Origin of the sequence: Nocardioides sp. CPCC 205120, assembly GCF_048654585.1 — a bacterium.
Taxonomy (GTDB): Bacteria; Actinomycetota; Actinomycetes; order Propionibacteriales; family Nocardioidaceae; genus Nocardioides.
The window spans coordinates 334,988-450,094 of sequence record NZ_JBMCYY010000001.1 but is presented as its reverse complement, the minus strand read 5'-3'; the positions used below and the strand labels follow the sequence as shown (position 1 = coordinate 450,094).

The window sequence follows — 115,107 nt, the reverse complement described above, 5'->3', positions numbered from 1 at the left end:
GGCGGCGGTGGCCGCGGCATGCGGGTGGTGCGCGAGCTGTCCGAGCTGGAGGGGGCGGTCGCGCTCGCCTCCGACGAGGCTGCCTCGGCGTTCGGCGACCCCACCGTGTTCGTCGAGCGCTTCTTCGAGCGCGGGCGCCACGTCGAGGTGCAGGTCGTCGGCACCGACGACGGGGTCGTCGTGCTCGGCGAGCGCGACTGCTCGCTGCAGCGCCGCCACCAGAAGGTGGTGGAGGAGGCGCCCGCGCCCGGCCTGCGCGAGGAGACGTGGCGCGCGCTGCACGACGCGGCCCGCACCGCGGCGGCGGCGATCGACTACCGCGGCGCCGGCACCGTCGAGTTCCTCATGGACGCGCAGACCCAGGAGTTCTTCTTCCTCGAGATGAACACCCGCCTGCAGGTCGAGCACCCGGTGACCGAGCAGGTCTTCGGCGTCGACCTCGTCGCGATGCAGCTGGCTGTCGCCGAGGGCACGCCGCTGCCCGCCGCCCGCCCCGAGCCGGTCGGCCACGCGATCGAGGTGCGGCTGTACGCCGAGGACCCGGCCGCCGACTACCAGCCCCAGTCCGGGCTGCTGACGGCGTTCGACCTGCCCGGCGTCGACGTCGAGTTCGCGGTCGGCACCGCCCCGGCGGGCCTGCGGCTCGACTCCGGCTTCGCCGGCGGGGACGAGGTCGGCACGCACTACGACGCGATGCTCGCCAAGGTCGTCGCCTGGGCCCCGACGCGGCGCCAGGCCGCCCGGGCGCTGGCCGGTGCGCTGCGCCGCGCCCGCATCCACGGGCTCGTGACGAACCGCGACCAGCTCGTCGCGGTGCTCGGCGACGAGGTCTTCCTGGCCGGGGACGTCTCGACGGCGTTCCTCGGCGAGCGCGACACCAGCGGTGAGCCCCCCGCCGTACGCCCCGCGGCGGTGGCCGCCGCCGTCGCCCTCGCCGAGGCGGCGCGCACCGAGCGCACCGTGCAGCGCGGCATCCCGGTCGCGTGGCGCAACGTGCCTTCGCAGCCGCAGGTCACCCGGTTCGCCCACGGCGACGCCGAGGTCGAGGTCGCGTGGGTCGGCGCCCGGGGCGGTCGCGACGGGTACGTGCTCGACGACGCCGTCGTCGTCGCGGCGAGCCCCACGAGCGTGGTGCTGGAGGTGGACGGGGTGCGCTCGACGTACGCCGTCGCCGTGCCCGCGGGCGGGGTGGGCGTGGTCGACGTCGACGGCCCCGGGGGCCACGTGGCCCTGCGGGTGCTGCCGCGGTTCACCGACCCGGCCGACGCGGTCGCGAGCGGCTCGCTGCTCGCGCCGATGCCCGGCACGGTCGTGCGGGTGGTCGCCGAGGCCGGGCAGCAGGTCGCCGCGGGCGACCCGGTGCTGGTGCTGGAGGCGATGAAGATGCAGCACACCGTGGCGGCGCCGCACGACGGAGTCGTCACCGACATCCCGGTCGCGGCCGGGCAGCAGGTGGCCGCGGGCGAGGTGCTCGCGGTCGTCGCCGACGGAGGGGAAGACGCATGACGACGTTCACCGAGCCCGACGAGCGCACCGCGCTGCGCGAGGCGGTCGCGAAGCTGGCGGCGAAGTACGGCCGCGAGTACGTGGAGAAGCAGGCCCGCGAGGGCGGCAAGATGACCGAGATGTGGCTCGAGATGGGCCGCAACGGGTTCCTCGGCGTCAACATCCCCGAGGAGCACGGCGGCGGGGGCGGCGGCATGGCCGACCTCGCGGCGGTGCTCGAGGAGTCGGCCGCGGCCGGCGCCCCGCTGCTCATGATGGTCGTCAGCCCCGCGATCTGCGGCTCGATCATCAACCGCTGCGGCACGCCCGAGCAGAAGCAGCGCTGGCTGCCCGGCATCGCCGACGGCACCCACCTCATGGCGTTCGGCATCACCGAGGCCGACGCGGGCTCCAACTCCCACCAGATCACCACCACCGCCACCCGCGACGGCGACCACTGGGTGATCAGCGGCCAGAAGACCTACATCTCCGGCGTCGACGAGGCCCAGTCGGTGCTCATCGTGGCGCGCACGGCGGACGCCAAGACGGGCAAGCTCAAGCCCGCCCTCTTCGTGGTGCCGACCGACGCCCCCGGCTTCGACAAGCAGGTCATCCCCATGTCGTGGCAGGCGCCGGAGAAGCAGTTCACGCTGTTCCTCGACGACGTGCGCGTCCCGGCCGACGCGCTCGTCGGCGACGAGGACGGCGGCATGTGGCAGCTCTTCGCCGGCCTCAACCCCGAGCGCATCATGGGCGCCGCGTTCTCCTGCGGCATGGCGCGCTACGCCCTCGAGAAGGGCGTCGCCTACGCCAAGGAGCGCACGGTGTGGCGCGACCAGCCCATCGGCGCCCACCAGGGCATCGCCCACCCGCTCGCCAAGATCAAGATCGAGCTCGAGCAGGCCCGGCTGCTGTGGCAGAAGGCCGCGGCGCTGTACGACGCGGGCGACGACTTCGGCGCCGGGGAGTACGCCAACATGGCCAAGTACGCCGGCGGCGAGGTCGCCTGCAACGCCACCGACGTCGCCGTCCACACCCACGGCGGCAACGGGCTGACCGTGGAGTACGGGCTCGGCAACATGCTGGTGGCCGCGCGGCTCGGCCGCATCGCGCCCGTCAGCCGGGAGATGATCCTCAACTTCGTCGCCATGCACACCTTGGGGCTGCCCAAGTCGTACTGAGGGGGGGTGGCGGGTTCCCCGGTGCACCGGGGAACCCGCCACTTCCGGTGCGAAGCTTCCCACCGGAAGTGGCGGGTTGCGGTGTCAAGTGTCGCGCTGGGGCAAGTCCCGGGCCGGTACGGCGGCGCGTGCGGGTCGTCGTACCGCTGCGGGAGGCCACCGGCTGGGGGAGGCCGGGGTCAGGCGCTCAGCGGCCGAACGCCGACTCGCGCGGGACCGGGCCGACGTCGGCGTGGCGCCCGGGGACCGCGGCGGCGTGGCGCTGCCCCGGGCCGGGGCCGTCCTTCACCGCGAGCGCGTCAGCGACGAGCCCGGTGGTGAACCCGTAGACGGCCTTGTGCACGACGTCGAGGACCAGCTCGCCGCGCGGCCAGGTCTGCGGGGGTGCGCCGACGCCGGTGGCGTTCTCGAGCACCTGGTCGGTGGTGAGGCGCAGGACGGTGAACTTCGCCGACGCCAGTGGCCCGCGGAGCCCGGCATGCGCCATCACCGAGCGCACGACGCCGAGGAGCGCGGCCTGGCCGTAGTGCATCGTCCAGCTGACCGCGGTCGAGCGGGCCCCGGTCTGCTCGTCGGCGCCGACGAGGCGCTCGAGCACGCGCGCGGGCACGTACGAGTTCGGACGCCCCGTCCACCGCTGCTCGACCTTCTCGCCGACCGTCATCACGACGGCTCCGACCGCTCCGGCCGCCAGGCCCTGCCCCACCACGCGTGCTGCTCGTCCCGCCATGGCCGCCCGGTACCCCTCGGGACGGACCGCACCAGCGACTACTTCAGCGGGTCGTGGCCCCAGTTCATCAGCGACCAGCGCCACCGGGTGTCGGTGACGTCGCCGTCGGGGCGCTGGGCGGAGTGCCGCGCGACATACCCCACGACCTTGCGCATGTGGGCGGCGTCGTCGTCGGTGAGGTCGGTCTTGTTCGTCCGTTGGATCTCGACGATCCGGCGGCCCGACCTGTGCCCCGTCGACTCGCCCTCGCCCTGCCCGACCGACCGAGACTCGTCCGTCGCGAGCCACTTCTCGAGCTCGGCCGGGGTCATGTTCACGGCGTCCTGCCAGTCGTCCCAGACCTCGGCGACGGCGTCGTTGGTCTCGCTCATGCGCCGACGCTACGCCGCGGCGGCAAGGCGCGCGGGGCCGCGGACGCCGGGATGTCACACTCTGGCCGACCGTCTCGTCCTCGGTGTGGACGGCCCACCGGGGGCCGCGACGGAGAGGAACGGGCATGCGGGTGGCAGTGGCGGGCGGGACCGGGCTGGTCGGGGCGCTCACGGTCGAGGCGCTGCGCGGCGCCGGGCACGAGGCGGTCGTGCTGGCGCGCTCGACGGGGGTGGACCTGACCCGCCCCGCGGGCGAGCTGACGACGACGCTGACCGAGCGGCTGGCCGGCGTCGACGCCGTGATCGACGCGCTCAACGTGGTGACGATGAAGGGCGCGGAGTCGGAGGCGTTCTTCGGCCGCACGACCGAGGCCCTCCTGGCCGCGGAGCAGGCCGCCGGCGTCGGGCACCACCTCGCGCTCTCCATCGTCGGGATCGACCGGCTGCCCTACGACTACTACGCGGGCAAGGTCCGCCAGGAGGCGCTCGTGACCGCCGGCCCCGTGCCCTGGACGATCCTGCGGGCCACGCAGTTCCACGAGTTCGCCGGCCAGATGGCGGGCCGGATGTCGCTCGGCCCCGTCGGCCTCGCGCCCCGGATGCCGGTCCAGCCCGTCGCCGCCACGGAGGTCGCGGACCACCTCGCGCGGCTCGCGGTGGGCGAGCCCCGCCGTACCGTCCTCGAGCTAGCCGGCCCCGCCCGTGAGGACCTCGCCGTCATGGCCCGCCGCACCGCCCGCACCCCGGCGCGACGGGCGGGCGGCCCGCGGTTCGTCGTGCCCGTGCCCGTCCCCGGCGCGTTCGGCAAGGGCGTGCGCGCCGGGTCGCTCGTGCCCGCGGCCCCCGACCTCGTCGGCACGCAGACCTTCGCGGAGTGGCTCGGTGCCCGCTGAGCCCGGCCCCACCCAGGTCGAGCTCGCGGCGCGGTACGACGCGCTGCGGCCCCGGCTCGTCGGCGTGGCCTACGCGATCCTCGGCACGCGGGCGGAGGCGGAGGACGTCGTCGCCGACACCTGGCTGCGGCTCGCGGACGTCGCCGAGCCGGTCGACGACCTCGAGGCGTGGTCGGTGGTCGCGGTGTCGCGGCGGGCGCTGGACGTGCTCCGCTCGGCGCGGGTACGGCGGGAGACCTACGTCGGGCCCTGGCTCCCCGAGCCGGTGCTCGGCGACCTCGTGGCGCCCGGGGGTCCCGGTGGGGCGGGTGACGGCGGCGATCCCGCGGACCGGGTGACGCTGGCCGAGGAGGTGCACTACGCGCTGCTGGTGCTGCTCGAGCGGCTCTCGCCCGCGGAGCGCACGGCGTGGGTGCTGCACGACGTGTTCGGCCTGTCGTTCGACGAGGTCGCCCGGGTCGTGGGGCGGACGCCGGCCGCGGTGCGCCAGCTCGCCAGCCGGGCCCGGCGCCACCTGGCCGCCGAGCGCACCCGCACGCCCGTCGCGCCCGCGGAGCACGACGCGGTCGTCGCCGCGTTCGCCGGGGCGAGCTTGCAGGGCGACCTCGCGGGCCTCGTCGCGGTGCTCGACCCCGACGTGGTGCTCACCGGGGACGGGGGTGGCGTCGTCAGCTCCGCCCGGCGCCCGGTCGTCGGCGCCGACCGGGTCGCCCGCTTCCTGCTCGGCGTGCTCGCGAAGATCGACGCGGCGGCGGGCGAGCGGCTCGAGCTCGTGCGGGTCAACGGCGCCACCGGCTTCGCGATCCTCGACGCCGCGGCCCGCGTCACCGGGGTCGTCGCGCTGACGACGGCGGGTGGGCGCGTCGTACGCGTCGACCTCGTGCGCAACCCCGCGAAGCTGTAGGGGCTGCGGGGATGATGACCCCGGCCCCGCTCAGTGCGCGGCGAGCTTCTTGTTCACCAGGCGCGTGAGCCAGGCAGGGGAGAAGCGCGAGGCGAGCGAGAGCACCTCGCTCTGGCGCCCGACGGGGAAGTGCACCTGGTGCAGCGTCCGCGCCAGGCGGGACGGCTCGACGGCGGCGAGGATCTCGTCGGCCACGTCCTGCGGGCCGAGGTTGATGCCGAGCGACTGCGTCGTGCCGGTCGACACGCCCTGCGTCATCGCCGTCTCGACGAACAGCGGCCACAGCGCCACGACCCGCACGCCGCGCTCGCCCCACTCGATGTCCATCGCCTCGGTCAGGCCGCGCACGAAGAACTTGGTCGCGCTGTAGACCGCGAGCTCCGCCTGCCCGTAGATCGCCGACGCCGAGGCGAGGTTCACCACCACCGCCCCGCGGCGCAGGTGCGGCTCGGCCGCGTGCAGCCCGTTGACGACGCCGCGCACGTTGACGTCGATCTCGCGGTGGTGGCGCTCGACCGGGATGTCCTCGAACTTCCCGGCCACCAGGATGCCCGCGTTGTTGACCAGCACGTCGAGACGGCCGGTCTCGGCCACGAACGTGTCGAGCGCGGTGGCGAACCCCGCCGCGTCGGAGACGTCGAGGCGGCCGGTGACCGCCCGCTGCCCGAGCGCGGCGACCTCGTCGGCCAGGGTCGCGAGGCCGTCCTCGTCGACGTCGTAGGCGCCGACGGTCCAGCCGGCGCGGGCGAAGGTGAGGGCGGCGGCGCGCCCGATGCCGGCGGCGGCGCCGGTGATGACGACGGTGCGGGAGGTCATCCGACGTTCCTACCACCCGGTAACCGGCCCGTCAGCCCCCTGTGAGCCGTCGTACGACGCCACTCGCCGCCGGCGTGCCCTTCCGCGCGGGGGCAGGCTGCGACGGCTTGGCCGCCGACCCGCGCACGTCGATGACCGTGCGCGCTCGACAGGATGAAGGGCGCCCGGCGCCGCGAGCTCGCCGACCTCGCGCGGGAGGGGGTGGGGCCCTGACATGCTCGGTGGCCCCGCTCGGCGGTCTTGGCGGTGGTGTTTCCCACGTAGTCCCTGACGTTTCCGACGTCCCGCCCGGCGTGTCGCGACGGGAACGTCAGGGACTACGCGGGCTCCGGCAGGTCAGGGTCAGGCCCACACCGCAGGGGTACGGCGGGGCTCACCCCCGCTGGGGCACGAACGCGCCGGGGCCGTTGCGCAGGGCGGCGGAGACGGCGGTGCGCCACCAGGGCCGGGCGAGGTCGGGGGCGCGGCCCGCGCCGAGGCGGTGGAGCTGGTCGGTGTGCCACGACAGGTCGAGCGCGCTGTCGACGGTGTGCAGCGTCGTCACGCGCCCGACGGCGCGCCGGCCGCGCTCGACGCGCACCGTGGGCAGCTCGACGCGCTCGAGCCCCTCCTCCAGCAGCGACCGCGCGACGTGCGGGAACACCGACGCCGGACGGCCGAGCCCGACCACGTCGCAGTCGCCGCTGGTCACCGCCTCGTCCATGGCCGAGCGCGAGCGGAAGCCACCCGTCGCCGCGAGCGGCACCGCGCCGGCCGCGGCGCGCACGCCCGCGGCGTACTCGAGGAAGTAGGCCTCACGCGCCCGCGTCGACTCCCGCCGCGTGTCGGGGCCGAACATGACGGGCGACTCGTAGGTGCCGCCGCTGACCTCGATGAGGTCGATGCCCTCGGCGGCCAGGGCGGCGACGACGTCGCGGGACTCCGTCTCGTCGAACCCGCCGCGCTGGAAGTCGGCGGAGTTCAGCTTCACGCCGACCGCGAAGCGGGGGGAGACGCGCTCGCGGATCGACCGCACGACCTCGAGCAGGAACCGGCGGCGCCGCTCGGGGTCACCGCCCCAGGCGTCGGTACGACGGTTCGCGAGCGGGGAGAGGAACTGGGTGACGAGGTAGCCGTGCGCGGCATGCACCTGCACCCCGTCGAACCCGGCGGCCTCGGCGACCGCCGCGGTGCGGGCGTAGCGCTCGACCACGTCGCGGATCTCCGACTCGGACAGCTCGCGGGGGCGGGTGGCGACGGGTACGGCGGCGGCCACCGCGCTCGGCGCCACGGGGCGGGAGCGGCCCACCAGCGCGTTGGCCTGGCGCCCGGGGTGGTTGACCTGCATCCACAACGGCGTGCCCGAGCCGGCGAAGCCGTCGGCCCACCGGGACAGCGCGTCCAGGTGGCGCTCGTCCTCGACCACCACGTTGCCGGGCTCGCCGCGCTGGCGCAGGTCGACCATGACGTTGCCGGTCACGACCAGGCCCCACCCGCCGCCGGCCCACGCGTCGTACAGCCGCCCGAGGCGGGACGTCGGCGCCCCGGCCGACGTGCCGAGCGACTCGCTGAGGGCCGACTTCATCAGGCGGTTCGGCAGCACCTGGCCGCAGGGGAGGGCCAGGGGCGCGCCGAGGTCGGTCATGGGGGGACTGTAGGGGCGTTGTTGAACTTCGTTCAAGAGCAGGGGCGTGCCCACCGGCCTGGGACGCTGGCGTGATGCGGGTGCGCTTTGTCGGCGAGATCGCCGGAGTCGGGTCGTCGAGCGGCGTGCGGGTGGTCGTGGGGCGGTGGGTCCGCTCGCCGTACGGCGAGGTCGCCGACGCCATGGTCGAGACCGCCGACGGCCACCGGGTGCTCGTCGCCCCGAGCCGGGACCTCGCCGACTTCATCGCCGCGACCTACACCTTCGACGAGGTGCGCGTCGAGCCCGTCGAGCTGGTCGCGACGGCCGGCGCCCGACGGTTCACGAGCCCGTCGCTGCACCTCGAGATCGAGGTCGGCCGCCCGACGGCGCTGGGCCGGCTGGTCGCCCTGGTGCCGCGACGCATCGCCACCTCGCCCCTGTGGTGCGCCGTCACCGACCCGGTCGCCCGCGTCGTGCTGCGGGGCGTGCGCACCCGCGGGTCCGCCGGTGGTGGGCGGCGGGAATGGTACGGCGCGCACGACGTCCGCGCCGTCGTCGCCGTGCGGGGCTCGTTCGACGGCGTCGACCTCGGCGAGCTGCGCCCCGTCGACCCGCCGGCGCGCTTCGGATTCAGCTCGACGCCGCCGCGCCCGAGCATCACGAGCGTCGTCACCACCATCGACCTGCCCGACGAGTCGTGACGGCGGGCTACGGCCCGCCCCCGACCTCAGTCCGTGAACCACACCTGCTGGTTCTTGGCGTCCGTGGCGACGCCGGGCTGGGCGCGGACGTAGCTCGAGAACGTCTTGTGGCCGAGCGTCGACTCGTCGAAGCCGGGGCTCATCCGCACGAGCACCTGCTTGAGCTCCGACATCCGCACCTTGCCGTCGTCGCTCTTGCGGGCCAGCAGGTTCATGGCGTTGCGGAACAGCTTGGAGTAGGGGATGGGCTTGGCCCGCTCCTCCGGTGCCGTCTCGGTCCGGGCGGCCGCAGCGGCCCGGGCCCCCGACGCGGCGTCCTCCGCGTCGCCGTTCGCCGACCCCGTGCCCGCGGCGCCTGCGGCGCCCGCAGCACCCGAGCTGCCCGAGCCGGCCGGCGCCGCCGGCGCCTCCGCACGGACCACCCGCTCGACGCCGGGCAGCGCGTCGTACTTGGTGAACTCGTCGCAGGCCGCCTCCCAGTAGCGCCCGATCGAGCCCGCCACGCCGACGCCCACGACGGAGCGGCCGAGGCGCTTCGCCTTCTGCGCGACGGCGACGTAGTCGGAGTCGCCCGCCGCGACGAGCACGTGGGTGAGGTCGGGGTGGCGCGTCAGGTCGTCGACGACGTCGGTGGCGAGGCGGATGTCGGCCCCGTTCTTCGTGCCGGCCAGCGGGAACAGCTGGGTGAGGTCGAGGGCGCGGGCGGTGACGTCGCGGGCGTACGACGCGAACGCGGGGCACGCCCAGTTCGCGTACGCCCGGCTGATCGCCACCACCCCCAGCGAGGCCGCGTAGTCGACGATCGCGTCGACGTCGAGCCGCGACGCCTCCAGGCGCGGCGCCACCGTCGGGTCGTCGGCGGCGGCGTGGACGACGCGGTCGCGCTGCCAAGCGTTGCGGCCGTGGACGGCGTCGTACTGCGACGCGACGAGGTTCTCGAAGTCCAGGTAGAGGGCGACGCGCGGCTCGCTCACAGGTCGGCCCCGACCACGGTGTCGGACGCGTCGCGCACCTGCACGATGCGCCCCGCCTCGACGACGGCGACGTGGTCCGGGGGCAGCGCCAGGGCCCGGCCGACGTCCCAGCGCAGCCGGGCGACCTCCCAGGCCGGCCACGCGTGGAGACGCTCGGGGGTCCAGTCGCGGTCCGCGGTCGACGGGTAGGGCTCGACGAACCAGCCCGAGTCCGACGGGTCGGCGACGCGGTCACGCTTCAGCAGCAGCGCCGGCGCCTGGAGGCAGCCGCGCACCCCGATGACGCGCTGGTCGAAGCGCGTGAACGTGGCGCGGGCGCCCGAGGCCCCCGCGACCCGCACCTGCTCCAGGTCGATGGTCAGCGCGTGGCTGAGGTCCTCGGTCTCCTGCGCGGCGTCGGTCTCGTAGGCCGGCGCCACCACCACGAACCCGCCGTCGCGGGCGCGGAGCGTGAACGGTCCCCAGCCCGGCGCCGCCGCGAGCCCGTCGACCGGCGCCGCGCCGAGCGCCTCGACCTGGTGGAGCACGCCCCGGGCCAGCGGCGCCATCGCGGCCCGCGCCGTGGCCCGCACCTCGACGCCGCCGATGAGCGCGGTCTCGGTGGTCAGGGCGGGCTCGGGTACGCCGGCAGCGCGTGGGTCGCTCATGGGTCGATCCTGCCGCACGGGGCGGGGTTGTCGAGGGCCCCCGGCGCCGTCGACCACCGGACGCGTCCGACCGCCGGTGGATCCCGTGCCCCCGACCCGGTCAGCCGACCCGGTCAGCCGACCCGGTCAGCCGACCCGGTCATGCCGACTCGAAGGAGAAGTACGCGATCGGGTTGCTGCCGGGGGTCGTGGCGCCGGGAGCGGGCTCGATCGTGATGCCGACGGCCTCGGCGGCGTCGGCGTCGCCCTCGAGGGGGAGCGCCTGGTTGCCCTCGCCCGTCATGACACCGGCCGGCAGCATCTCGTCGTCCGCCGACTGGAACCACAGCTGGTAGACCTGCGACGGGTCGAGCGCCGGCATGCCGGAGGTCACGATGACGGCGCGGCCGACGTCCTCCGACCAGTGCACGGTCGCCTCGGCACCCTCGGGCAGCTGGGCGCCGCCGGCGGGGTGCGCGGCCTGCACGTCGCTGGCCGACAGCACGGACGCGACGACGTCGTCGGTGGGCGACTGGGTCGGGTCCGCGACGGACGGCTCGTCGCCGTGGTCGCCGAGCTGCTGCGCGGTGACGCCCACACCGGTGGCCACGACGACCGCGGCAGCGGCGGCGACCAGCGCGGTGCGCAGGCGACGACGCCGCATCGGCACCACGTTCGACGCCGCGGCGGGCTCCCCGGGCTCGGCGGTCTCCCCGTGCACCACCGGGCGCTCGGGGTGGACCGGCTCGGGGCCGACGGGGGGCAGCGGGCGGACCTGGTTGATGCCCTGGAGCACGGCGGCCCGCACGGAGGCGGGCGCGGCCGGGGTCTCGGAGACGAGGGGGAGCAGCGCGGCGGCCTCCTGCAGGGAGGCGACCTCGGCGCGGCACTCCGCGCACTGCGCCAGGTGCTGCTCGAAGTCGGCGCGCTCCGCGTCGGACAGGGCGTCCACCGCATAGGCGCCCGTGAGGGCGTGGATGTCGTTCACTGGCCCACTCCCATCGCGTCGCGCAACCGGATGAGGCCATCCCGGATGCGTGTCTTGGCCGTCCCGACCGGTAGGTCGAGCATCGTTGCCACCTCCGTGTGCGTGTAACCGCCGAAGTAGGCCAGCTGCACTGCTTCGTGCTGCACCGCCGTCAGCGCCCCGAGGGCGGAACGGACGCGCTGGGCCTCGATCGAGGAGTGCGCCGCCTCCGCCGTGGCGTCGTGGTCGACGCCCTGGCTCTGCTGGTGGTACGACGTGTCCCGCCGCGTCGCGGCCTCCGCCGAGCGGACCCGGTCGACCGCCTTGCGGTGCGCGATCGTCATGAGCCACGCGAGCGCGGAGCCGCGCTCGGGGTCGAACCTCGAGGCCGTCCGCCAGATCTCCAGGAAGACCTCCTGGGTGACCTCCTCGGCCTGCGAGGGGTTGCGCACCACCCGCAGCACCAGTCCGTGCACGCGGGCCGACGTCGCGTCGTACAGCGAGGCGAAGGCCTGCTCGTCGCCGCGGCTGGAGAGCCGGAGGAGCGAGCCGAGCTGGGTGTTCACGTCACCGTCCACGGGGACGGGGGCGGCACCAGCGGCGCGGGCGGGCGGTACCTGCCCGCCCGTGCCCTCCGGCGGATCGCCGGAGGGCACGGAGCGGAGGGTGTTCATGCGCTGATCATTCCCTGAAGTGCAGTCGGGTCGCAGTCAGTCCGTCACGCGGGCGGCAGCATGACGCTGTCGATCACGTAGACGGTGGCGTTGGCCGTCTGGATGCCGCCGCAGAGCACGGTGGCCTCGGTGCCGGTGGAGCCGGACGTCACGCCCTGCTCCGCGTCACCCTCGACCGTCAGCATCGCGCCGTTGAGGGTTTCGTGCTCGCCGGCGACCTCGTCGGGCTCGAGGCGCTCGGGCACCACGTGGTAGCTGAGCACGGGGGCGAGAGCACCCTCGGGGTCGGCCGTCAGGCTCGACATGACGTCGGCCGGGACGGCCTCGAAGGCACCGTTGAACGGCGCGAAGACGGTGAGGCCCTCGGCCGAGTTGAGCTGGTCGGCGAGACCCGGCACCAGGCCGACGGCGCCCACGAGCTGCGACAGGAGCGGGTTGTTGCTGGCCGCGGTGGCGACCGGGTCGACGGTCATGCCCTCGAGGGAGCCCGCACCGTCGGTGGGGATCTGGCCACAGGCGTCGCCGAAGACGGCCGACTCGGTCATGGCGCCGTCCGTGGTCTCGCTGGAGCCGGCGTCCGAGCTGGTGTCCTCGCTCGGCGACGACTCGGACGAGCCGCCCGAGGAGTCGCTGGCGCCGTCCTCGGAGGAGGAGTCGTCCGAGCACGCGGCCAGGCCGACCGACATGGTCAGGGCGAGGGCGGCGATACCGCTCGCGCGACGGATCGTGGAGCGGTGGGAGATGGTCTTCATGGTGATAGCCCTTCCGGTTCGTCGTCCCGCACTTCTCGGCCCGACCTTCCGGGCCGGTCCCTCCGCGGGCTTGCACAGGTAGTTCGGTGGTGCTCGGCGGACGGATTGGGCCCGGACGGACTTTTTCTCCGAGTTTTCCCGCGGGTTGCCCGGCGACCGCGCGCGCCGGACGTCCGGTGGTTTCGAGGGGCGCTGGCGCGCCCACCTCAACCACCGGGGCGGTGGCCGGTGGGCTCCGGTGGTTGAGGTGGGCCCCCCCGGGGCCCCTCGAAACCACGCCTGCGCGAGCACCGGGTGGTTTCGAGGGGCGCTGGCGCGCCCACCTCGACCACCGGGGCGGTGGCCCACCTCGACCACCGGGGCGGTGGCCCACCTCGGGTACCGGGCGACGACCACCCCGACCACCCACCCCCGGACGCACGAACGAGCTGCCGCCACCTCCCGTCGTACCGGGGAGGGGCGACAGCTCGTCGAGCTGCGGTGGGCGTCAGGCGATCTGGATGGCGCGGGTGTGGAGGCCGCTGGAGCCCTCGGGGAAGGGGGCCATGCGGGCGTCGGTCTGCACCTCGCCGTCGACGTCCGTGGCGCGGACGGTCACGGTGTGGCGGCCGGACTCGGTGGCGTCCCACTCGTAGTACCACTGCCGCCAGTAGTCGACGCCGGCGTCGGCGCCCAGCGTGGCCTCGGTCCAGCCGCCGCCGTCGATCTGCACCTCCACCTTGGCGATGCCGCGGGTCTGCGCCCAGGCGACACCGGCGATGACGACCGTGCCGGGCTCCTTCTCCTCGGCCGCCTTCGGCACGTCGACGCGCGAGGAGATCTTCACGGGGGCCTGGGTGGCCCAGCCGCGCTCGGTCCAGTAGGCGACCTCCTGGTCGTACGTCGTGAGCGTCAGCTTGGTGAGCCACTTGGTCGACCCGACGTAGCCGTAGATGCCGGGGATGACGAGACGGACGGGGAAGCCGTGCTCGCGGGGGAGCGGCTCGCCGTTCATGCCCACGACCACCAGCGCGTCGCGGCCGTCGGTGACGACGTCGAGCGGGGTGGAGATGGTGAAGCCGTCGACCGCCGTGGAGAGCAGCTGGTCTGCGCGGTCGCCCACGCCGGCGCGCTCGAGGAGGTCGGTGAGGGGGACGCCGAGCCAGCGCGCCGCCCCGACGTACTGCCCGCCCACGTCGTTCGAGACGCAGGTCATCGTGATGTCGCGCTCGACCATGTCCATGTCGAGCAGCTCGTCCCAGGTGATGGTGAGCTCGTTCTCGACGTCGCCGTCGATGGTGAGCGTCCAGTCGTCCTGGTCGACCACGGGCACGGTGAGGTTGACGTCGACGCGGTAGAACTCCTCGTTCGGCGTGCGGAACTTCGACAGGCCGTCGATGTCGAGACCGTCGGGCAGGTCGGGGTCGGAGTCGACGGCGGTCGGCAGCACGATGTTGCCGATGCGGGTCTTGACCGAGCCGATCCACTGACCGACCGCGCCGGCCGCGGCGGCGGTCGCGGCGAGCACGCCGCCGGCGACGAGCACGCCGCGGCGGGTGGGACGCGGGCCCGTGGGGTGGTCGGTCGCGCCGGCACCCTCGGTGTCCTGGGTCGTGGCCTCGCGCGGCGCGTCGGCGGCCGCGGGCGTCGTACCCGGTCCCACCCCCAGCGCGGTGCGGTGGAACCACCACAGGGCGGCGGCGCCGGTGACGGCCGTGGCCAGGGCCGGCACCAGGTCGACGATCGTCGCGGTGGGGCGCACGAGGGCGAGCACGCCGGCGACGCCGACGAGCACCAGCAGCAGCGCCAGCCCGACGACGAACCGGCGGGCGGCGATGATGCCCGCCACCGCGGCCAGCAGCAGGGTCACCAGCAGCACGGAGCCGATGAGGATCGGCTTGTCCGCGTTGCCGAAGTTCGAGACCGCCCACTCCTTCACCGGGGTCGGCGTCAGGTCGATGACGGTCGAGCCGACCGCGAGCACCGGCGAGGCGGACGGGTCCAGCAGGGAGGCGACGAGGTGGCCGACGGCCATCCCGACGAGGGTGGCGAGGACGCCGCCGAGCGCGGCGATCGCCGTGCGGGCGCGCCCGCCGACGGCGGGTCTGCGGTGGGTCGTACCGCTCGCTGAGGTGGCCATGGGAGGTGTTCGTCGCCACCGGTGCGGCGGATGGGTGGGCTCGCCCGTAGGGTCGCCGCGTGACGGCGGTGCTCGAGGGGTTCGCGACCATCGGCGTGCTCATCCTGGTCGGCGCCCTGCTCGCCCACCTGGGGATCGTCGACCTCCCCGGCCAGCGCGCGCTGTCGCTCATCGCCTTCTACGTGGCCAGCCCGGCGCTGCTCATCACCGTGCTGGAGGACGCCGACATCGGCGCGGTCCTCTCCTCCACGCTGGTCGCGTCGGCGGCCGGGGTGGTGGTGACGGCCGCCGTCTACGTCCTCGTCGCGCGGCTGGTGCTGCGCCGCGACCTCGCCCACACGGTGGTCGGCTCGCTGTGCTCCGCCTACGTCAACGCGGGCAACCTCGGCATCCCCATCGCGGCGTACGTGCTGGGCGACGCCGCGCTCGTCGCCCCCGTCCTGCTCCTGCAGCTGCTCGTGCTGCAGCCCCTGGCGCTCACGGTGATGGACGTCGCGGTGGCCGAGCAGCGGCTCTCGGTGTGGCGGATCCTCAGCCGCCCGCTGCGCACCCCGCTGACCGTCGGGTCCGCGATCGGCCTCCTGCTGGCCGGCACCGACGTGTCCCTGCCCCGGGCCGTGCACGACCCGCTCGAGCTGCTGGCCGCCATGGCGGTGCCGAGCATGCTGCTGGCGTACGGCGTGTTCCTGCGGCTCGGCCCCCGCCCCGGGCTCAACGACGCCCCGGAGCTGCTGCTCATCACGTCGCTGAAGCTCGGGGTGCAGCCGGTCGTCGCGTGGGCGGTCGGGCGCTTCGTGCTGGGGCTCGACGACACGGCGCTGCTCGCGGTCACCGTGCTCTCGGCGCTCCCGACCGCGCAGAACGTCTTCGTGCACGCGACGCGCTACGACCGCGGCGTCGTGCTGGCCCGCGACGCGGTCTTCCTCACCACCGTGCTCTCGGTGCCCGTCGTGACCCTCGCCGCCGCGCTGGTCGTCTGAGCCGCTCAGCGCACGCCGGGGCGGTGTCGACGGTTCCTCAGCCCAGGTCGCGGCGCATGCAGCCACGCGGCCAGGCGTCGAGGCCGGCCGCCGCCTCGGCCGCGCGCAGGCGGCGCAGCCCCGGGGTGACCTCGTGGTCGGCGAGCCAGCGGAAGCCGAGCCGGCGGTAGTAGGGGCCGTTCCACGGCACGTCGCGGTACGTCGTGAGGGTCACCGCCGGCAGGCCCCGGTCGCCCGCCCAGGCGACGAGCCGCTCCACCAGCGCCGCGCCGTGGCGCCGGCCCGCGTGGTCGGGGTGGACGCTCACCTGGTGCACGTGGGCGCAGCCGTCGACGACGTCCCCCAGGAGGTAGGCGACCACCCGGCCGTCGACCGTGAACACCCACGCCGGGCCCCGGGCCACCTCCGCCGCCAGGACGGCCGCGGGCGGGGGCTCGTCGTCGGCGACGAGGTCCATCCCGAGCGTGCGGAACGCCGCGCCGGCGGCGGCCTCGACGGTGCGGAGGGCCTCGACGTCGTCGACGGTCGCCGCACGGAGCACCGGATCCACGCCGCTCACCGTAGGCGGCGGGCCGGCGCAGGCGGCAGGATGCCCGCCATGACCGACGAGCTCGTCCACCTCACCCACGCCGACACGGCCGACGGCCGGGTCGCCACGATCACCCTCGACTCCCCGCACAACCGCAACGCCCTGTCGCGCCAGCTGGTCACCGAGCTGCTCGACCACCTCGCGGCGACGCACGCCGACCCGGAGGTCAAGGTGGTCGTGCTGCGCACCGCGCACCGCGTCTTCTGCTCCGGCGCCGACCTCTCGGAGGCCGCGACGGCCCCGATGGAGGAGGGCGCCCGCGCGGTGGTCGAGCTGCAGCGCCGGATCGTGGCGCACCCGAGGCCGGTCGTCGTCGCGCTGCCCGGACCCGTGCGGGCCGGCGGCATCGGCATCGTGGCGGCCGCCGACGTGGTCGTCGCCAGCACGGGGGCGACCTTCGCGCTCACCGAGGTCAAGCTCGGCGTCACCCCGGCCGTCATCTCGCTCACCGTGCTGCCCCGGCTCACGTCGCGGGCCGCGAGCCTCGTGGCGCTGGGCGGCGAGGTGTTCGACGGCGCCCGCGCCGCGGCGTACGGGCTCGTGACCACCGCCGTCGAGCCCGACGAGCTCGACGCCGAGGTGGACCGGGTGGTGGCCGCGCTCGCGAGCGGGGCGCCGCAGGGGTTGGCCGAGACGAAGGCGCTGCTCAACCGCGACCTGCTGGCCCGCATCGACGCCGAGGGCGAGCGCCTCGTCGAGCTCAGCGCGCGGCTGTTCCGCTCCGACGCCGCCCGCGAGGCGATGACGGCGTTCCTGTCGCGGGGGCGGTGAGCGGGGCGCCGTACCCGCGCCGGCCCCCGGTTCGTGGTGGCAGCGCCGCGGAATCCCTGGCGCTGCCACCACGAACGGGCGGCACGACGGGCCCGCTCAGGTGATCGCGACGAGCTCGTCGAGGTCGTCGCCCGGCAGCGTGCCGTCGACGATCGCGAAGACCTGCGAGGAGAGCAGCTCGATCTGGCCGCCGTGGTTGTCGCAGAACGCGGTGTCGGCGGCGTCGCGGCCCGTCGCGATGCGCACGAGCGAGGAGCGGGGCGCCAGGCAGGTGGCGTCGGCGACGAACCACGTGTCCCCGACGAGCGCCTCGGCGACGGCGTGGAAGTCCATCGGGTCGCAGCCGGGCGCGTAGACCGCCGCCAGCCGGGCCGGCACCCCGAGCGCCCGCAGCAGCGCGACGGTCAGGTGGCTGTAGTCGCGGCACACGCCCGCGCCCTCCAGCAGCGTGTCGGTGGCGCCGTCGGTCGGCTTGCTCGCGCCGAGCACGTAGTCGAGACGCGCCCCGACCCACGCCGCCACGCGCGGCAGCAGCACCTGCGGGGCGTCGCCGTGCTCCTCGAGCACCTCGGCGAACTCGGTCGCCGCGAACCCGAAGAACTTGTCGGCCTCGGCGTAGCGGCTGGGCCGCAGGTAGAGGGAGCGCTCGTACGCCGTGCCCGTGGCCCGCTGCGCCCGTCCCCGCACGGTCGCCTCGTAGGTCACGACGAGCCGGCCCCGCCCGGGGTCGAGCTGGTGGATGCGGGCGCCGGAGGGGTCGCGCACCTCGCGGACCTCCACGGGCCGCCCGTCCAGGGTGCAGCGCAGGTCCTCGGTCACCTGGCCGTCGTCGTACCGGCCGCTGACGGCGACCTGCAGCTCCAGGTCCGTGGGGTCGAGCACGTCGATCTCGAGGCGGCAGCCCATGTCGCGCTTCACACGCCCATTGTGGGGGTCCGCGGGTCGCCGTGGGATATCACGGCGGTCACGTGCCGCGGGTAGAGTTTCCTGCTTGCCCGTCGCTGCGAACGCGACGGACGTAGGGTCCCGCGCCGGGGCCCGTCGGAGGGTGCGGAAGGTGCAGAAGTGACGCAGGACCAGGCGCCGGAGGACGGCGCGCAGCAGACCGAGGACGTCGCCGCCCGAGAGGTGGCCACCGAGCAGGCATTCGTCGACCACGTGCAGGCCCAGCTGGTGCACTCCACGCAGCGCGCGCAGCGCCTCGCGGCGGAGGGGCACGCGCGCGGCAAGCTCGGCCACGAGGGCGGGCTCGTCGAGCGCGACGCCATGGTGTTCCAGGCCGCGAAGCGCATGGCCCAGCTCGACGCGGCCCACGAGGGCCTCGTCTTCGGCCGTCTCGACCTCACGCAGGACCGCGACCCCGAACCCCGCTACGTCGGCCGGATCGGCCTGCGCGACGAGCAGCACGACATGCTGCTCATCGACTGGCGCGCGCCCGCCGCCGCGGTGTTCTACCAGGCCACGGCCGCCACGCCCCAGGGCGTCGTACGGCGTCGCGTGCTGCGCAGCACCGGCAGCACCGTGCTGGGGGTCGAGGACGAGCTGCTCGACGCCGAGGGCCAGGCCGAGGCGGAGGCCGCCGGGCGCAGCCTGCCGATCATCGGCGAGGGCGCGCTGATGGCGCAGCTCTCCCGCGCCCGCGACCGCTCGATGCACTCGATCGTCGCCACCATCCAGGCCGAGCAGGACGAGGCGATCCGCGCCCCCTCGAAGGGCGTCGTGTCGATCTCCGGCGGCCCCGGCACCGGCAAGACGGTCGTGGCGCTGCACCGCGCCGCGTTCCTGCTCTACAACGACCGTCGACGCTTCGAGACCGGCGGCGTGCTCGTCATCGGCCCTAGCGGCGTGTTCATGCGCTACATCGAGCGGGTCCTGCCGAGCCTCGGCGAGACCGCGGTGGCGCTGCGCTCGCTGGGCGAGGTCGTCGACGGCGTGCGCGCGAGCCGCCACGACGAGCCGCGGGTCGCCGACGTCAAGGGTTCGGCCCGCATGGCCGAGGTCGTGCGCCGCGTCGCCCGCCAGCAGGCGCCGGGCTCGCCGACCGAGTTCTCCGTCTTCTGGCGCGACAACCGCATCGTGCTCGACCGCGGCGTGCTCGGCCGGATCCGCCGCCAGCTGATGAGCCAGGGCCTGCGCAACCGGCAGCTGCCGCGCGTGCCGCGGGCGCTGCTCGACGCGATGTGGCGCCAGGTGCGCTCCGAGCGCGGGCGCGACCTGGGCCGCGAGTTCTTCGACGAGGACATGCTCGACCACGCCGCCTTCGTCGAGTTCGCGACGGCGTGGTGGCCGCCGCTGTCGGCCGTCGAGGTCTTCACCTGGCTGCGCGACCCCGACCTGCTCGCCCGGGTCGCCGACGGCATCCTCGAGCCCGAGGAGCAGCGCCTCCTCGTGAAGTCGTGGGGCACCGGCCCCGTCGACCCGCGCACGGGCGCCGGCATCAGCATCGAGGACGTGCCGCTCATCGACGAGCTTCGCTACGCGCTGGGCGACGTGCCGGCCGCCACCGAGTCCGACACCTCGCTCGACGACGTGCTCGGCGCCGCGGAGGGCGGCGTCGACCTGCAGGAGCTGACGACGGCGTCCGACCGGGAGTACGCCCCGTCGGGCCGCGCCTGGACCCCGCCGACGCACCGCATCGAGGACGACCCGTTCGCGCACGTGCTCGTCGACGAGGCGCAGGACCTCACGCCGATGCAGTGGCGGATGGTCGGTCGCCGCGGGCGCACCGCGTCGTGGACGATCGTCGGCGACCCGGCGCAGTCGTCGTGGCCCGTGCCCGCCGAGGCCGCCGCCGCGCGCGCCGAGGCGCTCGAGGGCAAGGTCGAGCACTCGTTCCACCTCTCGACGAACTACCGCAACTCCGCCGAGATCTACGCGTACGCCGCCGACTACGCCGCGCGCGTCGGCCTCGACGCCGACCTGCCGGACGCGGTCCGCCGTACCGGCACGGCGCCGGTCGAGATCGGCCCGGTCGCCGACGCCGACCTCGAGGGCGCCGTGCGGGCCGAGGTGGCGCGGATCGCGGGCGAGGTGGCCGGCACCGTCGGCGTCGTCGTGCCCGTCGCGCGCCGCTCCGAGGTCAACGCGTGGCTCGCCTCGTGGCCCGAGCTGGCCGAGGACGCCCCGTCGGCGGCCGCGTCGGTCGACTCCGGGAGCGCGCCGAGCGGCACCGACCGCGTCGTCGTGCTCACCGGCCTCGACACCAAGGGCCTCGAGTTCGACGGCATCGTCGTGGTGCGTCCCCAGGAGATCGAGGACGAGTCGCAGACCGGGCGCGCGACGCTCTACGTCGTGCTCACCCGCGCCACGCAGCTGCTGTCGACGGTCGGGTGAGCGGCGTGGAGCCGGTGCCGACCGGGGAGCCGACCGGGGAGCCGACCGGGGAGCCGACCGGGGGCGGGCGCCCGGGCGCGGGCCTGCGCGTGCTCGTCGTGACGGTCGTGCACCACCCCGGCGACGCCCGGATCGCGCACCGCGAGATGGGCGCGCTGCTCGACGCGGGGTTCGAGGTCACCTACCTGGCGCCGTTCTCGGGCTTCGACGTGCCCGCGCGCCCGGGGGTGACCGTGGTCGACGTACGCCGCTCCTACGGCCGCCGACGCCTCGGCGCGCTGCTCGACGCCCGGCGCAGGATCCGGGCGCTGGCGCCCGAGCACGACCTCGTGCTGCTCCACGACCCCGAGCTGCTGCTCGTCGCGGGCGCCGCCGGCCGCACGCCGGTGGTGTGGGACGTGCACGAGGACGTGCCCGCGACCGTCGAGATCCGCACCTGGATCCCGACCTGGCTGCGGGTGCCGCTCGCCGGCTTCCTCCGGTTCCTGCTGGGGCGCGCCGAGCGCCGCCACCACCTCCTGCTCGCCGAGCACGGCTACCGCCGGCTGTTCCGCGGCGACCACCCCGTCGTACCGAACTCCACGTCCGTGCCCGCCACCGTGCCCGGGCCCGACGCCGAGGGCCCCGCGCGGGTCGTCTACCTCGGCTCGCTGACCCGCGACCGCGGCGCCGACGAGATCGTGGCGCTGGCCCGGGAGCTGCGGGAGCGCGGGCGCGACGACGTGCGCGTCGAGGTCGTGGGTACGGCGCACGGCACCGTCGGCGCCGCGCTGCAGGCCGAGCACGACGCGGGCACGCTGACCTGGCACGGCTTCGTGCCCAACGACCGGGCGCTGCCGCTCGTGCAGGGTGCGGTCGCCGGGCTGGCGCTGCTGCACGACGAGGCGAACCACCGGGTGTCGCTGCCGACGAAGAACATGGAGTACCTGGCCCACGGCGTCCCCGTCGTCGCCACCCCGCTCCCCGAGGTCGAGGCGTTCCTGGCGGCCTCCGGCGGCGGCGTCGTCGTGCCCTTCGGCGAGGCCCCGACCGACGCGGTGCTGGCGCTCGCCGACGACCGCGAGCACGCCCGGGCCCTGGCCGAGCGCGGCCACGCCCACGTCGCCGCCCACCACAACTGGGACCACGACCGCACCGTGCTCGTCGAGCACCTCGCCCGCTGGGCGCGCGCGGGCCGCTGAGCGACGACCCGCCCCAACCACCGCCGACGGGGCGGCTTGGGACGGCGGCGCGGCACGCCGTACGGGGAAAGTAGGCTCACCTGCCATGACCACGCCCCCCGCCGCCCTGACCGTCGAGGACGCCCTCGCCGCGCTCCAGGGGCACGAGGCGTGGGCGATCATCCGGCGCTCGACGCGGGCGGGTGACCGCGACACCGTCGGGTTCGTGGGCGGCCGGCGGTGGGTCGCGGAGTCGCTGCTCGACATCCCCCTCGAGACGGGCGTGCCCGCGCCGGGCCGCACGTGCGACCGGCTCGTGGCGGTGCCGTTCCGCCAGGTCGCCGAGCGCGGGTTCGAGGCCCACGACGACGGCACGCCGCTCGTGGTCGTCGACGTCGAGGACGAGTGGGAGTTCTCCGTCGCCGAGGTCGTCGACGCGCTGCCGGTCGGCGAGGTCGAGTTCACCGACCGCGGCGGGTTCGAGCTCGACGACGACGCCTACGCGAAGGTCGTCGACCAGGTCATCACCGAGGAGATCGGCCAGGGCGAGGGCGCGAACCTCGTCATCGGCCGGCAGTACCGCGCCGTGGTCGCCGACTGGAGCGCCGAGAAGGCGCTGACCGTCTACCGCCGCCTCCTCGAGCGCGAGCGCGGCGCCTACTGGACCTTCTGCTTCTTCACCGGCGACCGCTACCTGGTGGGTGCCAGCCCCGAGCGCCACGTCAGCGTGCACGGCGGCGACGTCCGCATGAACCCCATCTCCGGCACCTTCCGCCTCCCGCGCGGCGAGGCGGCCGCCGCGGAGCTCAAGCCGCGGCTGCTCGACTTCCTCGCCGACGAGAAGGAGGTCTACGAGCTCTTCATGGTCGTGGACGAGGAGCTGAAGATGATGTGCGACATCTGCCACGAGGGCGGCCAGGTGCTCGGCCCGTTCCTCAAGCCGATGTCGCACCTCGTGCACACCGAGTACCTCCTCGCCGGCCGGACCGACCGCGACGTGCGCGAGGTGCTGCGCGACACGATGTACGCCGCCACCGTCACCGGCAGCCCCGTCGAGAACGCCTGCCGCCTCATCAAGGCCCACGAGCCCGGCGGCCGCGGCTACTACGGCGCCGCGCTGGCGATCCTCGGCCGCGACGAGCAGGGCGAGCCCGTGCTCGACAGCCCCATCGTCATCCGTACGGCGGACGTCGACGTCGCCGGCAACCTCACCGTCACCGCGGGCGCGACCCTCGTGCGGGACTCCGACGCGGCGTACGAGGTCGCGGAGACCCACGCCAAGGCCGGCGGCATCCTCAGCGCCTTCGGCCTGGTGCCCGCCGCCCCGGCCAGCGGCGTCGACGTGCACGAGCTCGTCGCCGACGAGGACGTGCTGCTCGCGCTCAACGCCCGCAACCGGCGGCTCTCGTCGTTCTGGCTGACCGACCAGGCCGGCGAGGACGCCGACCCCGACCTGGCCGGGCGCAGCGTCGTCATCCTCGACGGCGAGGACGACTTCGTGAACATGCTCCGCCACGTCTTCGCGGTGCTCGGCATGACGAGCGAGGTCGTGCGGCACGAGGCCTACGAGCCGGGCGCGCTCGACGGGTTCGACCTCGTCGTGGTCGGCCCCGGCCCGGGCGACCCGCGCGACGACGACGACCCGAAGATGGCGCACCTGCGCGCCGCGGTCGCCGAGCTGATGGCGGCCGAGCGGCCGTTCCTCGCCGTGTGCCTGGGCCACCAGGCGCTGTGCCACCACCTCGGGCTGCCGCTGGCGTTCAAGGACATCGTCTTCCAGGGCACGCAGTCGCCGGTGCGGATGGACGGGCGCACCGAGCGCGTCGGCTTCTACAACACCTTCGTCGGCCGCGTGCCGACCGACGGCGTGGGCACGGACGGCCGCGCGGCGGTGGGCGGCGGCGTACGGGTCGAGGCCGACCCCGCGACGGGCGACGTGCACGCGCTGGCGGGGCCGCACTACCGCGGCATCCAGTTCCACGCCGAGTCGATCCTCACCCAGAACGGCTTCGACATCCTGCACCGGCTGGTGCGGGAGCTGCTCGTCTGAGCCGGCCCCGGTGAGCCGCCCGGACGTGGTGGTCGTCGACCACCACGACTCCTACACGCAGAGCCTGGCCCACCTCGTCGCCGCGGTGACGGGCGCGCTGCCGCGCGTGGTGCAGCACGACGAGGTCGACGCCGCCGACGTGCTGCGCCACTCCCACGTCGTGCTCTCGGCCGGGCCCGGGCACCCCGACGTCGAGCGCGACTTCTCGGTCGGGCGCGCCGTGCTGCTCGCCGGCACCCGGCCCGTGCTCGGTGTCTGCCTCGGCCTGCAGGGCCTCGTGACGGCGTACGGCGGACGCGTCGCCCGCCTCGCGCCCGCCCACGGCGAGGTCGCCCGGGTGCGGCACGACGGGCGCGGCGTCTTCGCCGGCCTCCCGGCCGACCTGGCGGCCGTGCGCTACCACTCGCTGGGCGCCGTCGAGGTGCCCGACTGCCTCGAGGTCTCGGCGACCTGCGCCGGCGAGCCGGGCGAGCGGCCCGTCGTCATGGGGGTGCGGCACCGCACCCTGCCGCTCGAGGCGGTGCAGTTCCACCCCGAGTCGGTGCTGAGCGAGCACGGCGCGGAGATGGTGGCGACGTTCCTGGGGCGCTGAGGCGCCGCCCCGCCCCGCCCGCCCGTTCGTGGTAGCAGCGCCAGGCATTCCGCGGCGCTCCTACCACGAACCGGGGTGGGCGCCGCTGGGCTACCGTCCTGCCCGTGCCCCCGCCGGACCGCGACGTCGACATCGAGGCGCTCGCGACGGCGTACCCCCGCTGCGTGTGGCTCGACGGCGGCGCCGGGCGCGACTGGTCGGGGCGCCGCTCGTTCGTCGCGGGCCTGGAGCCCGACGACGTCTCGCTGACGTACGACGCGGTGGCCGGCGAGGTGCGCCGGTGGACGGGCCGCCCCGGGCGCTGGCGCTCCACCGTCGTCGGCGACGACCCCTTCACCGTGCTCGCCGCAGAGGTCGAGCGGGAGCCGGGCGCGCGGTGGTTCGGCTACCTCGGGTACGCCGCACGCCGCGACCTGCCCGCCCTCCTCGACCCGGCCGACCCGCCCGAGGCGGTGTGGCTGCGGCCGAGCCGGGTGCGGGAGGTGCAGCACGCGCCGACCCCCGACGCCCCCGCCGTACCTGCCGTGCCGCCCGCCGACCGCCCCCCGGTCGTCGACGTCCCCGAGGACGTCCCCGCCGCCTATGCGGCCGCGTTCGACCGCGTGCAGGAGGCGCTCCACGCCGGGGACTCCTACGAGGTCAACCTGACCCACCGCGTCGACGCCCGCTCCGAGCTCGCGCCGTGGGCGGCCTACGCCCGGCTGCGGGCGGCCAACCCCGCGCCGTACGCCGGGTTCCTCCAGCACGACGTCACCGGCGAGGGGGACGCGGCGCCCCACCGCGCCCGCGCCTGGCTGCTCGGCTCGTCGCCGGAGCGGTTCGCGCGCATCACGGCACCGGGCGACGGCGCCACCCGCCTCGTGGAGACCAAGCCGATGAAGGGCACCGCCCCGCGCAGCGCCGACCCGGAGGCGGATGCCGCGCTGCGCCACGCCCTCGCCACCGACGCCAAGACGCGCGCGGAGAACCTGATGATCGTCGACCTGCTGCGCAACGACGTCGCGTCGGTGAGCCGCCCCGGCACGGTGCGGGTGCCGGACCTCATGGCGACCGAGAGCTACGCCGGCGTCCACCAGCTCGTCTCGACCGTCGTGGGCGAGCTGCGCGCCGACATCGGGGTGGTCGAGGCCGTGCGCGCGCTGTTCCCCGCGGGCTCCATGACGGGCGCACCGAAGCTGCGCACGATGGAGGTCGTGGCGGCGGTGGAGGGCTCGTCGCGCGGTCCGTACGCCGGCGCCCTCGGCTGGCTGTCGGGCGCGGGCGCCGACCTGGGGGTGGTGATCCGCAGCCTGTACGGCGCGGACGGTCGCTCCTGGCGCGCCGGGACGGGCGGCGGCATCACGGTGCGCTCGCGGGTCGCCGAGGAGTGGGCCGAGGCCGGGTGGAAGGTCGAGCGGGTGCTGGGCGCCCTGCGCTGAGTTCCTGGGCCCGATCGTGGTGGGAGCGCCACGCATTCCGTGGCGCTGCTACCACGAACGGTCAGCCGCCGAGCGCGACCAGCTTCTCGAGCACGGTGGTGACGGCCTCCCGCTGCGTCGCGACGTCGTACGGCGCGGGCACGCTGAGGTTCACGATGTCCACCAGCGCGTGGTGCGAGGCCAGGCCGGTCATGGCGACCGCGTCGTCGCCGGCGTCGGTCACGAGCCGGGCGCCGTCGGTGCCCTCGACGACGAGCTCCTCGGTCGGCGCCGTGATCTGCCCGAGCGTCTCGTCCCAGATCGTGTCGAAGTCCGCCGCCGCGGCGACGGTGGTGATGGTCAGCACGACGACGTCGGTCGCGACGTCGGTGTAGGTGCAGCCCCGGTACGTCGCCGCCCCCGCCGGTTCCTCCCGCACCGGGTCGACGCCGAGCAGCGCGGCGACCTCCTCCGGCGTCGCGGCCGCGCAGGGGTCGGGCACCTCCCGGGCGGCGCCCGCCGTACCGGTCACGGACGGCTCGTCGGTCGGGAAGCTCGTCTGCGTCGACGCCCCGGCCGGGAGGTCGTCCCCGTCGTCGCCGCAGCCCGCGAGGGCCACGGCGCCCAGCAGTGCCAGCCCGACGGCCCGCGCGGCGGCCCGGGCGGGGCCGCCGCGTCGTCGTGGGTCATCCATCCAGGTCGCTGCCCATCGTCACGGTGGTCGTCGTCTCCTCGTCGCCGCCGTCGAGGTACGTCACCTCGACCTCCTCGCCCACCTCGTGGTCGAGGACGGCCGTCAGCAACGCCTCCGTGCCGTTCACGTGGATGTCGCCGACCTGCACGATGATGTCACCCGGCTCCAGCCCGGCCTCGTCCGCCGCCCCACCGCTGTCGACGTCCGTCACCACCGCCGCGCCGTCCACGATGTCGTCGATCACGGCGGTCTCCGCGGCCACGCCGAGCGAGGCGTGCTCGACCTCGTCGCCGGCGCGCAGCTGGTCCACCACGACGTTCGCGACGTCGATCGGGATGGCGTAGCTGATGCCGATGAACCCGGCCTCGTAGCCCGTCTCGCCCTGCGCCAGCTCGATGGCGCCGTTGATGCCGACCACCTCGCCGCGCAGGTTCACCAGCGGCCCGCCCGAGTTGCCCGAGTTCACGGCCGCGTCGGTCTGGATCGCCGGGTAGGCCACCAGTTCGTCCGGCAGCGACAGCACGAACGGCCGGTTCATCGCGCTGACGATGCCCGCGGTCACCGTCGACTGCAGGCCGTACGGCGCACCGATCGCCACGACCGCCTGGCCGACCTCGGTGGCGTCGGAGGAGCCGAGCGAGGCGACCGTCAGGTCGTCCGGGCCCTCGGTCATCTCGAGCAGCGCGACGTCGAGCAGGGGGTCGCTGCCGACGACCTCCGCGGTGCCGAAGGAGCCGTCGTAGAAGGTCAGCACGATCTCGTCGCCCCGCGAGGCGGAGTCGACGACGTGGTGGTTGGTGATGATCTCGCCGTCGTCGGAGACCACGAAGCCGGAGCCCTGGGAGTAGCCGCCCTCCACGGGCACGTTGATCTGCACGACCGCGGGCAGCACGACGTTGGAGATGTCGTTGACCGAGACCAGGTCGAGCGGGTCGAGGCTCTCGGTGTCGATCTCCTCCGCGTCGATGCGGGTGTCGCCGCCGGTGCCGGTGCCCTCGTCGGACGCCTGGAAGATCCCCTCGTCGACCAGCGCGGAGTAGCCGGCCGCGCCACCGACACCGCCCGCGAGGCCGAGCGCGAGGGCGCCGGCGAGCAGGCCGACGCCGCGCCCGCCGCCGCTCCGCTCACGACGTTCGCGTCGGGGCGCCGCCGGCGGTGGCCCCTGCTGCCCGGGCCCCTGCTGCCCGGACCCTTGCTGCCCGGGCCCCTGCTGGCCGAACGGCTGGCCCTGGCCCGGCTGGCCCGGGTACCCCTGCTGCCCGGGCTGGCCGGGGTATCCCTGCTGACCCGGGTACCCCTGCTGCCCGGGGTAGCCGGGGCCCGCGCCCTGCTGCGGGCGGGAGGGCGCGCCGTACGACGGGGGCGTCGGCAGGCGGGGGGAGGTGCCGGGGGGAGGGCCCGCGGGTCCGCGGCGGTCGGGGCGCGGCGGCTGCTGGTCGGTCATGGCCGTGATCCTTACCCCGCTCGGGCCCGGCTTGCACCTGCCGCGCCGGGGCAGTGCGGTCGGGACGTGGTTCAGGCGTCGGCGGCGTCGGGGTGCAGCGGTGAACCGGGCAGCTGCAGGGTCATCCGGGCCCCGCCCGACGGGGACTCGCTGGCCGTCACGGTGCCCGCGTGGCGCTCCGCGACCTGGCGCACGATGGACAGACCGAGGCCCGAGCCGGGCATGCCGCGGGACTCGGTGGAGCGGAAGAACCGCTCGAAGACGTGGGGGCGGTCCGGCTCGGGGATGCCCGGGCCCTCGTCGTCCACGGTGAGGATGCCGTTGGCCAGCGTCGCCACGACGCGACCGCCCGCGGGGCTCCACTTCGCGGCGTTGTCGAGCAGGTTGGTGATGGCGCGCTCCAGCGAGTGCGACTCCCCGACGAGCCACCACGGCGCGGCCCGCACCTCGAAGGTCACGCTCGGCGCGCGCAGCCGCACCCGCGAGACCGACCGGTCGAGCACCTCGACGAGCGAGACGGGCTCCACCACGTGGCGCACCTGCTCGTCGCGGGCGAGCTCGACGAGGTCGCCGATGAGCGTGCTCAGCTCCATGATCTGCGCGCGGACGTCGTCGATCAGCTCGCGGCGGGTCTCGGGGGGCAGCACCGACGCGGTGGACGCGCTCTCGGCCTGGGCGAGCAGGTCCAGGTTGGTGCGCAGCGAGGTCAGCGGCGTCTTCAGCTCGTGGCTGGCGTCGGCGACCAGCTGGCGCTGGCGCACGCGGGAGGCCTCCAGGGCGGTGAGCATCTGGTTGAAGGCGGTCGCCAGGCGGGCGATCTCGTCGTCGCCCTCCACCTGCAGGGGCCGCAGGTCCTCGGTGCGCGCGATCTCCTCGACCGCGTCGGTGAGCCGGCGCACGGGACGCAGCCCGTTGCGCGCCACCACCGTGCCCGCCAGGCCGGCGAGGAGCACGCCGCTGACCCCGAGCACGAGCATCACCAGTCCGAGCTGGCCGAGGAAGGCCTGCTGCGACGCCAGCTTCTGGGCGAGCATGAGGGCACCGGCGTACTCGGTCGTCCCCTCGATCCCCACCGGGTTGGGCAGCGGCACCGTCGCGATGCGGTAGCGCTCGCCGTCGATCGACACCGTCCGCAGGACCGCGTGGTTCGCCGCACCCGCCGCGACCTCGAGCTCGTCCTGGCCGAAGGGCAGCGCCCCGTCCTGGTGGCCCTGCAGCAGCTGGGTCCCGCTGACCGTCAGCAGCACGACGCGCACGTCGCTCGCCTCGTCGAGCCAGGGCTGCGTGTCGTAGGTCGTCACCGCGTCGCCCTGGTAGACGCTCGCCGTGGTCTGCGCCCGCTCCACGAGCTGCTCGTCCATCGTCTGCTGCATCTGCACGCGCACCACGAGGTAGACGCTCAACGACAGCAGCGCGACCGTGGCGCCCACCGCGATGGTGGTGAGCAGCGTGACCCGGCTGGCCAGCGAGCGGCGGTAGTGCCAGCGCCGGCCGTCGGGCAGGTCCGGCAGGTCGGGCTCGACGGGGTCGGCGGCGTACGGCGCGGGCCTGGCGGGGAGGGGCGCGGCTGGGGCGGGGCTCCCCTGGGGGGTGCTCACGCTTCCTTCAGCACGTAGCCGACCCCGCGGACCGTGTGGATGAGGCGCGGCTCGCCCTCGGCCTCGGTCTTGCGGCGCAGGTACCCGACGTACACCTCGAGGGAGTTCGCGGTGGTGGGGAAGTCGTAGCCCCAGACCTCCTCGAGGATGAACGAGCGCTCCAGCACGCGGCGCGGCCGGCGCAGGAACATCTCCAGCAGCGTGAACTCGGTGCGGGTCAGCTCGATCGCGCGCTGGCCCCGGCGCACCTCTCGGGTCGCGACGTCCATCGCGAGGTCGGCGAACGACAGCGACTCGTCGGCCTGCTCGGCCGGCACGACGCGGCGCAGCAGCGCCCGCACCCGCGCCAGCAGCTCCTCGAGCGCGAACGGCTTGGTCAGGTAGTCGTCCGCCCCCGCGTCGAGGCCCTCCACCCGCTCGCCGACGGCGTCGCGCGCGGTGAGGACGAGGATCGGTACGTCGTTGCCCGCCGCCCGCAGCGCCCGCGTCGTCTCGAGCCCGTCGAGGCGCGGCATCATCACGTCCATCACGACCACGTCGGGAGCGGCGGCGGCGATGCCCGCGAGGGCCTCCGCGCCGTCGCCCGCAGTGGTCACGACGTACCCGTTGAACTCCAGGGAGCGTCGCAGCGAGTCCCGCACGGCGCGGTCGTCGTCGACGACGAGCACGCGTGGTCCCTTCGTGTCCGGCACCCGGCGAGTATGCCGAACGTCTCTGAGCCCGCGCTGAGAGACGGGCGGATCGGTCGGGGCCGGGTCAGCGGCGCCCGGACGTCACCACTCGTCGTCGCCGGGGCGCGCCACGGCGGGGCTCGCCGCCGGGGAGTGGTTGCGTTCGGGCGGCGAGGTCAGCGCGCCGGGCCCCGCCGCCTGCCACGGCCCGCCGGCCGGGCCGACCGCCGGGCTCAGGAGTACGCCGACGCGACGGCGGCGGCGCGGGCGCCGTACCCGCCACCGAAGAGCGCGGCGTGCACGAGCAGCGGGAAGAGCTGGTGCAGCGGCAGGCGGTCGCGCCAGCCGTCGACGAGCGGGCGGCCGGCGGCGGCCGCCGTGTCCTCGTAGGCGTCGCAGAGCTCCGCGAGGTGGGGCAGGCCGAAGAGCGACAGCATGGCGAGGTCGACCTCGCGGTGCCCGCCGTACGACGCGGGGTCGACGACGTGCACGCTCCCGCCCACGCCCCACAGCACGTTGCCGTTCCACAGGTCGCCGTGCAGCAGGGCCGGCGGCTCCTCGGGGAGCAGGCCCGCGAGGCGGGGGAGGACGGCCTCGACCTTGCGGGCGTCCTCGGGCAGCACGGCGCCGCGGTCGCGGGCCAGCTTGAGGTAGGGCAGCACGCGGCGCACGGCGTAGAACTCCGCCCACGTCGCGCCCGGCGGGGCCGAGCACGGCAGCGGCAGGCGGCCGATGAAGCCGTCCTGCTCGGCGCCGAGGGTGGCGGGGGCCAGGTGGGTGCGCGCCAGCGCGACGCCCAGGGCGACGGCCGCGTCGGCCGAGGGGCGGCCCGGGTCGACCCAGCGCAGGATGACGCAGTCGGACGCGGCGGCCAGCACCTCGGGCACCTCGACGCCCCCCGGTACGGCGGCGAGCCGCGCCAGGCCGCGCGCCTCGGCCTCGAAGAACCCGGCCGGCGCGCCCGGGCAGGTCTTCATCAGCGCGTTGCGGCCGTCGGCGAGCCGCAGGCGGGTCGCGGTCGAGGTGTCGCCGCCCGCGACGGGCGAGGTGGCGGCCACGGCGGTGCCCAGCAGCTGCTCGGCCCGGCGCGCGACGAGGGGCTGGCGGGTCATGCCGCACCCCCGGCCGGAGCGCGGGTCGGTGCGGGAGAGGTCGCGGGCAGCGTCGCCCGCAGCTCGGCGACCAGCGCGTCGGCGACCCGCTCGACGACGGCCAGCGTGGCGTCGAACCCGTCGGGGCCGCCCTCGTACGGGTCGGGCACGTCGCCGGTGCCCTCGGGGTCGAGGTCGCGGAAGAGCAGCACGCGGTCGGCGGCGTCCCCGGCGAGGGCCCGCACGTCGGCGACGTTCGAGGCGTCCATGCCGAGCAGCGCGTCGAAGCCCGCGGCCTCGTCGGCGGTGAGGCGGCGCGCGCGGTGGCGGGTGGCGTCGTACCCCCCGCGGGTCAGCACCGCCGCGGACCGCTCGTCCATCGGGCCGCCCACGTGCCAGCCGGCGGTGCCGAAGGAGCGCACGTCCACCGCGTCGGCCAGGCCGGCCGCGGCGAGGCGCGCCTCGATGACGACGTCGGCGACGGGGGAGCGGCAGATGTTGCCGAGGCAGACGACGGCGAGCCGGTACGGCGCGGAGCCCTCCGCGCGGGTGGGTCGGGGCGTGGGGAGGACCCCCGTCACCCGCGCACCTCGGTGTCGGTGACGGCCTCGACGACCCACGTGACGACGGTGATGACGATCGAGGCGCCCAGCGCGGTCCAGAACCCGTCGACGGTGAACGGGATGTCGAAGCGGTCCGCGACCCACCCGGTGAGCAGGAACATCGCGGCGTTGACGACGAAGAGGAACAGGCCCAGCGTCAGCAGGATCAGCGGGAACGACAGCAGCTTGACCAGCGGCGTCACGAACGCGGTCACGACCGAGAAGATGAGGGCCACGCCGAGCAGCGGCAGGATCTTGTCCTCGATCTCGGCCTGGCCGCTGGTGGCGCCGTCGAACGAGATGCCGTCGAACAGCCACGCGGCCACGGCGATGCCGAGCGCGTTGACGAGGACCCAGGCGACGAACTTCACGGAGCCGATCCTAGGCAGGCCGGGCCAGGGGTGCGGCGGTTCGAGCGCGGCTCAGTGGACGCCGAGCGCGCGCAGGATGTCGCGCTCCGCGAGCGCCAGGTGGTGCTCGACCTCGGCCGCCGCGCCCTCCACGTCGCCCCCGTCGAGCATCGCCACGAGGGCGTCGTGGGTGTGCGCCTGGTCGTGGGCGTTGCGCTCGGCGCGGTCGATCTGGGCGAGCACCAGCTTGAGCTCCGCGACCAGGGACCGGGCGGTCGCGACGAGCCGGGGGGAGCCCACGAGGCCGACGAACGAGACGTGCACCGCGAGGTGCTTCTCGTTGAGGTCCGCGTACGACGCGCCCCGCGCCACCGCGTCCGTGTAGGCCGCGACGGCCTCGCGCACCGCGGTGCGGGCCGACTCGTCGGCCTCCGCCCAGTGGCGCACGCCGGCCACCTCGAGCACGGCCCGCGCGCGGCACACGTCGCGCACGGACTCGACGTCCGGCACCGCCACCGTCACGCCGCGGTTGGGCTCGCGGGTCGCGATCGACTCGGCGACCAGCACGGTCAGCGCCTCGCGCACGGTGGACCGCGCGACGCCGAGGGAGGCGGCGAGCGCGACCTCGCGCAGCGGAGTACCCGACTCCAGCTCGCCGTCGAAGACGGCGCGGCGCAGCTCGTCGGCCACGCGCGCGACCGTCGAGGTCACCTCGACGCGGAGGCCGGCGTAGGGATCGGACACGGTCCGCATCATCCCGCGTCCGTGACCCCGGCGACACCGGGGCCCGTGGTCTTGGCGGGCGGGGTCCCGTCGTGCCACACTCGCCGCCGGTCGGATTGTCTGACAATCAACGGAGGTGGACGGATGCGCATCGAACTGGTGGACCAGCCGAGCACGGTGGTGGAGCGGAGTGCGGAGCGCGTCGCGGACCTGCCGTGGGGCCGCTCCTACCTGACGGTGAGCCCCGACCACTTCCGGGTCGACTACGTCATCAACCCCTACATGGACCCCTCCGAGCAGCCCGAGCCCGAGCGCACCCGCGAGCAGTGGCACGGCATGCTCGCCGCGCTCCGCGACGCCGGCGCCCGCGTCGACGTGCTGCGCCAGCGCGGCGACAGCCCCGACATGGTCTACGCGATGAACCTCGGCCTGCCGTTCACGCGGGCCGACGGCACGCCCGCGTTCCTCGCCTCCCACATGCGCTACCCCCAGCGCCGCGCCGAGACCGGCAGCGCCACTGCCTGGGCCGAGGCCCGCGGCCGCGAGGTCGCGTACGTCGGACGCGACGGCGTCGGCGCGCACGTCGAGGCCGGCGACCTCTTCCCCTTCGGCGGGGAGCTGCTCGCCGGTTTCGGCCCGCGCACCGAGGAGGCGGCGCTGGCCGGCGTCGCCGCCGCGCTCGAGGTGCGCGTGCGGGGGCTGCGGATCACCCACCCCGGGATGTACCACCTCGACCTCGCCTTCTGCCCCCTCGACGAGCGCCGCGCGATGGTCTGCCCGGCGGCGTTCGACGACGAGTCCGCGGCGGCGCTGCTGGCCGCCGTACCGGAGCCGCTGGTGCTCGACGAGGTCGAGGCCCTGACGTTCTGCGCGAACTCGGTGGTCGTCGGCCGCACCGTCCTCATGCCGGCCTGCCCGCCGCGCGTGCGCGAGCAGCTGGAGGCGTGGGGGTTCGACGTCGTGCTCGTCGACGTCTCCGAGCTGCACAAGGGCGGCGGCTCGATCCGCTGCCTCACCAACCCGCTCGACGTCGTCGTCGGGCGCGACCTCCTGCACGTGCCCGGCGGCGAGGTCGTCGGGAGCTGAGGTTTCCCCGCCTGAGCGGGGAAACATGTGCTTTGCGAGCCAGGCATTGGCCGTAAAGCACATGATTCCCCGCCTAAGCGGGGAATCCCCACGGCTGCGCGCCCGCCCACTCGGTGCTGCGCGCGGCGGCGTCGACGGCCGTGGTGAGGGCGGCGGCGCGGTCGGCGCCCCGGGCGAGGGCCGCGGCCAGGGTGCCGGCGAAGGTGTCGCCTGCCCCGGTGGTGTCGACGGGCTCGACCCGCGGGCTGGGTACGACGGCACCCGCCCACCGCGCGCCCGCCGCGCCCAGCGTGGTGCAGGTGCGCGGGTCGTCGGCGGCGAGCCCGAGCTGCGCGGCCTCGACCTCGTTGACGACCACGACGTCGTCCGGGCCGAGCCGGCCCAGGAGCTCGGCGAGCCGCTCCCGCCCCAAGGCGTCGTCGGGCACCGGGGAGGCGTTGACGACGAGCCGGGCGCGCGTCGGCGCGACGGCGTCGAGGAGCGCCGCGACCGCGTCGAGCGGCACCTCGAGCTGGGTGAGCACGACGTCGGCCGCGGCCAGCACCGCCTCCGCCCCGGCCACGTCGGAGCCGTCCACCGCTCCGTTCGCCCCGGTGACCACGACGATCGAGTTCTCGCCCCCCTCGTCCACCAGGATCGTGGCGCTGCCGGTCGGCGCGTCCGGGTCGGTCACCAGATGGGCGGTGTCGACGCCGAGGCCGTCGAGACGCGCGCGGTACGCCGCCCCCTCGCCGTCTGCGCCGACCCGGCCGACGAGCGCCACGTCGGCGCCGGCCCGGCGCGCGGCCGCCGCCTGGTTCGCGCCCTTGCCGCCGGGGCCGAGCGTCATCCCGCGCGCCAGGACCGTCTCGCCGGGCGCGGGCAGCGCCGCCAGCCGGTGCACCCGGTCCACGTTGACCGAGCCGACCACGACGACACGGCCGGGGCGGGCCGGCGTACCGGCGGCGGGTGGGGTGCTCACGGGTACCTCCGGAGGTCGGTGGCGGCGGGCGCGCAGACCCACGCCGGGCCGAGGCGCCGCGCGGGTCGCGGTGGGAGCGGTAGTGCAGGACTATCGCAGGCACCGCAACCCGTCGGCCCCGCCCGCCCGGGCGCGCGCGGCCCCGCGCGCTCGGCCGCCGCACAGCCGCCGCACAGCCGGCCCCGGTAGGTTCTCGCGTCGTGGTGACCTTCGGCGGACCAGCGGTGATGCTGCTCGGCGCGGTGCTGGCCGGCGTCGTGCTCGCGGGCGCGGCGGCGCTGGTGGCCCGGCGCACGGGGGCCGTGTTCGCGTTCTCCGCCGCCGGTTTCGCCTGGTGGGTGGTCGTCATCGCCCTCGTCACGCTGGTGCCCGCGAACGGGTCGCCGGGGTGGGTCGCGGCCGGGATGCGCGCCGACACCTGCTCCTTCGACGTCGGCGGGCCCGCGCCCGACGGGTTCTGGATCTTCGACGGCGGCCAGCGCCTGCTCAACACCGCGCTCTTCGTGCCCGCCGGGGCGCTGGGGGCGCTCGCGGCGTGCCGGTGGCGGGCGGGCTGGGGCCTGGTGCCGCTGGTGGCGGCCGGCCTGGCGCTCTACTCCGTCGGCATCGAGTGGACCCAGCTCGAGCTCGCCCGCATCGACCGCGCCTGCGACGTCACCGACGTCATCGACAACGCGACCGGCGCCGCGCTGGGTGCCGCGGGCGGCGTGCTGCTCGCCGTGGTGCTGCGCCCGTGGCGGGCGCGGCGGCCCGACGGTCCCGCACGCTGAAACGGCCGGTCGGCGCGGCCGCCGGCTGCGAGCCCTAACCTGACGCCCATGACCGATCCCGTCCCGGGCGCCGTCGCGCCCACGCCCCGGAGCAGCGTGCTGGCGATCCCGGCCTACGTGCCGGGCCGGCCGCCCACCACCCGCCCGGGCACCACGTCGTACAAGCTGTCGAGCAACGAGCTGCCCTTCCCGCCCCTGCCCGGCGTGCTGGCGGCGGCGCACGAGGCGGCGGCGCAGATGAACCGCTACCCCGACATGGGCAGCGCCGCCCTCTACGCGGCGCTCGCCGACCACCTCGGCGTGCCGACCGAGCGGCTCGCGGTGGCGACCGGGTCCGTCGCGCTGCTCTACCAGCTCGTCGCGGCCTTCTGCGACCCCGGCGACGAGGTCGTCCACGCCTGGCGCTCCTTCGAGGCCTACCCGATCGCGGTCACCGCGGGCGGCGCCGTCGGCGTGCCCGTGCCGCTCGGCGCGGGCCACCGCCACGACCTCGGGGCGATGGCGGCGGCGGTCACCGACCGGACCCGCGTCGTCATCCTCTGCACGCCCAACAACCCGACCGGGCCCGCGCTGACGCAGACCGAGGTCGACGCCTTCCTCACGCAGGTGCCCGGCCACGTCGTCGTGGTGCTCGACGAGGCGTACGTCGAGTTCGTGCGCGGCGACGACCCCCTCGACGGCGTCGCGACCGCCGCACGGCACCCCAACGTCGTGCTCACCCGCACGTTCTCCAAGGCCTACGGGCTCGCGGGGTTCCGGGTCGGGTACGCCGTCGCGCACCCCGACGTCGCCGCCGCGCTCCGGGCGGTCTCGCTGCCGTTCGGCGTCTCCGCGGTGGCGCAGGCCGCCGCGGTGGCCTCGCTCGCCGAGGGCGGGGCGCTGGCCGAGCGGGTGGAGGCGGTCGTGCAGCGGCGCGCCCGCGTGCTCGCCGGGCTGCGCGACGCCGGCTGGGACGTGCCCGACGCGCAGGGCAACTTCGTGTGGCTCCCCCTGACCGGTACGACGCCGGGGGCCCCCGACCACGCGGGCACGTTCGCGGCGGCGGCGGAGGAGGCGGGCATCGTCGTGCGCCCCTTCGCCGGCGACGGCGTCCGCGTGACCATCGGCGAGGAGGAGGCCTGCGAGCGCCTGCTCGCGGTCGCGTCGGCGTACCGCCGCTGAGCCGGCGCGGCAGCCCGTCCGTCGGGGCCGCCGGGTCCACAGGTCCCGTTCAGCCTGGCCTGCCAGGATCGGCGCCATGACGCGCACGCCCCGCCCCGCCCGCGCCGCCCGCCCCCTGGCCGCCGCGGTGGCCGCCCTCGCGCTGGCCGCGCTCACCGCGTGCGGCGGCGGGTCGGACGAGGGGGCGACGACGCCGGAGCCGACGGCCGGCGAGGCGGCGGACACCTGCACCGCGGCCGGCACCACCGAGGACGGGGTCGAGGACGGGGTCGAGGACGGGGCCGAGGACGGGTCGGGCAGCACCGTCGACCCGTCGGCCCCGCCCGCCGACCGCCTGCAGGTGGCGCTCGACGGCCTGCCCGCCGTCGACGGCACCACGAGCACCGAGGGCGTCGGGGTCGTGCCCGCCGAGCTGCCCGCCGACGTGCTGCCCGCCGGCGTCGACCCGGCCGACGTGGCGTCCTACGGCTGCGCCGAGTCGGGCTGGTTCCTCCTCCTGCGCTCCACCGACGTGCCCGAGCTGGCCGAGGTGACGACCGACGAGCGCCTCACCGCGGCCGGCTTCGCCGAGGGGGAGGCGTTCGAGTCCGACACCCTGTCGCCGCTGCGCACCTTCGTCCGCGAGGCCGACGGGGTCGTCGTGGGGTTCGCGGTGACGGACGTGGCGACGCAGGACGCGACGTACCCCTCGCGGGTCGGCCTCCTCGTGACGCCCCGCGACCGGCTGACCGGCTGACCCGGCTCGCCGGCTGCACCGGAGCCCGCGGGCTGGGTACCGGCACCCCACGAGTCGCCCGACGGGACGGGTGGCACCGGGAGCAGGAGGTGGGTGCGTGGGACTGGAGCCGTTGCCGGAGACGGTGGAGGCGGCGGACGAGCTGCGCCACCTGGCCCCGGACCGCGACGTGCTCGAGGAGCTGCGCGGCATCGCCGGCGAGGTGCAGGAGATCGCCCCCGAGTGCGTCGGGCTCAGCATCTCGCTGCACGACCACGGCGCCACCTTCACGCTCGCGTCGACCTCGGCGACGACGGCGGTGCTCGACGCGGTGCAGTACCTCGACGACGGTCCCTGCCTGGAGGCCGTGCGGAGCGGGCAGGTGCTGCAGCTCGATCTGGACGGCGGGCAGCTCGCCGTGACCGGCGCCGGGGCCCTGGACGCGGCCGACACCACGGACACCGCGGAGACCGTCGAGCCGGGCGCCGGCGACGACTCGCCGCTCGACGAGGGCCGGTGGCACCTCTTCTCGGCCGCCTCCGCGGCGTCGGGTGTGCTGTCGTCGCTCTCCCTGCCGCTGCTGCGCCAGGGGCGGGTGGTCGGCGGCGTGAACCTCTACGGCTCGCGGCCCGGCTCGTTCGCCGACCACGTCGAGGAGCTGGCGACGGTGCTCGGGGCCTGGGCGCACGGCGCCGTGCTCAACGCCGACCTCACCTTCTCCACGCTGGAGGCGGCCCGCCGCACCCCGGGTGAGCTGCGCAACCAGACCACCGTCGCGGTGGCGGCCGGGATCCTGGCCGCGGCCCACGGCGTCAGCGTGCTGCGCGCCGAGGAGCAGCTGCTCGAGGCGTCCCGCCTCGCCGACGTCGAGCCCGCGGCGCTCGCCCGCGTCGTGGTGGACTCCCGCCGCCCGTAGACCTCGGAGGCCGCCCGCCCCGCGGCTGCCCGGCTACCGGCTGGCGGTCCGGTCCTCGTCCATCCGCGACTCCTGCTCGGTCTGGTCGATGAGCCGCGCGGCGACGTCACGCATCTTGGTGTTGCTGTTCTGCGACGTGCGCGCCAGGAACTCGAACGCCCGGGTGCGGTCGAGGCCGAACCGCTGCATCACGACGCCGACGGCCACGCCGATGAGCTCCCGGGACTCCAGCGCCTCCGCGAGCTGGGTGCGCTCCCGCACGCCGCCGAGCGCGACGGCGGCGCCGGCCGCGAAGAGCTCCGCGAGCTCGAGCGTGCCCTCGTCGAGGGTCTCCTGCGTCGAGGAGTAGAGGTTCAGCCCGCCGAGCGTGTCGTCGTCCACGAAGAGGCGCAGCCCCATCTGGGCCTGCAGGCCCTCGCGGACGGCCCGGGCGACGTACTCCGGCCAGCGCTGCTCGTGGCGCATGTGCTCGACGACGATGGTGTGCTCGTCCAGCACCGCGTGCAGGCACGGGCCCTCGCCGAGCTCGTACTGCACCCGGTCGAGCCCCCGCGCGACCTCGTCGGTGCCCGCGACCGTCTCGAGCGTGCCGTCGCGGCGCGCCAGGGAGACGCTGACGTGGTCGATGCCCGGCAGGGTGCGCTGCGCGACCTCCACGATGGTCTGCAGGGTGGTCGGCACGTCCCGCGGCGCGGTGACCTGCCGGAGGGCCTCCTCCGCGGCGCGCGGCAGTGACGGATCGGTGCTCATCGCCTCACCGTACCGGCGCGCGGGCCCGCGCTGCGCCCGTTTCGTCAAGCCGCCGGGGCCCCCCGCAGCCCCGCCGCAGCCCCGCCGCAGCCCCACCGCGGCCCCGCCCCGCGGGACGGGACCCGTGGGGACCCGTGGGGCGTGTCAGGGTGTCCCCGTGCCGTGCATGCCGAGCGGGGGGCCCCGATGACCGCCCTCGACGACTACACCGCGTGGCTCGCGCAGCCGCGGCTCGACGCCGGCCCCGAGCGGTACGACGAGCTGGTCGCCCCCGACGGCTCCCTGCGGCCCGCGTGGCGCGGGCTCGCGGAGGTCGCCGTCCGCCTCACCTCCGAGGACCTGGCGCGCGTGCACGGCGACATCCGGCGGGCGCTCGCCGACGACGGCGTCACCTACGCGGCGCCCGGCGAGGACCTCGCGCCCTGGCGCCTCGACCCGGTGCCCCTCGTGCTCGACGCCGACGACTGGTCGACCCTGGAGGTGGGCCTCACCCAGCGGGCGGAGGTGCTCAACGCGCTGGCGGCCGACCTGCACGGCCCGCGGCGGCTCCTCGCCGAGGGGGTGCTGCCGGCGCCGTTGGTGCTGGGCCACCCCGGCTACGAGCGGGTGCTGGCCCGCCCCTCGGCGGCCGACCCGCGGCCGCTCCTGCTGACCGCCTGCGACCTGGGCCGCGCGGCCGACGGGACGTGGCGGGTGCTCGCCGACCGGGCCCAGGCGCCGTCGGGCATGGGCTACGCGATGGAGAACCGGCGCGTCGTCTCCCGCGTGCTGCCCGAGCTCTACCGGCAGGCCGACCTGCACCGCATGGCGCCGTTCTTCCACGCGCTGCGCACGACGCTGCTCAACGCGGCCCCGGGCGACCCGCCGAACCCGCGGGTCGTCGTGCTGTCCCCCGGCCCCCGCTCGGAGACGGCCTACGACCAGGCGTTCCTGGCCAGCACGCTCGGCTTCCCGCTCGTGCAGGGCGACGACCTCGTGGTGCGCGACGGGGCCGTGTGGATGCGCGTGTTCGAGCACCTCGAGCGGGTGCACGTCGTGCTGCGGCGCGTCGACGCCGCGTGGAGCGATCCCCTCGAGCTGCGGGCGGGCTCCCGCCTCGGCGTCGCCGGGCTGACCGAGGCGGTACGGCGGGGCACGGTCCGCGTCGTCAACGGCCTCGGTGCGGGCGTGGTCGAGAACCCCGGCCTGCTGCCCTACCTGCCTGCCGTGGCCGAGCGCCTGCTGGGCGAGGAGCTGCGCCTCGACGCCGTCCCCACCTGGTGGTGCGGCGACGAGCGGGCGCGCCGCACCGTGCTCGACCGGCTCGACGAGCTGGAGGTGCGGCGCACCGACGGCACCCGCGTCACCGGCACGCGCGACGAGCTGCGCCGCCGGATCGAGGAGTCGCCGCACACCCACGTCGGCCAGCAGCCGATCGCGCTCTCCCAGGCCCCGACGGTGCTGCCGACGACCGCGGGCGGCCGCGCGGGCGGGGCCGCGGTGACGCCCGGGCCGCTCTCGCTGCGCACCTTCACGCTCTGGTACGGCTCCTCCTACCGCCCCCTCGTCGGCGGTCTGGCCACCGTCCGCGAGCGACGGGAGGGCCGCCGTACCGTCGCGGCGAGCGCGAAGGACGTGTGGGTGCTGAAGCGGGACCCGGCCGCGCCGGACCAGCACCTGGCCCACCAGCTGCAGCTGTCCTACACCGACCCCGGCACGGCGATGGTGCCGCGCGTGCTGGACGACCTCTTCTGGGCGGGGCGCTACCTCGAGCGCGCCGAGGACCTGCTGCGCCTCGTGCTCACCGCGCACGCACTGGCGGACGACTACCGCACCCGGCCGCTCTCCGCCGGCGGCGCGAGCCTCGCCGTCACCTGGAGCGCCGTCCACGCCCTCTGCCCGCCGGCGACGGGGCCGGGCGCGGGGCCGGAGGACGACGCGGAGTTCCGCGCCGTGGTGCTCGACACGGCCCGCGCGGGCAGCGTCGCCCAGTCCCTCGCGGCGCTGCGGGCCTGCTCGCTGGCCGTGCGCGACCACCTGTCCGCCGACACCTGGCGCACGTTCGCCGCCCTCGACCGCGCGGCCGCCGACCTGCGGGCCTCGACCCACAGCCACCGGGTCGAGGAGGTGTGCGGCCGGATGCTCGACGGCGTCCTCGCCCTGACGGGCGTGACGGCCAACATGGTGCGCGACCCGGGCTGGCACATGATCGGCGCCGGCCGGGCCGTCGAGCGGGTCCACCAGGTCGCCCGGCTCCTGCGGGCCACGCTCGTCGAGCGCCACGGCCTCGACACCGACCGGCGTGTGCTCAACGCCGTGCTCGGCTCGACCGAGTCCGTCGTGACGCACCGGCGACGCCACCGCGGCTACGTCAAGGTCGGCAGCACCCTCGACCTGCTGCTGCTCGACACCGCGAACCCGCGCTCGGTCGCGCACGCGCTCGGCGAGCTGCGCACCCACCTGGCCGCCGTGCCGGGCTCCACGGGCTCGACCCGCCCCGAGCGCCTCCTCGACGAGCTGGCGGAGCGGGTCGCCACCGTCGACCCGCGCGCGCTCGGCGCGCTCGGGGGCGAGCGCCGCCCCCACCTGGCGCGGTTCCTGGACGAGGTCGTCGACGACGTCGCGCGGCTCTCGGACGCGATCGCGCTGCTGCACTTCCCCAGCGGCCCCGGCCCGCGCTCGTTCACCCAGCTGCTGCCCGCCCGGCTCGCCGGGTCCGGCACCGAGGAGGGGAGCGGCGCGTGAGGTACCGCGTGTGGCACCGCACCACCTACACCTACGACGCCGACGTCACCGACAGCCTCGGCATCGCCTACCTGACGCCCCGCACGGGCGCGCTCCAGCGGGTGCTGAGCCGCGAGCTGACGGTGTCCCCGGCGACCGACGAGGTCCGCGACGACGTCGACGTCCACGGCAACGTGGCGACCTTCTTCCAGGTCGTCCGCCCCCACCGCGAGCTCGTGGTGCGCGCCGAGAGCGTCGTCGAGGTGACCGCGCCGGTGTACGACGCGGAGCTCCTCGCCACCCCCTGGGAGGAGGCCCGACCGGCCGCCCGCCCCGACAGCCCGGACGCCTGGGAGGCCTGGGACGGCGCGCTGCCCACGGCGCTGGCCGCGCCCGGACCCGAGGTGCGGGAGTACGTCGGGGAGTCGCTGACCCCGGGCCGCCCGCTCGGCGACGTGCTCACCGACCTGGTGCGCCGCGTGCACGCCGACTTCGCCTACCGGCCCGGCGCGACGACCGTGACCACCTCCGTCGCCGAGGTGATGGCCGCGCGCGCCGGGGTCTGCCAGGACTTCGCGCACCTCCTGCTCGCCGGCCTGCGGGCGCACGGCCTGGCCGCGCGCTACGTCTCGGGCTACCTGGCGACCACCCCGCCGCCGGGCCGCGAGCGCCTCGTCGGCGCGGACGCCACCCACGCGTGGATCGCGGTGTGGGCCCCCGGGCCGGCGCCCGCGGAGCCCGGCGGCGCACGGGGCGAGGGGGAGTGGCTGATGGTCGACCCGACGAACGACACGTGGGTCGACGAGCGCTACGTGAGCGTCGCCTGGGGGCGTGACTACGGCGACGTGCCGCCGCTCAAGGGCGTGATCTACACCGAGGCGACGAGCTCCTCGCTGGCGGTCGCGGTCGACGTCGCGCCGGTGCTCGAGGTCTGACGCCCGACGACCCGTCGGGCGGGTCGGGAGACACGGGGACCACTCGGGGGACATGATGGCGACCATGACGGACGACCGCACGACTCCCGCCGGCTGGTACGACGACGGATCCGGCACCCAGCGCTGGTGGGACGGGCACGCCTGGACCCAGCACACCCAGCCCGGCCCCGGCGACCTCGGCGACGCCGGGAGCGGCGCGACCGGCGCCGCCCCCGCTGGTGCCAACGGCGGCGCCGCGGGCGCCGACCGCACCCAGGTGGCGCACGACCCCCGCCGCCTCGAGCAGGCCGCGGCCGCCTCGGGCCAGGGCGCCCAGCCGGGCCAGCAGAGCCCGTCGGGCCAGTACGGCGCACCCGGCCAGGGCGAGCAGGGCTTCGGCCAGCAGCCCGGGTTCGGGCCGCAGGGCGGGTTCGGCCAGCAGGAGTCCTTCGGGCAGCAGCCCGGGTACGGCCAGCAGCCCGGCCACGCCCAGCAGGGCGCGCCGGCGTACGGCCAGCACGGACAGCACGGCCAGGGCGGTGCTCCGGCGTACGGGCAGCAGGGCTGGGGCCCCGGAGGCCCCGGAGGCCCCGGCGGCGCGAGCCCGGCGAGCGGTCGCGGTGGCGGCGGCGGGCTGAAGGGCAAGGGCAAGCTGATCGGCATCATCGCCGCGGTGGTCCTCGTCCTCGTGCTCGCGCTCGTGCTGTTCCTGACGGTGTTCAGCGGCGGCGGCAGCGCCGAGGACGCCGCCGAGGAGTACTTCGACGCGGTGGCCGACAACGACTTCGAGAAGGCCTGCGAGCTCTCCAGCGAGGAGTCGCAGCAGGACCAGTTCGAGACGTTCGACGGCGTCGACGACTGCGCCGGGCTCGCCGACGAGCTCGAGTCGGCGTCCGGTGAGGAGGGCGGCTTCTCCACCGAGGACTTCAACATCGAGACGGAGATCACCGAGGTCACCGAGGACGGCGACACCGCGACGGTGGAGTTCGACTACACGACCGAGTACACGGGCGACGACGAGGACATCCGCGACGCCTTCGGCGACGAGGCCGAGGAGGGCTCCGACGAGCTCGAGATGGTCCGCGAGGACGGCGAGTGGAAGGTCGTCGACGGGCTCTGAGCCCCCCGACACCCGCTCACGCACCGGGGCCCCGCCGATCCGTCGGCGGGGCCCCGGCTGCTTCCCCGGCGTGCCACCATTGCCGCTCGTGAAGGCCTTCCGCTGCCGCGTGTGCGACAACGCGCTCTACTTCGAGAACTCCCGGTGCGTCTCCTGCGGCACGGCGCTGGCCTTCTCGCGCGCCGAGCGGGCGATGGTGCCGGTCGACGGCGACGGGCGCTACGTCGACGCCGGCGGCACCGCGTGGCACACCTGCGCGCTGCGCCGCACGGTCGGCTGCAACTGGCTGAGCGCGGAGGAGGGCGCGCCCTGCGGGGCCTGCGCGCTGACGCGCACCCGCCCGGCCGACGACGACGCCGAGGGCCTCGCCCAGCTGCCGACCGCGGAGGCCGCCAAGCGGCGCCTCGTGCACGAGCTCGACGTGCTGGGCTTCCCCGTCGTGGGGCGCGACGAGGACCCCGACGCCGGCCTGTGCTTCGACATGCTGAGCAGCGTCGAGGAGAACGTGGTCATCGGCCACGCCAGCGGCGTCATCACCATCGACCTGGCCGAGACCGACGACGCGCGCCGCGAGCGGGTGCGGGTCGAGCTGGGCGAGCCCTACCGCACGATGCTGGGCCACCTGCGCCACGAGGTGGGCCACTACGTGGAGTTCCGGCTGGTCACCGGCGACGCGCTGCTCACCCGCTGCCGGGAGCTGTTCGGGGACGACACCCGCGACTACCAGGCGGAGATCGACCGGCACTACTCCGAGGGACCGCCGGACGACTGGCAGCGGTGCTACATCTCGACGTACGCGACCATGCACCCGTTCGAGGACTTCGCGGAGACGTTCGCCCACTACCTGCACATCTCCGACACGGTCGACACGGCCGTGGAGCAGGGCCTGCTGACGGTGAACCCGTCGGTGTTCGGCTCCTTCCGCGACCTCGTGGTCGGGGTCTGGGTGCCGCTGAGCGTCGCGCTGAACGAGATCAACAAGTCCATGGGGAAGGACGACCTCTACCCGTTCGTCATCCCCGACCCCGTGCTCGACAAGCTCGACTTCGTCGCCGCCCTCGCCGAGGCCGGCGCCGGCAGCGACGCCGACGTCTGAGGAGGAACACGTGCGCGGACTGCGGACGACGCTCGGCACCCTGGTGGCCCTGGTGTTCGCCCTGGTGCTGCCCCTCGCCCTCGTGGCGTCGTGGGCGGACACCGAGGTGGACGACACCGACGCCTACGTCGACAACGTGAGCGAGGCGGCGCGCGACGAGGTCGTGCGCGCCCAGCTCGTCGACCGGCTGGGCACGGCGGTCACGGCCGCCGTCGAGGACCGCCTGGGCGGCCTCGAGCTGCCCGCCGCGGTCCAGGAGGTCGTGGACGCCACGGTCGAGGACGTGCTCGACAGCGAGGAGCTGGTGGCGGCGTGGGAGGACGCGAACCGCTCGGCGCACGAGCAGTTCCTGGCGATCATGGCCGACCGCGGCGACGGCTCGAGCTTCGAGGTCTCGCTCAGGCCGCTGCTCGACGCGGCGCTCGAGGAGCTGGGGGCGAGGGGCGTGCCGACCGGCGCCGTGCCCGAGGGGGCCATGACGTTCCGGGTGGCGTCGGCGGACCGGCTGTCCGACGTGCGCGACGGCTACAACAGCGTCGTCGGCGCGGGCACGCTCCTGCCGGTCCTCACCGTGGTGCTGCTCGTCGTCGCGCTCGCCCTGCCCGCCGGGCGGGCGCGCCTGGGTGTGGGGCTCGTGGCCGCGATCGGCGCCGCCGTCACCTCGGGGGCCCTGCTGGCGGTGGTGGGCGTGGGCGCCGACGTGGCGGAGCTGCAGGCCGACCCCGCCGACCGCGACCTCGCCGGGGCGGTGCTGGAGGTGCTGCTGGCGGGCCTGCGCACCCGCGCACTGGTCGCGCTGGTCGCCGCGGTCGTCGTGGCCGTGCTCCTCGTCGTCGTCCTCGCCGTGGTCCGCCGGCGGCGTCCCGCGGCGCCCCCGCGCGCGGCGTACTGAGGCCGCCGATGGCCGTCACGGGCCCGTGAGCGGCTAAGTTGCAAAGATGACGAAGAGAACCGTGCCCGTGCTCGCCGAGCGCGCGGAGTCCTACCTGGTGTCCCGTGCCCGCGAGACGACCGAGCCGGTCACCTCCGGCGAGCTGGCCCGCGCCCTCGTGCGCGAGGGCGAGCCGCAGGTCATGCAGCGCAGCGTCGGACCGGTCCTGCAGCACGTGGCGGCGTACGGCTCCGTGTCCTGGTCGCGCAACCTCGTGGCCTGGGTGGTCGACGAGAAGACCGGCGAGCCGAGCGAGCACGTCAGCGGTCTCGGCGACGCCGCCGAGGTCCGCGCCACCACCCACCGCCGCCTGTCGACGGGCGTCTGGGGCTGAGCTCCCGCGGCCGGTCGGGGGTGACCCCGGCCGGCCCCACCCGGTCCCTCCCGCCTGCCGCGACGGGTGCGGGCTGCCTACGCTGGGGGACATGAGCGAGGACAGCGGACCGGGGTACGTGATCAAGGGTGGCGGGTTCGACCGGGACATGAACTACATCCCGGACCGGATCACGGCGGTCGACCCGGCGACGGGCGAGCCCCGAAGCCCCCAGCACGGACCCGCCGACGTGCCGCTGTGGCCGGTCGAGCCGGGGCGCTACCGCCTCGTCGCCGCCAAGGCCTGCCCCTGGGCCACCCGCGCCATCATCGTGCGGCGCCTGCTCGGCCTGGAGGACGTCATCTCGCTGGGCACGCCGGGCCCCACGCACGACCAGCGCTCCTGGACGTTCGACCTCGACCCCGGCGGTCGCGACCCGGTGCTCGGCGTGGAGCGGCTCCAGGAGTCGTACTTCAAGCGCTACCCCGACTACCCCCGCGGCATCACGGTGCCGGCGATCGTCGACGTCGCCAGCGGCGAGGTCGTCACCAACGACTTCCCGTGGATCACGCACGACCTCTTCCACGAGTGGCGCGAGCACCACCGCGCGGACGCCCCCGACCTGTGGCCCGACGACCTCCGCGACGAGATGGACGTCGTGGACAGGCGGATCTTCACCGAGGTCAACAACGGGGTCTACCGCTGCGGCTTCGCGGGCTCGCAGGAGGCGTACGACGCGGCGTACGACCGGCTCTTCACCGCGCTCGACTGGCTCGAGGAGCGGCTGACCGACCGGCGCTTCCTCATGGGCGACCGGCTGACGGAGTCCGACGTGCGGCTGTTCACCACGCTCGTGCGCTTCGACCCCGTCTACCACGGCCACTTCAAGTGCAACCGGCAGAAGCTGACCGAGCTCCCGGCCCTCTGGGCGTACGCGCGGGACCTCTACCAGCTGCCCGGCTTCGGCGAGAGCACGGACTTCGACCAGATCAAGGCGCACTACTACGTGGTGCACAGCGACATCAACCCGACGCAGGTCGTCCCGAAGGGCCCGGACCTGTCCGGCTGGAGGAGCGCCCACGGCCGCGAGGCGCTGGGCCCCACGCCCGCCTTCGCCCGCTGAGGCGGGCCCGCCGCGGCGAATGAGAACCAGCCGCACGGTACCCCCTGGGGGTATGGTCGCGGCGGCATCCGCGGACGGGTCAGGAGGAGCGATGGGGCACGGGCACGGGCACGGCGGCGCGGGCGGTCACGGGGCCGGACGCGCGGCGGACCGCCGCCGGCTGCACGTCGTGCTCGGCGTCACCGGCTCGATCATGGTGCTGCAGGCCGTGGGCGGCCTGCTCACGGGCTCACTCGCGCTGGTCGCCGACTCGGCGCACATGGCGATGGACGCCGGGGGCGTGCTGCTGGCGCTGGGTGCGTCGTACGTCGCGGCGCGGCCCGCGGGGGAGCGCTCCACGTTCGGCTACCACCGGGCCGAGGTGGTCGCGGCGCTCGCGAACGCCGTGGTGCTGCTGGGCCTGTGCGCCGTGCTGCTGTGGTTCGGGGCGAGCCGGCTCGTGGACCCGGGCGAGGTCGACGCGGGGCCGATGATCCTCTTCGCGCTGAGCGGCCTCGTGGCCAACGCCGTGTCGCTGGCCGTGCTGAGCCGCTCCGACACCGGCTCGCTCAACCTGCGCGGGGCGCTGATGGAGGTCGTGGCCGACCTGCTGGGCTCGGTCTTCGCGATCACGGCCGGCCTCGTGATCCTGCTGACCGGCTGGCAGCGCGCCGACCCCGTGGCGTCGCTGCTCATCGCCGTGATGATCCTGCCGCGCGCCGTCAGCCTCGCCCGCGATGCGCTGCGGGTGCTGCTCGAGGTGGCGCCCGACGACCTCGACCTCGCCGCGGTCACCGCGCACATCCGGTCGATGGACGGCGTGCTCGACGTGCATGACCTGCACGCCTGGACGATCACGTCCGGCCTGCCGTCGCTGTCCGCCCACGTGACCGTGACCGACGCCGCGCTGGCGCAGCACGGCGTCGGCGGCATGCTCGACCGGGTCAGCCACTGCGTGGCCGAGCACTTCGAGGTGCGCCACGCGACGTTCCAGATCGAGCCGGAGACCCACCGGGCCCACGAGGACCTCGGCGAGGCGCACTGAGGCGCGCGGGCCTCAGGTGAGGGGCCTCAGCTGAGGGGCGGGCCGTCGACCGGGTAGCCGCTCTCCTGGCCGGCGATGGTGCCGCCCAGGCTGGCGCCGTCGCCCTGGTCGTCGTCGGCCTGGTGCGCCTCCACGTCCTGCTCGGCGGGGGCCTGCTCCTCCTGCACGCCGTCGGTGTCCGGCGGCCCGTCCTGCGCGGCGACGTCGGAGAGGTCGATGTCGGTGCGGTCGTCGTGTGCGCTCATGCCTCGAACGTAGCCACGCCGCGGCGCGCTCCCAAGGTCCCCGCCCGTCGGGTCAGTCCCGCTCGACCTCGCTGCGCAGCTTGAGCACGACGGTCCCGTCCTCCTGCTCGATGACGTAGGCCGGGTCGTCGTCGCTGCCGTTGCGCGTGACCTCGGAGCCCTTCGTCGTCCGCGTGACCTTGTCGTGGTGCACCTCGGTGACCGTGCCGCTCGCCTCGGAGCCGCCCCACTTCCACGTGACCGTCGTTCCCTCGCGGATCGCCATCCCGTCACGGTACGTCGGCGCGCCAGGCCCGCCGGGGACCCGCGGGACGCGCGCGCCCGGAGGGCTCGCCCGCCGGCGGACGGTCCGCTACCGTGGTCGCACCCAGTGACCTGGGTCACAACACCACACCGGCGACCCGCTCGGCGCCCACCCCGCGCCGTACCGGGACGTCACGACGAGCCCGACGGCGGTGACCCCGCGGTCGAGCGAGGAGCGGGCCATGACGATCCTGACCGGCGCGCCGACCGCACACGAGTCGGCCGACTGCGAACCGGACTACGTGCAGCTGCTGACGCCCGAGGGCGAGCGGCGCGAGCACCCGGACCACGACTTCGACGGCGACGACGACCTCGTCCGCACGATGCACCGCGACATGGTGCTCGTCCGCCGCGTCGACACGGAGGCGACGGCGCTGCAGCGCCACGGCGAGCTGGGCATCTGGGCCCAGCTGCTCGGCCAGGAGGCGGCCCAGGTCGGCGCCGCCCACGCCACCCGTCCGCAGGACTTCTTCTTCCCCACCTACCGCGAGCACGGCGTCGCGTGGGTGCGGGGCGTCGACCCCGCCCACCTGCTCGGCCTGTTCCGCGGCGTCGACCACGGCGGGTGGGACCCGGCGGAGCACAACTTCGGGCTCTACACGATCGTCATCGGCGCGCAGACCCTCCACGCGGTCGGCTACGCCATGGGTCTGAGCGCCGACGGCTGCGTCGGCACCGGCGACCCGACCCGCGACGCGTGCACCGTCGCCCACTTCGGCGACGGCGCCTCCAGCCAGGGCGACGTGCTCGAGTCGTTCGTCTTCGCGGCGACCTACGACGCCCCCGTCGTCTTCTTCTGCCAGAACAACCAGTGGGCCATCTCGGCCCCCATCGAGCGCCAGTCGCGCACGCCGCTGCACTGGCGGGCGCCGGCCTTCGGCTTCCCCGGGGTCCGGGTCGACGGCAACGACGTGCTCGCGACGTACGCCGTCATGCGCTCCGCGACCGACCGGGCCCGCTCCGGCGAGGGGCCGATGCTCGTCGAGGCCTACACCTACCGGATGGGCGCCCACACCACGACGGACGACCCGACCCGCTACCGCTCGGGCGCCGACGTCGACGCCTGGCGCCGCAAGGACCCGATCTCCCGCGTGGAGGCCTACCTCCGCCGCGCCGACGCGATCGACGACGCCTACCTCGCCGCGCTCGAGCAGGAGGCGGCCGACCTCGGCGCCGACCTGCGCCGGCGCTGCCGCGAGCTGCCCGACCCGGCCCCGCTCGCGCTCTTCGACCACGTGTACGCCGACACGCCCCCCGAGCTGCTGGAGCAGCGCGACGCCTACGCGGCGTACCTCGAGCAGTTCGAGCCGGCCGCCCCGGCCACGGCGGAGGTGGCCCGATGAGCCGCGTGACGCTGGCCAAGGCGCTCAACGCCGGGCTGCGGACGGCGATGGAGGCCGACGACAAGGTCGTGCTCATGGGCGAGGACGTCGGCCGGCTCGGCGGCGTCTTCCGCGTGACCGACGGCCTGCAGAAGGACTTCGGGGAGCGGCGCGTGCACGACTCGCCGCTCGCGGAGTCGGGCATCGTCGGCACGGCGATCGGCATGGCGATGCGCGGCTACCGGCCCGTCGTCGAGATCCAGTTCGACGGGTTCGTCTACCCGGCCTACGACCAGATCGTCTGCCAGCTCGCGAAGATGTCCTACCGCTCCCAGGGGCGGGTGCGGCTGCCCGTCGTCATCCGCATCCCGTTCGGCGGCGGCATCGGCGCGGTCGAGCACCACAGCGAGAGCCCGGAGGCGCAGTTCGCGCACACGCCGGGCCTCAAGGTGGTCGCCTGCTCGAACCCGGTCGACGCCTACTGGATGATCCAGCAGGCGATCGCCTGCGACGACCCGGTCATCTTCCTGGAGCCGAAGCGGCAGTACCACGGCGACAAGGCCGAGCTCGACACCTCCGCGGAGCCGCCGCCGTTCCTCGCCTCGCGCGTCGTGCGCCCCGGCACCGACGCCACGCTCGTCACCTACGGCCCGATGGTGCGCACCTGCCTCGCCGCGGCCGAGGCCGCCGTCCCGGAGGGCCGCTCGCTCGAGGTCATCGACCTGCGCACGCTCTCCCCGCTCGACCTCGGCCCCGTCGTGGAGTCCGCCCGGCGCACCGGCCACGTCGTCGTCGCCCACGAGGCGCACACCAACCTCGGCATGGGCGCCGAGGTGGCCGCGCGCGTCACCGAGCAGTGCTTCTACTCCCTCGAGGCGCCGGTGCTGCGCGTCGGCGGCTTCGACGTGCCCTACCCCGCCGCCCGCAACGAGCACCACTTCCTGCCCGACCTCGACCGCGTGCTCGACGCCGTCGACCGGTCCCTGGCCTTCTGAGGAGCGCCCCCGTGCCCGAGTTCAAGCTGCCCGACGTCGGCGAGGGCCTCACCGAGGCCGAGATCGTCGCCTGGCACGTGAAGGTCGGCGACGTCGTCGAGGTCAACGACCCGATCGTCGACATCGAGACGGCCAAGTCCGTCGTCGAGCTGCCGTCCCCGTACGCCGGGGAGGTCACCGCCCTGCTCGTCGAGGTCGGCGAGACCGTCGCGGTCGGCACGCCGATCATCGCCGTCGGCGAGCCCGCCGCCGCCCCGGCGACCGCGCCGGCGCCCCCGCCCGCACCGGCGCCCGAGCCCGTCTCCGAGCCCGTTCCCGCACCCCCGGCGGGTGAGGAGCCTTGCGAGCCGATCGACACCAACGTGCCGCCCGCGGGCAACGCGACCCTGGTCGGCTACGGCCCCCGCGAGACCGGTACGGCGCGTCGCCCCCGCCGCGCGCCCGCCGCGGCGAGCGCGACGGGAGCCGGTGCGGTCGGGGTGCTGGCCAAGCCGCCGGTGCGGCGGCTGGCCACCGACCTCGGCGTCGACCTCGCGACGCTGGCGCCGACGGGGCCGAAGGGCGACGTCACCCGGGAGGACGTGCAACGGGCTGCCGAGCCCGCCCCCGCCCCGACCCCCGCTGCGCAGCAGGCGCCCGCGGCGGTGCGGTCCGCCGTACCGGACGCGGCGGGGGAGACGCGGGAGCCGGTCAAGGGCGTGCGGAAGGCGATGGCCGAGGCGATGGTGGCGTCGGCGTTCTCGGCGCCGCACGTGACGATCTGGACGACGGTGGACGTGAGCGCGTCGACGGCGTACCTCGAGCGGCTGCGCTCGCGGCGCGACCTCGCCGACCTGCCGCTCTCCCCGCTGCTGCTGGTGGCGCGGGCCGTGACGCTGGCGGTGCGCCGCACCCCGCTGCTCAACTCGTGGTTCGACGCCGACGCGGCGGGCGGGGCGGGCGAGGTGGTGCTGCGCGAGCGGGTCAACCTCGGCATCGCCGCCGCGACGCCGCGCGGGCTCGTCGTGCCGAACGTGAAGGCCGCCGACGCCCTGTCCCTGCCCGCGCTGGCCCGCGCCATCGGCGACCTCGTGGCGACGGCGCGCGAGGGGCGCACGGCGCCGGCCGACCAGGCCGGGGGCACCTTCACGATCACCAACGTCGGGGTGCTCGGCATCGAGGGCGGGACGCCGATCATCAACCCGGGGGAGTCGGGGATCCTCTGCGTCGGCGCCGTCCAGCGACGCCCGTGGGTCGTGACCGACGCGGCCGGCGTCGAGACGTTGGCGCCACGCGACGTGGTGACGCTGACGCTGAGCTTCGACCACCGCCACGTCGACGGCGCGACGGGGGCGGCGTTCCTCACCGACGTCGCGAGCGTGCTGGAGGACCCGGCGAACGCGCTGCTGCTCTGACCCCGCGCCCGGGCCGGACACCGCTCGTCGGCCCGGGCGCGACACCTCCCCGACACACCGGGCGCCCGGGTCGCGCATGCGGGTGCCCGCCCGCCCCACGATTGAAACGATTTAGAAACAGGCCCTCCGTAGCGTCCGAGCGCCGGCACGACCCTCCCCCCGGGGCGTGCCTCCGGCACCCGTCCCCGCGGCCACGAGAGGTCTGTCTTGTCCTTGCTGCCTGCCTTCACCCGCCCCGGAGCGCCCCGCGCCCGGAGCGCCACCCGGAACGCCGTCCGAGCGCTCAGCGGCGCCGCGCTCGTCGCGGCGACCCTGTCCGCGGGCGTCGCGTCCGCCGCCCCGACCACCGCACCCTCCGGCGACGACTGGGAGGTGGAGGTCGTCCCCGGCGGTTACGAGGTGACCGTCGACCTCGACGCGCCGCTGCCGATCGTGTCCGACGCGCCGACCGTCGTGGTCGACGGCCAGTCGCTCGGTGTGGCCACCGAGTCCGCCGACGGCCTCAGCCTCGCGGTCGTCACCGCCGACCCCTCGGTGCTGCGCGCCCGCACCGTCGAGGCCGGCTGGGCCAGCACGGCGCCGACCGGCGCCGCGGGCCTCGCCGCCGAGGCACCCGCCGAGGCCCCCGAGGCGTCCGCGCTCGCGGAGCTCGCCGACGACCCGGCGGCGCTGGGCGACCTCGCCTGGGACGAGGCGGTCTACTCGTTCGGCGACCAGTCCGTCGACCTCGCCGCCATCGGCGGCATCCGGGGCGAGATGGAGGGCAAGCTCTACCTCCCCGAGGGTGACGAGGCCCGGCCCACCGTCGTGCTGCTGCACGGCCGCCACAGCTACTGCTACGGCACCGGTGCGGCCAACCCGAACCGCTGGCCCTGCTCGCCGACGCAGCTGTCGATCCCCAGCTACCTCGGGTACGACGGCACCGCGCGCGCCCTGGCCAGCCACGGGTACGCCGTGGTGTCGGTCTCGGCGAACGCCATCAACGCCAACGACAACCAGCTCGCGGCCGACCAGGGCGCGGTCGCGCGCGGCCAGCTCGTGCTCGACACCCTCGACCTGCTCGCCGACGCCTCGGCCGGCGAGCCCGTCGTCCTCCACGACGACGCGACGGGCACGGACGTGACCCTCGACGCCGCGCTCGACGCGGGCACGGCCGCCGTGGCCGCGCGGTCGGAGGGCTTCGTCGGCGGCTACGACGCGCCGGACGACCTCTCCGCGAGCGACCTCGTCGGACGCTTCGACCTCACCAACGTCGGTCTCATGGGCCACTCCCGCGGCGGCGAGGGCATCACGTCGGCCGCCACGCTCAACGGCGCCCGCGAGGAGCCCTTCGGCTTCACCTCGGTGCTGCCGCTCGCGCCGGTCGACTTCGGCCGGATGACCGTGCCCGGCCTCGCGATGAACGTGGTGCTGCCCTACTGCGACGGCGACGTCAGCAACCAGCAGGGCCAGCACATGCTCGACGACAGCCGCTACGCCTTCGGCGACGACGCGCTGCGCTCCGGCACCTGGGTGATGGGCGCGAACCACAACTTCTACAACACGGTCTGGACGCCGGGCGTCTACCGCTACAGCGTCAGCGACGACTGGAGCGGCACGAACCCCACCAGCGCCCGCGCCACCGAGCCGGTCTGCGGCACCGCCCCGAGCACCGCCGCGACGTCGATCCGCATGACGCCGCAGGAGCAGTACGACCAGGGCACGTCGTACATGACCGCCTGGTTCCGCCTCACCCTCGGCGGCGAGGAGCAGTTCCTGCCGATGTTCGACGGCACGGGTGCCGTCCCGGCCGCGCTCGGCGACGAGGACGTCCGCACCCAGGCCACCGCGCCCGCCTCGGCCCGCTCGACGGTCGCGACGTTCGAGCAGACCAGCTCGCTGATCCGCACCACGGCGGGCGCCACGGCGACCGTCTGCGCCTCGCTCGGCGGCCGCACGGTCGGCCAGACCCTGCCGGCCTGCGCCACCACCGCGCAGTCCGCCCAGGTGCCGCACTGGACGCCCGCGTCCAACGCGACCAACGTGCCGACCACGCCGCTGACGCGGCTGAGCTGGACCGCCGAGGGGGCCGCGCTGCGCGTCGCCGTGCCGGCCGCGCGTCGCGACGCCAGCACGTACGAGCGCCTGTCGCTGAAGCTGGCGGCGGACGAGACCGTCGTCGGCGGCACCGACGCCACCCTCACCGTCGTCGACGGCACGGGTGCGCGCTGGTCGGCGCTGGTCTCGGAGCTCAACCCGGCGGCGCTGCGGCGCCTGCCGTCGTCCGACACCGCGACGAGCCGCAGCACGCTCGGCAAGATCGTGCTGCAGCAGCTCGCCGTGCCCCTGCCCGACCTCGCGGCGGCGGGTCTCGACCTGACCGACCTCCGCGAGATCAGCGTGGCCGGCGCCCCCGGTGAGGACGGTGCCGTCGTCGGCGGCGCCTACCTCTCCGACCTGGCGTTCGAGTCGTCCGCCGTGGGTGACCTCGGGGTCGTCGACCTCCCGGTCGCCGAGGTGTTCGCCCCCGCCACCGAGGAGGGTGACGCCCCCGGCACGACGGACCTCGCCGTCCACCTCGACCGGCCCGCCACCACGCCGGTCACCGGCTGGGTGTCCCTGCTCGGCTCGGGCACCGCCCGCGCCGGCGCCGCCATGGAGCGCGTCGACTTCGCCCCGGGCCAGACCTGCCGGGTCGTCACCGCCACGCTCAACGGCGACACGGCCGCGAGCACGACCGCGTCGACGTCGCTCAAGGCGTCGGTGGTCAACACCAGCGGCGCCGTCATGGGCACGGACTCGATCGTCTTCGCCACGATCCGCGAGGACGACGGCACCGTCGCCGCCACCCCGACCGGCACCGCGGTCGCCGAGCTGCCGCCCGTCGGCACCAGCGGCGACCCGTGCGCCGAGCTGGCCACCCTCACCGGCGGCACGCTCGACGCGGCCTCCTCCGTCACCCCCGGTACGGCGCTCGCCGTCACCGCGGGCGGCTTCCGCGGCGGCGAGTCCGTCACGGTGACCGCGCCCGGCGTCGAGCCGGTGCAGGTGGTCGCGGACGGCGACGGCGTCGCCACGGCGACCCTCGCCGTACCGGCCGAGGCCACCCGCGGCGCCCTGGCGCTCACCGCCACCGGCGCCGGCACGGGCCGGGTCGTCGAGGGCGTGACCCTCGTGCGCGACACGACCACCCTGACCGCGCCGGCGACGGCGACGGGCTCGTACGGCTCGCCGACGACCGTCGTCGTCGAGGTCGGCACGGGCGAGGGTGCGCCGGGCGCGACCGGCACCGTCGAGGCCCTGTGGGGCACCGGCGCGGTCGCGACCGCCACGGTCGTCGACGGCCGGGCGACGCTGCGCCTGCCGGCGTCGTGGCGCCCGGGCACCTACCGGGTGGGCCTGCGCTACCTCGGTGACGACACGACGACGGCCGCCACCGGCGGCGTGGTGGTCACCGTCGGGAAGGCCCGCTCCACGCTGCTGGTCTCCGCGTGGCCGCAGCCGATCCCGACGGGCCGCACCGGCACGCTCGGCATCCAGGTGGGCAACTCGAGCGGGGCACCCTACAACGGCACCGCCCAGGTGGTCTACGGCAACGTGCGCCTCGTGGCGAACGTCCGCAACGGCCTCGCCCGGGTGACGCTGCCCGCGATGCCGACCGGCTGGTACCGCCTGCGCGTGTGGACGGACGCGAACCACCCGACCATCACGGCCGCCGGCGCGTCGTTCTCGGTGCCCGTGCGCCGCTGACCGACCGCAGCACCAGCAGCACCGCAGCACCCGCACCACCGCAGCACCGACGGGAGGGCCGTCGCCGGGAGACCGGCGGCGGCCCTCCTCGGCGTCGGTGGGTCGGGGGCTCGGGAGCCCGGAGGTGGGGTCGGGAGATGGGTCAGGAGGTGGCGGCCCGCTCCGCCTCGCCGCGCAGCACGCAGAACTCGTTGCCCTCGGGGTCGGCGAGCACGGCCCAGCCGGTGCCGTCCTCGGCGCGCAGGTCGTCGACGAGCGTGGCGCCCATGGCGAGGAGCCGCTCGACCTCGGCGTCGCGCCGGTCGTCCTCGCCGCTGGGGGCCAGGCAGAGGTGGAGGCGGTTCTTGACCGTCTTGGGCTCGGGGACGCGCAGGAACACCAGGTCGCGCCCGTCCGGCAGCGTCATGCCGGTCTCCTCGTCGTCCCCGTCGGCGTCGTCGTCGAACACCGGCAGCTCCAGCACGCGGCCCCACCAGGCCGCCAGGGTGCGAGGGTCGGCGCAGTCGACGCAGATGTTCACGATGTGCAGGCTCATCGGAGCACCGTGCCAGACGTGACCCTGCGAGGGAAGCATGTGCTCTGCGGCCCAGGCATCGGCCGCAGAGCACATGTTTCCCCGCCTAGGCGGGGAAACCCCGGGTCGCGAGGAAACCCCGGGTCGCGAGGAAACCCCGGGTCGCGAGGAAACCCCGGCGTCCCCTCAGAACAGGTAGCGCCGCGAGCGCTGCGCGACGGACCCGGCGCCGGCGACGAGCAGGCGGGACAGCTCGTGCTCGAGCACGGAGCCGACGCGGGCGCAGAACGCCTCGGGCTCCTCCGCGGCGTCGGGCTGCTCGGGCACGACGACGTCGACGACCCCGCGGGCCGCCAGGTCGAGCGCCCGCACCTGCTGGGCCCGGGCCATCTCGGCGGCGTGGTCGAGGTCGCGGTGCACGATCGCGCTCGCGCCCTCGGGCGGCAGCGGCGAGAGCCAGGCGTGCTGCGCCGCGACGACGCGGTCGGCGGGCAGCAGCGCGAGCGCGCCGCCGCCGTTGCCCTCGCCGAGCATCAGGCACAGCGTCGGGGCGTCGAGCGTCACGAGGTCGGCGAGGCAGCGGGCGATCTCGCCGGCCAGCCCGCCGTTCTCGGCGTCCGCCGACAGCGCGGCGCCCTGGGTGTCGATGACGCTGACGAGCGGCAGCTTGAGGTCGGAGGCCAGCCGCATGCCGCGCCGGGCCTCGCGCAGTGCCTCCGGACCCATCGGGTGCTCCCGGGTCTGGCCGCGCCGGTCCTGGCCGAGGAACACGCAGGGGGCGTCGCCGAAGCGGGCCAGCGCGATGATGAGGCCCGGGTCCGCCTCGCCCTCGCCCGTGCCGTTGAGCAGCACGACGTCGCTGGCGGCGTACCTCAGCAGGCGGCGCACGCCCGGGCGCTCCGGGTCGCGGGAGCGGGTGACGGCGTCCCACGTCTCGACGTCGGGCACGGGGTCCAGCACCGGCGCGGGCACGGTGCCCACGCCCTGGCGCCGGGCGAGCAGGATCGTGAGGGTGCGGTCGACGATGTCGGCCAGCTCGTCGGGGGCCAGGACGGCGTCGATGATGCCGCGGGCGTAGAGGTTCTCCGACGTCTGCACGCCCTCGGGGAACGGCTGGCCGTAGAGCGCCTCGTAGACGCGGGGGCCGAGGAAGCCGACGAGGGCGCCGGGCTCCGCGACCGTCACGTGGCCGAGCGAGCCCCACGACGCCATGACGCCGCCGGTGGTGGGGTGGCGCAGGTAGACGAGGTAGGGCAGCCCCGCCTTCTTGTGGGTGGCGACGGCCGCGGAGATCCGCACCATCTGCACGAACGCCGGCGTGCCCTCCTGCATGCGGGTGCCGCCCGAGACGGGGGCGGCGAGCAGGGGGAGGCCCTCGGCGGTCGCCCGCTCGACGGCGGCGACGACGCGGTCCGCCGCCGCCCGGCCGATGGAGCCGGCCAGGAACCGGAACTCGCCGAGCAGCACCGCGACGCGGCGACCGTGGATGAGCGCCTCGCCGGTCACGACCGACTCGTCGGTGCCGGCCTTCTCGGCGGCGCGGGCGAGCTCCGCGCCGTACTCCTCGGAGATGTCGCCCCGCACGGGCGGGGTGTCCCAGGAGCGCCAGCTGCCCGCGTCGAGCACGAGGTCGATCAGGTCGTGGGAGGTCAGTCGCTCGGTCACGGGGTGGACGCTAGCCCGGCCCCACGACCCGTGCGAGGGGCGGCCGGCCGCCGGACGACAGCGGTAGCCTGGCGGCGGCCGCACGCGGGTGCGGCACGGCGACGGGACCCCTGCATGCCACGACCCGGGAACGCGCCGGGCCCCCAGGCGCCCGGCGCCACGAGCGCGCTGCTGGGGACCCTCCACCCCGACCTCTTCCGGGCGACCCTCGACGCGGTGCCCGACGCGGTGGTCGTCGTCGACGGGCACGGGGTGATCGTCGCCGCGAACACGCAGGTGGAGGGGGTGTTCGGCTACCGGCCCGACGAGCTGGAGCAGCAGCTCGTCGAGGTGCTGGTGCCCGCCCGGTTGCGCCCCCGCCACCCGCAGCGCCGCTCGGGCTACCCGCGGCGCCCCATGGGCCTGCTGCAGCTCGCCGCGGTGCGCCGCGACGGCACCGAGTTTCCCGCCGAGATCTCGCTGGCGCCCATCGAGCTGGGCGACGGCACCCGGTGGACGGCCGCCACCGTGCGCGACGTCTCCGAGCGCATCCGGCTCGAGGCCGAGGCCGAGCGCCTGCGCGACGAGATGCTGGCGACCGTCACCCACGAGCTGCGCACGCCGCTGACGGTGATCATCGGCTACGTCGACATGCTCCTCGAGCTCGACGAGACCCTGCGGCCCGAGGCCCGCCGCGCGATGCTCCACAAGGTCGCCCGCAGCGCCGACCGCGAGCTCACGCTCGTCAACGACCTCCTCACCCTCGCGACCGGCACCCTGCACTCCGTGCCCCTCGAGCTCGACGACGTGGACGTCGACGCCCTCGTGCGGACGACCGTCGCGGAGCGCCGGGCCGAGGCGTCGGGCCGGGCCGTCACGCTCGTCGCGCGGCCCTCGGGCGCGGACGCCGGCGGGGATCCCGGCGGGGACGCCGGTACGGCGGGAGCCGCCGCCGGCCCGCCGGTCGTGCGCGCCGACCCGCAGCGGCTGCGCCAGGTGCTCGACAACCTGCTGGGCAACGCCTTGAAGTTCACCCCGGCCGGCGGGCGCATCGTGCTCGGCGTCGAGCTGCTGGGGGACAGCGTGGTGCTGACCGTCGCCGACACCGGGCCGGGCATCCCGGTCGAGGAGCGCGAGCGGATCTTCGAGCGGCTCTACCGGGTGCCCACCGCGATCGCCGACGCCGTCCCCGGCACCGGCCTGGGGCTGGCCATCGTGAAGGCCATCGTCGAGGCCCACCACGGCACCGTGGCCGTCACCAGCGAGATCGGCGTCGGCAGCACCTTCAGCGTGCAGCTCCCCGGCCTGCGCTGAGCGGGCCGCGGGCGGCCACCTCGGGGCTCAGGGCAGCAGGCCGTGCCGGCGGGCCAGCACGGCGGCCTCGAGCCGGCTCGACGCCCCGAGCTTGGCCATCACGGCCTTCACGTAGCCCTTCACCGTGTGCAGCGTCAGGCCCAGCTCGGCCGCGATGCGTGCGTTGCCGTGCCCGAGGGCGACGAGGCCCAGCACGTCGGTCTCCCGCGGGGTGAGGGCGACGGCGGGCAGGGCCGCGTCGGCCGCGTCGGGCGCCCGGTCGGCGAGCGTGTCGGCCGTGCGCAGCAGCGCGTCGCGCAGCCGCGGGTCGTCGAGCTGCCCGGCGATCAGCCGCAGGTCCGCGTACGCCGCACGCACCCGCTCGCGCAGCGGGTCGGGCTCGGTCCCCTCCCGCAGGGCCGGCCGGGTCGCGGCCCGGGCGGCCACGAGCTCCTGCTCGAGGGCCCGGGCCTCCGCGGTCAGCACGTCGAGGGCCCGCCCGGCGAGGTCGCCCGGGGCGTGGAGCGCGCCGTACAGCACCGCGACGGGGCGCCGGTCCACCACGACGGGGACGGCGGCCATGGCCCGCAGGCCCTCCGCGGCGATGATCGCGTCGTACCGGTGGGAGATGGAGCGCGAGGACAGGTAGTCGCTGAAGGCGTGCGCGCGACCGAGCGTGATGACGCGGCCGCCGAGCCCGTGCCCGGGCTGCAGGCGCGTGCCCGCGAGGGCGCCGACGGTGCGGCCGTCGAAGGTGTCGAGGGTGACCCGCCCGTCCTCGACGCGGCCGGCGAAGGCGAGCGAGACGGCCGCGCCGCGCCGTACCCGGGCCAGCGCCTGGCGCGTCGCCCCGCGCACGTCCCCGTCGGCACCCGTGCCCCGCTCCGCCATGTCGCTCCCGCCCGCTCCTCGTCGCCGACGCCCGGCCCCCCTCCTCGGAGGGTGGTCGCCGGGAGGCGGGCGGCGCACGATGTGACGCCGACCACCCGTGCCGATCATAGGAGGAGACCGTGACCGACGCCGCCGACGTCACCCGCAGGATCGAGGGCTGGCTCGCCGAGTACGCCGCACCCGACGCCTGCGCGGCCGAGCTGCTCTGCGACCGCCACGACCCCGACGCGGTCGCGTTCACGCTCGTCGACGCCGACCTCGGGGTGCGGTCGCTGACCTACGGCGAGCTGCGCGACCTCTCCTCCCGGCTGGCCGCGGGCCTCGCGGAGCGCGGCGTCGGCCGCGGGGACGCGGTGGGCGTGCTGATGGGCAAGCGGCTGGAGTACGTCGTGACCGTCGTCGCGCTGTGGCGGCTCGGCGCCGTGCTGGTGCCGCTGTTCACGGCGTTCGCCAGCGGCGCGATCCAGGTGCGGGTGAGCGGGAGCGGGGCGAAGCTGGTCGTGACCGAGTCGTCGCAGCGCGCCAAGCTCGACGCGGTCGAGGGCGTCGAGGTGCTCGAGACCGGTCCGGAGTACGACGCGCTGCTGACCCGGGCGCCCCTGGCCGAGCCCGCGGCGGTCGGCGGCGACGGCCTGCTGGCGATGCTCTTCACGAGCGGCACGACGGGCAAGCCGAAGGGCGTGCCGATCCCGGTGCGGGCGCTGGCGGCGTTCAGCTCCTACCTGGTGCACGGGCTCGACGTGCAGCCCGACGACGTGTTCTGGAACGCCGCCGACCCGGGGTGGGCCTACGGCCTCTACTACGGCGTGCTCGGCCCGCTGGCGCAGGGACGCACCAACGTGCTCGTCGACGCCGGCTTCTCCCCCGACCTGACGCGGCGCGTGATCGAGCGCCTGGGCGTGACGAGCTTCGCCGGCGCGCCGACGATGTACCGCGCCATGTCGAAGGACCCCTCCTTCACCGGCTTCACGCTGCGGCGCGCGTCGTCGGCCGGCGAGCCGCTGACGCCCGACGTCGTCGCGTGGGGGGAGCGGGCGCTCGGCGTCGAGGTCCGCGACCACTACGGCCAGACCGAGCACGGCATGTGCATCGTCAACTGCTGGGCCGACGGCGTGCGCGAGCCGGTGCGGCCCGGGTCGATGGGCCCGGCGCTGCCCGGGTTCGCCGCCGGGATGGTCGAGGGCCAGATCGCGCTCGACGTCGAGGGCTCGCCGCTGATGTTCTTCCGCGGCTACCACGACGCCCCGGAGAAGTCGGCGGAGCGGTTCACCCGCGACGGTCGCTGGTACCTCACCGGCGACACCGGCCGCGTCGACGAGGACGGGCACTTCTACTTCTCGGCCCGCGACGACGACGTCATCCTGGCCGCCGGCTACCGCATCGGCCCGTTCGACGTGGAGAGCGTGCTCGTCACGCACCCCGCCGTCGTCGACGTCGCCGTGGTGGGCAAGCCCGACGAGGTGCGCGGCGAGGTCGTCGCGGCGTACGTCGTGCTCGCCCCGGGCACGGAGCCCACCGACGAGCTGGCGCACGACCTGCAGCAGCTGGTGCGCAACGAGTACTCGGCCCACGCCTACCCCCGCGTCGTGCACTTCGTCGAGGAGCTGCCGAAGACCCCGAGCGGGAAGGTGCAGCGCTACCTGCTGCGCCGGCGCGAGGACTGAGCGCGAGGCCGCGTGGTTTCGAGGGCCGCCGGCGCGGCCACCTCGACCACCGATGATGGCGGGCCGGTCCGACCGGGCCCTGCTCAGAGCAGCGTCGACCAGTAGTCCCAGAACCGCTCGAGGACCATCACCACGACGACGAGGTAGACCACGACGACCCCCAGCAGCGACCACCTCCGCGCCGCGCGCACGACGCCCGAGCGGGCGAGGCCGGCGCCGAGCACCCCGGCCTCGGCGTTGCGCACGGTCACGTGCCACGCCAGCGGCACCACGACGGCCCACACGACCATGCAGTAGGGGCACAGGGCGTTGATGGAGTAGAGGCTCTGGGCGATCAGCCACGCCACGAACGCCGCGCCCAGCGCCACGCCGACCTGCAGCCCGGCCCAGAACCAGCGGGCGTACGACGCGCCGGCGAGGATCCCCGCCCCGACCGCGACGACGACCGGGAAGGCGGCGACGCCGATGACGGGGTTGGGGAAGCCGAAGACCCGCGCCTGCTCGGTCACCATCACCGAGCCGCAGCTGAGCACGGGGTTGAGGCTGCACGAGGGCACGTACGACGGGTCGATCAGCAGCTGGATCCGCTCCAGCAGCAGCGTCACGGCGGCCACGAACCCGACGACCCCGGTGACGACCAGCAGCCACCCCAGGCGCCGGTCGCGGTCGCGGGCCTCGAGCCCCTCCAGCTCGGCCCGCTCGGCGGGCGTGAGGTCGACGTCGAGCGCGGTCACGCGAGGAATGTAGACCCGTTTCCTGAGCCCCCGGTGAGCGCGCCGCACCCCCGCCGCCCCGGGGCCGGGCTCGGCCCAGCCGGTTCAGCGAGGCCCGCTCAGCCCAGCCCGCTCAGCCCAGCCCGTTCAGCCCAGCCCGTTCAGCCCAGCGCCCGGTCCAGGTTCGTCGCCGCGCTGATGAGCGAGAGGTGCGTGAACGCCTGCGGGAAGTTGCCGAGCTGCTCGCCGGTCAGGCCGACCTGCTCGGCGAAGAGCCCGAGGTGGTTGCCGTAGGTGAGCATCTTCTCGAACGCCAGCCGCGCGTCGTCGACCCGGCCCGCGCGGGTGAGCGCCTCGACGTACCAGAACGAGCACATCGAGAAGGTGCCCTCCGCGCCGTCGAGCCCGTCGTGGGCGCTGTCGTCGTGGGGGTCGTAGCGGAAGACGAGCGAGTCGGTGACGAGGTGCTCCTCGATGGCCGCGAGCGTCGAGAGGAAGCGCGGGTCGCCGGGGGCGGTGAACTTCACGAGCGGCATCAGCAGCAGCCCCGCGTCGATCACGGCGGAGCCCTCGGCCTGGGTGAACGACCCCTGCTCGGGGTCCCACGACCGCGTCATGACGCGCTCGTAGATCTCGTCGCGCACCTTGCCCCACGCCGCGATGTCGCCGGGCAGCCCGCGGCGCCGGGCGACGCGGATCATCCGCTCGACGGCGACCCAGCACATGAGGCGCGAGGTGGTGTGGGCGCGCGGCTCCTCGCGGATCTCCCACATGCCGTGGTCGTCGCGGTCCCAGTTCTCCATCACCCACTCGAGCACCACGACGAGGTCGGACCAGCCGTCGTGGCTGATGCCGGCGCCGTACTTGTCGAAGAGGTAGACCGAGTCGATGAGCTCGCCGTAGATGTCGAGCTGCAGCTGGTCGACCGCGGCGTTGCCGACGCGCACGGGCCGCGAGCCGCGGTGCCCCCGCAGGTGGTCCAGCTCGTGCTCCTCGGTGGGCACGTTGCCGTCGAGGTCGTAGAGGACCCGCAGCGGGCCGAGCCGCTCGTACGACGGGTCCTCGCGGTCGACCTCGCCGATGCGGCGCGAGAGCCACGCCGTGAACGCGGCGGCCTCGTCGGTGAACCCCAGGTGCAGCAGCGCGTAGAGCGTGAACGCGGCGTCGCGGATCCACACGAACCGGTAGTCCCAGTTCCGCTCGCCGCCGATCTCCTCCGGCAGGCTCGTCGTCGGCGCGGCGACGACGCCGCCGCTGGGCTCGTGGCACATCAGCTTCAGGGTGATCGCGGACCGCTCGACGGCGCCGCGCCAGCGGCCCTCGTAGGTCGAGGTGGCCAGCCAGCTGCGCCAGTACGCCGTGGTGGCGTCGAGCAGCGACTCGGTGTCGTCGACGGGGCACGGCGCGGGCCGGGCGCCGTCCGCGGCGACCTCCAGCACGAACAGGGCGGTGGCCCCCTCGCCCAGGGTGACCTCCGAGGTCACCTCGCCGTCGTCGACGACGAGGTCGTGGGTGGAGGACAGGACGAGGTCGACGTGGCCGTCGAGGATCAGGACGCCGCCCTCGACCTCCTCGGGCCGCGCGTCCTCGCGCCCGTAGTCGGGACGCAGCCGCACGCGGGAGACGAACGGCACGGAGCCGCGCACGGCCGAGACCCGTCGTACGACGCGCTGGCGGTGCTCGTCGTCGTGGGCGCGCAGCACCGGCATGAAGTCCTGCACCTCGACGACGCCGCCGGGGGTGAGGAAGCGGGTGACGAGGACGGCGGTGTCGGGCAGGTAGTACTGCTGCGTGCGCGTCACCTCGCCGGTCGGCCGCAGCGTCCACGAGCCGCCGTCCTCGGGGTCGAGGATGCTGGCGAAGACGCTGGGCGCGTCGAAGCGGCCCGGGCAGAACCAGTCGATCGTGCCGTCCGTGGAGACCAGGGCGCAGGAGCGCAGGTCGCCGATGAGGCCGTGGGCAGCGATGTCCGGCGTGGGGAGCCCGGGGCGGGCCTCGTCAGTCACCGAGGCGCCAACCGCCGGGCGCCAGGTCGAGCGCGGCCTGCGGGCCCCACGAGCCGGGCTCGTAGGGGAGCACCTCGGGGCGGTCGTCGAGCACCGGCTGGCAGACCTCCCAGAGCCGCTCGACCTCGTCGGAGCGGGTGAACAGGGTCTGGTCGCCGCGCAGCACGTCGAGGAGCAGCCGCTCGTAGGCCTCGAGCGCGAACGAGTCGCCCCCGTCGCCCTCGACCTGCAGGCGCATCGTGGCGATGGTGATGTCGAAGTCGCGCCCCGGCCGCTTGGCGCGCACGTCGATGGTGATCTGCGGCTCGTCCGTCAGCTCCAGCACCAGCTCGTTGCCGCAGGTCGGCTCCTCGAACATCGACGACTCGGGGTCGCGGAAGCGCAGCGTGATGGTGCGCCGGCCCTCCGCGAGCGACTTGCCGGTGCGCAGCAGGAAGGGCACGTCGCGCCAGCGCTCGTTGTCGACGAAGACCTCCGCGGCGACGAACGTCTCGACGTCCGAGTCGTCGGCGACGTCCTCCTCGTCGCGGTACCCGTCGTACTGCCCGAGGACGACCCGCGCCGGGTCGAGCGGGCGGATCGCGCGGAACAGCGCGGACTTGGCGTCGCGGACCGCGTCGGCCTCGAACGCGCCGGGGTCCTCCATGGCGACGAAGCCGAGCAGCTGGAACAGGTGGGTCGAGATCATGTCCCGCAGGGCGCCGGTGGACTCGTAGAAGCTCGCCCGGCCCTCGATCGAGAGGTCCTCGGGCACGTCGATCTGCACGGACGCGATGGAGCGGCGGTCCCAGGCCGGCTCGAAGAGGCCGTTGGCGAAGCGCAGCGCCAGGATGTTCTGCACCGCCTCCTTGCCGAGGAAGTGGTCGATGCGGAAGACCTGCTCCTCCTTCACCACGTCGAGCAGCGCGGCGTCGAGCTCCTCGGCGGACGCCAGGTCGAGGCCGAACGGCTTCTCGACGACGAGGCGGGCGCGGTCGGTGAGGTCCTCCCGGTCGAGCATCCCGATCATGTCGGTCATCGCCGACGGGGGCAGCGAGAGGTAGACGAGGCGGCGGACCTCGTCGACGTCGGTGCCGGCCTCGTCGGCCACCTCCTGCTCGGCGGCGCGCACGGCCGCGGCGAGGTCGGGGCCGTCGTCGGCCGAGGCCGTCTGGAAGCTCACCCGCTCGAGCAGGCCGTCGACCGCGTCGCGCTCGTCCGGCTCCGCCTGCTCGACGAGGGCGTCGCGCATGCCGGCGCGGAACTCCTCGTCGGTGCCGGGGGAGTGGCGCCCCGACCCGATGACCCGGTACGACGCGGGCAGCCACCCGGAGGCGGCGAGGCGCAGCAGCGCGGGGAAGAGCTTGCGCTTAGCGAGGTCGCCGGTCGCACCGAAGAGGACGACGACGTGGGGCGGGGGCGGCGTCTGCGAGGTCTGCTCGGGCATGTCCCCAGCGTGCGCGACGGTTCCAACTGTCCCCGCGTGCTGCCCGCGTGCTGCCCGCGTGCTGCCCGCGCCCGGGGCCCGAACCGCCCCCGCTCAGTACCCCCCGCTCAGCCCCCGGTGCCGAACGAGGTCCCCGGCTCCTGCGCGCCGAGCAGCCACGCGGTGAGGAACGGCGTGAGGTCGGCGCCGAGCTGCGCGGAGATCCACGGCCAGTACTCGTCGCGGCCGGTGCTGCGGTACACGCCCTCGCCGCCCGCGGCCGGCCACGCCCGCACCATCGCCCAGAACGCGTCGTCGCCGACGGCGGTGCGCAGCTCGTGCCACATCACCGCGGGCGGGACGTAGATGTTGCTCTGCCCGAACGAGCCGGCGTCGTACGCCGCGGGCGGGCCGTAGGAGTCGCGGAGGAACTGGTCGTCGAGGGCGTAGTACCCGACGTACTCGTCGACGTCGGCCTCCAGGTCCTCGGCCTCCCACAGGATCTGCAGGTACATGGCCATGCCCTCGTTCATCCACACGTCGCGCCAGTCGTCGGGCGACACGACGTCGCCGTACCACTGGTGCGCGATCTCGTGGACGATCACCTCGGGCGACAGCGTGTAGTCGGTGTTGCCGTAGGTGATCATCGTCTGGGTCTCCATGGCGCTCTCGGAGTCGACGACGACCGAGCCCAGGCTGCTGAACGGGTAGGGCCCCAGCCGCTCCTCCAGCCAGGCCAGCGCCTCCTTCGTCACCTCGAGCCGCTCGAGCGCCTCGTCGTCGCCGGCCGGGGTCCAGTAGGTGAGGGGCACGCCGGAGTCGCTGACGTCCTCGGTCAGCTCGTAGTCGCCGACGGCGACCGTCGCGAGGTACGACGACATCGGCTCCGCCGCGTGGAAGCGCGCCACCGACTGCTCGTCGTCCTCCGCCTGCTCGACGAGCTCGCCGTTCGCGACGCCCGTCCAGCCCGGCTGCGTGCGCACCGTGACGTCGTACAGGGCCTTGTCGGCCGGCTGGTCGTTGACGGGGTACCAGGTGAACGCGCCGTACGGCTCCTGCATCGTCCAGAGCCAGTCCTCGGTCTCCGACGACGTGGAGCGCGTCAGGCCCACGCCGGAGAAGTCGCTGCGGTCGGTCGGCGCCGCCGCCGGCTCGGCGGGGCCGCGGTAGGTGACGGTCAGCCGGTGCTGCGCCTCGGCGACGACCGGCTGGTCGACGACGAGGTGGTGGCCCTCGCGGCGGAACGCGTCGGTGGGGGTGCCGTCGAGCGCGAGCTCGGTGACGTCGAGGTGCTCGGCCAGGTCGAGGCGGAACCCGGGCGCGGTGGTGGTCGCGCGGAAGGTGACCGTGGTGGTGCCGGTGAGCTCGGGGTCCTCGTCGTCGTCGCCGTCGTCCTCGGAGTCCTCGGGGAACCAGCCGAGCTCGATGTCGTAGTGGAGCGCGTCGACGCCGGGGTGGCCCACGTCGGGGTAGACGGAGTCGGTGCGCGGGGTGCTGCGGGCCACCGCGAGCTCCGCGTCGCTCGGCAGGGCGACCGGGTCCAGGTCGGTCCCGCCGCTGCCGCCGTCCGTGCCGCCGTCCGGGCCGCCGTTCGTGCCGCCGGCCTCGCTGGCACCGCCCGTGACGCGGTCGGCGGGTCCGTCGTCGAGCCCGACCACGACGCCCACGGTGGCCGCGCCGGCGAGGAGCACGCCCGCCGCGCCGGCGGCGAGCCACGTGCGGGTACGGCGGGAGCCGCCGCCCTGCGCGCCCTGCCGGCCGCCCGGCGCGGCGCCGGGGGTCGGGTCGTCGACCTGGCCGGACGGCGACCCGGGCATCGGGCGGGGCGGCAGCGGGCGCGGCGACGACATGGCGCTCAGTGTGCCGTCCCGGCCCGGCGTGCGCAGCCTCACACCCGCGGCGCGCGGACGCGGCCGGGGGCCTGGGGACGCGTGGTTAGGGTGCCGCTCATGGTCAACCTGCTCATCCGCCAGGCCCGCCTGGTGCCCGTCGGCCGGGGGGTCGTGCCCGGCCCCGCCGGTCGTCCCGTCGACGTCGCGGTGACCGACGGCCGGGTGACCGCGGTGGGCCCGGACCTGCCGGTCCCCGCCGGCGCGAGCAACGCCGAGGTCGTCGACGCGGAGGGCCGCTGGCTCATCCCGGGGCTGTGGGACTCCCACGTGCACCTCGGTCAGTGGACGCTCGCGTCGCAGCGCCTCGACCTCACGGCCGCGCGGTCGCCGGAGGACGTCACCCAGCGGGTCGCGGAGCGCCTTGCGGAGCTGCCCGACCACCCGGTGATCGGGTGGGGGCACCGCTCGGGCGGGTGGGACCGCGACGTCACGGTGAGCGAGCTCGACGCGGTGTCCGGCGACGTGCCGGTGGTCCTCATCTCGGGCGACGCCCACCACGCCTGGCTCAACACGACCGCGCTGCTGCACCTGGCGATGCCGGTGCGCGACTCGGTCGTGCGGGAGGGGGAGTGGTTCGCGGCGTACGCCCGGCTCCCCACCCTCGTCGGCGACGACGGCACGTCGCCCGAGGCCTACGCGCGGACCCTCGACGCCGCCGCTGCGCTCGGCGTCGTGGGGCTCGTCGACTTCGAGTTCTCCGGCGGCGCCGCCGACTGGCTCCACCGCTGGGAGAACGGGTGCGACCGGCTGCGCATCCGGATGTCGACCTACGCCGAGGGGCTCGACGACGTGCTGCGCCTCGGGCTGCGCACCGGCGACGTCCTGCCCGGGGTGGCCGACGTGACGGGCCCGGGCGACGACCGCCTGACGATGGGGCCGCTGAAGATCATCTCGGACGGCTCGCTCAACACCCGCACGGCGTGGTGCTGCGAGCCGTACGCCGACGCCCACCGCCTCGAGTACCCCGCGGGCCAGCCCAACCTGTCGGGCGCCGAGCTGCACGAGCTGCTCGCCCGGGCGCACGCCGCCGGGCTCGAGGTCGCCACGCACGCGATCGGGGACGCGGCCGCGGCGGCCGCGCTCGCGACGTACGCCGCCACCGGCGCCCGCGGCTCCATCGAGCACGCGCAGATGCTGAACCGCGCGGACTCGCGGCGGATGGCCGAGCTCGGCATCCGCGCCAGCGTGCAGCCGGCGCACCTGCTCGACGACCGCGACCTGACGGAGAAGATCTGGCAGGAGCGGTCGGCGCGGTGCTTCGCCTACCGCTGGATGCTCGACGACGGCGTCGACGTCGTGCTGGGCTCCGACGCGCCCGTGTCGCCGCTGGACCCGTGGCTGGCCATCGCCGCCGCCGTGCACCGCAGCGCCGACGACCGCGAGCCGTGGCACGGCGAGCAGGCCCTCACCGTCGCCGAGGCCCTCGCCGCCTCGACCGACGGCTGGGGCACCGTGGCCGTCGGCCACCCGGGCGACCTCGTGCTCCTCGACGCCGACCCGTACGCCGCGTTCCCCACCACCGCCGAGCAGGGCGCCTGGCTGCGCCACCTGCCCGTCGCCGCGACGTACGTCGCCGGCCGCGCCGTCCACGGCGAGGGCATCGACCTGGGCTGAGCCCCTCAGCTCCCGGCGCGGAACCGGCGCAGGCGCAGGCTGTTGCCCACCACGAACACGCTCGAGAACGCCATGGCCGCGCCGGCGAGCATGGGGTTCAGCAGCCCGAGCGCCGCGAGCGGGACGGCCGCGACGTTGTAGCCGAACGCCCAGAACAGGTTGCCGCGGATCGTGCGCAGCGTCGCCCGCGACAGCCGCACGGCGTCGGCCGCGACGCGCAGGTCGCCGCGCACCAGCGTGATGTCGGCGGCCGCGATGGCCACGTCGGTGCCGGTGCCCATGGCGATGCCGAGGTCGGCGGCGGCGAGCGCGGCGGCGTCGTTCACGCCGTCCCCGACCATCGCCACGACGCGCCCCTCGCCCTGCAGCCGGGTGACGACGGCGACCTTGTCCTCGGGCAGCACGTCGGCGACCACCTCGTCGATGCCCACCTCGGCCGCCACCTGCTCGGCCACGGCGCGGTTGTCGCCGGTGAGCAGCACGGGGTGCAGGCCCAGGGCCCGCAGCTGCGCGACGGCCGCCGCGCTCGTCGGCTTCACCTCGTCGGCGACGACGAGCAGGCCCCGCGCCCGGCCGTCCCAGCCGACGGCGACGACGGTACGGCCCTCCGCCTCGGCCCGCCCGCGGGCGGCCTCGAGGTCGGCGTCGAGGTGCTGCGACCAGTCCGCGAGCAGCGCGGGCCGCCCGACCACGACGGCGTGGCCCTCGACGACGCCGTGGGCGCCGCGCCCGGGCACGTTCGTGAAGCCCTCGACGGGCGGGACGTCCGGGTCGGCCTCGGCCGCCGCGTGGGTGACCGCCCGGGCGATCGGGTGCTCGGAGGCCGCCTCGAGCGCGCCGGCGAGCCGGAGCACGACGGCCCGGTCCTCGCCCGCGGCCGGTACGACGTCGCCCAGCGCCATCGCGCCCGTGGTCACCGTGCCGGTCTTGTCGAGCACGACCGTGTCGACGCGGCGGGTGGACTCGAGCACCTCGGGGCCCTTGATGAGGACGCCGAGCTGCGCGCCCCGCCCGGTGCCGACGAGCAGCGCCGTCGGCGTCGCCAGCCCCAGCGCGCAGGGGCAGGCGATGATGAGCACCGCGACGGCCGCCGTGAGCGCGGCCGAGGCCGGGAAGCCCGCGCCGAGCCAGGCGCCGAGGGTCGCCACCGCGATCGCGATGACCACCGGCACGAAGACGCCCGAGACCCGGTCGGCGAGCCGCTGCACCTCCGCCTTGCCCGACTGCGCGTCCTCGACGAGGCGCGCCATCTGGGCGAGCTGGGTGTCGGCGCCGACCCGCGTGGCGCGCACGACGACCCGCCCGCCGGCGTTGACGGTGGCGCCGGTGACGGCGTCGCCGGGTCCGACCTCGACGGGCACGGACTCGCCGGTCAGCAGCGAGGCGTCGACGGCCGACGTACCGCTCACGACCTCGCCGTCGGTGGCGATCTTCTCGCCGGGGCGCACGACGAACTCGTCGCCCACCGCCAGGTCCGCCACCGCGACGCGGGTCTCGACCCCGCCGCGGAGCACCGCCACGTCCTTCGCGCCCAGCTCGAGCAGCGCCCGCAGCGCGTCGCCGGCCCGGCGCTTGGCGCGCTTCTCGAAGTAGCGCCCCGCGAGCACGAAGGTCGTCACGCCGGCCGCGACCTCGAGGTAGATGTTGGCCGCGCCGTCGGAGGGCGCGACGGACAGCTCGAAGGCGTGCGTCATCCCGGGGATCCCGGCCGTGCCCCAGAACAGCGCGTAGACCGACCACGCCAGCGCCGCGAGCGTGCCGAGCGAGACGAGGGTGTCCATCGTCGCCGCGCCGTGGCGCAGGTTGACCGCCGCCGCCCGGTGGAACGGCCACGCGCCCCAGACGACGACCGGCCAGGCCAGGGCGAGCGAGAGCCACTGCCAGTACGTGAACTGCCACGCCGGCACCATCGCCAGCGCGATGACGGGCACCGTCAGCACGACCGAGGCCACCAGCCGGTCGCGCAGCGCGCGCAGCTCGGTGGCGGCCCGGTCGTCCCCGGCGTTGCCCGCGTCCCCGGCGGGCGCGCCCTGCTCGTCCGGTACGGCGGGCAGCTCCGCGCGGTAGCCCGCCTGCTCCACCGCGGCGACGAGCAGGTGCGGGTCGAACCCCTCGGGCACGGCGACCCGGGCCTTCTCGGTGGCGTAGTTCACGGACGCCTCGACGCCGTCCAGCTTGTTGAGCTTGCGCTCGACGCGGTTCGCGCAGGACGCGCAGGTCATGCCGCCGATGGCGAGCTCGAGGCTCGTGGTGCCGGCCGTGCTCATCGGTCGCCACCCCCGTGGCCGGCGTCGTGGCCGCCCTGCTCGGCGCCGTCGTCCCCGCCGTGGCCGTCGGCGCCCGCGCGCTCGACCCAGCGGTCGACGACGGAGTCGGGCACGAGTGCCGCGCCCGCGCCGTACGCGCCGGCGAAGACGACCGCCAGCCCGGCGGCGTACAGGCCGAGCCGGGTCGCGGTGCGGGGTCCGTCCGCCATGGTGGGTCCTCCTCCGGTGGTGCTCACAGGAGGAGAACATACCCCCGGGGGGTATCCGTTCCCAAGGGCGGAGCCGGGTTCACCCGTCGAGAGCGGCGACGACCTCCGCGGCGACGGCCCGCTGGCCGGCAGGGAGGGGGTGGTACGGCGCCGCGTCGACGAAGTCGCCGCCGTTGATCCAGGGGTCGTCGCTGCACAGGGCATGGCCCTCGGTCGCGGCGAACACGTCGACGTAGTCCACGCCCGCCTGCTCCGCAGCCCGCTGCTGGGCGTTCGCCAGCTCCTGGTTGAGCAGGCGCGCCAGGCCCAGCACGTCGCCGTCGACGGGCAGGTCCTCGCACCCCTCGGTGCCCGGCGGCACCACCTGGGGGTAGCCGACCACGAGCACCCGGGCCTGCGGGGCGCGCTCGCGGACGACGTCGATGGCAGCGACGAGGTCGCTGGTGACCCGCGCGAGCCCCTCCTGCGCGGTCGCGAGGTCGAGGGTGGGGCACGTCGTACCGGGCTGCTCGCACTGCCCGGCGAGCACGCCGAAGGCCCCGAAGTCGTTGCCCCCCGTGCTGATGGTGACGACGTCCGTCTCGGCGGTCACGGCGTCGGCCTGGGGCGGGATGGTCTGGCCGGCGAGCTGCTGGCTCGCCAGCAGGTCGCCCGTCGTGGCGCCGGAGCAGGACACGTCGACCAGCGTGGAGCCGCCGAAGGCCCCGGCGACGAGCGAGGGGTAGTTGACCTGCGAGCGCCCGCAGACGCCCGAGTCGCCCTGCGCCGGGTCGACGCCGGGTGCGGCCGTGTAGGAGTCGCCCATCGCCACGTAGACCTGGTCGGCGTGGTCGTCGGAGTCGTCGGTGCGCACGGCCGGGCCCGCCGGGGTCTCCTCGGCGGACGCCGACCCGCGCTCGTCGCCCGCGTCCCCGCCCGACCCGTCGTCGCTGCAGGCGGCGAGGGCGAGCACGAGGGCGGTGCCCGTGGCGAGGGGACCGAGCAGGGGGCGGCGCAGACGCATGCGTCCAGTATCCGTGCGGCCCCCGACGGGGTCGGGCGCGACGTCGCTGCTCACGCCAGCGCCACCACGAGGTCGAGCACGACCTGCGGGTCGGTGAGGGACTCGCCCCACAGCTCGCGCACCTTGCCCATGCGGTAGCGCACGGTCTGCGGGTGCACGAACAACGCGGCGGCCACGTCGTCGCGCCGGCCCTGGTGGAGCAGCCAGGCCCGCAACGTCTCCTCGAGCCGCGCGGCCGTGTCGGGACGTACGCCGGCCAGCGGCGCGAGGGCGCGGGCCCGCAGCGCCGCGTGGGCCGCGGGGTCGGCGTGCACCACGAGCCGGGCCAGCAGGTCGTCGGTGTCGAGCACGCCGTCGGGCACGGCGAACGCCTCGCCCTCCGGGGCCCGCAGCGCCAGCGCCCGCTCGGCGCGGTCGTAGGAGGTGCGGGCCTCCAGCCACGGCACCGTCGGACCGACGACCACGTCGCGCCGCGTCAGGGACGCGAGCAGCGCGGGCCGCCGTACGTCGGGAACGAGCAGCAGCACCCGCTCGCCGTCCCCGAGGGCGGGCAGCTCGTCCGCGGGCTGCAGCGTCGCCGGGTCCACGACGGTCAGCACGGCGCGGGCCTGCTCGCTGGGCACGACGAGCGCGGTCAACGTCGCGGGCGGCGGCCAGTCCGCGGCCTCGACGGCGGCGTGCACCGCGTCGGCGGGGGCCCGCTCGAGCAGGAGGTGGGCGAGCCGCTCCAGGCGGCGGCGCCGCACCCGCCCGCTCGCGGCGAGCTCGTCGGAGTGCCCCGCGGCGCTGGAGGCGGACAGCTCGTCGATGAACGCGAAGACCAGCTCGGCGAAGCCCGCGAGCGTGGCCGCGTCGATGTCCGCCTCGACCGCGGTGCGGGACAGCTCGCGCCACGAGACGCGCGCGCCGATGCGGTACGCCGCGAGCAGCGCCTCCATCGAGCGCCCGCTGCGTGCTTCGCCGCGGCCCAGGTCGTAGGCGCCGCGCACCGAGGCGGCGGTGGGGGTGCGGGGGTCGCGGGAGCCGCCCGAGACCAGCGAGACGAAGCCGCCGAGCGCCAGCTCGACGGCCTGGCGGATCGTCGCCCCCATGGGCCCGGACAGCGCGCCGGCGTAGCTGGGGACGTCGGTGATGATGGCCTCGACGGTCCGTCCGGCCACCTCGGGCAGTGCGGCGCGCAGCGACGCGACGGTCGAGGCGGGGAGGGCGACCCCCTCCCGCAGCGGTGAGTCCACGGCGTCTCCGGCTCTCCGGGGCGCGCCTGGACGCGCCGACCTTGTTCCGAGCGAACAACTCTTCCCGGTCGATTCAACCACCGGGCGTGACGAGATTACGCCGCCGGGACGCCACTATGGGGTCATGAGCTCCTTCGCTCCCCTCTTGCAGAGCCGCTCGGGCGGGTCCCGCACCCGCCCGGCCCTGCGGGCACGCCTCGAGCGGCTGGCCAACGCGGCCGTCACGCCGCTGGTGCCTGCCGACTACCTCGACCTGTTCAACCCGCTGCGCGCGGGCGCCGAGCTGCGCGGTCGCGTCGTCGCCGTCGAGCCCGAGACGGCCGACGCCGCCACGATCGTCATCCGCCCCGGCTCCGACTGGGCGGGCCACGTCCCCGGCCAGTACGTCCGCATCGGCGTCGACGTCGACGGCGTGCGCCAGTGGCGCGCCTACTCCCTGACCCACGGCCCCCGCCGCGACGGCCTCATCTCCGTCACGGTGAAGGCCGTCCCCGAGGGAGTCGTCAGCAACCACCTCGTCCACGAGGTGCGGGTGGGCACGCTGGTGCACCTCGAGCAGGCCACCGGCGAGTTCGTGCTGGCCCCCGAGGTCGCGGACGCGCCCGCCGACGGCACCCGCTCGAAGCTGCTGTTCGTCACGGCCGGCTCCGGCGTCACGCCGGTCGTCGGCATGCTCCGCAACCTCTTCCCGGTGACCGACGACGGCGTCGTGCGGCTCCCGCGCAGCGCCCACCTCGACATCACCGTGGTCCACGTGGCGCCGAGCCGTCCCGACTCGATCTTCCGCCGCGACCTCGAGGCCCTCGACGCCGCCGGCGCGATCCGCCTCGTGGCGCGCTACGACGACGAGCACGGCCTGCTCGACGTCGCCCGGCTCGCCGACCTGGTGCCCGACCTGGGCGAGCGCACGACGTACGCCTGCGGCCCCGGGGCGCTCCTCGACGCCATCGAGGCCCACCACGCCGCCGCCGGGCTCGAGCTGTTCACCGAGCAGTTCCGGCCCGCCAACCTGGTCGTCTCCGAGGGCGGCGAGGTCAGCTTCACCCGCACGGGCGCGACCGTCGACGCCGACGGCGCCACGACCCTGCTCGACGCCGGCGAGTCCGCCGGCGTCCTCATGCCGAGCGGCTGCCGCATGGGCGTCTGCTTCGGCTGCGTCCTCCCGCTCAAGGAGGGCTCCGTGCGCGACCTGCGCAACGGCGAGGTGACCACCGCGGTGCCCGGCGAGGTCGGGCCCGAGGGCATCCGCATCCAGACCTGCATCACGGCCGCCGCCGGCCCCTGCCACATCGAGATCTGAGGGGATCCACCATGACCGTCGTCAGCAAGAAGACCGAGAGCCCCATCGCCCACCTCACGCCCGAGGACGTCGAGCAGCTGGGCCACGAGCTCGACGCCATCCGCCAGGAGGTGCTCGACACCCGCGGCGGCAGCGACGCGGCGTACATCCGCAGGGTCATCGACGTGCAGCGCAAGCTCGAGCTGGGCTCCCGCGCGGTGCTGCTCGCCAGCGCGTTCCCGCCCGCCTTCGTCGCCGGCACCGTCGGCCTGTCGATCGCCAAGATCCTCGAGAACATGGAGATCGGGCACAACGTCATGCACGGCCAGTGGGACTGGATGCGTGACCCGAAGATCCACTCGACCACCTGGGAGTGGGACAACGCCTCCACGGCCGAGGGCTGGAAGCACAGCCACAACGAGCTGCACCACACCTACACGAACATCATCGGCAAGGACAACGACCTCGGCTACGGCATCATGCGCGTCGACGAGGACCAGCGCTGGTACCCGTTCTACCTGGCGCAGCCGCTGTGGAACTTCATCAACGCCTGCTTCTTCGAGTACGGCATCGCCGCCTACGACCTCGAGCTCGGCAAGAACCTGAAGACGCCGAAGGACAAGCGTCCGGAGTCGTTCAAGAAGTCGGCGCGGGCGACCCTGGCGAAGATCCGCAAGCAGGCGACGAAGGACTACGTCGTCCACCCGCTGCTGTCCGCGCCCACCGGCTCGCTGCTGCCCACGCTGGCCGCGAACTTCACGGCCAACCTGGTCCGCAACCTGTGGAGCCACTCCGTCATCATGTGCGGCCACTTCCCCGAGGGCGTCGAGACCTACGAGAAGGCCGCCATCCCGGAGAAGGAGACCCGCGGCGAGTGGTACCTGCGCCAGATGCTGGGCTCCGCCAACATCTCCGGCTCCAAGGCCATGCACATCATGACGGGCAACCTGTCCCACCAGATCGAGCACCACCTCTTCCCCGACCTGCCGAGCAACCGGTACGCCGAGGTCGCCCCGAAGGTGAAGGCGCTGTTCGAGAAGTACGAGCTCAACTACCACGAGGCCTCGCTGCCGGCGCAGGTCTACTCGGCCTGGCACAAGGTCGTGCGCCTGTCGCTGCCGAACGGCTGGCTCGAGACGACGAACCGCTCCAACCTCCCGGGCCAGCTCAAGCTGCTGTGGGCCATGACGACGGGCGACCGCAAGGTCCGTCGCGTCGCGCAGCTGCGCCTCGACCAGCAGGCCCGGCGTCTCGCCGCGGCCCGGAAGGTCGAGAAGGCCGCCTGAGCCACCACCGGAGCCACCCCCGAGCAGCTGCTCGCGCGGGGAGGACCCGACCACGACGGGCCGCGGGGATGCATCGGCATCCCCGCGGCCCGTCGGCGTGACATGGCACGCGTCGCCGCGTTGGATTGGCGGGGTGACCAGCGGGGTAGGGAGCGCCCCGGCCGGGCTCGCCACCCGGTAGCCTCACGTCGCTCGCCCGAAGGCCCGGGCGCTGGAAGGAAAACTAGTCATGACCAACTGCACCGCCTGCGGCCACGAGCTGCCGCCCGACTCCGCGTTCTGCGAGGAGTGCGGCACCCCGAGCGACGCCACCAACGTCCACGGCTCAGGGAACCACCCGACGCAGCCCTTCGGCGCGACCGGCTCCCCGTCGTACCCGCCCCAGGGGCAGTACGGCGGCCCCTCCGGCGAGGGCCCCACGACCTTCTCGGGCGCCTACGCCCAGGGCGGCCAGGGTGACCAGGGCGTCCCGCCCGCGTACGGGGGTGGCTACGCCGCGCCCCAGGGCGGTTACGAGCAGGGCGGTTACGAGCAGGGCGGCTACGAGCAGGGTGGCTACGGCCAGGGCGGGTACGACCAGGGTGCGTACGGCCAGGGCGGCTACGGGCCGGGCGGCTACGACGGCGGCGAGTACGGCGCGCCCCCCGGTGGTCCGGGCGGGCCCGGCGGCGCCGGCGGCAACGGCAAGCGCAAGTGGATCATCATCTGGACGATCGTCGCCCTGCTCGTGGTCGCGGCGATCGTGGCGGTGCTGATGCTGACCGTCTTCAAGGGCGACGACAACAAGGACGACGACAACGACCCGGGCGGCGACGAGTCGTCGTCGTCGACCGACGACGGCGGCTCGGGCATCGAGCTCGGCGCGGTCAACGAGATCGAGCTGGACGGCGACGAGGCCGTCCTCGAGCTCGAGGCCGAGGCCGGCCAGATCATCGTCCTCACCTCCGAGCAGGAGGACCTCTCCAGCCCGACGTACGACGGCTACGACAACTCCATGATCAGCGAGAACTGGTTCTCGGGCTCGGGCATCGGCGCGTGGGACGTGGCCGAGGACGGCACGCAGGAGATCACGATCGAGTACGACGGCGACGAGGACCTGACGTCGCTCGAGGTCTACGTCGACGTCATCGACGCCGAGCTCCTCAGCCCGGGTGACGAGGTCGAGCTCGCGGACGGCGCTGAGATCGGCGCGGCGATCTTCGAGGACACCAACGGTGACTACGACGTGCCGAGCGGCCTGTTCACGGACTTCTACTGCGGCGACGGCGACGAGTGCACGCTGTCCGGCGACGTGCTGGCCGTGGCGACCGACTCGGGTCTCACGATCGAGGAGATCGAGGGCTCGGAAGACCCGCCCGCGAGCACCCCGGGTGCGGCGGTCCTGCCCGACGGCACCACCTCGGGCGGCACCACGATGCCCCCCGGCGGCGCGAGCACGACGATCACCGCCACGGAGTCCGGCGTCATCACGATCGAGCTCATCGACGTGGCCGGCGGCGGCTCGACCGGGGCGATCGACTTCCGCCTGCGGGTGCTGGACGGCGGTCGGGACGAGCTGTGCAACCGCGACAGCTCCTACGACAACGAGGAGTGCGTCGTCGAGGTCGTCGAGGGGGAGGCCTACAAGATCGAGGTCACCGAGTACACGGGTGACCCGGCCGCCACGAGCGACTTCCGCCTCAACATCGTCCCCGGCGGCGAGATCTTCTGATCCGCTGATCGACCACCCCGCGCGCTATTGAACGCGTGACAACAAGCCGGTGTCTGCGCCATGATCCCGACCATGGCGCAGACACCGGCTCGTTCCGGCGACACCCCCGAGCCCACCGACCTCGCAGTCCCGGGCGACCCGACGGCCTCCGCGGCCGACGGCGAGGGGCCGACCGGAGACTCCCGCCCCGCCCCGCACGACGAGGTCGTGCGCCCCACCGCCCCCGTCGAGCACGTCGACGTCCTGGTCGTCGGCGCCGGCCTGTCGGGCATCGGCGCGGCGGCCCGCATCGCGCAGGACCACCCCGGGCTCTCGCTCGTCATCCTCGAGTCGCGCGACGCGCTCGGCGGCACCTGGGACCTCTTCCGCTACCCCGGCGTGCGCTCCGACTCCGACATGTTCACGCTGGGCTACCGCTTCAAGCCGTGGCTGGGCGAGAAGGCCCTGGCCGACGGGCCCGCCATCCGGGAGTACGTGCGGGAGACCGCCGAGGAGTTCGGCCTCGTCGAGCGCATCCGCTACGGCCACCGCGTCGTCGGCGCCTCGTGGGACTCGGCCGCCGCGCGCTGGAGCGTCGAGGCGCTCGTCGACGGCGAGCCCACGACGTACACGGCCGGGTTCCTCTACTGCTGCTCGGGCTACTACGACTACGCCTCGGGCTACCGGCCGACCTTCCCGGGCGAGGAGCAGTACGCGGGCACGTTCGTGCACCCGCAGGAGTGGCCCGAGGACCTCGACGTGAGCGGCAAGCGGGTCGTCGTCATCGGCTCGGGGGCCACCGCCATCACGCTGGTGCCGTCGCTGTCGTCGGGCGAGGGCGCCGCCGCCCACGTGACGATGCTGCAGCGCACGCCGACGTACGTGATCTCCATCCCCGCGAAGGACAAGCTGTCGCTGGCCCTGCGCAAGGTGCTGCCGGAGATGACGGCCTACCAGGTGGTGCGCTGGCGCAACGTGCTCCAGCAGATGGCGTTCTTCAACGTGAGCCAGAAGTTCCCCGGCCCCGTGCGCAAGGCGGTGCGGGCCTACACGCGCCGCCAGCTGCCGGAGGTGGACGTCGACACGCACTTCAACCCGCCGTACGACCCCTGGGACCAGCGGTTCTGCGTCGTGCCCGACAGCGACCTCTACAAGGCGCTGCGCTCGGGGCGGGCGTCCATCGCGACGGGTCGCATCGAGACCTTCACGCCCACCGGGATCCGGCTGGAGGGCGGTGAGGAGCTCGAGGCCGACGTGGTGGTCACCGCCACGGGGCTCAACCTGCTGGCGTTCGGCGGCATCCGCTTCGAGGTCGACGGCGACGAGGTCGACCTGCCCGACACGATGGCCTACCGCGGTCTCATGCTGACCGGGCTGCCGAACTTCGCGTACACGATCGGCTACACCAACGCGTCCTGGACGCTGAAGGCCGACCTGGTGGCCGACTACGTCTCCCAGGTGCTCGGCCGGCTGCACGGCTCCGGCCTGCGCAAGGTCGAGGTGCAGCGCGACCCCACGGTCGCCGAGGAGCCGTTCATGGACTTCGAGGCCGGCTACGTGCTGCGCTCGATCGACCAGCTGCCCAAGCAGGGCGCCGAGTCGCCGTGGCGGCTGCGGCAGAACTACGTGGCCGACCTGCGGGCCATCCGCGGCGCCGACCTCGACGACGACGCGCTCGCCTGGTCCTGAGGGACGCGCTCGTCTGGTCCTGGCGGACGTGACCTCGGCCACCCCACCCCCCGCGCGGGGGGTGGGGAATCGTCGTACGCCGGGGCGGGCCGCTACGTTGGCCGAGTCGGCCCGTCCCGTCTCACCTCGGACCGAGCGTCCGCCCCTCGTGGCGGCGGACGTGGCCGCTCCGACGCGGCACGTGCCCGCCGGCCCCGTCGCCGGCCGGGCCCCAGGTGGGACGTCAGCTGACGAAGGTTGTCCCCTCCTCATGACTTCTCCCGGTTTCGCCGACCTCGGCGTGCCCACCGCCCTCTGCGACGTGCTGTCCGCGCAGGGCATCACCGTCCCCACCCCGATCCAGGCCGCCACGCTCGGCGACTCGCTGAACGGCCGTGACGTCCTCGGCCGCGGCCGCACCGGCTCGGGCAAGACCTACGCGTTCCTGCTGCCGCTGGTGGCGCGCCTGACGGCCGGCTCCGGCCGTCGTCCCCGCCCGGGGGCCCCGCGGGCCCTGATCCTCGCCCCGACGCGCGAGCTCGTCGGCCAGATCGAGGAGGCGCTGTCCCCCCTGGCGTCCGCGAGCGGCCTCACGACGCGCACCGTCTTCGGCGGCGTCGGCCAGAACCCGCAGGTGCAGGCGCTGCGCCGCGGCGTCGACATCGTCGTCGCCTGCCCCGGCCGCCTCGAGGACCTCATCGGCCAGGGCCATTGCAGCCTCGGCGACGTCGAGATCACCGTGCTGGACGAGGCCGACCACATGGCCGACCTCGGCTTCCTGCCCGCCGTGCGGCGCCTGCTGGCCGCGACCCCGAAGCGCAGCCAGCGGCTGCTGTTCTCGGCGACGCTCGACAACGCGATCGACGCGCTGGTGAAGCAGTTCCTCCAGCAGCCCGTCACCCACGAGGCCGACTCGGCGCAGTCGCCGGTCTCCGCGATGGAGCACCACGTGCTGCACCTCGCGAACCGCGACCACCGCCTCCCGGTGCTCGTCGACCTCACGAGCGGCTCCGACCGCACGGTCGTCTTCACCCGCACCAAGCACGGCGCCAAGGCGCTGGCCCGCCAGCTCAACAAGGCGGGCGTGCCGGCGGTCGACCTGCACGGCAACCTGTCGCAGGGCGCCCGCACCCGCAACATGGACGCGTTCCACGCCGGCCGGGCGACCACCCTCGTGGCCACCGACATCGCGGCCCGCGGCATCCACGTCGACGACGTGGAGCTCGTGGTCCACGCCGACCCGCCGGCCGAGCACAAGGCGTACCTGCACCGCTCCGGGCGTACGGCGCGCGCCGGCGCCGCGGGCACCGTGGTGACCCTGATGACCGACGACCAGGCCCGCGACGTCCGCGCCCTGACGAAGGCCGCGGGCATCCGTCCCCGCACGACGAAGCTCGCCGGCCCGACCGACGCGGTCCTCGCCGAGCTGGCCCCGGGCGAGCGCAAGCTCGTCCCCGGTGGTCTCGACATGACGACCGAGGTCGCCTCGGGCGGCCGTGGCTCCGCGGGCTCCGCCTCGGGCGAGGGCTCCGACGAGCGCCGGGGCGGCGGGGGCGGCCGACCGCGTCGCCGTCGTGGTCGCACGGGCTCGGGCGGTGGCTCGGGCCAGGGCGGTTCCGGCTCGTCGCGTCCCGCCACCGGGCAGGGCGGCTCCGGCCGCTCGGGCTCGGCCGGCGGCGGTCGTGGCGGCTCCGCGGGTGGCGCGCGCTCCGGTGGGGCGCGCACGGCCGGTGCCGCTCGCTCCGGCGCGGCCCGCCCCGCCGGCGCGGGCTCCTCGCACAGCGCCGCGGACGTCAGCAAGCGTTTCCGCTGAGTCGAGGGGGAGGCGCGCGTCGTTACCCGCGAGTACCATCGCGGCCATGCGCGCCTCCTCGCCGACCACCACGTACGTCACCTGCACGGTCGAGAACGGCGTGGCGCACGTGCGCCTGGCCCGTCCCGACAAGCTGAACGCGCTCACGCTCGAGACGCTCGACGACCTGATCCGCATCGCCCGCTGGCTGCGCACCGACCGCAGCCTGCGGGCGGTCGTCATCTCCGGCGAGGGTGACTCGTTCTGCGCCGGCCTCGACTTCGGGTCCGTGATGCGCAAGCCGGCGGCGATCGTCGGTGCGCTGCTGCCGTCCCCGCTGCGCGGGACGAACAAGTTCCAGGAGGCCTGCTGGGCCTGGCGCCGGGTGCCGGTGCCGGTGATCGCGGCCGTGCACGGCCACTGCTACGGCGGCGGGCTGCAGATCGCGCTGGCCGCGGACTTCCGCATCGCGACGCCCGACTCGCGCTGGTCGGTGCTCGAGGGCAAGTGGGGCCTCATCCCCGACATGAGCGGGGTGCGGAGCATCTCCGAGCTCGTCGGCATCGACGTGGCGAAGAAGCTGACCATGACCGCCGAGGTGGTCTCCGGCAAGGAGGCCCGCGACCTGGGCCTCGTGACCGAGCTGGACTCCGAGCCCGTCGCCGCCGCCGAGGCCCTCGCGGAGACGCTGCGCACGAAGTCGCCCGACGCGATCGCCGCCGCCAAGCGGCTCTTCGACGGCGCGCAGACCGCGAGCGCGCGCCGTACCTTCTCCCGCGAGCGCATCGAGCAGGTGCTCCTGCTGGCGACCCGCAACGCCCGCGTCGCCCGCGAGTCGGCGTTCGCGAAGATCACGCCGTCGTTCGGGCCGCGCTCGCGCTGAGGCCCGTCGCGGGAGGGGCTCCGGGGCGGGGCTCACGGCCCGGGTTCAGGCCCGGGGAGCGACTGGGAACAGGTCGAGGTCCACCAGCCAGCCGACGATGCGCCGGCCGGCGAGCGAGGGCTCGTCGTCGCGGTGCACCTGGGGCACGTCGACCAAGTACGACGACAGCTCCGGCGCCGGCGCGTAGCCGCCCCGCCGTCGCGACCGGAGCGGTGCCGGCCAGGGGACCTGCGGGTCGGGGTCGACCTCCCTCTCCAGCGCCTGGATGCGCCGCACCCTGCCGCGCTGCTCGGGCGGCGCGGGGTCCTCGTGCAGCGACAGCCGCCACGCGACCTCCCCCAGCTCGGGGTCGAGCTCGTGCAGGCCGTCCGGCGCCCACCCGTCCTCGGGCGCCAGGTGCCACGTGATGACGTCGGACGTCGCGAACGTCGGCCCGCAGCACCCCGCCTCCGCCTCGTCGATCCACACCACCGTCTCCACGCGCCCCATCCTGGGCCCGCCCGGCCACGCGCGCGAGGGGTTTGTGAGGCGGGGTGGGCGCGCCGGCCGCACTGGTCCGGTGGTTGAGGTGGCCGCGCTGGTCCGGCGGCGGCGCTGGTCCAGGTTGAGGCGGCCGCACGCGTGTCCGTTGGTTGAGGTGGCCGCGCCAGCGGCCCTCGAAACCCCGCGGGCGTGCTGGTGTGGTTTCGAGGGGTTGCCAGGGCAACCCACCTCAACCACCGAGGGGCGGGGTGGGCGCGCCGGCCGCACCGGTCCAGTGGTTGAGGTGGCCGCGCTGGTCCGGCGGTTGGGGTGGCCGCGCTGGCCCGGTGGTTGAGGTGGCCGCGCCAGCGGCCCTCGAAACCACGGCTCGGGGTTGCGGGTTCATCAGTTCCGCCGCGTGAACCGGAGCTTGCCGGTGCCGAGCGTCTCGGTCAGGTACGTCGGGTCGTGCGCGACGCGGTGGTGGTGCCAGCACAGCAGTCGTCCGCGGGCCACCGAGGTCTTGCCGCCGCGGGCCCAGGGGTCGTCGTGGTGGGCCTCGCAGCGCTGCGGCGGGGCGTCGCAACCTTCGGCGGTGCAACCTCCGTCGCGCAGGATCAAGGCGATGCGCTGGGGCTTGTTGTGGAACCGGGCGGAACGGCCGAGGTCGAGCACCTCGCTCTTGGTGCCGAGCACCGCCGGCACGAGGTCTGCGCCGCAGGCGAGGCGTCGGGCCTCGCCGGGCGAGAGGCGGTGGCCGGTGTCCAACGACGCCGCCGCGAGCCCGCCGGTGAGGGTGTCGAGCTGCATCGTCACCACGACTGTCGCGCCCGCACCGGCGGCGTCGGGCAGGTCGGCGTCGCGCATCCGCTCGATCAGCTCGACGAACGCTTGACCACGCTCCTCCCACAGCGGTCGCGCGTCCCCGCCGACGGGGGTGTCGGCCGTCTCCGGGGCGACCGCGTCGGCCGCGTCATTGTTGGCACGCAAGTGGTCGCGCCGTGGCGAGGCGATGGCGTCGATCATCTTGGCGAACATCGCGCCGTGCATCTCCGGCACCGTGAACTTGCCGTGGACGCACCCGTGCCCGTCCTCGCGCATCGTCAGCCGGATCCGCGCAGCCGCCTCACGCTCCTCCTTCGCCAGCAGCTCCGCCTCACGCGCCTCACCGATCGCGGGGGCGACGATGTCGAGGATCCGTCGCCCCAGCACCCGCAGGTCCTTCGCGTCGTGATCGGCCGCGAATCCGACCAGCGTCTCCTCGGCCTCGTCTCGGACCCTCCCGGCGACGTCGCCGCCCAGGTCGTCGAGCGCGCCCACGATCGCCTCGGCCTGCCCGGGTGAGACCGCGCCGGAGGAGCAGGCAGCGACGAGAGCGTCGTACCGCTCGTCGGTGGCAACCGCGACGCGGACCCGGCGGTGGGCCTCGGCCCGCGTCACGTGCGTCGCGTTCGCGAACCAGACCGCGGTCGACGGGGCGCCGGTCTCGTCCTCGACCTGCACATCGGTGGCGTGGGCCAGCAGCCTCGACTGGAGGGCGGCGAGGCGGTTCGCCGCCCGTTCGAGCTCGACGAGTGCGCCGCCGGTCTCGGTCGGGCCGAGGGTCAGGAGACCGAGGTCGAAACCCTCATCGAGGTCGTCGTGCAGGCGCGCCACTACCCCGGCGAGGGGGTGCAGCGCGGTCTCGGTCATGGATCCATCACACCAGCGACCACCGACATTCTCGGCCGCGGTCGACGGTTCTCCACAGATCGAGTCTCCGCAGGTCAGAAAGGTTGGTGCCCCTGGCCGCCGGCCTTCCCGGGCGTGGTTTCGAGGGGTGCTAACGCACCCACCTCAACCACCGGAGCGAGCGCGGGCGCACCCACCTCAACCACCGGAGCGAGCGCGGGCGCACCCACCTCAACCACCGGAGCGAGCGCGGGCGCGGCCACCTCAATCACCGGAGCGGGGGCCCTAGCGCGGTCACCTCAACCACCGGAGCGAGCGCGGGCGCGGCCACCTCAACCACCGGAGCGAGCGCGGGCGCGGCCGCCTCAACCACCGGGCGGCTGCCGGTCCGGGTCCCGGTCCTCGTCGGCCTCGCGCCGCTCGTCGTCACGAGCGTCACCGTCCGCCTGGCTCGACAGCGCGGCACGCCTCTCGCGCGTCTCGGCCTCGCGCTGCTCGCGCAGCTCGGCCTTGCGCTGGTCCTGGGTGCGGCGGCGCCGCACCTCGCCGTACGCCAGGGCGACGCCGATGAGGACGGGGACGACGTACTTCGCGTTCTGCAGCAACCACCGCAGCCACGCGGGCAGCTGCCAGTCGGGGAGGTCGATGCTCGGCCACGGGATCGACGGCAGGTCGGGCCAGGGGATCGACGGGAGGTCCGGCCAGGGGATGGACGGCAGGTCCGGCCACGGGATCGACGGCAGCGGCACCGCGAACGCCAGCCGCGCCAGCAGCCACACCACGACGAACGGCCCGACGACCTTCACCACGCCCGCCACGACGTGGCGTGCGGCGTACAGCGCGGGGTGGCGGCGGGCGCGCTCCTCGCGGCGGGCGGCCGGCGTACCGGGGTCCGGGTCCAGGTCGAGGCCACCGATGCCCGTGCGGGCCGCGGCCTTCGCGCCCGCCTTCGCGCTGACGGCGTCGTCCGGCCCGAACCACGTCACCCGGCGGGCGCCCCCGAAGGTCGACCAGCGCACCCGCACGGCGCCGAGCGCCGGATCGGGCTCCCCGGCCTCGGGCTCCCCGGCCTCGCAGGCGCCGGCCCCGGAGCCGTCGGCCTGGCCCCTCGGCTCCCCGTCGGAGTCCTCATCGGAGTCCTCATCGGAGTCCTCATCGGAGTCCTCATCGGAGTCGGAGTCGGAGTCGGAGTCGTCCTTCCCGACCCGGTCGCCGGGCACGAGGACGAACGCGTCGTCGTTGCCGCGCCTGCGCGCGACCTCGACGCCGTCGACGTACCAGGTCGCCACGTTCGACCACCCGGACGCGTCGGTCACCACCCGGTGCCGGTGCGTCCCGGTGTCGATCTCCCAGCCCTGCTCCTCGCCCACGCCCCGACGCTAGGCACCACCGCGGCCCACCGCATCCGCCGACGGGCGCGGGCGGGGTGACTTTGGTCAGGGCCAGGTGAGCCCGACCGTCTCCTCGCTCAGCTCCCACAGCTGCCGCTGCGCCTCGGCGTCGCGCGAGAGCGCGGTCGAGCCGACGACGCGGGGCTTGCCGCGGATGCCCCGGAAGCCACCGGGCCCGCAGAAGGTGCCGCCGGGCAGGTCGGCGGTGGCCGCCATGATCGTCGGCTCCGCCCCCTGCGCCGCCGACTGCGCGGTGAACCGGGTGACCGCGTCGAGGATCGAGGCCACGCCGCCGCCCGACCCGCCGGTCTGGCCGTAGGACAGCAGGTGGGTCGAGGCGTAGCCCGGGTGCGCCGCCAGCGCCCGCAGCGGCAGGCCGGCGGCGGTGGCCCGGCGCTGCAGCTCGTGGGTGAACAGCAGGTTGGCCAGCTTCGTCTGCCCGTAGACGCCCCACCGGCTGTAGCGCCGGGGCGCCCGCCGCGGGTCGCCCAGCGGGGGCGTGCGCGCGATCGTGTGCATCATCGACGACACCGTCACCACGCGTCCCTCGCCGCCGTCGACGAGCTGCGGGAGGAGCAGCCCGGTCAGCAGGAACGGGCCGAAGTGGTTCGTCGCCATCTGCAGGTCGAGGTCGTCGTCGGTGCGCCGCGCCGGGGTCGCCATGACGCCGGCGTTGTTGACGAGCACGTCGATCGCGCCGAGGCGCTGGGCCTCGGTGGCGGCCGCGCGCACGGACGCCAGCGACGAGAGGTCGACGACCAGCCGCTCCAGCCGGGCGCCGGGCACCTCGCGGCGGATGTCCGCCTCCGTCACGTCCAGCTTCGCCTCGCTCCGGGCGGCCAGCACCACACGGGCCCCGGCCCGGGCCAGCTCGAGCGCGGTCACCTCGCCGAGCCCGCTCGTGGGGCCGGTCACCACGACGGTGCGCCCCTCCAGCGAGGGCACGTCGGCCAGGGACCAGGCGCTCACGGCGTGACCGCCAGGCCCGCGAGGACACGGTCGGCGAGGTCGCGGTCGCCCTCCACCCCGAACGCGGCCGGGTCGAGCGCCCCGCGCCCGCCCGCGGCGAGCACGTAGGTCTCCAGGTCGCAGGACAGCCGCACCGTGGGGCTCGCCACCGCCGCGACGTCCACCTCCCGGGCCCGGCCGTCCTCGCCCACCTCGACCGCGACAGCCGTCAGCCCGGCCACGTCGAGCACCACCGTCGCGCCCACCGGCGCCTGCGCGCGCTTGCCCACCACGAACGGCAACGAGCGCACGAGCTTGGTCGCGACGTACGACGCCGCCGGCCCCTCCACCTCGCCCGGCAGGCCGACGGCCCGCCGGATGTCGAGCGCGTGCATCCACACGTCGAGGGGGCGGTTGCCGAGGAAGGTCTCGGTGTCCCACCCGATCGCGCCGAAGGCACCCGGCGCCGGGGCCGTGGGGTCGGTGGGCGGCGTGGCCGCCAGGGCGGTACGGCGCGTGGTCGCCGCCGCGCGCAGCTCGTGCACCAGCGTGCGGGGCGGCGAGTCGCGCCGCGCCACGACGCCCTCCTCGCAGAACCGGCCCATGTCGTTGCGCACGTGCGGCGCGTCGCCGACGTCCACCGGCGTGTGCTCGGCGCCGACCGCGACGGCCTCCAGGTGCGCCAGGTGGGCGAGCACGTCGTGCACGGTCCACCCCGGCAGCTCGGTCGGGCGGCTCCAGGCGTCGTCGGGCACCTGCTCGACCAGGTCGAGGGCCTCGCCGACGGCCAGCCACCACACGTCGACGTACGACCCGAGCCGCGCCGCGTCCTCGCTCGTCTCGGCGGTCGACCCCTCGGGGTCGCCGGGGGGAGCCGTCTCGGGGGCGGGCTGCTGCGTCGTCATGGGCGCCACAGTAGCCACGGGCCGGGCCGGGCGGGGAGGGGTCGCGGGGACGCTGTGGAGGGCCGGCGGGCGCCGTCCCCGGCCGCCGCTAGCCTCTCCCGCATGGCGAGGAACGACGGCACCGTCCCCCGGGTCCGGGCCCCCGAGCTGCGCGGGCGCGGCTGGCTCAACGTGGCGGCCCCCCTCACGCTGGGTGACCTGCGGGGCCGCTTCGTGCTGCTCGACTTCTGGACCTTCTGCTGCGTCAACTGCCTGCACGTGCTCGACGAGCTGCGCCCCGTCGAGGAGAAGCACGCCGAGCACCTCGTCGTCGTCGGCGTGCACAGCCCCAAGTTCGTCCACGAGGCCGATCCGGACGCGCTCGCGGCCGCCGTCGAGCGCTACGACGTGGCCCACCCCGTGCTCGACGACCCCGAGCTCGTGACCTGGCAGGCCTACACGGCCCGCGCGTGGCCGACGCTGGTGCTCGTCGACCCGGAGGGGTACGTCGTGGCGCAGTACGCCGGGGAGGGCCACGCCCACGCCGTCGACCGGCTCCTCGACGAGCTGGTGGCCGAGCACCGCGAGCGCGGCACCCTGCAGCCGGGGGACTCGCCGTACGTGCCGCCACCCGCCGTCGCGGGCGACCTGCGCTTCCCCGCGAAGGCCGTGCCGCTGCCCGACGGCCGGGTGCTCGTCGCGGACGCGGGGCACGACGCGGTCGTCGAGCTCGCCGGGGTGGACGGCCCCGTGCTGCGCCGCTTCGACGGCTTCCGCGAGCCCAACGGGCTCTGCCTGCTGCCGGCGGAGGTGGCCGAGCGGGTCGGGTACGACGTGGTGGTCGCCGACACCGTGGCCCACCGGCTCGTGGGGCTCGCCCTCGCCGACGGCAGCACGCGGGTGCTCGCCGGCGACGGCACCCAGTGGATGCAGGGCGACGGCACCGAGCGGCTGTCCTCGCCGTGGGACGTCGTGTGGTGGCGCGACCGGGTCTGGGTCGCGATGGCCGGGATCCACCAGCTGTGGACCCTCGACCCCCTCACCGGCGCGGTGGAGGTCGCCGCGGGCACCACCAACGAGGGCCTCCTCGACGGCCCGCTCGCGACGGCGTGGTTCGCCCAGACCTCCGGGCTCGCGGCGGACGGGGACCGCCTCTGGCTGGCCGACTCCGAGACCTCGTCGCTGCGCTGGGTGGACGGCGCCTCCCTCGAGGTGCGCACCGCGGTCGGCTCCGGCCTCTTCGACTTCGGGTTCCGCGACGGCCCCGGCGGCCACGGCGAGGACGCCGGGCTGCTCCAGCACCCCCTCGGCGTCACGGTGCTGCCCGACGGCTCCGTCGCGGTCTGCGACACCTACAACGGCGCGGTGCGCCGCTTCGACCGCCGCGCCGGGGAGCAGGGCGGGCTGACGACGCTGGCCACCGACCTGTCCGAGCCCAGCGGTGCCCACCTCGAGGGCGACCACCTCGTGGTCGTCGAGTCGACGGCGCACCGGCTCACCCGCGTTCCGCTCGGCGGGGTCGTGGCGACCGACGGCTTCGCCCACACCACGCAGCGGCCCGTCACCGAGGTCGCGGGCGACGTCGAGCTCGTCGTCGCCTTCACCCCGCCGCCGGGCCAGAAGGTCGACGACCGCTTCGGTCCGCCCTCGCAGCTCCACGTCTCCGCCACCCCGCCGGCGCTGCTGCGCGAGGGCGAGGGGCGGGGCACGGACCTGGTACGCCGGCTCGTGCTCGACCCGGCCGTCGGCGAAGGCGTCCTGCACGTGGCGGCGCGGGCCGCGTCGTGCGACGTGGCGCCCGACGGCGTGCCCGCGGAGGGCGCGGCGTGCCACCTGCACCAGCAGGACTGGGGCGTGCCGGTGCGCGTCAGCGTCGACGGTCCCGTCGAGCTCCTGCTGCCGCTCGGCGGGGAGGGCTGAGAGCCGGGTCTCGGGGAGCGCCGGTCTCGGGAGGCGCCGCGCTCAGGCGCGGGCGGCCTCGTAGAAGGCGGTGGCCTGCTCGGTGGCGGCGTCGGCGTCGGTCACCGACAGGGGGAGCAGGAGGTTGGCGACGGCGTCGCCGTACGCCGCCGCGCAGAACCACTGCTGCGCCTGCTGGTCCTGGGCGACGAGGACGGGAACGTAGCCGCAGGCGACCCCGCCGCCGTCGACCTCGTCGGACACGATCTCCTGGCCGAGGTTGAACTCGACGGTCTGCGCCGCGATCTCGGCGGGCGGTGCGGTGCCGAGCGCCTCGCTGGCCAGCACCACCGCGACCAGCTGCTCGGCCGGGTCGCTCGTCCCGTCGACGACGTAGACGCCGCCCTCCGGGCCGCCGTCCGCCCCCGCCGGGCGGTCGGAGAGCACCTCGAGCGCCTGGTCGAGCCGGTCCTGGGCGGCGGCGGAGGTGTCGCGCCCCCACTCCGTGTCACCGACCGCGAACCCGTCGGGGACGGTCAGCGTCCCGTCGGCCCCGTCCTCGCCGGCCCCACCGTCATCGTTGCCCGCGCCGGCCTCGCTGGAGGCGTCCGGGTCCTCGGCCGGCGGGTCGGCGTCGGGCTGGCGGAACCACCACACGACGGCCACGGCCACCGCCAGCAGCACCGTGAACGTCACCCACCAGCGTCGCCGCATCAGCACGGGCCGGCTGTCGGTCGGCGTCGCGGGCCGGGTGTCCGACGGGTCGTCGGGGGCGGGGTGCTTGCTCACGGGGCCAGACTGCCACCACCGGCTCCACCGCCCCGGGGGTGACCCACGAGACAACCGCGGGGATTCACGGTCGGGGGAGCAGCGGCGTACTCTGGACGACGGCCAGTGGTCCGCCCCTTGCGGCGGCAGCCACCTCTTTTCCTTGCACCCGGTGTGGTGCATCCCCGCTCCAGGGGGTGCAGAGACCAGCGATCGGGTTCATCGAGATCGCGTCTCGTCAGGCCCATCGGCTCCGCACCCGCGGTTCCGCGCGCAGACGCATGCCCGTCACCGCTGTGAATTGAAGGTTCCACTTTGTCTTCCCACACCACCGAGCACATCGCTGCCCCGAGCAGCTCCTCCGAGAACCCGACGGCCGAGCCCGTCGTGACGGACCCCGCCACGGAGTCCTCGCCGATCGAGACCGTCGAGACCGAGGCCGCCGAGGCTGCCGAGTCCGAGGCGCCGGTCGTCGACGAGGCCCCCGAGGCCGTCGTCGTCGAGAACGACGTCGAGGTCGCTGACACCGACGAGGCCCCCGTCGAGACCGAGGCCGACGAGGCCACCGAGATCGCCGAGGCCCTCGCGGCCGCCGCGGAGGACGCCCCGTCGTTCCCCGAGCTGCGCGCCGACCTCATCGCCGCGCTCGCCGTGCAGGGCATCACCGCGCCCACGCCGGTGCAGCAGGCCGTCATCCCCGACGGCCTCGCCGGCCACGACGTCCTGGGCCGCGCCCAGACCGGCTCCGGCAAGACGCTGGCGTTCGGCATCCCCGTGATGCAGCGCCTCGCCGGCAAGCGCAGCCGCCCGTGCCACCCCCGCGCCGTCATCATCGTGCCGACGCGTGAGCTCGCCACCCAGGTGACGCGCTCCATGCAGCCGCTCGCGGAGGCCGTGGGCCTGAAGCTGACGACCGTGTACGGCGGGGTGCCCTACGAGCGCCAGACCCGCCAGCTCCGCCAGCGTGCGGACATCGTCGTCGCGACGCCGGGCCGCCTGGGCGACCTGCTCGAGAACGGCTACTGCTTCTTCGACGACGTCGAGGTCACCGTCCTCGACGAGGCCGACCACCTGTGCGACCTGGGCTTCTTCCCGGTCGTCGACGAGCTCGTCGGCATGACGCCGGCCGGCACGCAGCGCATGCTCCTGAGCGCCACCCTCGACGGCGACGTCGACACCCTGGTGCGCCACCACCTGCGCGACCCGCGCCTGCACCAGCTCGACCCGAACGCCGGTGCGGTCACGACCATGACCCACCACACGATGGTCGTCGGCGGCTTCCGCGAGAAGGTCGACGCCGCTGTCGACCTCGTGAAGGCCAACGGCCGCACGATCGTCTTCACCCGCACCCGTGAGGGCGCCATCGAGCTGGCGGACGCCCTCGAGCAGGCCGGCCTCCCGGCCGTCGACCTGCACGGCGACCTGTCGCAGCGGGTGCGCGAGCGGAACCTGGCGCGTTTCTCCTCCGGCGACGCCCAGGCCGTCGTCGCCACCGACGTCGCCGCCCGCGGCATCCACGTCGACGGCGTGAAGCTCGTCGTGCACTTCGACGCGGCCTCCGACCCGAAGGCCTACCTGCACCGCTCGGGCCGCACGGCCCGCGCCGGCGACGACGGTGGTGTCGTCACGCTGACCACGCCGAAGTTCCTCTCCTCCGTCGTCCGCCTGCAGAAGGGCGCCGCGGTCGAGGTGCGTCACCACGACTTCCGCAAGGCCCAGCGCCCGCTGACCGTGAAGTCGCTCGACGAGTCCGGCGAGGCTGCCCCGCAGCGCTCCGCCGGCCCGCGCAGCGAGGGTGGCCCGCGCAGCGGCGGCTCCCGCTCGTTCGGCAACCGTGGTGGTGGCCAGGGCGGCTACCGCGGCAACCGCGAGGGTGGCGGCTACCAGGGCAACCGTGAGGGTGGTGCCCGCGAGGGTGGCTACCGCGGCAACCGTGAGGGCGGCCAGGGCGGCTACCAGGGCAACCGAGAGGGTGGCCAGGGCGGCTACCGCGGCAACCGTGAGGGTGGCCAGGGCGGCTACCAGGGCAACCGTGAGGGCGGCCAGGGTGGCTACCAGGGCAACCGCGAGGGTGGCCAGGGCGGTTACCGCGGTAACCGCGAGGGCGGCGGCTACCAGGGCAACCGTGAGGGTGGCGCCCGCGAGGGTGGCTACCGCGGGAACCGTGAGGGTGGCGGCTACCAGGGCAACCGTGAGGGTGGCCAGGGCGGTTACCGCGGCAACCGCGAGGGCGCCCCGGCGGGCCCCCGCAGCGCCGACCGCCCCGAGCGCTCCGAGCGTGGCCCGCGCAACCGCGACGACGCGCCCCAGGGCGCGGGTCGCAAGAAGGAGCGTTGGAGCAAGGAGCAGCGCTTCACGCGCTGACCGCTGACGCACAGAGTCCCGGCACGACGAGAGCCCCCGAGCGATGCTCGGGGGCTCTCGTGCGTCCGGGCCCGTCGGTCTGACGGCACGGGGTACAGCGGCGGCGGTCGCGATGCGCGGACGGTGCGCGGCGGGTGGGCGGGTCCGCCGTACCGGGGCGTCGGGGACGGTCGTCCACCCAACCCACCACTTCCGGTGGGAAGTTTCGCGCGACAAGTGGCGGGTTCCCCGGTGCACCGGGGAACCCGCCACCCCCCCGGTCACGGCGCGCCGCGGTTCTCCTTCAGCCTCGGCAGGGCCTCGCTGAGCTCGTCGGCGACGAGGAGGTCGTCGCGGACCTGGCCGGCGCGGTACGACGCGCGCCCGGCCATGTGGGACGCGACGGGCGAGGTGACCATCTGGAAGACCGCCACGAGCGCGAGGAGCGCGGTGGCCGACGGGTCGCGCAGGCGCAGGGCGAGGCCCAGCACCACGAGGAGCAGGCCGAGCACCTGGGGCTTGGTGGCCGAGTGCATCCGGGTCAGCAGGTCGGGGAAGCGCAGCAGCCCGATCGCGGCGATCAGCGTCAGCAGGGCCCCGGCGAGCAGGAGCACCGCCGAGACCACGTCGAGGACGTCCGTCAGGCTCATCGCTTCATCCTCCTCGCGCGCAGGCTGTCCTCGCGCAGGCTGCGCATCCGGCGCTGGGCCAGTCGCGCGCGGTTGTCGGGGTCGTCGGACTCCTCGGCCTCGACGTCGTCGCTTCCCGGGGAGAAGCGGGCGACGCTGACGGAGCCGACGAACCCGAGCAGGGTCGCCACGAGCAGCAGCGGGATCGTCTCGGTGTTGGCGTCGATCGCCGCCTCGACGGCGACGGCGCAGATGCTGATGGCGAGGAGCACGTCGAACGCGATCGCGCGGTCGAGCATCGTCGGCCCGAGCGCCATGCGCAGCACCACGAGCAGTGCGGAGACGCCGAGCAGCAGCCCGGCCACGGCCATCAGGGCCGTCATGGCGGTCATCGGTCCACCTCCGTGAGGGTGTGCTCCTCGGGGCCGCCGAACGCGGCGAGCACCCGGTCCTCCTGGGCGAGCACGCGGTGGCGCACGGCCTCGAGGTCGGCCTCGTCGGAGACGTCGAGCGCGTGCAGGTAGAGGGTGTGGCTGGCGCGGTGCACCTCGACCACGACGCTCCCGGGCACGAGCGTGGCCAGCTGGGCGACGACGGTGAGCACGAAGTCGGACTCGGTGCGCAGCCGCACCTCGACCAGGGCGCTCGTCAGGTCCTTCGGCGGGAAGAGGGTCAGGCGGGCCACCTGGAAGCTCGCGACCAGCACGTCCCAGTGGAACCGGGCCACCAGCACGACGAAGGCCCACGGGCGCAGCCGCAGCTGCATCCGCAACGGCGGCAGGGGGAAGACGAAGCAGACCCCGACCGCGACCGCGATGCCGCCGACGAACGAGAACGCGCTGTAGCTGCCCCACAGCGCCCACCACACGAGGGTGAGCACGAGCACCATCGGCCACTGCACGGAGCGGTAGCGCGCCGGGCGCTGCAGGCCCGCGCGCGTCGTCTTCATCTGCGGGCTCATCCCTCGTCCCCCAGCACGGCGGAGAGGTACGGCGTGCGCTCGAGCAGGTCGTCCGCCGCGCGGTCGGTGAACGAGAAGAGCGGGCCGGCGAGGAACGTGATGGCGACGCTCACCAGCACGAGACCGGCGGCCGGCACGACCATCGACGCGGGCAGGCGCGACGGCAGGGAGTCGTCGCGGATCCGCTGGTAGAGGTCGCGGTCGGGCTGGTCGCTGTCGGCGACGCGCTTGGCGTCGGCGAGGTCGCGCTCGCCGAAGGCGACCGAGCCGACGTGCACGTGGCCGCGGTGGCGCACGAGGTGGGGCGCCGAGGACGCGGTCTCCTCGGCGGGGTCGGCCCCGGAGGGCAGGAGCCGCATCATCTCGTGCGCCTGCTCCGGGGACCGCCAGAAGGCGAGCGCCCAGGTCTTCGCGACGGCGTACAGGGTGAGGAGGCTGGTGAGCGTGCCGCCCGCGACGAGCAGCACGGCGAGCCAGGAGCCGTCGGAGAGGCCCGCCTGGAGGAGGCCCACCTTGCCGAGGAAGCCGGACAGCGGCGGGATGCCCGCGAGGTTCATGGCCGGCACGAAGAAGAGCACGCCCAGCAGCGGCGCCAGCCGGGCGAGGCCGCCCAGCCGGAGCAGCGCGGTGCTGCCGGCACGGCGCTCGATGAGGCCCAGGACGAGGAACAGCGCGGTCTGGATGGTGATGTGGTGCGCCACGTAGAAGACGGCGCCCGAGAGCCCGGCCTCGGTGGCGAGCGCGATGCCGAAGATCATGTAGCCGATGTGGCTGACCAGCGTGAAGGACAGCATGCGCTTGATGTCCGACTGCGCCACCGCGCCGAGGATGCCGACGAGCATCGTCACCAGCGCCGCCCACATCAGCAGGTCGGTCAGCGGGCTCTCGGGGAAGAGCAGGGTCTGCAGCCGGATGATGGCGTAGACGCCGACCTTGGTGAGCAGGCCCGCGAACACGGCCGTGACGGGTGCGGGGGCGGTCGGGTAGCTGTCGGGCAGCCACAGCGACAGCGGGAAGACGGCGGCCTTGATCGAGAACGTCACGAGCAGCAGCAGCTGCAGCGTCAGGGACACGTGGTGGGGGAGGTCGTCGAGGCGCTGCGCGATCTGCGCCAGGTTGAGCGTGCCCACCGCCGCGTAGACCGCGGCCAGGGAGATGAGGAACAGCATCGAGGACGTCACGTTCACGACGACGTAGATCGTGCCCGCCCGCACCCGCGCCGCGGTGCCGCCCAGCGTGAGCAGCACGTAGCTGGCGAAGAGCAGCATCTCGAAGCTGACGAACAGGTTGAACAGGTCGCCGGCCAGGAAGGCGTTGGAGACGCCGGCGACGAGGACGAGGAACGTCGGGTGGTAGATCGAGACCGGCGCCTCCGACTCGTCCCCGGTCATGCCCTGGCCGATGGAGTACGCGAGCACCGCGAGGGTGACCACCGAGGAGACGAGCAGCATCAGCGCGGCCAGCCGGTCGGCCACGAGCGCGATGCCGATGTCCTCCCAGGCGCCGAGCCACACCACCTGGGGACCGTCGCGGTCGGCGGCGACGAGCAGCACGGCGGCGATGACGACGATGGCGACGAGTACGGCGAACGTCACCGCCCGCTGCGCCTGCGGGCGCCGCGACAGCATGAGGGCGAGGCCGGCGCCGAGCAGCGGCAGCAGCACCGGGAGCGGGACGAGGCTGGTCATGCGCCGTCCTCCCGGGGGGCGTCGTCGTCGTCGCGCTGGGCCCGGGTCGTGAGGCCGTAGCTGTCGGACGTGGCGTCGTCGATGGCGAGCTTGCGGATGGCGGCGTCCTCCACGTCGTCCTGCACGTCGTCGTGCTCGTGCAGCTGCCAGGACCGGTGGGCCATGGCGAGCAGGAAGGCGACCGTGCCGAGGGTGATGACGATGGCGGTCAGCACGAGCGCCTGGGGGAGGGGATCCGTCATCTCGGCGGGGTCGGAGGAGCCCACGATCGGGGAGGTCCCGGACGGTCCGCTGGAGATGAGGAACATGATGTTGACCCCGTTGCTCAGCAGCACGAGGCCCACGAGCACGCGGGTGAGGCTGCGCTCGAGCAGCAGGTAGGTGCCGCAGGCCACGAGGGCGCCGCAGGTCACGACGAGGGTGGCGTTGACCTCCACGTCACACCACCGCCCCGGGCTGGGAGCCGGAGCCGGCCGGTCGGCCCTCGCGCTCCGCGCGCAGGATCTGGCGGTCCAGGCGCGAGCCGAAGGTGCGGAGCAGGTCGAGGATGAGTCCCACCACCACGAGGTAGACGCCGATGTCGAAGAAGATCGAGGAGACCAGGTGCACCTCGCCGAGCAGCGGCAGGTGCAGGTAGTAGTCGGCCGTCTGCTGGGGCACGCCGCCGAAGAGCATCGGCGCCAGCCCGGCGAGCGCGGAGGTGAACAGCCCCGTGCCGATGAGGATGCCGGCGTCGATCGGCGCGGCCTCGTCGAGCTCGTAGCGGCCGCCGGCCAGGTAGCGGATGACGAGCGCGAGGCCGGTCACCATGCCGGCCGCGAAGCCGCCGCCGGGCTGGTTGTGGCCCGCGATGAGCAGGTAGATCGCGAAGACCATGATGACGTGGAAGATCAGCCGGGTGACCACCTCGAAGATGATCGAGCGGCGGTCGGGGCTCAGCGTGCGCGGGCCGGGCAGCCACACCCGTCGCCCGGGCGACGTGGGTTGCTTCTCTACCCCTTGCGGGTACGGGATGTCGTGGACGCGGCGGATGCCCGACATGCGGGTGTCGAGGAAGATCAGGCTGGCCACGCCGGTGGCGGCCGCGACGAGCACGGAGATCTCGCCCATCGTGTCCCAGGCGCGCATGTCGACGAGCGTCGTGTTGACGATGTTCTTGCCGTAGGCGAACTCCAGCGACGCCTCGGGGAAGGCCTCGGACACGGGCGTCGCGGTGCGCGCGGCGGCGGCGACGACCATGAACCCGGCGGCCGCGGTGCCGAAGAGAGCCGCCAGGCCCATGCGCCAGAAGCGCTGGCGGCTCAGCGGCCGGTTCGTGAAGTAGTCGGGCAGGCGGCGCAGCACCAGGACGAACACGACGAGGCTGACCGTCTCGACGAGCACCTGGGTGAGCGCGATGTCGGGCGCGCCCTGCACGAGGAAGAGCAGGCCCACGCCGTAGCCGGTGACCCCGGCCAGGATGACGGCGCGCAGCCGGCGCCGCGAGCGCACGGTGGCGATGGAGGCCGCCACCACGACGAGACCGATCACGGGCTGCGCGAAACGGTCCCAGGCGACGAGCTCGACGGGGGACTCCCCGGTCGTGAGCGAGCGCACCGCGGCGTAGCCCGGCAGGAGCAGCACGACGCCGAGGATGATCGCGAGGTAGTTCGCCACCGAGCCGCGCTGCAGCGTTCCGGTCACCTCGACCGACACGCGGTCGACCGCGCGCATGCCGAACCGGTAGACGCCCTCCGCGGTGACCGGCAGCGCCGTGCGCCGCTGGAAGCGGCACAACGGGTCGCGGACGAGGAACAGCCCGATGCCGCCGACGATCGTGACCAGCGAGAACAGCAGCGGGAGGCCGAGACCGTGCCAGAGCGCGAGGTACTCCTCGTGCTCGCCCGCGACGAGCGTCTCGACGTACGGCGAGAACACGGTCGTCAGCGCCGCCCCGGCGAAGCCGAGGCCCAGGCTGAGGGCGGCGAGCACGACGGGGGAGACGACGAAGGCCGGGTGGAGCGGCTTGACCGCGGTCGGCGCCACGCCCGGCTTCGACGCGAAGGTGCCCCACAGGAAGCGCGCGGTGTAGCCGGCCGTGAGCGCGGAGCCGGCGACGAGACCGGCGACGACGAGCCAGCCGGCCCAGCCGGGCACGCCCTCGGTCTCGCCGTGGGCCAGCTCGAGGAGCGCGCTGAACACGGTCTCCTTGGCGACGAAGCCGAGCAGCGGCGGGAGTCCGGCCATCGACGCGCCCGCGAGGACCGCGGCGACGGCGACGGCGGGCATGGCGCGGCCGACCCCGGAGAGCTCGTGGAGGTCGCGCGTGCCGGTCTGCTTGTCGACGATGCCGACGGAGAGGAAGAGGGTCGCCTTGAACAGCGCGTGGGCCAGCAGCAGGCCGAGCCCGGCGAGCGCCGCGGTGCGGGAGCCGATGGAGAGCACGACGATCATGAAGCCGAGCTGGCTGACGGTGCCGTAGGCCAGCAGGAGCTTGACGTCGATCTGGCGTAGCGCCCGCCAGCCGCCGACGAGCATCGTCACGGTGCCCAGCGTCAGCAGCGACAGGTGCCAGCCCGGCACGTCGGAGAAGGCGGGCGCCAGGAGCGCGACGAGGTAGATGCCGGCCTTCACCATCGAGGCCGCGTGCAGGTAGGCGCTGACGGGCGTGGGGGCCGACATGGCGCCGGGCAGCCAGAAGTGGAAGGGGAAGATCGCGGACTTGCTGACCGCCCCGACCAGCATCAGGAGCACGGCGACCGTCACGGCGGTGCCGGCCGGCGGGTCGGCCAGGATCTCGCTGATGCGGAACGTGCCCGCCTCCCGGCCCAGCACCAGCATGCCGACGAACATGACGAGGCCGCCGAGCGTGGTGACGACGAGCGCCTCCAGCGCCGCGAGCCGGCTGGAGCGCTTCGTGGGCTCGAACCCGATGAGCAGGAACGAGAAGATCGTCGTGAGCTCCCAGAACACGAAGAGCACCAGCAGGTCGTCCGCCATGACCAGGCCGAGCATGGCGCCCACGAACGCGACGAAGCTGGTCGCGAAGATCGGCAGCCCCTGGGCGGCGTCGTCGAAGTACCAGGCGCAGTAGGTCAGCACCAGCGTGCCGATGCCGGCGACGACGAGCAGCATCACCCACTGCAGCGTGCCGACCGAGAACGCGAGGTCGAGGCCGAGCGCGGGCACCCAGTCGACCACGCTCGTGACGGTGCCGCCGTCGCGGACGTCGTCGTGCAGGGTGACGGCCCACGCGGTGGTGGCCGCGGGGAGCAGGGCGAGGGCGAGGAACGCGCGACGGCCGAGCAGGCGCACGAGGACGGGGGCCACCGCGGCGAGGACGAGGTGGGCGGCAGCGACGGCTAGCAGCACGGGGTTGACGGCCTTCGTGGTCGGCGCTGGTCGCGGTCGCGGGTGCGGGCGGTGCAGCGAGGGCGGGCTACGGAGGTCGGGGCTCCCATCCTAGGGGAGGGCGCCGTCCCGTCCGCCTCCCGTCCGCCTCCCGTCCGTCCCCCGTCTGGCCGCCGCCCGGCCGCCGCCCGGTCGCCGTCGGCGCGTGCCCGGTCGACCGGCCTCAGACCACGGGCTGCAGCGCGAGCCGGGCCGCGATGGCGAGCATCACCAGGCCGACGAGCGTCTCGACGACCCGCCAGGTCGCCGGGCGCGACAGCAGACGGTGGGCGCGGCCCGCGCCGTACCCCAGCGCCGTGAACCACGTGAGGCTCGCGACGACCGCGCCGCCCGCGAACCACCACCGCAGGTCGGGCCCCTCCTGCTGGGCGACGGACCCGAGCATGAGGACGGTGTCGAGGTAGACGTGCGGGTTGAGCCACGTCAGTGCCGCGGCCGTCAGGAGGGTACGGCGCACGCCCACCCCCGCGGCCGCCGCCGGGTCGAGCGCCTCGCCCCGGGTGGCGCGGCGCAGCGCGAGCACGCCGTACGTGACGAGGAAGGCCACCCCGCCCCACCGGAGCACCTCGAGCGCGAGCGGCGCGGCGTCGACGAGGCCCCCGATGCCGGCCACCCCGGCGGTGATGAGCACCGCGTCGGAGACCGCGCAGACCGCGACCACCCCGGCGACGTGGCGGCGCAGCAGGCCCTGGCGCAGGACGAACGCGTTCTGCGCGCCGATCGCCACGATCAGCCCGAGGCCGGTGAACAGGCCGGTGGCGAGGGCGAGGGCGGAGTCGGGGAGGAGCACGTCGTCGACGCTAGGCCCGCCCCGGTGTGAAGGGAAGCGAAACGATCTTCGCATGCCTTAGCGTTGCTTCATGTTCGCGCCGACCCAGCTCGCCGCCCTCGTGTCCGTCGTCGACCACGGCACCTTCGAGGCGGCCGCCCGGGCCCTGCACGTCACGCCGTCCGCGGTCAGCCAGCGCGTCCGCGCGCTCGAGGCGCAGGTCGGCCAGGTCGTCGTGACCCGGGCCGCGCCGTGCCGGGCCACCGCCAGCGGCGAGGTGCTCGTCGCGCTCGGGCGGCAGACCGAGCTGCTGGCCACGGAGGCCTCCCGGCGCCTGGGGGGCGACGCCGGCCCCCAGGCCGTCGCGGTGGCCGTGAACGCCGACTCGCTCGCCACCTGGTTCCACGACGTGATCGAGGCGGTCGCCGGGTGGAGCGGCGTGGCCCTCGAGGTGCACGTCGAGGACCAGGGGCACTCCGCCCGCCTCCTGCGCGAGGGCCGGGTGCTGGCCGCCGTCACCTCCGACGACCAGCCGGTGCAGGGCTGCTCCGTGCGCCCGATCGGCGCGCTGCGCTACCACCCCGTCGTCGACGCCGACCTGCTCGAGCGGGTCGGCGGACCGGGCGCCGTGGACTGGCGGCGGCTCCCGCTGGTGCGGTTCAACGAGCTCGACACGCTCCAGCACGAGCAGCTGGAGCGCCTCGGCGTCCCGCCCCCCGACGTCGTGCACCGGGTGCCGACCACGGCCGACATGGCCGAGGCGGTCCGCCGCGGGCTCGGCTGGGGGATGTTCCTCGACGGCCAGCTCGACGAGCCCGGCACCGGCGCCCGCCCCGGGCGCCGCGTCGTGCCGCTGCCCGGCGGGCGGACCAGCTCCGTGCCGCTGTTCTGGCAGCGCTGGCGGGTGCGCTCCGAGGTGCTCGACCGGCTCACCGACGCGGTGCTGGCGGCGGCCCCGGGGCGGTGAGGCGCGCCGTACCGGCCCGAGTGCCCGACCGGGTACGACGAGGGGCCCCCGGCGGTGCGCCGGGGGCCCTCGCGTGGAGCGTCGGACGGTGGTCGTCCGGGTGGGTCAGGAGATCAGAACGCCGACTCGTCGAGGTCCATGATCGACAGGTCGGTCGCCTCGGCGATGGCCCGCTCGGCGCTGATCCGCGGGAGGTTGGTCTGCGCGAAGAACTGGGCCGCCGCGACCTTGCCCTCGTAGAACGCCTTGTCCTTGCCCGGGTCGCCCGCGAGCGCGTTGAGCGACACCTCGGCGCCGCGCAGCAGCAGCCAGCCGCAGACCACGTCGCCGAGCGCCATGAGCAGGCGGGTGGTGTTGAGGCCCACCTTGTAGACGTTGCGGATGTCGCCGCCGCTGGAGGCGTCGGCCGACATCAGGTCGTTGATCATCAGGCCGACGAGCGCGTTGGCGTCGTCGAGCGCCGTGGCCAGCAGGGCCCGCTCGGTCTTGAGGCGGCCGTTGCCCGCCTCGGACTCGATGAAGCCCTTGATCTCGCCCGCGAGGTGCCCGAGCGCGCGGCCCTGGTCCTTGACGATCTTGCGGAAGAAGAAGTCCTGGCCCTGGATCGCGGTGGTGCCCTCGTAGAGGGTGTCGATCTTGGCGTCGCGCACGTACTGCTCGACCGGGTACTCCTGCAGGAAGCCCGAGCCGCCGAAGATCTGCAGCGACTCCGTGCCCAGCAGCACCCACGAGCGCTCCGAGCCGTAGCCCTTGACGATCGGGAGCAGCAGGTCGTTGACGGCCTCCGCGAGGTCGTCCTTCTCGCCGGCGGCCTCGGCGATCTGCACCTTGTCCTGCCACGAGGCGGTGTAGAGCACGAGCGAGCGCATCGCCTCGGCGAACGCCTTCTGCGTCATCAGCGAGCGGCGCACGTCGGGGTGGTGCGTGATCGTGACGCGCGGGGCGGTCTTCGCCGAGTTGGTGAGGTCGGCGCCCTGGACGCGGTTCTTCGCGTACTCCAGCGCGTTGAGGTAGCCGGTCGACAGCGTCGCGATGGCCTTCGTTCCGACCATCATGCGGGCGTTCTCGATGACCTGGAACATCTGGGCGATGCCGTCGTGGATCTCGCCGAGCAGCCAGCCCTGGGCCGGCTCGCCGCCACCGACCTGCGGGTCGCCGAAGGTGACCTCGCAGGTGTTGGAGACCTTGATGCCCATCTTGTGCTCGACGTTGGTGACGTAGACGCCGTTGCGCTCGCCGGTGAGCTCGCCGGTCTCGTGGTCGAAGTGGTACTTCGGCACGACGAAGAGGCTCAGGCCCTTGGTGCCCGGGCCGCCGACGCCCTCGACGCCCGCGGGGCGGGCGAGGACGAGGTGGATGATGTTGTCCTGCAGGTCGGACTCGGCCGAGGTGATGAAGCGCTTGACGCCCGTGATGTTCCACGAGCCGTCCTCGTTCGGGGTGGCCTTGGAGCGGCCGGCGCCGACGTCCGAGCCCGCGTCGGGCTCGGTGAGCACCATCGTGGCGCCCCACTTCTTCTCGACCATCAGCTGCGCGATGCGCTTGTCGCGGTCGGTGCCGTTGCGGTGCACCACGGCGGCGAAGGCCGGGCCGGCGGCGTACATCCACACCGGGGCGTTGGCGCCGAGCACGAGCTCGCCGAGCGCCCACACGATGCTGGACGGGGCCTGCTGGCCGCCGAGGTCCTCGTCGATCTGCAGGCGCCACCACTCGGCGTCCATCCACGCGTCGTAGCTCTTCTTGAAGCTCGGCGTGATCGGGGCCGTGTGGGTGGTGGGGTCGAAGACCGGGGGGTTGCGGTCCGCGTCCTCGAAGGAGGCGGCCAGGTCCTCGCGGGCGAGGCGGTCGACCTCGCGCAGGACCTCGCGGGCGGTCTCGCCGTCGAGCTCGGCGAAGCGACCGGTCCCGAGGATCTCGTCGCGACCGAGCACCTCGAAGAGGTTGAACTCGATGTCGCGCAGGTTGCTCTTGTAGTGGCTCACGCTGCATCACCTTCGTGCGGTCGAGGAGGGGTCGGGCCGATCGCTACCAGCCAGTAACTTCAATCATCGGACGAGTCCGCGGAGATTTCAAGTCGCCGGGCGCGTTCCGGGACGAGGCGCTCACCACCTCGCACGGCCGCTGGTCTCGCGATGCGGACCGCTCCGAACACCGCCACGACAAGTAACCTAAGTTTTCTTGTCGAGTTAGCAGTCGCGGTCGTCTTGGCCGCGAGGACGACGGGCCCGAAGGGGGCAGGTGTGCGCAAGCTGATCGTGCTGGGAGTGGTGGGGTTCCTCGCCCAGCTCGTCGACGGCTCCCTCGGGATGGCGTACGGCGTGACCTCCTCGACGCTGCTGCTCGCCGCGGGCGTCGCCCCGGCGGCCGCCTCCGCCGCCGTGCACTTCTCCGAGATCGGCACGTCGCTGGTCTCCGGCTTCTCCCACCACAAGCTCGGCAACGTGGACTGGCGCACCGTCGCCATCCTGGCCGGGCCCGGCTTCGTCGGGGCCTTCGCCGGCGCGACCTTCCTCGTCAGCCTGCCGGCCGACACGGCCAAGCCCTGGGTCTCCGGCATCCTGCTCGCCCTCGGCCTCTACGTGGTCTTCCGCTTCCTGGTGCTCGGCGGTCGCCGCCCGCAGTTCAACGGCCGGCCCAGCGCCGGCTTCCTCGCCCCCATGGGCCTCTTCGGGGGCGCGCTCGACGCCATCGGCGGCGGGGGCTGGGGCCCGGTCGGCACCACGACGCTGCTCTCGTCGGGCCGTCTCGAGCCCCGCAAGGTGGTCGGCTCGATCGACACCTCGGAGTTCGTCGTCGCGGTCGGCGGCTCGCTCGGCTTCCTCATCGGGCTGGGCGCGGCGGGCATCGACTGGGGCTACGCCCTGGCGCTGCTGGCGGGCGGCGTGGTCGCGGCGCCGATCGCGGCGTACCTGGTCAAGATCCTCCCGGCGCGCGTGCTGGGCGTGGCCGCGGGCGGCCTCATCGTCCTCACCAACTCCAACACCATCGCCGGCTCGGCGGGGGCCAGCGGCGGCCAGGCCGGCGTGCTCGCCGCGGTGCTCGCGGTGCTGTGGGTGGCCGGCATCGTCTGGGCGGTCAAGCACGAGCGGCTCGCCCGCCGGGCCGCGGCCCGCGAGGCGGAGGCCGACGAGGACCTCCTGCCCGCCTGACCTCCGACCGACCCCCGCCCGACCCCCGCCTGAGCCCCGCCTGGCGCCCGTCGCCCGCCCGGCGGGCGCGGAACCGGGCGGCGTCGCTTCTGGTTGAATCGGGCCATGCGCGTCTCCGCGAAGTCCGACTACGCCCTGCGGGCCCTCATCGAGATGGCCGGGCGCGACAACGGACGGCCGGTCAGCGCGGAGGAGCTGGGTCGGCTCCAGGAGATCCCGCACGGGTTCCTCCAGGCGATCCTCGCCGACCTGCGGCGCGCGGGCCTCGTGGTCTCCCAGCGCGGGCAGTACGGCGGGTGGCGCCTGCAGCGCGAGGCCGGCGAGATCTCGGTGGCCGACGTCATCCGCGCCGTCGACGGCCCGCTGGTCTCCGTCTACGGCCTGCGCCCGGAGTCCGTGACCTACAACGAGGCCGCCGCGGTCCTGCAGCACGTGTGGATCGCCGCGCGGCACTCGCTGCGCGACGTCTTCGAGAACGTCACCATCGCCCACCTGTCGTCGCGCGAGCTGCCGGCCGCGGTCGTCGAGCGCACCGCCGACGAGGACGCCTGGCAGACGCGCTGAGCGCTGCGCCGTCCCGACGGGACGGGCCGGCGCTCAGGTCGGCTCGGCGCCGAACGGGTCGTCGAGCACCTCGGCCAGCGCCTCGACGAGCGGGCGCAGGGAGCGCCAGTCCCGCCGTACCGTCTCCGCGAAGCCGGGCACCCCGATGACAGCGGGCTCGAACCCGTGGTCCCGGTCGAGGTGCAGCGAGCGGTGGCGCAGCAGCGCGATGCGCGGGTGGCCGGCGTCGAAGCCCCGCGGGGCGGTCTTGAGGCGGTCCCCGCCCAGCGCCCAGCCGTCGGCCTCGGCCCCCGCGACCAGCTCCGCGAGCAGGGGTCCGGTGTCGGGGTCGGCCGCGTACGCCCGGTACCGGGCGAGCGCCGGGGGGTCGGCGCGGTAGAACCCCGCGCCGGTGCGCACGCCGCGCGCCGAGACCTGGACGTACCAGCCGCAGGAGGGACCGGCCGCGACGAAGGCGCCCTGGTGGGTCTTGTACGGCGTCTTGTCCTTGCGGAACCGCACGTCGCGGTAGGGCCGGAACACCTTCGCGGCGCCGAACTCCGCCTCGAGCGCCGCCGTCAGAGCGAGCATCGGCGCGCGGACGGAGTCGTCGTACTGCTGCCTGTGGGCGAGCCAGAAGCTGCGGGTGTTGTCGACCTCGAGGTCGTCGTAGAAGTCCAGCGCCTCCTCGGGGAAGCCCGCGAAGGCGGGCTGCCCGGGCTGCTCGGAGGGCTCGGGCTGCCGGTCGGGCGCGGGCTGCGCAGCCGCGCCGGGGGACGTCGGTGAGGACATGGAGCGGATGACGAGACTCGAACTCGCGACATCGACCTTGGGAAGGTCGCGCTCTACCAACTGAGCTACATCCGCACGGCCGGGCGGACCGGCCGCCGCCGATGCTACTCGATCGGGGCCAGGCCGGGTCGCCGAGGGGCGACCGTGTCCCCCGAGGAGCGGCCGGTGAGGCGTCGGTGCACCCACGGGCCGAGGTAGCGGCGCGTCCAGTCGAGGTCGGCGCGCACCTTCGCCAGCCGGGGTACGTCGGGGATCGCCGCCAGCGGGAGCGGCTCCAGGCCGTGCTCGAGGACGCCGAGGGCGTCGAGCACCATCATCGCGACGAGCTGGTGCCCGGCCGGGCCGAGGTGCATCCGGTCCTCGTCCCACAGGCGGGCGTCGGAGGAGGCCAGGTCGGCCGGGAGCTGGCGGGCCATCCGCCACGAGTCGGCGATCGTCGCGCCGTGGCGCTCGGCGATCTCGCGCACGTGCTCGTTGTAGAGGGCGAAGCGCCCGCGGATCGGCGCGTAGATGCCGCCGCTGCCCGGGTCGAAGGCGGTGAAGAGCACGATGCGCGCCCCGGTGGCGGCCAGTCGACCGACCGCCTCGTCGTACACGACCGCCAGGGCGTCCAGGTCGACCTTCGGGCGCACGATGTCGTTGGCGCCGGCGTAGACCGTGACGAGGTCGGGCTCGAGGTCGACCGCGGGCTGCACCTGCTCGTCGACGATCCCCCGCAGCTTGCGGCCGCGGACGGCGAGGTTGGCGTAGCGGAAGTCGTCGGTGCGGCTCGCCAGCACCTCCGCGACCCGGTCGGCCCATCCGCGCACGCCGTTCGCGCGGGTCGGGTCGTGGTCGCCCACGCCCTCGGTGAAGGAGTCGCCGAGGGCGACGTAACGGTGGAAGACGGTCTCGCTGGGCACGGATCCAGTGTGCCGGTGGGCGCGGGCGCCGCTGTCGGGGGGCCGGTCCCGGGTTAGGTTGGGCGCCGTGCTGCTCTCCGACCGCGACATCCAGGCCGAGATCGAGGCCGGACGCGTCTCGCTGGACCCCTTCGAAGCCGCCATGGTGCAGCCGTCGTCCGTCGACGTGCGCCTGGACCGGTTCTTCCGGGTCTTCGACAACCACCTGCACGCCCACATCGACCCGGCCGAGGACCAGCCCGACCTGACCCGCGAGGTCGAGGTGACCGGCGACGAGCCGTTCATCCTCCACCCGGGCGAGTTCGTGCTGGGCTCGACGTACGAGGTCGTGGGGCTGCCCGACGACGTCGCCGCGCGGCTCGAGGGCAAGTCCTCCCTCGGCCGCCTCGGCCTGCTGACGCACTCGACGGCCGGCTTCATCGACCCCGGGTTCGCCGGGCACGTGACGCTGGAGCTGGCGAACGTGGCGAACCTGCCGATCAAGCTGTGGCCCGGGATGAAGATCGGGCAGCTCTGCTTCTTCCGGCTGAGCTCGGCGGCCGAGCACCCGTACGGCTCGGCGCGCTACGGCTCGCGCTACCAGGGGCAGCGGGGGCCGACGCCGTCGCGGTCGTTCCTCAACTTCCACCGCACCGCCATCTGACGGCCGGCCGCCGGACGGGCGGGCGTGAGACCCGGGTCACGGGGAGTTGCCAAGGTTAGGCACACCTTAGTAGCGTCCAACGGGTTGTCATCCCCCGTCACCCGAAGGGCACTCCGTTGTCTCTCCCCACCCTGCGCCGCACCACGGCCCTCGCGGCCGCTGCCGGCGTGGCCCTGCTCGGCCTCTCCGCCTGCTCCACCGGTTCGTCCGACGCCGACTCCGCGGGCGAGGCCACGGCCAACACCACGGCCGAGGCCGACGCGTTCCCCGTCACGATCGCCACGAGCTTCGGTGACGTCACCATCGAGGACGAGCCCGACCGGGTCGTCACGCTCGGCGTCGACGGCGAGAACGCCGTCGCCCTGGGCGTCGCCCCGATCGCGATCGAGAAGATGAGCTGGGGCGGCAACGACGAGGGTCGCACCGACTGGTTCGACGAGGCGCTCGCAGAGATCGACGGCGCGGAGGAGCCGCAGCTGCTCGACGTCACCGACGGCATCCCGACCGCGGAGATCATCGCGCTGGAGCCGGACGTCGTCATCGGCACCAACTCGGGCCTGACGCAGGAGGACTTCGACACGCTCACCGACGCCGGCATCGACGTCGTCGGCTACCCGGGCACCCAGTGGGCGACCACGTGGCGCCAGTCCATCGAGATGGTGGGCCAGGCCCTGGGCCGCACGCAGCAGGCCGAGGAGGCCGCCGCCGACGTCGAGGAGGCCATGGCCACCGCCATCGAGGAGAACCCGCAGGTCGACGGCGCGTCCTTCCTCTGGACGTTCTTCTACCCGACCGACCTCTCCAAGGTCAGCGTCTACACCGAGACCGACAACCGTCCCGGGATCCTCACCGAGCTCGGCATGACGAACCCGCCGCTCGTCGAGGAGGCCGGCGCCGAGACGTTCTTCTTCGACGTCTCCTCCGAGCGCGTCGCCGACCTCGAGGCCGACGTGATGATCGCCTACGGCAACTCCGCCGACGAGGCCGAGCAGCTGCTCGCCACGCCGCTCGCGCAGCAGATCCCGCCGGTGGCCGACGGCAACTACGTCATCTCGCTGGAGCCCAACGACACCCTCGGGCTCTCGTTCCCGTCGGTGCTGGGCATCCCCGTCGCGCTCGACGCCTTCATCCCGAAGGTCGCCGCGGCGATCGACGGCACCCCCCAGGTCAACTGAGCAACCGATGACCTCGTCCTCGACCGTCTCCCCCGAGACGGAGGACTCCCCGGACCTGCCCGGCCGGACCGCCACAGCCGGCCGGGCACGGACCCGTCGCCGGGGGACGACGACGAGCGTCGCGATCTGCGTCGCGGCGCTCGTCGTCGCCACCCTGGCGTCGCTCTGCATCGGCAACCGCGCCGTCGACCCCCGCGCGCTGCTCGACGGCGACCACGCCGACCACGCGGTCATGCAGGCCCGGCTGCTGCGCACGCTCGTGGGCCTGCTGCTCGGGGCGGCCTACGGCCTCGCCGGCGCGGCGCTGCAGGGCCTGACCCGCAACCCGCTGGCGGACTCCGCCCTCCTCGGCATCAACGCCGGCGCCGCGTTCGCGATGGTCGCCGGCATCACCTACGTCGGCGTCGGCTCGATCGGCGGCTACGTCTGGTTCGGCTTCCTCGGGGCGGGCGTGGCCGCCCTCGGCGTGCACCTCGTCGCGAGCATCGGCCGCGGCGGCGCCACCCCGGCCAAGCTCGTCATCGCCGGCGCGGCCCTGACCGCCGCACTCACCAGCTGGACCACCGGCATCCTGCTCACCAGCCGCGAGACGCTCGACCAGATCCGGGCCTGGCAGGTCGGCAGCGTCGCGGGCAAGCAGATGGACGCCTTCCTCACGGTCGCGCCCTTCCTCGTCGTCGGCATCGTCGTCGCCCTCGCCAGCGCCCGCGTGCTCAACGCCCTGGCGCTCGGTGACGAGCTCGCCCGCGGCCTGGGCCGCAACCTGGCCCGCGACCGCGCCGTCGTCGGCGTGGCCGTCATGCTCCTCATCGGCGGCTCCGTCGCCCTCGCCGGCCCGATCGCCTTCCTCGGCCTGCTCGTGCCCCACCTCGTGCGCCGCCAGGTGGGCGGCGACTACGCGAAGGTCCTCCCGCTCAGCGCCGCCTGGGGTGCGCTCCTCCTCGTCGTCGCCGACACCGTCGGCCGCTTCGCGCTGCCGCCCGGCGAGGTGCAGGTGGGCGTGATGACCGCCGTCATCGGCGCCCCCGTCTTCATCTTCATGATCCGTCGCGGAAGGCTGGCCAGCCTGTGACCGCCCTCGACGCCCGCCCGGTCGGCGTGCCGGCGCCGGCTCCCGTCGTACCGGACGTCGCCGCCGTGCGCCGGGCCCGGCGCGGCCCGCGGCGCCGCCACGCCCTCGTCGTGGCCGGCACCGGCGCGGCCACCCTCACCGCGCTCGTGGTGAACCTGCTGCTCGGCGACTACACCTTCACGTTCCCCGACGCCGCGCGGATCATCGCGGGCGTCGGCATCGACCGGCCGACGGCCGAGTTCCTGATGATGGAGCAGAAGCTGCCGCGCGCGCTCGCGGCGCTCTGCGTCGGGCTCTGCTTCGGCGCGGGCGGCGCGGTCTTCCAGACCGTGCTGCGCAACCCGCTGGCCAGCCCCGACATCGTCGGCATCAGCACGGGCGCGAGCGCCGCGGCGGTGTTCGCCCTGCTGGCCCTCGGCCTGCGCGGCGACGTCGTCGCCCTCGCGGCCGCGGTCGGCGCGGTGCTCACCGCCCTGGTGGTCCGCTGGGTCGCGGGCGGGATCGGCAGCTACCGGCTCGTGCTCGTCGGCGTGGGTCTGTCGGCCGCCCTGCTGTCGGTCGTGCACTACCTCTTCACCCGCGCCGCCGTGTGGGACGCCCAGCTGGCGCTGCGCTGGCTGACCGGCAGCGTCGCCGGCTCGGGCTGGCCCGAGGTGCGGGTGCTCGCGATCGTCCTCGTCGTGCTGCTGCCGGTGCTCTGGTGGTCGGCGCGGTCCCTGCGCATCACCGAGCTCGGCACCGACGCGGCCACCGGCCTCGGCGTCACCTCCCGGCGGGCCGAGCTGCTCATGCTCGTCGCGGTGCTCCTCGTGGCCGCCGGGGTGGCCGGGGCGGGCCCCGTCTCGTTCCTCGCCTTCCTGTCGGGCCCCATCGCCCGCGGCCTCAACGCGGGCCGCACGAGCATCGTGGGCGCCGCGCTGGTCGGCGCGACCCTGCTGCTCGCCGCGGACTTCACGGGGCAGTACCTCATCGGCACCGTCAACGTGCCGGCCGGCGTGCTCACCGGAGCCGTCGGCGCACCGTTCCTGCTCTGGCTGATGGCCCGGGGCGCATCCGGAAGGAGTCCGCGATGACCGCGGCCAGGACCCAGGCGGCCCCGACCCGCCTGTACGCCGACGGGGTCTCGCTCGGCTACGACGACCGCACGATCGTGCAGGACCTGACGCTCGCCGTCCCCGACGGCAAGGTCACCGTGATCGTGGGCGGCAACGGCTGCGGCAAGTCGACGCTGCTGCGCGGCATGGCGCGCCTGCTGCGCCCGCGGGGCGGGGCGGTGCTCCTCGACGGCCAGGCCGTGCACTCGCTGCCCACGAAGCAAGTCGCGCGCACCCTCGGCCTGCTGCCGCAGAACCCGATCGCTCCCGAGGGCGTGACGGTCGTCGACCTGGTCGGCCGCGGCCGGCACCCCCACCAGGGCGGCCTGCGACGCTGGGGGCACGAGGACGACCGGGCGGTCGCCGAGGCCCTCGCGCTCACCGACACCACCGAGCTCGCCGAGCGCGTGGTCGACGAGCTCTCGGGCGGCCAGCGACAGCGCGTCTGGATCGCCATGGCCCTGGCGCAGGGCACGGACCTGCTGCTGCTCGACGAGCCCACGACGTACCTCGACGTGGCCCACCAGGTCGAGATGCTCGACCTGCTCGCCGACCTCAACGAGCGCTCCGGCACGACCATCGTCATGGTGCTGCACGACCTCAACCTGTCCGCCCGGTACGCCGACCACCTGGTCGCCATGAAGTCCGGCCGGATCGTGGCGGAGGGCGGGCCCCACCAGGTCGTCACGGAGGCCGTCGTGCGCGACGTGTTCGGCCTGGAGAGCCGGGTCATCCCCGACCCGGTCTCCCACACGCCCCTCGTCGTGCCGGTGGGTCGCCACCTCGGGCGCGCCGTCCACCCGCCGGCCCCGGCCGGCTACCCCGACCACGAGCCCGCCGTACCGGTCGGCGCCGGGTCCCACCCGCACCCCGAGGAGTCGTCGTGAGCGAGCAGTCCCTGGTCCTGGCCGAGGTGGAGGTCCGCGCGGTACGGCGGGTCTCGCCGTCCTTCGTCCGGGTCGAGCTGGGGGCCGACGAGCTCGCCGACCTCGGCACCGACGGCCCGTGGCTCGACCAGCGCTTCAAGATGCTCTTCCCCTCGCCCGGCTGCCCGCTGCCGCCGATCCCGTCCGACGACACCTGGTACCAGGCGTGGCTCGCGCTGCCCGAGGACGAGCGCGGCTGCGTGCGGACCTACACGGTGCGCGACGTCGTCGGCGAGGGCACCGACACCCGCCTCGTCGTCGACATCGTCGTGCACGACCCGGGTGAGCACGGCGAGGCCACCGGCCCCGGCAACGAGTGGGCGCGCTCGGCGACCGTCGGCGACCGCGTCATCGTGCTCGCGCCGCGGCGCGGCCACTTCTTCGGGGGCATCGAGTGGGCCCCCGGCGACGCCACCGACCTGATGATCGTGGGGGACGAGACCGCCCTGCCCGCCGTGTACGGCGTGCTCCGCGACCTCCCGGCCGACGCCCGCGGCGTCGCGTTCGTCGAGGTCCCCCGCAGCGACGACGTGCTCGACGACGTCGTGGGCCCGCCCGGGGTCGAGGTCGTGTGGCTGCCGCGCGACGGCGCCCCGCGCGGCGACGAGCTGCGCGTGCGGGTGCTCGAGCGCCTCGACCGCACGGCGGAGGACCACGCCCGCGTGCTCGCCGCGGCGGCCGACCTCGTCGTGCCGGACGAGGAGATCGACCCCAACCTGTGGGAGACCCCGGCGTACTCCTCCTCCGGCGAGGAGGTCAGCGGCGACGGTCCCGTGGAGGGGCCCTACGCCGGGCTCTACGCCTGGATCGCCGGCGAGTCCAAGGTCGTGACCGGCCTGCGCCGCGCCCTCGTGAAGGACCTCGGCATCGACCGGCACCAGGTCGCGTTCATGGGCTACTGGCGCGAGGGCGTCGCCATGAAGTCCTGACGCTGCCGTCAGCCCGACCGTCACTCCGCCCGTCAGCCCGCCCGCCAGCCCCCGGTCCTCAACGGGGCCGCACCGTCCAGGTGGTGCGCCCCACCGAGGCCCGGCCGCGGGCGTCGCCGAAGTACGTGACCTGCACGGCGTGCGCGCCGGTGCGCTGCTGCCCCGGCAGACCGAGCGTGCCGTAGCCGTCGACGAGCGTCACGTCGCGCAGCCGCACCCCGTCGACGAGCACGCGCACGCGACCCGTCGCGGGTGAGCCGTCGGCCCGCGCCACGGCGAACCGCACGCGGTTCACGCCCCCGCGCAGCGTCGGGTTCGCGTCGAGGCGCACGTAGGTGCGGGTCGCCTGCTGCCGCACCGCCGGCGGCGCCGCCGGGCGCACGGTCCACGTCGCCGACCGCTCCGACGGGGCCGCGACCTCGTTCCCCGAGTACGTCGCGCGCACCACGTGGGTGCCCGCCGCCGTACCCGCCGGGAGGGGGACCTCGGCCCGGCCGCCGACCAGCGCGACGTCGGCGACGGGGCGGCCGTCGACCGTGACCCGCACGGAGCCCTCGGGCGCGCCGAAGCCGGTGGTGCCCACGGCGACGCGGGCCGTCGTACCGGCGCCCGCGGGGGTGGAGGCCTCGGCCAGCCGGACGTAGGTCGAGGTCGCGAACGGCTCGACCTCCGGCACGGTCAGCACCGAGGGGTGCGCGGGGGAGGTGTGGATCGTCATCGGCACGAGGGTCGGCACGACGTCGGGCAGCACCGGGAGCAGGTGGGGCACGTCGAAGGCCTGGACGGCCAGGCGCAGCCGGTGACCGGCCGGCACCTGGGCGCCGGTCGGGAAGATCTCGACGTCGACGGGCACGACCTCGCCGGGGCGCGTGCGCTGCTTCGCCTCCGCGGTGAACGGGTGGTGGGCCTGGACGAGCTCCCCGTCGAGGTAGCGGCTGCGGTCCTCGTCCAGCGCCCGGTGGCTGATGACCTGCCAGCCGCCGGTGAGGCGGTGGACGGTGCCGTCGGGGGCGACCGAGGAGACGGCGACCGACAGCATGCCGTCGCCGGCCGGGGTCGAGGTGTGCAGCCGCGCGTTGAGCGGGCCCTGGAAGCGGAGCGGCTCCGCGAGGGGCTCGGTGTCCCACACGACGCCGGCCAGGTCGTTGGCGCGGTTGTCGCTCCAGCACGGGAGGTCGGCCAGCAGCTGGCTCGGGAGGCCGGCGGTCCACTGGTCGGCGGAGCGGCTGCAGAGCCCGGCGACGGGCACGGGCGGGACGACGGCGGTGCCGGGGGCCACGTCGCCGGCGGCCCCGCCGTCGGCGACCAGGGTGCCGTTCGCGAGGCCGCCCGCAGTGGCGCCGCCGGAGAGCCGGAAGGTGGTGGCGCCGAGGTTGTCGCCGATCCAGTCCTGCGCCTGGCGCCAGGTGTCGGCGTTCTGCTCGTAGTAGGTGAGCGGCGCGATGTCGGTGTCGAGCCCGGGGTCGGGGATGCCGCGGACGTGGTGGTCGAACCACCGCAGCTGCAGCTCGTCGAGGGTGCCGTAACCGGCGTCGGCCACGCCCTCGCCCGAGGACCCCTCGAGGTGGTTCCAGGGGCCGAGGATCATCTTGGTCGGCACCCCGCGGCTGCGCAGGTTCTCGAACAGCAGGGGCGTGCCGCGCTGGAACAGGTCGAAGTGACCGCCCACGAGGAACGTGGGCACGTCCACCTCGTCGATGACCTCGATGGGGGAGCGCTCGCGGTAGAAGGGGCCGTCGTACGCCGCGT

General features: G+C 74.9%; 101 protein-coding genes and 1 tRNA gene (2 of these 102 only partly in view). 49 read left to right on the top strand and 53 right to left on the bottom strand.

The annotated features are described in order from the left end of the window. Positions 1-1,506 carry the 3' portion of a biotin carboxylase N-terminal domain-containing protein gene (locus ACOACO_RS02170; RefSeq protein WP_420294618.1) on the top strand. Its footprint begins 456 nt before the window's first position, so 1,506 of the gene's 1,962 nt are visible here — the last part of the coding sequence; its start codon lies off the left edge, out of view; its stop codon occupies positions 1,504-1,506. Beyond that, entirely contained in the window at positions 1,503-2,666 is a 1,164-nt protein-coding gene (locus ACOACO_RS02165; protein WP_420294617.1) for an acyl-CoA dehydrogenase family protein, read from the top strand. The genes ACOACO_RS02170 and ACOACO_RS02165 overlap by 4 nt, the downstream gene beginning before the upstream one ends. A gap of 187 nt (positions 2,667-2,853) precedes the next feature. Here the strand turns inward: ACOACO_RS02165 and ACOACO_RS02160 are convergent, their stop codons facing one another. Both ACOACO_RS02160 and ACOACO_RS02155 read right to left on the bottom strand, forming a co-directional pair. Further along, a complete protein-coding gene (locus ACOACO_RS02160) occupies positions 2,854-3,396 on the bottom strand; it encodes a hypothetical protein (protein ID WP_420294616.1) in 543 nt (180 codons plus the stop codon). A 38-nt stretch (positions 3,397-3,434) separates the two neighbouring features. Further along, a complete protein-coding gene (locus ACOACO_RS02155) occupies positions 3,435-3,767 on the bottom strand; it encodes a DUF3140 domain-containing protein (protein WP_420294615.1) in 333 nt (110 codons plus the stop codon). 125 nt (positions 3,768-3,892) lie between these two features. On the opposite strand from ACOACO_RS02155, the gene ACOACO_RS02150 reads away from it, so the two are divergent. Further along, positions 3,893-4,660, top strand: coding sequence for an SDR family oxidoreductase (locus ACOACO_RS02150; RefSeq protein WP_420294614.1), 768 nt, complete (start codon positions 3,893-3,895; stop codon positions 4,658-4,660). Next, complete coding sequence (gene sigJ, locus ACOACO_RS02145; protein WP_420294613.1) at positions 4,650-5,564, top strand: RNA polymerase sigma factor SigJ; 915 nt, start codon at positions 4,650-4,652, stop codon at positions 5,562-5,564. The genes ACOACO_RS02150 and sigJ overlap by 11 nt, the downstream gene beginning before the upstream one ends. A gap of 30 nt (positions 5,565-5,594) precedes the next feature. Here sigJ and ACOACO_RS02140 read toward each other — a convergent pair whose 3' ends face one another. Further along, the gene (locus ACOACO_RS02140; protein WP_420294612.1) at positions 5,595-6,380 is read right to left on the bottom strand and encodes an SDR family oxidoreductase; all 786 of its coding nucleotides are present in this window, start codon (positions 6,378-6,380) and stop codon (positions 5,595-5,597) included. Positions 6,381-6,753: 373 nt separating this feature from the next. After that, on the bottom strand, positions 6,754-8,004 hold the full coding sequence (locus tag ACOACO_RS02135) for an NADH:flavin oxidoreductase/NADH oxidase family protein (protein ID WP_420294611.1): 1,251 nt from the start codon (positions 8,002-8,004) through the stop codon (positions 6,754-6,756). 74 nt (positions 8,005-8,078) lie between these two features. Here ACOACO_RS02135 and ACOACO_RS02130 point away from each other — a divergent pair, with 74 nt between their 5' ends. Beyond that, the gene (locus tag ACOACO_RS02130) at positions 8,079-8,687 is read left to right on the top strand and encodes a hypothetical protein (protein WP_420294610.1); all 609 of its coding nucleotides are present in this window, start codon (positions 8,079-8,081) and stop codon (positions 8,685-8,687) included. 26 nt (positions 8,688-8,713) lie between these two features. On the opposite strand, the gene ACOACO_RS02125 is transcribed toward ACOACO_RS02130, so the two are convergent. From ACOACO_RS02125 to ACOACO_RS02100, 6 genes are all read right to left on the bottom strand, one after another. Then, positions 8,714-9,661: an NYN domain-containing protein gene (locus tag ACOACO_RS02125; protein WP_420294609.1), complete on the bottom strand. Its 948-nt coding sequence runs from the start codon at positions 9,659-9,661 to the stop codon at positions 8,714-8,716. After that, on the bottom strand, positions 9,658-10,308 hold the full coding sequence (locus ACOACO_RS02120; protein ID WP_420294608.1) for a hypothetical protein: 651 nt from the start codon (positions 10,306-10,308) through the stop codon (positions 9,658-9,660). The genes ACOACO_RS02125 and ACOACO_RS02120 overlap by 4 nt, the downstream gene beginning before the upstream one ends. 139 nt (positions 10,309-10,447) lie before the next feature. Next, positions 10,448-11,275, bottom strand: coding sequence for an anti-sigma factor (locus ACOACO_RS02115; RefSeq protein ID WP_420294607.1), 828 nt, complete (start codon positions 11,273-11,275; stop codon positions 10,448-10,450). Continuing rightward, complete coding sequence (gene sigK, locus ACOACO_RS02110) at positions 11,272-11,928, bottom strand: ECF RNA polymerase sigma factor SigK (protein WP_420294606.1); 657 nt, start codon at positions 11,926-11,928, stop codon at positions 11,272-11,274. Before sigK ends, ACOACO_RS02115 begins: the two co-directional genes overlap by 4 nt. Before the next feature lie 44 nt (positions 11,929-11,972). Beyond that, a complete protein-coding gene (locus tag ACOACO_RS02105; RefSeq protein ID WP_420294605.1) occupies positions 11,973-12,680 on the bottom strand; it encodes a fasciclin domain-containing protein in 708 nt (235 codons plus the stop codon). A 487-nt stretch (positions 12,681-13,167) separates the two neighbouring features. Continuing rightward, a complete protein-coding gene (locus ACOACO_RS02100; RefSeq protein ID WP_420294604.1) occupies positions 13,168-14,799 on the bottom strand; it encodes a molybdopterin-dependent oxidoreductase in 1,632 nt (543 codons plus the stop codon). A 59-nt stretch (positions 14,800-14,858) separates the two neighbouring features. On the opposite strand from ACOACO_RS02100, the gene ACOACO_RS02095 reads away from it, so the two are divergent. Beyond that, positions 14,859-15,779, top strand: coding sequence for an AEC family transporter (locus ACOACO_RS02095; RefSeq protein WP_420294603.1), 921 nt, complete (start codon positions 14,859-14,861; stop codon positions 15,777-15,779). A 37-nt stretch (positions 15,780-15,816) separates the two neighbouring features. Here ACOACO_RS02095 and ACOACO_RS02090 read toward each other — a convergent pair whose 3' ends face one another. Beyond that, entirely contained in the window at positions 15,817-16,329 is a 513-nt protein-coding gene (locus tag ACOACO_RS02090) for a GNAT family N-acetyltransferase (protein WP_420294602.1), read from the bottom strand. A gap of 48 nt (positions 16,330-16,377) precedes the next feature. Here ACOACO_RS02090 and ACOACO_RS02085 point away from each other — a divergent pair, with 48 nt between their 5' ends. Beyond that, the gene (locus ACOACO_RS02085) at positions 16,378-17,139 is read left to right on the top strand and encodes an enoyl-CoA hydratase-related protein (protein WP_420294601.1); all 762 of its coding nucleotides are present in this window, start codon (positions 16,378-16,380) and stop codon (positions 17,137-17,139) included. A 96-nt stretch (positions 17,140-17,235) separates the two neighbouring features. Here ACOACO_RS02085 and ACOACO_RS02080 read toward each other — a convergent pair whose 3' ends face one another. Further along, positions 17,236-18,057 carry a transglutaminase-like domain-containing protein gene (locus ACOACO_RS02080; RefSeq protein ID WP_420294600.1) on the bottom strand — a complete coding sequence of 274 codons (822 nt, stop codon included), beginning with the start codon at positions 18,055-18,057 and terminating at the stop codon, positions 17,236-17,238. A 147-nt stretch (positions 18,058-18,204) separates the two neighbouring features. Here ACOACO_RS02080 and ACOACO_RS02075 point away from each other — a divergent pair, with 147 nt between their 5' ends. The 5 genes from ACOACO_RS02075 to ACOACO_RS02055 all read left to right on the top strand — a co-directional run bounded on the left by ACOACO_RS02075 (position 18,205) and on the right by ACOACO_RS02055 (position 25,692). Next, a complete protein-coding gene (locus tag ACOACO_RS02075; protein ID WP_420294599.1) occupies positions 18,205-20,472 on the top strand; it encodes a HelD family protein in 2,268 nt (755 codons plus the stop codon). Further along, positions 20,469-21,653 (top strand): glycosyltransferase family protein, encoded by a 1,185-nt coding sequence (locus tag ACOACO_RS02070; protein ID WP_420294598.1) that lies wholly within the window; start codon positions 20,469-20,471, stop codon positions 21,651-21,653. Before ACOACO_RS02075 ends, ACOACO_RS02070 begins: the two co-directional genes overlap by 4 nt. Before the next feature lie 85 nt (positions 21,654-21,738). Beyond that, positions 21,739-23,682, top strand: a complete 1,944-nt coding sequence (locus ACOACO_RS02065) for an anthranilate synthase family protein (RefSeq protein WP_420294597.1) — start codon at positions 21,739-21,741, stop codon at positions 23,680-23,682. A 10-nt stretch (positions 23,683-23,692) separates the two neighbouring features. Then, the gene (locus tag ACOACO_RS02060) at positions 23,693-24,274 is read left to right on the top strand and encodes an anthranilate synthase component II (protein ID WP_420294596.1); all 582 of its coding nucleotides are present in this window, start codon (positions 23,693-23,695) and stop codon (positions 24,272-24,274) included. A 104-nt stretch (positions 24,275-24,378) separates the two neighbouring features. Next, the gene (locus ACOACO_RS02055) at positions 24,379-25,692 is read left to right on the top strand and encodes an anthranilate synthase component I family protein (RefSeq protein WP_420294595.1); all 1,314 of its coding nucleotides are present in this window, start codon (positions 24,379-24,381) and stop codon (positions 25,690-25,692) included. A 61-nt stretch (positions 25,693-25,753) separates the two neighbouring features. Here ACOACO_RS02055 and ACOACO_RS02050 read toward each other — a convergent pair whose 3' ends face one another. The 8 genes from ACOACO_RS02050 to ACOACO_RS02015 all read right to left on the bottom strand — a co-directional run bounded on the left by ACOACO_RS02050 (position 25,754) and on the right by ACOACO_RS02015 (position 32,865). Continuing rightward, complete coding sequence (locus ACOACO_RS02050; protein WP_420294594.1) at positions 25,754-26,365, bottom strand: DUF3558 family protein; 612 nt, start codon at positions 26,363-26,365, stop codon at positions 25,754-25,756. Next, positions 26,358-27,809: a S1C family serine protease gene (locus tag ACOACO_RS02045; protein WP_420294593.1), complete on the bottom strand. Its 1,452-nt coding sequence runs from the start codon at positions 27,807-27,809 to the stop codon at positions 26,358-26,360. The genes ACOACO_RS02050 and ACOACO_RS02045 overlap by 8 nt, the downstream gene beginning before the upstream one ends. 71 nt (positions 27,810-27,880) lie before the next feature. Continuing rightward, positions 27,881-29,407: a HAMP domain-containing sensor histidine kinase gene (locus ACOACO_RS02040; RefSeq protein WP_420294592.1), complete on the bottom strand. Its 1,527-nt coding sequence runs from the start codon at positions 29,405-29,407 to the stop codon at positions 27,881-27,883. Next, positions 29,404-30,099, bottom strand: coding sequence for a response regulator transcription factor (locus ACOACO_RS02035; protein WP_420294591.1), 696 nt, complete (start codon positions 30,097-30,099; stop codon positions 29,404-29,406). The genes ACOACO_RS02040 and ACOACO_RS02035 overlap by 4 nt, the downstream gene beginning before the upstream one ends. 212 nt (positions 30,100-30,311) lie before the next feature. After that, on the bottom strand, positions 30,312-31,190 hold the full coding sequence (locus ACOACO_RS02030; RefSeq protein ID WP_420294590.1) for a fructosamine kinase family protein: 879 nt from the start codon (positions 31,188-31,190) through the stop codon (positions 30,312-30,314). Beyond that, positions 31,187-31,750 carry a low molecular weight protein-tyrosine-phosphatase gene (locus ACOACO_RS02025; protein WP_420294589.1) on the bottom strand — a complete coding sequence of 188 codons (564 nt, stop codon included), beginning with the start codon at positions 31,748-31,750 and terminating at the stop codon, positions 31,187-31,189. Before ACOACO_RS02025 ends, ACOACO_RS02030 begins: the two co-directional genes overlap by 4 nt. Next, on the bottom strand, positions 31,747-32,142 hold the full coding sequence (locus ACOACO_RS02020) for a phage holin family protein (RefSeq protein ID WP_420294588.1): 396 nt from the start codon (positions 32,140-32,142) through the stop codon (positions 31,747-31,749). Before ACOACO_RS02020 ends, ACOACO_RS02025 begins: the two co-directional genes overlap by 4 nt. Before the next feature lie 51 nt (positions 32,143-32,193). Continuing rightward, a complete protein-coding gene (locus ACOACO_RS02015; RefSeq protein ID WP_420294587.1) occupies positions 32,194-32,865 on the bottom strand; it encodes a GntR family transcriptional regulator in 672 nt (223 codons plus the stop codon). A 123-nt stretch (positions 32,866-32,988) separates the two neighbouring features. Between ACOACO_RS02015 and ACOACO_RS02010 the strand changes: the two genes are divergently transcribed. Then, on the top strand, positions 32,989-33,930 hold the full coding sequence (locus tag ACOACO_RS02010) for a dimethylarginine dimethylaminohydrolase family protein (RefSeq protein ID WP_420294586.1): 942 nt from the start codon (positions 32,989-32,991) through the stop codon (positions 33,928-33,930). Between the two features lie 73 nt (positions 33,931-34,003). On the opposite strand, the gene ACOACO_RS02005 is transcribed toward ACOACO_RS02010, so the two are convergent. Next, complete coding sequence (locus ACOACO_RS02005; protein ID WP_420294585.1) at positions 34,004-34,891, bottom strand: PfkB family carbohydrate kinase; 888 nt, start codon at positions 34,889-34,891, stop codon at positions 34,004-34,006. 200 nt (positions 34,892-35,091) lie between these two features. On the opposite strand from ACOACO_RS02005, the gene ACOACO_RS02000 reads away from it, so the two are divergent. The 4 genes from ACOACO_RS02000 (at position 35,092) to ACOACO_RS01985 (ending at position 38,453) form a co-directional block, all read left to right on the top strand. Beyond that, entirely contained in the window at positions 35,092-35,661 is a 570-nt protein-coding gene (locus tag ACOACO_RS02000; protein ID WP_420294584.1) for a VanZ family protein, read from the top strand. Positions 35,662-35,709: 48 nt separating this feature from the next. Further along, a complete protein-coding gene (locus tag ACOACO_RS01995; RefSeq protein WP_420294583.1) occupies positions 35,710-36,822 on the top strand; it encodes a histidinol-phosphate transaminase in 1,113 nt (370 codons plus the stop codon). A 76-nt stretch (positions 36,823-36,898) separates the two neighbouring features. Further along, a complete protein-coding gene (locus ACOACO_RS01990) occupies positions 36,899-37,558 on the top strand; it encodes a hypothetical protein (RefSeq protein WP_420294582.1) in 660 nt (219 codons plus the stop codon). 97 nt (positions 37,559-37,655) lie between these two features. Next, a complete protein-coding gene (locus ACOACO_RS01985) occupies positions 37,656-38,453 on the top strand; it encodes a GAF domain-containing protein (protein WP_420294581.1) in 798 nt (265 codons plus the stop codon). 33 nt (positions 38,454-38,486) lie between these two features. On the opposite strand, the gene ACOACO_RS01980 is transcribed toward ACOACO_RS01985, so the two are convergent. Further along, on the bottom strand, positions 38,487-39,203 hold the full coding sequence (locus tag ACOACO_RS01980) for a GAF and ANTAR domain-containing protein (protein ID WP_420294580.1): 717 nt from the start codon (positions 39,201-39,203) through the stop codon (positions 38,487-38,489). Positions 39,204-39,389: 186 nt separating this feature from the next. On the opposite strand from ACOACO_RS01980, the gene ACOACO_RS01975 reads away from it, so the two are divergent. The 8 genes from ACOACO_RS01975 to ACOACO_RS01940 all read left to right on the top strand — a co-directional run bounded on the left by ACOACO_RS01975 (position 39,390) and on the right by ACOACO_RS01940 (position 48,427). Then, positions 39,390-41,927 (top strand): circularly permuted type 2 ATP-grasp protein, encoded by a 2,538-nt coding sequence (locus tag ACOACO_RS01975; RefSeq protein ID WP_420294579.1) that lies wholly within the window; start codon positions 39,390-39,392, stop codon positions 41,925-41,927. After that, entirely contained in the window at positions 41,924-42,841 is a 918-nt protein-coding gene (locus ACOACO_RS01970; protein WP_420294578.1) for a transglutaminase family protein, read from the top strand. Before ACOACO_RS01975 ends, ACOACO_RS01970 begins: the two co-directional genes overlap by 4 nt. Before the next feature lie 64 nt (positions 42,842-42,905). Continuing rightward, positions 42,906-43,940 (top strand): DUF2510 domain-containing protein, encoded by a 1,035-nt coding sequence (locus tag ACOACO_RS01965; protein WP_420294577.1) that lies wholly within the window; start codon positions 42,906-42,908, stop codon positions 43,938-43,940. An 88-nt stretch (positions 43,941-44,028) separates the two neighbouring features. Further along, the gene (locus ACOACO_RS01960) at positions 44,029-45,036 is read left to right on the top strand and encodes a zinc-binding metallopeptidase family protein (RefSeq protein ID WP_420294576.1); all 1,008 of its coding nucleotides are present in this window, start codon (positions 44,029-44,031) and stop codon (positions 45,034-45,036) included. 10 nt (positions 45,037-45,046) lie between these two features. Further along, complete coding sequence (locus ACOACO_RS01955) at positions 45,047-45,928, top strand: hypothetical protein (protein ID WP_420294575.1); 882 nt, start codon at positions 45,047-45,049, stop codon at positions 45,926-45,928. 46 nt (positions 45,929-45,974) lie between these two features. After that, positions 45,975-46,301 (top strand): hypothetical protein, encoded by a 327-nt coding sequence (locus tag ACOACO_RS01950; RefSeq protein ID WP_277498095.1) that lies wholly within the window; start codon positions 45,975-45,977, stop codon positions 46,299-46,301. A gap of 91 nt (positions 46,302-46,392) precedes the next feature. Further along, entirely contained in the window at positions 46,393-47,403 is a 1,011-nt protein-coding gene (locus tag ACOACO_RS01945) for a glutathione S-transferase family protein (protein WP_420294574.1), read from the top strand. Between the two features lie 91 nt (positions 47,404-47,494). After that, positions 47,495-48,427: a cation diffusion facilitator family transporter gene (locus ACOACO_RS01940; RefSeq protein WP_420294573.1), complete on the top strand. Its 933-nt coding sequence runs from the start codon at positions 47,495-47,497 to the stop codon at positions 48,425-48,427. 26 nt (positions 48,428-48,453) lie between these two features. On the opposite strand, the gene ACOACO_RS01935 is transcribed toward ACOACO_RS01940, so the two are convergent. Both ACOACO_RS01935 and ACOACO_RS01930 read right to left on the bottom strand, forming a co-directional pair. After that, positions 48,454-48,672: a hypothetical protein gene (locus tag ACOACO_RS01935; protein WP_420294572.1), complete on the bottom strand. Its 219-nt coding sequence runs from the start codon at positions 48,670-48,672 to the stop codon at positions 48,454-48,456. Positions 48,673-48,724: 52 nt separating this feature from the next. Next, positions 48,725-48,937: a DUF2945 domain-containing protein gene (locus tag ACOACO_RS01930; RefSeq protein WP_420294571.1), complete on the bottom strand. Its 213-nt coding sequence runs from the start codon at positions 48,935-48,937 to the stop codon at positions 48,725-48,727. Positions 48,938-49,157: 220 nt separating this feature from the next. Here ACOACO_RS01930 and pdhA point away from each other — a divergent pair, with 220 nt between their 5' ends. The 4 genes from pdhA to ACOACO_RS01910 all read left to right on the top strand — a co-directional run bounded on the left by pdhA (position 49,158) and on the right by ACOACO_RS01910 (position 56,415). Next, the gene (gene pdhA, locus ACOACO_RS01925) at positions 49,158-50,318 is read left to right on the top strand and encodes a pyruvate dehydrogenase (acetyl-transferring) E1 component subunit alpha (protein ID WP_420294570.1); all 1,161 of its coding nucleotides are present in this window, start codon (positions 49,158-49,160) and stop codon (positions 50,316-50,318) included. Further along, positions 50,315-51,292 carry an alpha-ketoacid dehydrogenase subunit beta gene (locus tag ACOACO_RS01920; RefSeq protein ID WP_420294569.1) on the top strand — a complete coding sequence of 326 codons (978 nt, stop codon included), beginning with the start codon at positions 50,315-50,317 and terminating at the stop codon, positions 51,290-51,292. The genes pdhA and ACOACO_RS01920 overlap by 4 nt, the downstream gene beginning before the upstream one ends. Before the next feature lie 11 nt (positions 51,293-51,303). Continuing rightward, a complete protein-coding gene (locus ACOACO_RS01915) occupies positions 51,304-52,686 on the top strand; it encodes a dihydrolipoamide acetyltransferase family protein (RefSeq protein WP_420294568.1) in 1,383 nt (460 codons plus the stop codon). Between the two features lie 207 nt (positions 52,687-52,893). Next, positions 52,894-56,415 (top strand): hypothetical protein, encoded by a 3,522-nt coding sequence (locus ACOACO_RS01910; protein ID WP_420294567.1) that lies wholly within the window; start codon positions 52,894-52,896, stop codon positions 56,413-56,415. Positions 56,416-56,557: 142 nt separating this feature from the next. On the opposite strand, the gene ACOACO_RS01905 is transcribed toward ACOACO_RS01910, so the two are convergent. Further along, positions 56,558-56,950, bottom strand: a complete 393-nt coding sequence (locus tag ACOACO_RS01905) for a VOC family protein (RefSeq protein WP_420294566.1) — start codon at positions 56,948-56,950, stop codon at positions 56,558-56,560. A gap of 165 nt (positions 56,951-57,115) precedes the next feature. Then, on the bottom strand, positions 57,116-58,594 hold the full coding sequence (locus ACOACO_RS01900; RefSeq protein ID WP_420294565.1) for a carboxyl transferase domain-containing protein: 1,479 nt from the start codon (positions 58,592-58,594) through the stop codon (positions 57,116-57,118). Positions 58,595-58,708: 114 nt separating this feature from the next. On the opposite strand from ACOACO_RS01900, the gene ACOACO_RS01895 reads away from it, so the two are divergent. Then, entirely contained in the window at positions 58,709-59,887 is a 1,179-nt protein-coding gene (locus ACOACO_RS01895; RefSeq protein WP_420294564.1) for a sensor histidine kinase, read from the top strand. A gap of 27 nt (positions 59,888-59,914) precedes the next feature. On the opposite strand, the gene ACOACO_RS01890 is transcribed toward ACOACO_RS01895, so the two are convergent. Then, positions 59,915-60,757, bottom strand: coding sequence for a response regulator transcription factor (locus ACOACO_RS01890; protein ID WP_420294563.1), 843 nt, complete (start codon positions 60,755-60,757; stop codon positions 59,915-59,917). 119 nt (positions 60,758-60,876) lie between these two features. Between ACOACO_RS01890 and ACOACO_RS01885 the strand changes: the two genes are divergently transcribed. Continuing rightward, a complete protein-coding gene (locus ACOACO_RS01885) occupies positions 60,877-62,421 on the top strand; it encodes an AMP-binding protein (RefSeq protein WP_420294562.1) in 1,545 nt (514 codons plus the stop codon). 83 nt (positions 62,422-62,504) lie between these two features. Here ACOACO_RS01885 and ACOACO_RS01880 read toward each other — a convergent pair whose 3' ends face one another. The 4 genes from ACOACO_RS01880 to ACOACO_RS01865 form a co-directional block, all read right to left on the bottom strand. Then, positions 62,505-63,155: a vitamin K epoxide reductase family protein gene (locus ACOACO_RS01880; RefSeq protein WP_420294561.1), complete on the bottom strand. Its 651-nt coding sequence runs from the start codon at positions 63,153-63,155 to the stop codon at positions 62,505-62,507. 140 nt (positions 63,156-63,295) lie between these two features. After that, positions 63,296-65,140, bottom strand: coding sequence for a glycoside hydrolase family 15 protein (locus tag ACOACO_RS01875; protein WP_420294560.1), 1,845 nt, complete (start codon positions 65,138-65,140; stop codon positions 63,296-63,298). Continuing rightward, positions 65,133-66,566, bottom strand: coding sequence for a glucose-6-phosphate dehydrogenase (zwf, locus tag ACOACO_RS01870; RefSeq protein WP_420294559.1), 1,434 nt, complete (start codon positions 66,564-66,566; stop codon positions 65,133-65,135). The genes ACOACO_RS01875 and zwf overlap by 8 nt, the downstream gene beginning before the upstream one ends. 107 nt (positions 66,567-66,673) lie before the next feature. Then, on the bottom strand, positions 66,674-68,395 hold the full coding sequence (locus ACOACO_RS01865; RefSeq protein WP_420294558.1) for a M1 family metallopeptidase: 1,722 nt from the start codon (positions 68,393-68,395) through the stop codon (positions 66,674-66,676). Positions 68,396-68,494: 99 nt separating this feature from the next. Here ACOACO_RS01865 and ACOACO_RS01860 point away from each other — a divergent pair, with 99 nt between their 5' ends. Next, on the top strand, positions 68,495-70,051 hold the full coding sequence (locus ACOACO_RS01860; RefSeq protein ID WP_420294557.1) for an amidohydrolase: 1,557 nt from the start codon (positions 68,495-68,497) through the stop codon (positions 70,049-70,051). 5 nt (positions 70,052-70,056) lie between these two features. Here the strand turns inward: ACOACO_RS01860 and ACOACO_RS01855 are convergent, their stop codons facing one another. The 4 genes from ACOACO_RS01855 to ACOACO_RS01840 form a co-directional block, all read right to left on the bottom strand. Further along, complete coding sequence (locus ACOACO_RS01855; RefSeq protein WP_420294556.1) at positions 70,057-72,318, bottom strand: heavy metal translocating P-type ATPase; 2,262 nt, start codon at positions 72,316-72,318, stop codon at positions 70,057-70,059. Continuing rightward, positions 72,315-72,527: a hypothetical protein gene (locus ACOACO_RS01850; RefSeq protein ID WP_420294555.1), complete on the bottom strand. Its 213-nt coding sequence runs from the start codon at positions 72,525-72,527 to the stop codon at positions 72,315-72,317. The genes ACOACO_RS01855 and ACOACO_RS01850 overlap by 4 nt, the downstream gene beginning before the upstream one ends. Positions 72,528-72,606: 79 nt before the next feature. Further along, positions 72,607-73,584 carry an SGNH/GDSL hydrolase family protein gene (locus ACOACO_RS01845; RefSeq protein WP_420294554.1) on the bottom strand — a complete coding sequence of 326 codons (978 nt, stop codon included), beginning with the start codon at positions 73,582-73,584 and terminating at the stop codon, positions 72,607-72,609. Continuing rightward, a complete protein-coding gene (locus tag ACOACO_RS01840; protein ID WP_420294553.1) occupies positions 73,581-74,765 on the bottom strand; it encodes a PucR family transcriptional regulator in 1,185 nt (394 codons plus the stop codon). The genes ACOACO_RS01845 and ACOACO_RS01840 overlap by 4 nt, the downstream gene beginning before the upstream one ends. Positions 74,766-74,889: 124 nt before the next feature. Here ACOACO_RS01840 and ACOACO_RS01835 point away from each other — a divergent pair, with 124 nt between their 5' ends. From ACOACO_RS01835 to ACOACO_RS01810, 6 genes are all read left to right on the top strand, one after another. Next, on the top strand, positions 74,890-76,065 hold the full coding sequence (locus ACOACO_RS01835) for a ferredoxin reductase (RefSeq protein WP_420294552.1): 1,176 nt from the start codon (positions 74,890-74,892) through the stop codon (positions 76,063-76,065). 11 nt (positions 76,066-76,076) lie between these two features. Next, complete coding sequence (locus tag ACOACO_RS01830; protein WP_420294551.1) at positions 76,077-77,330, top strand: fatty acid desaturase family protein; 1,254 nt, start codon at positions 76,077-76,079, stop codon at positions 77,328-77,330. A gap of 229 nt (positions 77,331-77,559) precedes the next feature. Continuing rightward, positions 77,560-79,041 carry a zinc ribbon domain-containing protein gene (locus ACOACO_RS01825; RefSeq protein WP_420294550.1) on the top strand — a complete coding sequence of 494 codons (1,482 nt, stop codon included), beginning with the start codon at positions 77,560-77,562 and terminating at the stop codon, positions 79,039-79,041. A gap of 72 nt (positions 79,042-79,113) precedes the next feature. Then, positions 79,114-80,709: a flavin-containing monooxygenase gene (locus ACOACO_RS01820; RefSeq protein ID WP_420294549.1), complete on the top strand. Its 1,596-nt coding sequence runs from the start codon at positions 79,114-79,116 to the stop codon at positions 80,707-80,709. Between the two features lie 250 nt (positions 80,710-80,959). Next, positions 80,960-82,501 (top strand): DEAD/DEAH box helicase, encoded by a 1,542-nt coding sequence (locus ACOACO_RS01815; RefSeq protein WP_420294548.1) that lies wholly within the window; start codon positions 80,960-80,962, stop codon positions 82,499-82,501. A 46-nt stretch (positions 82,502-82,547) separates the two neighbouring features. Then, a complete protein-coding gene (locus ACOACO_RS01810) occupies positions 82,548-83,363 on the top strand; it encodes a crotonase/enoyl-CoA hydratase family protein (RefSeq protein WP_420294547.1) in 816 nt (271 codons plus the stop codon). A 45-nt stretch (positions 83,364-83,408) separates the two neighbouring features. Here ACOACO_RS01810 and ACOACO_RS01805 read toward each other — a convergent pair whose 3' ends face one another. From ACOACO_RS01805 to ACOACO_RS01785, 5 genes are all read right to left on the bottom strand, one after another. Further along, a complete protein-coding gene (locus ACOACO_RS01805) occupies positions 83,409-83,843 on the bottom strand; it encodes a DUF6578 domain-containing protein (protein ID WP_420294546.1) in 435 nt (144 codons plus the stop codon). Between the two features lie 387 nt (positions 83,844-84,230). Continuing rightward, positions 84,231-85,517 carry a DUF222 domain-containing protein gene (locus ACOACO_RS01800; RefSeq protein WP_420294545.1) on the bottom strand — a complete coding sequence of 429 codons (1,287 nt, stop codon included), beginning with the start codon at positions 85,515-85,517 and terminating at the stop codon, positions 84,231-84,233. Between the two features lie 344 nt (positions 85,518-85,861). Then, positions 85,862-86,866, bottom strand: a complete 1,005-nt coding sequence (locus ACOACO_RS01795) for a hypothetical protein (RefSeq protein ID WP_420294544.1) — start codon at positions 86,864-86,866, stop codon at positions 85,862-85,864. A 66-nt stretch (positions 86,867-86,932) separates the two neighbouring features. Beyond that, positions 86,933-87,856, bottom strand: a complete 924-nt coding sequence (locus ACOACO_RS01790; RefSeq protein WP_420294543.1) for an oxidoreductase — start codon at positions 87,854-87,856, stop codon at positions 86,933-86,935. Further along, entirely contained in the window at positions 87,853-88,740 is an 888-nt protein-coding gene (locus ACOACO_RS01785; protein WP_420294542.1) for a maleylpyruvate isomerase family mycothiol-dependent enzyme, read from the bottom strand. Before ACOACO_RS01785 ends, ACOACO_RS01790 begins: the two co-directional genes overlap by 4 nt. Positions 88,741-88,842: 102 nt before the next feature. Between ACOACO_RS01785 and ACOACO_RS01780 the strand changes: the two genes are divergently transcribed. Continuing rightward, positions 88,843-90,639: a thioredoxin-like domain-containing protein gene (locus ACOACO_RS01780; RefSeq protein WP_420294541.1), complete on the top strand. Its 1,797-nt coding sequence runs from the start codon at positions 88,843-88,845 to the stop codon at positions 90,637-90,639. 42 nt (positions 90,640-90,681) lie between these two features. Here ACOACO_RS01780 and ACOACO_RS01775 read toward each other — a convergent pair whose 3' ends face one another. Next, positions 90,682-91,407 carry a hypothetical protein gene (locus ACOACO_RS01775; protein WP_420294540.1) on the bottom strand — a complete coding sequence of 242 codons (726 nt, stop codon included), beginning with the start codon at positions 91,405-91,407 and terminating at the stop codon, positions 90,682-90,684. A 294-nt stretch (positions 91,408-91,701) separates the two neighbouring features. Between ACOACO_RS01775 and ACOACO_RS01770 the strand changes: the two genes are divergently transcribed. Continuing rightward, positions 91,702-93,750, top strand: a complete 2,049-nt coding sequence (locus ACOACO_RS01770; protein WP_420294539.1) for a DEAD/DEAH box helicase — start codon at positions 91,702-91,704, stop codon at positions 93,748-93,750. A 260-nt stretch (positions 93,751-94,010) separates the two neighbouring features. Here ACOACO_RS01770 and mnhG read toward each other — a convergent pair whose 3' ends face one another. From mnhG to ACOACO_RS01735, 7 genes are all read right to left on the bottom strand, one after another. After that, complete coding sequence (gene mnhG / locus ACOACO_RS01765; protein ID WP_420294538.1) at positions 94,011-94,379, bottom strand: monovalent cation/H(+) antiporter subunit G; 369 nt, start codon at positions 94,377-94,379, stop codon at positions 94,011-94,013. Then, positions 94,376-94,750, bottom strand: coding sequence for a monovalent cation/H+ antiporter complex subunit F (locus ACOACO_RS01760; protein WP_420294537.1), 375 nt, complete (start codon positions 94,748-94,750; stop codon positions 94,376-94,378). The genes mnhG and ACOACO_RS01760 overlap by 4 nt, the downstream gene beginning before the upstream one ends. Beyond that, complete coding sequence (locus tag ACOACO_RS01755; RefSeq protein WP_420294536.1) at positions 94,747-95,307, bottom strand: Na+/H+ antiporter subunit E; 561 nt, start codon at positions 95,305-95,307, stop codon at positions 94,747-94,749. Before ACOACO_RS01755 ends, ACOACO_RS01760 begins: the two co-directional genes overlap by 4 nt. Before the next feature lie 8 nt (positions 95,308-95,315). Next, a complete protein-coding gene (locus ACOACO_RS01750) occupies positions 95,316-97,007 on the bottom strand; it encodes a Na+/H+ antiporter subunit D (protein WP_420294535.1) in 1,692 nt (563 codons plus the stop codon). Then, entirely contained in the window at positions 97,004-97,444 is a 441-nt protein-coding gene (locus tag ACOACO_RS01745) for a Na(+)/H(+) antiporter subunit C (RefSeq protein WP_420294534.1), read from the bottom strand. The genes ACOACO_RS01750 and ACOACO_RS01745 overlap by 4 nt, the downstream gene beginning before the upstream one ends. A gap of 1 nt (position 97,445) precedes the next feature. Then, positions 97,446-100,358, bottom strand: coding sequence for a Na+/H+ antiporter subunit A (locus ACOACO_RS01740; RefSeq protein ID WP_420294533.1), 2,913 nt, complete (start codon positions 100,356-100,358; stop codon positions 97,446-97,448). Between the two features lie 202 nt (positions 100,359-100,560). Continuing rightward, positions 100,561-101,187 (bottom strand): LysE/ArgO family amino acid transporter, encoded by a 627-nt coding sequence (locus tag ACOACO_RS01735; protein WP_420294532.1) that lies wholly within the window; start codon positions 101,185-101,187, stop codon positions 100,561-100,563. Between the two features lie 70 nt (positions 101,188-101,257). Here ACOACO_RS01735 and ACOACO_RS01730 point away from each other — a divergent pair, with 70 nt between their 5' ends. After that, a complete protein-coding gene (locus ACOACO_RS01730) occupies positions 101,258-102,133 on the top strand; it encodes an ArgP/LysG family DNA-binding transcriptional regulator (protein WP_420294531.1) in 876 nt (291 codons plus the stop codon). 113 nt (positions 102,134-102,246) lie between these two features. Here ACOACO_RS01730 and ACOACO_RS01725 read toward each other — a convergent pair whose 3' ends face one another. Next, positions 102,247-104,115 carry an acyl-CoA dehydrogenase gene (locus ACOACO_RS01725; protein ID WP_420294530.1) on the bottom strand — a complete coding sequence of 623 codons (1,869 nt, stop codon included), beginning with the start codon at positions 104,113-104,115 and terminating at the stop codon, positions 102,247-102,249. 258 nt (positions 104,116-104,373) lie between these two features. Here ACOACO_RS01725 and ACOACO_RS01720 point away from each other — a divergent pair, with 258 nt between their 5' ends. Together ACOACO_RS01720 and ACOACO_RS01715 are read left to right on the top strand one after the other, a co-directional pair. Then, on the top strand, positions 104,374-105,282 hold the full coding sequence (locus ACOACO_RS01720; RefSeq protein WP_420294529.1) for a sulfite exporter TauE/SafE family protein: 909 nt from the start codon (positions 104,374-104,376) through the stop codon (positions 105,280-105,282). Positions 105,283-105,387: 105 nt separating this feature from the next. Next, a complete protein-coding gene (locus ACOACO_RS01715; RefSeq protein WP_420294528.1) occupies positions 105,388-105,846 on the top strand; it encodes an RrF2 family transcriptional regulator in 459 nt (152 codons plus the stop codon). Between the two features lie 33 nt (positions 105,847-105,879). Here the strand turns inward: ACOACO_RS01715 and ACOACO_RS01710 are convergent, their stop codons facing one another. From ACOACO_RS01710 to ACOACO_RS01700, 3 genes are all read right to left on the bottom strand, one after another. Further along, positions 105,880-106,617 carry a DUF2461 domain-containing protein gene (locus ACOACO_RS01710; RefSeq protein ID WP_420294527.1) on the bottom strand — a complete coding sequence of 246 codons (738 nt, stop codon included), beginning with the start codon at positions 106,615-106,617 and terminating at the stop codon, positions 105,880-105,882. Then, a tRNA-Gly gene (locus ACOACO_RS01705) sits at positions 106,617-106,692 on the bottom strand. The genes ACOACO_RS01710 and ACOACO_RS01705 overlap by 1 nt, the downstream gene beginning before the upstream one ends. Before the next feature lie 29 nt (positions 106,693-106,721). Continuing rightward, positions 106,722-107,519, bottom strand: coding sequence for an SGNH/GDSL hydrolase family protein (locus tag ACOACO_RS01700; protein ID WP_420294526.1), 798 nt, complete (start codon positions 107,517-107,519; stop codon positions 106,722-106,724). Positions 107,520-107,586: 67 nt separating this feature from the next. On the opposite strand from ACOACO_RS01700, the gene dcd reads away from it, so the two are divergent. The 6 genes from dcd (at position 107,587) to ACOACO_RS01670 (ending at position 113,358) form a co-directional block, all read left to right on the top strand. Then, positions 107,587-108,162 carry a dCTP deaminase gene (gene dcd / locus ACOACO_RS01695; RefSeq protein ID WP_420294525.1) on the top strand — a complete coding sequence of 192 codons (576 nt, stop codon included), beginning with the start codon at positions 107,587-107,589 and terminating at the stop codon, positions 108,160-108,162. Positions 108,163-108,278: 116 nt separating this feature from the next. Then, the gene (locus tag ACOACO_RS01690) at positions 108,279-109,337 is read left to right on the top strand and encodes an ABC transporter substrate-binding protein (protein WP_420294524.1); all 1,059 of its coding nucleotides are present in this window, start codon (positions 108,279-108,281) and stop codon (positions 109,335-109,337) included. Between the two features lie 7 nt (positions 109,338-109,344). Continuing rightward, the gene (locus ACOACO_RS01685) at positions 109,345-110,409 is read left to right on the top strand and encodes a FecCD family ABC transporter permease (RefSeq protein WP_420294523.1); all 1,065 of its coding nucleotides are present in this window, start codon (positions 109,345-109,347) and stop codon (positions 110,407-110,409) included. Continuing rightward, positions 110,406-111,482: a FecCD family ABC transporter permease gene (locus tag ACOACO_RS01680; protein WP_420294522.1), complete on the top strand. Its 1,077-nt coding sequence runs from the start codon at positions 110,406-110,408 to the stop codon at positions 111,480-111,482. The genes ACOACO_RS01685 and ACOACO_RS01680 overlap by 4 nt, the downstream gene beginning before the upstream one ends. Next, on the top strand, positions 111,479-112,390 hold the full coding sequence (locus tag ACOACO_RS01675) for an ABC transporter ATP-binding protein (RefSeq protein WP_420294521.1): 912 nt from the start codon (positions 111,479-111,481) through the stop codon (positions 112,388-112,390). The genes ACOACO_RS01680 and ACOACO_RS01675 overlap by 4 nt, the downstream gene beginning before the upstream one ends. Continuing rightward, a complete protein-coding gene (locus ACOACO_RS01670; protein ID WP_420294520.1) occupies positions 112,387-113,358 on the top strand; it encodes a siderophore-interacting protein in 972 nt (323 codons plus the stop codon). Before ACOACO_RS01675 ends, ACOACO_RS01670 begins: the two co-directional genes overlap by 4 nt. A gap of 58 nt (positions 113,359-113,416) precedes the next feature. Here the strand turns inward: ACOACO_RS01670 and ACOACO_RS01665 are convergent, their stop codons facing one another. Then, positions 113,417-115,107, bottom strand: the 3' portion of a protein-coding gene (locus tag ACOACO_RS01665; RefSeq protein ID WP_420294519.1) for a CocE/NonD family hydrolase. 865 nt of this gene lie beyond the right edge of the window; only the last 1,691 of its 2,556 coding nucleotides appear in the window; its start codon lies beyond the right edge, outside the window; its stop codon occupies positions 113,417-113,419.

Coding starts and splice junctions, on each gene's coding strand:
- ACOACO_RS02165 (WP_420294617.1), top strand. CDS start 1,503: ATGACGACGTTCACCGAGCCCGACGAGCGCACCGCGCTGCGCGAGGCG.
- ACOACO_RS02160 (WP_420294616.1), bottom strand. CDS start 3,396: ATGGCGGGACGAGCAGCACGCGTGGTGGGGCAGGGCCTGGCGGCCGGA.
- ACOACO_RS02155 (WP_420294615.1), bottom strand. CDS start 3,767: ATGAGCGAGACCAACGACGCCGTCGCCGAGGTCTGGGACGACTGGCAG.
- ACOACO_RS02150 (WP_420294614.1), top strand. CDS start 3,893: ATGCGGGTGGCAGTGGCGGGCGGGACCGGGCTGGTCGGGGCGCTCACG.
- ACOACO_RS02140 (WP_420294612.1), bottom strand. CDS start 6,380: ATGACCTCCCGCACCGTCGTCATCACCGGCGCCGCCGCCGGCATCGGG.
- ACOACO_RS02135 (WP_420294611.1), bottom strand. CDS start 8,004: ATGACCGACCTCGGCGCGCCCCTGGCCCTCCCCTGCGGCCAGGTGCTG.
- ACOACO_RS02130 (WP_420294610.1), top strand. CDS start 8,079: ATGCGGGTGCGCTTTGTCGGCGAGATCGCCGGAGTCGGGTCGTCGAGC.
- ACOACO_RS02120 (WP_420294608.1), bottom strand. CDS start 10,308: ATGAGCGACCCACGCGCTGCCGGCGTACCCGAGCCCGCCCTGACCACC.
- sigK (WP_420294606.1), bottom strand. CDS start 11,928: ATGAACACCCTCCGCTCCGTGCCCTCCGGCGATCCGCCGGAGGGCACG.
- ACOACO_RS02105 (WP_420294605.1), bottom strand. CDS start 12,680: ATGAAGACCATCTCCCACCGCTCCACGATCCGTCGCGCGAGCGGTATC.
- ACOACO_RS02100 (WP_420294604.1), bottom strand. CDS start 14,799: ATGGCCACCTCAGCGAGCGGTACGACCCACCGCAGACCCGCCGTCGGC.
- ACOACO_RS02085 (WP_420294601.1), top strand. CDS start 16,378: ATGACCGACGAGCTCGTCCACCTCACCCACGCCGACACGGCCGACGGC.
- ACOACO_RS02065 (WP_420294597.1), top strand. CDS start 21,739: ATGACCACGCCCCCCGCCGCCCTGACCGTCGAGGACGCCCTCGCCGCG.
- ACOACO_RS02050 (WP_420294594.1), bottom strand. CDS start 26,365: ATGGATGACCCACGACGACGCGGCGGCCCCGCCCGGGCCGCCGCGCGG.
- ACOACO_RS02045 (WP_420294593.1), bottom strand. CDS start 27,809: ATGACCGACCAGCAGCCGCCGCGCCCCGACCGCCGCGGACCCGCGGGC.
- ACOACO_RS02030 (WP_420294590.1), bottom strand. CDS start 31,190: ATGACCCGCCAGCCCCTCGTCGCGCGCCGGGCCGAGCAGCTGCTGGGC.
- ACOACO_RS02010 (WP_420294586.1), top strand. CDS start 32,989: ATGCGCATCGAACTGGTGGACCAGCCGAGCACGGTGGTGGAGCGGAGT.
- ACOACO_RS01995 (WP_420294583.1), top strand. CDS start 35,710: ATGACCGATCCCGTCCCGGGCGCCGTCGCGCCCACGCCCCGGAGCAGC.
- ACOACO_RS01990 (WP_420294582.1), top strand. CDS start 36,899: ATGACGCGCACGCCCCGCCCCGCCCGCGCCGCCCGCCCCCTGGCCGCC.
- ACOACO_RS01980 (WP_420294580.1), bottom strand. CDS start 39,203: ATGAGCACCGATCCGTCACTGCCGCGCGCCGCGGAGGAGGCCCTCCGG.
- ACOACO_RS01975 (WP_420294579.1), top strand. CDS start 39,390: ATGACCGCCCTCGACGACTACACCGCGTGGCTCGCGCAGCCGCGGCTC.
- ACOACO_RS01965 (WP_420294577.1), top strand. CDS start 42,906: ATGACGGACGACCGCACGACTCCCGCCGGCTGGTACGACGACGGATCC.
- ACOACO_RS01950 (WP_277498095.1), top strand. CDS start 45,975: ATGACGAAGAGAACCGTGCCCGTGCTCGCCGAGCGCGCGGAGTCCTAC.
- ACOACO_RS01945 (WP_420294574.1), top strand. CDS start 46,393: ATGAGCGAGGACAGCGGACCGGGGTACGTGATCAAGGGTGGCGGGTTC.
- ACOACO_RS01940 (WP_420294573.1), top strand. CDS start 47,495: ATGGGGCACGGGCACGGGCACGGCGGCGCGGGCGGTCACGGGGCCGGA.
- ACOACO_RS01935 (WP_420294572.1), bottom strand. CDS start 48,672: ATGAGCGCACACGACGACCGCACCGACATCGACCTCTCCGACGTCGCC.
- ACOACO_RS01930 (WP_420294571.1), bottom strand. CDS start 48,937: ATGGCGATCCGCGAGGGAACGACGGTCACGTGGAAGTGGGGCGGCTCC.
- pdhA (WP_420294570.1), top strand. CDS start 49,158: ATGACGATCCTGACCGGCGCGCCGACCGCACACGAGTCGGCCGACTGC.
- ACOACO_RS01920 (WP_420294569.1), top strand. CDS start 50,315: ATGAGCCGCGTGACGCTGGCCAAGGCGCTCAACGCCGGGCTGCGGACG.
- ACOACO_RS01905 (WP_420294566.1), bottom strand. CDS start 56,950: ATGAGCCTGCACATCGTGAACATCTGCGTCGACTGCGCCGACCCTCGC.
- ACOACO_RS01895 (WP_420294564.1), top strand. CDS start 58,709: ATGCCACGACCCGGGAACGCGCCGGGCCCCCAGGCGCCCGGCGCCACG.
- ACOACO_RS01890 (WP_420294563.1), bottom strand. CDS start 60,757: ATGGCGGAGCGGGGCACGGGTGCCGACGGGGACGTGCGCGGGGCGACG.
- zwf (WP_420294559.1), bottom strand. CDS start 66,566: ATGCCCGAGCAGACCTCGCAGACGCCGCCCCCGCCCCACGTCGTCGTC.
- ACOACO_RS01865 (WP_420294558.1), bottom strand. CDS start 68,395: ATGTCGTCGCCGCGCCCGCTGCCGCCCCGCCCGATGCCCGGGTCGCCG.
- ACOACO_RS01860 (WP_420294557.1), top strand. CDS start 68,495: ATGGTCAACCTGCTCATCCGCCAGGCCCGCCTGGTGCCCGTCGGCCGG.
- ACOACO_RS01855 (WP_420294556.1), bottom strand. CDS start 72,318: ATGAGCACGGCCGGCACCACGAGCCTCGAGCTCGCCATCGGCGGCATG.
- ACOACO_RS01850 (WP_420294555.1), bottom strand. CDS start 72,527: ATGGCGGACGGACCCCGCACCGCGACCCGGCTCGGCCTGTACGCCGCC.
- ACOACO_RS01835 (WP_420294552.1), top strand. CDS start 74,890: ATGAGCTCCTTCGCTCCCCTCTTGCAGAGCCGCTCGGGCGGGTCCCGC.
- ACOACO_RS01830 (WP_420294551.1), top strand. CDS start 76,077: ATGACCGTCGTCAGCAAGAAGACCGAGAGCCCCATCGCCCACCTCACG.
- ACOACO_RS01825 (WP_420294550.1), top strand. CDS start 77,560: ATGACCAACTGCACCGCCTGCGGCCACGAGCTGCCGCCCGACTCCGCG.
- ACOACO_RS01820 (WP_420294549.1), top strand. CDS start 79,114: ATGGCGCAGACACCGGCTCGTTCCGGCGACACCCCCGAGCCCACCGAC.
- ACOACO_RS01815 (WP_420294548.1), top strand. CDS start 80,960: ATGACTTCTCCCGGTTTCGCCGACCTCGGCGTGCCCACCGCCCTCTGC.
- ACOACO_RS01810 (WP_420294547.1), top strand. CDS start 82,548: ATGCGCGCCTCCTCGCCGACCACCACGTACGTCACCTGCACGGTCGAG.
- ACOACO_RS01800 (WP_420294545.1), bottom strand. CDS start 85,517: ATGACCGAGACCGCGCTGCACCCCCTCGCCGGGGTAGTGGCGCGCCTG.
- ACOACO_RS01785 (WP_420294542.1), bottom strand. CDS start 88,740: ATGACGACGCAGCAGCCCGCCCCCGAGACGGCTCCCCCCGGCGACCCC.
- ACOACO_RS01780 (WP_420294541.1), top strand. CDS start 88,843: ATGGCGAGGAACGACGGCACCGTCCCCCGGGTCCGGGCCCCCGAGCTG.
- mnhG (WP_420294538.1), bottom strand. CDS start 94,379: ATGAGCCTGACGGACGTCCTCGACGTGGTCTCGGCGGTGCTCCTGCTC.
- ACOACO_RS01760 (WP_420294537.1), bottom strand. CDS start 94,750: ATGACCGCCATGACGGCCCTGATGGCCGTGGCCGGGCTGCTGCTCGGC.
- ACOACO_RS01755 (WP_420294536.1), bottom strand. CDS start 95,307: ATGAAGACGACGCGCGCGGGCCTGCAGCGCCCGGCGCGCTACCGCTCC.
- ACOACO_RS01750 (WP_420294535.1), bottom strand. CDS start 97,007: ATGACCAGCCTCGTCCCGCTCCCGGTGCTGCTGCCGCTGCTCGGCGCC.
- ACOACO_RS01730 (WP_420294531.1), top strand. CDS start 101,258: ATGTTCGCGCCGACCCAGCTCGCCGCCCTCGTGTCCGTCGTCGACCAC.
- ACOACO_RS01715 (WP_420294528.1), top strand. CDS start 105,388: ATGCGCGTCTCCGCGAAGTCCGACTACGCCCTGCGGGCCCTCATCGAG.
- ACOACO_RS01710 (WP_420294527.1), bottom strand. CDS start 106,617: ATGTCCTCACCGACGTCCCCCGGCGCGGCTGCGCAGCCCGCGCCCGAC.
- ACOACO_RS01685 (WP_420294523.1), top strand. CDS start 109,345: ATGACCTCGTCCTCGACCGTCTCCCCCGAGACGGAGGACTCCCCGGAC.
- ACOACO_RS01675 (WP_420294521.1), top strand. CDS start 111,479: ATGACCGCGGCCAGGACCCAGGCGGCCCCGACCCGCCTGTACGCCGAC.